Here is a 111,455-nt window from a genome sequence, read left to right as displayed (position 1 = left end):
CTTCACCGAGGCGTAAACCCGGCGACCCGGCTTCGACACCCGCTCGATCTCGCGGATGACGGGCTCGCCGTCGAAATACTTCAGCTCGATCTCGAGCTCGCTGCGGCCCGAGGCGTGCTCGACGCTGGCGTAGCCGCGGATGTAGCCCTCGGACTTCAGCACCTCGAGCACGTTGGCGCGCATCTTCGAGCCCGGGCTCGAGACCTTGGACTTGGAACGCATCTGCGCGTTGCGGATGCGGGTGATGAGATCGCTGATCGGATCGTGCGTAGACATGGTTCCGACCCTCCCCTTACCAGCTCGACTTCACGAGGCCGGGAACCAGGCCCTTGGAGCCGAGTTCACGCAGCGCGATGCGCGAGAGCTTGTTCTTGCGATAGTTCGAGCGCGGACGCCCGGTCAGCTCGCAGCGGTTGCGGATGCGCGTCGGCGACGAGTTGCGCGGCATCTCGGCGAGCTTCAGCGTCGCCGCGAAGCGCTCTTCCATCGGCTTGGTCTTGTCGGCGATGATCGCCTTCAGCTTCTCGCGGCGCGGGCCGGCGTTCTTCGCCATCCGCTTGCGCCGGTTGTTCTTCTCGACTGAACTCTTCTTTGCCATGCTTGGCTCCTGGGTATCCGCGTTTGAGTGGCTTTGGCTCAGCTACTCACTGCCGGAACGGGAAATTGAAAGCGGTCAACAAGGCACGCGCCTCGTCGTCGGTCTTGGCGGTGGTGCAGACCGTGATGTCCATGCCACGCGCTTCCGAGACCTTGTCGAAGTCGATCTCGGGGAAAATGATGTGCTCCTTGATGCCGAGCGAATAGTTGCCGCGGCCGTCGAAGCTCTTCGGGTTCAGGCCGCGGAAGTCGCGGACGCGGGGCAGCGCCACGTTCACCAGGCGGTCGATGAACTCGTACATATGCGCCTTGCGCAGCGTGACCTTGCAGCCGATCGGCTGGTTCTCGCGCAGCTTGAAGGTCGCGATCGCGATCCGCGAATAGGTCACGATCGCCTTCTGGCCGGCGATCTGGGTCAGCTCGGCGGCGGCGGTCTCGGCCTTCTTGCGGTCATTGACGGAATCGCCAACGCCCATGTTCAGCACGACCTTGTCGAGGCGCGGCACCTGCATCACGTTGGCATAACCGAACTTCTCGGTCATCATGCCGCGAATCTTCTTGTCGTACTCCGCGCGCAGGCGCGGAATGTAAGCGGTATCAGCCATCGATCTCTGCTCCCGAGCTCTTGGCAACACGAACCTTCTTGCCATCGGCCTGAATCTTGAACCCAATGCGGGTCGGCTTTCCGTCCTTGCCGACATACGCAATGTTGGACAGGTGGATCGGCGCCTCCTTGGAGATGATGCCGCCTTCCTGGGTCTGGCTCTGCTTCTGGTGACGCTTCACCATGTTGATGCCGCGAACCAGAGCCTTGTTCTCGTCCGGACGCACCTCGAACACCTCGCCGGTGCGACCCTTGTCGCGGCCGGTGAGCACCATCACCTTGTCGCCCTTGCGGATCTTGGCAGCCATCACAGCACCTCCGGCGCGAGCGAAATGATCTTCATGTGGTTCTTGGCGCGCAGCTCGCGCGGCACCGGCCCGAAGATACGGGTGCCGACCGGCTCGGACTGATTGTTGATCAGCACGGCGGCGTTGCGGTCGAAACGGATCACCGAACCGTCGGCGCGGCGGATGTCCTTGCGGACCCGGACCACGACGGCCTTCATCACGTCGCCCTTCTTCACCTTGCCACGCGGAATGGCTTCCTTGATCGACACAACGATAACGTCGCCCACGGTGGCATAGCGGCGCTTGGAACCTCCAAGAACCTTGATGCACATGACACGGCGTGCGCCTGAATTATCGGCCACGTCGAGGTTGGTCTGCATCTGAATCATTGATGCACCTCGTCCTCTTTCTGCGCTTTAGCGCGCCCAAAATTTCCCTGAAGTACTTCGGCCAGGCCGAAGAAATCAGGCCGTTTTCTTGTGTTCGCCCCGGACCACGGTCCAGCGCTTCAGCTTGGAGATCGGCTTCGATTCCTCGATCCAGACCATATCGCCCGGCTTGAACTGGTTGTTCTCGTCGTGCGCGTGGTAGTTCTTGGAACGGCGGATCGTCTTCTTGTAGATCGGGTGGGTGAAGCGGCGATCGACGCGCACCACAATCGTCTTGGCTTGCTTGTCGCTGACGACCACGCCCTGCAGAGTACGTTTCGGCATAGCGGCCCCTTACTTCTTCTTCGCGCGCAGCTGCGCGGCGATGGTCTTGATACGAGCGATATCGCGGCGGGCTTCCCGCATCCGCGAGGTGTTCTCCAGCTGCCCGGTGGCGCGCTGGAAACGCAGGTTGAAGCGTTCCTTCTTCAGGTTCAGGACCGCGTCTTCCCGCTGGTCGTCGCTCATCGCGCGAATGTCTTCAACTTTCATCTCGGCCATGGCGATTACTCCGCAATGCGCGCGACGAAGCGCGTCTTGATCGGCAGCTTGGCGGCAGCGAGCGACAGTGCTTCCCTGGCGGTCTGCACCGGCACGCCATCGATCTCGAACATCACGCGGCCCGGCTTGACCCGGACCACCCACAATTCCGGCGCACCCTTGCCGGAGCCCATGCGGACTTCGGCGGGCTTCTTCGACACCGGCACGTCCGGGAACACGCGGATCCAGACGCGGCCGGCGCGCTTCATGTGACGGGTCAGCGCGCGGCGGGCGGCTTCGATCTGACGGGCGGTGACGCGGTCAGGCTCCATCGCCTTCAGGCCGAACTGGCCGAACGCCAACGTCGCGCCAGAGGTCGCAACGCCGTGGATACGGCCCTTATGCGCCTTCCGGAACTTCGTTTTCTTAGGTTGCATCATGGCTTTAAGCCCTCAAATTCCTGCTTTGCCTCAAGCGGCGTCGCGGCGCGAACGCGGCGTGTTGTCGCCTTCCGCCATCTTCTTGTCCTGGGCCATCGGATCGTGCTCGAGGATCTCGCCCTTGAAGATCCAGACCTTGACGCCGCAGGTGCCGAAGGTCGTGAACGCGGTGGCGACGCCGTAGTCGACGTCGGCGCGCAGCGTGTGCAGCGGCACGCGACCTTCGCGATACCACTCCATGCGCGCGATTTCGGCGCCGCCGAGACGGCCCGAGCAGTTGATGCGGATGCCCTCGGCGCCGAGACGCATCGCCGACTGCACGGCGCGCTTCATGGCGCGGCGGAACGCAACGCGGCGCTCGAGCTGCTGGGCGATCGATTCAGCGACCAGGGTGGCATCGAGCTCCGGCTTGCGGATTTCGACGATGTTGATCACGACGTCCGACGAGGTGATGTCGGCGACCTTCTTGCGCAGCTTGTCGATGTCGGCGCCCTTCTTGCCGATCACGACGCCCGGACGGGCCGAGTGGATCGTCACGCGGCACTTCTTGTGCGGACGCTCGATCACAATGCGGGCGACAGCCGCCTGCTTAAGCTCCTTGTGCAGGATCTCGCGAATCTTGACGTCCTCGTGCAGGAGCTTGCCGTATTCCTGCTTGCCGGCGAACCAACGGGAGTCCCAGGTCCGGTTGATGCCGAGACGCAGCCCGATTGGATTGATCTTTTGACCCATCGTCTTCTCCTGCGCCCTTCTTAGGCGCTTGCCTCGGCCTCGACCTGACGAACCACGATGGTCAGGTGCGAGAACGGTTTGAACACACGGCCCGAACGGCCACGGCCGCGCGGAGCAAAACGCTTCATCACGATGCCGTTGCCGACATGCGCCTCGGCAACGACGAGATCGTCGACATCGAGGTCATGGTTGTTCTCGGCGTTGGCGATCGCCGATTCCAGGCACTTCTTGACGTCGACCGCGATCCGCTTGCGCGAGAACTGCAGGTCGGCGAGCGCAGCGGACGCCTTGCGGCCGCGGATCAGCTGCGCCACCAGGTTCAGCTTCTGCGGGCTGACGCGCAGCATGCGGGCGACGGCCTTGGCCTCATTGTCCGCGAGGCTACGTTCGCGCTTTGGTTTGCTCATCGTCTATTCCTCAAGCCTTCTTGGCTTTCTTGTCGCCCGAGTGGCCGTGGAAGGTCCGGGTCGGCGAGAACTCGCCGAACTTGTGACCCACCATTTCCTCGTTGATCGCCACCGGCACATGCTTCTGGCCGTTGTAGACACCGAAGGTCAGGCCGACGAACTGCGGCAGGATGGTGGAGCGGCGGCTCCAGATCTTGATGACGTCGTGACGGCCGGACGCGCGGGCGGCATCTGCCTTCTTGAGCAGAGAACCCTCGACGAACGGGCCTTTCCAGACTGAACGAACCATGTCCGGCGTTCCTTACTTCTTCCGCTTGTGGCGGCTGAGGAGAATGAATTTGTTGGTCGACTTGTTGGTGCGGGTCTTCTTGCCCTTGGTCGGCTTGCCCCACGGAGTGACCGGGTGACGACCGCCCGAGGTGCGACCTTCACCACCGCCGTGCGGATGGTCGATCGGGTTCATGACGACGCCGCGGTTGTGCGGACGCCAGCCGAGCCAGCGGGTACGACCGGCCTTGCCGATCGAGATGTTCATGTGGTCCGGGTTCGAGACCGCGCCGATCGTGCCGCGGCAACGGCCGTGCACGAGACGCTGCTCACCCGAGTTCAGGCGGAGGATGACGTAGTCCTGGTCGCGGCCGACGATCTGGGCGTAGGTGCCGGCGGAACGCGCCAGCTGGCCGCCCTTGCCGATCTTCAGCTCGATGTTGTGCACGATGGTGCCGACCGGCATGTTGCCGAGCGGCATGACGTTGCCCGGCTTGACGTCGACATAGTTGCCGGCGACCACGGTGTCGCCCGCCGCCAGACGCTGCGGCGCCAGGATGTAGGCCAGCTCGCCGTCCTGATACTTGATCAGCGCGATGAACGCGGTGCGGTTCGGATCATACTCGAGCCGCTCCACGACCGCCGGCACGTCCACCTTGTCGCGGCGGAAGTCGACGGTGCGGTAGGCCTTCTTGTGGCCGCCGCCGCGGAAACGCACGGTGATACGACCGGTGTTGTTGCGACCGCCATTGCCGAGCTTGCCCTCGGTCAGGGTCTTCACCGGCTTGCCCTTGTAGAGCGCCGAACGATCGACCATGACCAGCTGGCGCTGGCCCGGCGTCGTGGGATTGTAGGTTTTCAATGCCATCGTCGTTGCGCCTTATAGTCCGGTAGTCACGTCGATGCGGTGGCCCTCTTCCAGGGTCACGATCGCGCGCTTGGTGTCCGACTGCGAGCCGAGATTGCCGCGGAACACCTTGGTCTTGCCCTTGCGAACGAGGGTGTTGACGCTCTTCACCTTGACGTCGAACAGCTTCTCGACCGCTTCCTTGATCTGCGGCTTGGTCGCCTTGCTGGCGACCTTGAACAGCACCTTGTTGTGCTCGGAGGCGAGCGTCGCCTTTTCGGTCACGACAGGAGCGACGATCACGTCGTAATGGCGCGGGTCGATGTTCTTCATTTGAAGCGCGCCTCCAGCGCATCAACCGCAGCCTTGGTCAGCACCAGCTTGTGGCGGCGGAGAATGTCGTAGACGTTGATGCCCTGAATCGGCAGCACGTCGATGTTCGGGATGTTGCGGGCCGCGGTCGCGAAACCGGCATTGAGCTCGGCGCCGTCGATGATCAGCGCGTTGGTGAGCCCGAGGCCGGAGAAGTGACCGAGCAGCGCCTTGGTCTTGGCTTCCTTGACGGCAGCGTTGTCGATCACGACGAGCCCGCCGTCCTTGGCCTTGGCCGACAGCGCATGCTTGAGCGCCAGCGCGCGCACCTTCTTCGGCAGGTCGGTCGCATGGGAGCGAACCACCGGACCGAACGCACGGCCACCGCCCCGGAACTGCGGCACGCGGGCCGAGCCATGACGGGCGCCGCCGGTGCCCTTCTGCTTGTACATCTTCTTGCCGGTGCGCCAAACGTCGGCGCGGCCCTGGGCCTTGTGGGTGCCGGCCTGACGCTTGTTCAGCTGCCACTGCACGCAGCGCTGAATGATGTCGGCGCGCGGCTCCAAACCGAAGATCGCGTCCGAGAGCTCGACGGATCCGGCGTCCTTGCCTTCAAGGGTCGTGACTTTCAGTTCCATCTCACGCGCCCTCCTTCTCGGCCGCAGCCTCGGCAGCCTCGCCGCCGGCCACCTTGAACTTGCCGGGCTTCGGAGCTTCCTTCGGCAGCGGCTTCTTGACGGCGTCGCGCACCGAGATCCAGCCGCCCTTGGAGCCGGGAACGGCGCCTTCGACGAGGATCAGGCCGCGCTCGACGTCGGTCTGCACCACGCGCAGATTGAGCGTGGTGATGCGGTCGACGCCCATGTGGCCGGGCATCTTCTTGTTCTTCCAGGTCTTGCCGGGGTCCTGACGGCCACCGGTCGAACCGATCGAACGGTGCGAGATCGACACACCGTGGGTGGCGCGCAGGCCGCCGAAATTCCAGCGCTTCATGCCGCCGGCGAAGCCCTTACCGATCGAGGTGCCGGTCACGTCGACGAACTGGCCGACCACGAAATGGTCCGCCTGGATTTCCGCGCCGACCGGGATCAGCGCGTCCTCGGACACGCGGAACTCGGCGACCTTGCGCTTCGGCTCGACCTTGGCGACTGCGAACTGGCCGCGTTCGGCCTTGGGCATGTACACGGTCTTGCGGGCGCCCGAGCCGAGCTGAAGCGCGACATAGCCGTTCTTCTCGGTCGTGCGGTGGCCCAGCACCTGGCAGTTGCCCAACTTCAGCACGGTCACAGGGATATGCTCGCCGGTCTCCGTAAAGACCCGCGTCATCCCGACCTTCTGTGCGATCACTCCGGAGCGCATCGGCGTGCTTCCTGTCTTTCTGTCCGCAAGCGGCGGACGTAAAAATCCAAAACCTTAGAGCTTGATCTCGACGTCGACACCGGCGGCCAGGTCGAGCTTCATCAGCGCATCGACGGTCTGCGGGGTCGGGTCGACAATGTCGAGGAGGCGCTTGTGGGTGCGCATCTCGAATTGCTCGCGGCTCTTCTTGTCAACGTGCGGCGAACGGTTGACGGTGAACTTCTCGATACGGGTCGGCAGCGGAATCGGTCCGCGAACCTGCGCACCGGTGCGCTTCGCCGTGTTCACGATCTCGCGGGTCGACGTATCGAGGATTCGATGGTCGAACGCCTTGAGACGGATGCGAATATTTTGGCCGTTCATTGCCGTATTCTTTCTTTAGTGAGTGGCGAGTAGCGAATAGCGAATGGTGCCCCACCCGCTACTCGCCATTCCCTATTCGCGTAGTTACTCGATGATCGCGGCGACGACGCCGGCGCCGACGGTGCGGCCGCCTTCGCGGATCGCGAAGCGCAGCTTTTCTTCCATCGCGATCGGCACGATCAGGTGCACTTCCATCGCGATGTTGTCGCCCGGCATCACCATCTCGGTGCCTTCCGGCAGATGCACGACACCGGTCACGTCGGTGGTGCGGAAGTAGAACTGCGGACGGTAGTTGGTGAAGAACGGGGTGTGGCGACCGCCCTCTTCCTTGGTGAGGATGTAGGCCTCAGCCTTGAACTTGGTGTGCGGCTTGACCGAACCGGGCTTGCACAGCACCTGGCCACGCTCGACTTCCTCACGCTTGGTGCCGCGGAGCAGCGCACCGATGTTGTCGCCGGCCTGGCCCTGATCGAGCAGCTTGCGGAACATTTCGACGCCGGTGACGATGGTCTTCTGGGTGTCGCGGATACCGACGATTTCGATTTCCTCGCCGACCTTGATCACGCCGCGCTCGACGCGGCCGGTGACGACGGTGCCGCGGCCCGAGATCGAGAACACGTCTTCAACCGGCATCAGGAACGGCTGGTCGATCGGACGCTCGGGCTGCGGGATGTACTCGTCGACATTGCGCATCAGCTCGAGGATGGCGTCGTGACCGAGCTTCTTGTCCTTGTCTTCGAGGGCGGCGAGCGCCGAGCCCTTGATGATCGGAATGTCGTCGCCCGGGAATTCGTACTTCGAGAGCAGCTCGCGGACTTCCATCTCGACGAGCTCGAGCAGCTCCGGATCGTCGACCATGTCGCACTTGTTGAGGAACACGACCAGCGCCGGCACGCCGACCTGGCGGGCGAGCAGGATGTGCTCGCGGGTCTGCGGCATCGGGCCGTCGGCAGCCGACACGACCAGGATCGCGCCGTCCATCTGGGCGGCACCGGTGATCATGTTCTTGACGTAGTCGGCGTGGCCGGGGCAGTCGACGTGGGCGTAGTGGCGGTTCTGCGTCTCGTACTCGACGTGAGCGGTCGAGATCGTGATGCCGCGCGCCTTCTCTTCCGGCGCCTTGTCGATCTGGTCGTAGGCGGTGAACGTCGCGCCGCCGGTTTCTGCAAGCACCTTGGTGATCGCTGCGGTCAGCGAGGTCTTGCCATGGTCGACGTGACCAATGGTGCCGATGTTGCAGTGGGGCTTGTTACGCTCGAATTTTGCTTTGGCCATTTGACTCTCCGTTCAGTCGTTAGCTGCTAACCAACGACAATCAAGCAAACTTTTTCTGGACTTCAGCCGACACGTTCGCCGGAGCTTCGGCGTAGTGATCGAACTGCATGGTGAAGGTCGCGCGCCCCTGGCTCATCGAGCGCAGGTTGTTCACGTAACCGAACATGTTCATGAGCGGCACCATCGCGTTGATGACGTTGGCGTTGCCGCGCATGTCTTGGCCCTGGATCTGGCCGCGCCGGGAATTCAGGTCGCCGATGACCGAACCGGTGTAGTCTTCCGGGGTCACGACCTCGACCTTCATGATCGGCTCGAGCAGAACGGACTTGCCCTTGGTCAGCGCCTCGCGGAACGCAGCCCGCGCCGCGATTTCGAACGCCAGCGCCGACGAGTCGACGTCGTGGTACTTGCCGTCGACCAGCTGCACCTTGACGTCCACCACCGGGAAGCCGGCGACGACGCCGGAACCCATCACGCTGTTGAGGCCCTTTTCGACGCCGGGGATGTATTCCTTCGGCACCGCACCGCCGACGATCTTCGATTCGAACTCATAGCCCTTGCCGGGCTCATTCGGCTCGACGACGATCGAGACTTCGGCGAACTGACCGGTACCGCCGGTCTGCTTCTTGTGCGTGTACTTGACTTCGGCCCTCTTAGTCACGCGCTCACGGAACGCCACCTGCGGCGCGCCGATGTTGGCATCGACCTTGTAGGTGCGCTTGAGGATGTCGACCTTGATGTCGAGATGCAGTTCGCCCATGCCCTTCAGGATGGTCTGGCCGGACTCGGTGTCGGTCGACACGCGGAACGACGGATCCTCCGCCGCGAGCTTGGCCAGCGCCACGCCGAGCTTTTCCTGGTCGGCCTTCGACTTCGGCTCGATCGCGATCTCGATCACCGGCTCCGGGAATTCCATCTTCTCGAGGATCACCGGCTTGTCGGGATCGCACAGCGTGTCGCCGGTGCGCGCTTCCTTCAGGCCCGCCAGCGCGACGATGTCGCCGGCATAGGCTTCCTTGATGTCTTCGCGGTTGTTCGCATGCATCAGCAGCATGCGGCCGATACGTTCCTTCTTCTCGCGGGTCGAGTTCACCACGCCGGTGCCCGACTGCAGAACGCCGGAATAGATGCGGCAGAACGTGATGGTGCCGACGAACGGGTCGTCCATGATCTTGAAGGCGAGCAGCGCCAGCGGCTCCTTGTCGTCCGCCTTGCGCACGACCTCGTTGCCGTCCTCATCGGTGCCCTTGATCGCGGGCACGTCGATCGGCGACGGCAGATAGTCGACGACGGCGTCGAGCAGCGGCTGCACGCCCTTGTTCTTGAACGCGGAGCCGCACAGCACCGGATAGAACGCGCCGGTCAGCACGGCCTTGCGGATCAGGCGCTTCAGGGTCGCCTCGTCCGGCTCCTTGCCGTCGAGATAGGCGGCCATGGCGTCGTCGTCGAGCTCGACGGCGGCTTCCACCATCTTCTCGCGGTATTCCTTGGCCTGCTCGACCAGATCTTCCGGAATGTCGACATAGTCGAACTTGGCGCCGAGCGATTCATCGTTCCAGATGACGCCCTTCATCTTCACGAGGTCGACGAGACCCTTGAAGTTGTTCTCGGCGCCGATCGGAAGCTGGATCGCGATCGGCTTGGCGCCGAGGCGGTCGACGATGTCGGACAGGCACTTGAAGAAGTCGGCGCCGGTTTTGTCCATCTTGTTGGCGAAGACGATGCGCGGAACCTTGTACTTGTCGCCCTGGCGCCACACGGTCTCGGTCTGCGGCTCGACGCCCTGGTTGGAGTCGAGAACGCAAACGGCGCCGTCGAGCACGCGCAGCGAACGCTCGACCTCGATGGTGAAGTCGACGTGGCCGGGGGTGTCGATGATGTTCAGGCGCTTGCCGTTCCAGAACGCGGTGGTCGCAGCCGAGGTGATCGTGATGCCACGCTCCTGCTCCTGCTCCATCCAGTCCATCGTCGCGGCACCTTCGTGCACTTCGCCGATCTTGTGGCTCTTGCCGGTGTAATACAGGATGCGTTCGGTGGTCGTGGTCTTGCCGGCGTCGATATGCGCCATGATACCGAAGTTGCGGTAGTCCTCGATGGCATGTTGGCGGGGCATGAGACTGTTCCTTAAATTCCGTTATTCGCCTTACCAGCGATAGTGCGAGAACGCGCGGTTGGCTTCCGCCATCCGGTGCACGTCTTCGCGCTTCTTGACGGCGTTGCCGCGATTGTTCGAGGCATCGAGCAGCTCTGCCGAGAGACGCTCGGTCATAGTCTTCTCGTTGCGCTCGCGGGCGGCCGAGATCAGCCAGCGGATGCCGAGCGCCTGACGGCGCACCGAACGTACTTCCACCGGAACCTGGTAGGTCGCGCCGCCGACGCGGCGGGAACGAACCTCGATGGTCGGCATGACGTTCTCGAGCGCCTGCTCGAACACGCTGAGCGGCGGCTGCTTGGTCTTGGCCTCGATCATGCCGAGCGCACCGTAGACGATGTTTTCGGCGACCGACTTCTTCCCGGCGTACATCACCGAGTTCATGAACTTCGTAATGATGATGTTCCCGAACTTCGGATCCGGAAGAACTTCACGCTTCTCAGCAGAGTGGCGACGCGACATCTGATCGTTTCCCGCTTACTTCGGACGCTTCGCGCCGTACTTCGAACGGCGCTGCTTACGGTTCTTGACGCCCTGGGTATCCAGCACGCCGCGGAGGATGTGGTAACGCACGCCGGGCAAGTCCTTGACGCGACCGCCGCGGATCATGACCACCGAGTGCTCCTGCAGGTTATGGCCTTCACCCGGGATGTAGCCGATCACCTCGAAGCCGTTGGTCAGGCGCACCTTGGCGACCTTACGAAGCGCCGAGTTCGGCTTCTTCGGGGTCGTGGTGTAGACGCGCGTGCACACGCCGCGCTTCTGCGGCGACTGCTGCAGCGCCGGCACCTTCTTACGCGACTTCTGCACTTCACGCGGATTTGCGATCAGCTGGTTGATCGTCGGCATGTAGCCTTCACCCTTTAGTTCGCGAAGCCTTGAATGGCCCCGCCAATTCTTCTCGGGAAAAGCCGTCCCGTACGGCCCGCTCGACGCGAATCAAACACCCGCGCAAAGCGAAATCGCGCCAACCACTCATCGCTGAGCGGAAAGCGCTTCGACGCCACAGAGGACCGCGATCCCGAACCGATCAGCGTTCGCTGTTCAGTCCGCCACCGAGGTCATGCATCCGAAATCAATCTCAAGAGGACGAGCTCAAGAGAACCAATATCGTCCTGGCATTGCCTAGCTATCATCGACAGCGTTTGAGCGGCATTCGTCGAGGTTGGTGCCCGTCCGGCTCCTGAAAAAGGGCCTTCGGGTGTTCCGTTCCGACGCTGGCGAGCTCACCGCCTGTCGTTAAGTGGGCGCCTTGTATAATCGAGAGATAGTGAAGTCAAGCAAAACGACAAGCAAAGAAACGGCTCTGGCAGTTGCGGATTTCGCATTTCGGCGACGCGCGGGGCAAGACGAAATGTGACAGCCTTCGCCTCTCCCCTCGCCTCGACCCGAATCTCCGGTGCGGCTGCGGGATCATATTTCACCCGGGTAAAATACGATGAGAAACAACTCTCCCTAACTTAGTCCTGAAGGCAAACTTCGAAACTAAGCCTTTATTTGCCATTCGCAGCGCAAAAATCGCGGTCACGGCCACGGAAAGCTCTCATGCGGTACACCGACATCGCGATCATCGGCGGAGGTCTTGCGGGCTCGACCGCAGCCGCCATGCTCGGCCGTGCCGGGATACCGAGCCTGATGGTCGACCCCCATCAGGTCTACCCGTTCGATTTTCGTGTCGAGAAGATCAGCGGCGACCTCCAGCTCGCGCGATTCGCCAGGACCGGGCTGGCCGAATCCGTGCTCCGTTCGGCGACGCTGGACGGCGAGAACTGGATCGCGCGATTCGGCCATCTGCTCGACCGGCAGCCAAGCCGGCAATACGGCATCATGTACGACGACCTGGTCGCGGCGCTCCGGGCCGAGATCGCGGGGGCGGCGCAATTCATTTGCGACAAGGTCGTCGATATCGCGACCAGCTCCGAGCGGCAGAAAATCGTGCTCGCCGGTGGCGAGGAGATCTCGGCGCGCCTCGTCGTGCTCGCCAACGGCCTGAATGTCGGGCTGCGCCGGATGCTCGGCATCGAACGGCTGGTCACCAGCCATTGCCACTCGATCTCGCTCGGCTTCGATTTCGTACCCGTCGGCCGCCCCGCCTTCTCGTTCGCGGCCATGACCTATTTCTCGGAGCGGCCGAGCGACCGCATCCCCTACATCACGCTGTTTCCGGTCGGCAACCGGATGCGCGCCAACCTCTTCACCTACCGCCCGGCCGACGATCCCTGGCTGCGGGCGATGCGGCGCAATCCGGTCGAGACGCTGAACGCCGCGCTGCCGCGGCTGCGCCGGCTGACCGGCGAGTTCGACGTCGCCGGCGACATCAAGATCAGGCCCGCCGACGTCTATGTCAGCACTGGCTATCGGCAGGCCGGCGTCGTGCTGGTCGGGGACGCCTTCGCCAGCACCTGCCCGGTCACCGGCACCGGGACCGACAAGGTGTTCACCGACGTGGCCCAGCTCTGCAACGTCCACATCCCGGCATGGCTCGCCACCGACGGCATGGGCGAGGAGAAGATCACCGCGTTCTACGACGATCCGGTCAAGACGGAATGCGACGCCTGGTCGAATGCCAAGGCGTTCGATTTCCGGCAGGTGTCGATCGGCACCACGCGCTACTGGCAGGCCCAGCGCTGGGCGCGTTTCCTCGGCTATCTCGGCCGGGGCTGGTTGCGCCGGCTGCGCAGCCCGCCGGCGCCGGCAGCGACGCGACCGGCCAATCAATTCCGGCAACGTCCGCACGCCGCGGACAGGGCGTAAGACGAGATCGGCAGGCGCTGCGCATCCACGCCGCGGCGGGCGTCACGCCTCCTCGTCCTCGTCTTCTTCGTCATCATCATCCGAGCCGTCGTCATCCTCGTCGTCCGCGTCATGCTGCGAGAGGCCCTGGTCGTCCCACAGCTTGCGGTAGACGCCGTTGCGGGCGAGCAGCTCCTGGTGCGAGCCACGCTCGATCGCCCTGCCGCCCGATATCACGATGATCTCGTCCATCTCGACCACCGAGGTCAGGCGGTGCGTCGACCAGATCATGGTGCGGCCCTCGGCGACCTTGAGCAGCGTACGGTTGATCGCGGCTTCGGTGGTCTGGTCGAGCGCCGAGGTCGCCTCGTCGAGCAGCAGCACCGACGGATTGCGGATGATCGCGCGCGCGATCGCGATGCGCTGGCGCTGGCCGCCCGACAGCGTATCGCCGCGCTCGCCGACCGGCGTGTCGTAGCGCTGCGGCAGGCTCATGATGTAGCGATGGATCTCGGCCTTCTTCGCGGCGTCCTCGACCTCCGCGTCGGTGGCGCCTTCCTTGCCGAGCCGGATGTTCTCGCGGATCGACATGTTGAACAGCATGTTCTCCTGGAACACGACCGCCATGTTGGCCCGCAGCGACTCGCGCGTCACCCGGCGGATGTCGACGCCGTCGATGGCGACGCGGCCCTCGTCCGGCACGTAGAGCCGCAGGATCAGGTTGATCAGCGTGCTCTTGCCGGAGCCGCTGGGGCCTACGATCGCAATGCTCTTGCCGGCCTTGAGCTTGAGGCTGAGATTGTTGAGCACCGGCGTCTCCGCCCCCTCATACTGGAAGGTGACGCGGTCGAACGAGATGTCGTTGGTGATGCGCGGCAGGTCCGGCGCCCCGGGACGGTCGGCGCCACGGGTCGGCTCGTCGAGCAGCTCCTGGATGTGCCGCACCGCCGCCGCCGACGAGATCGAGACCGGGATGAAGTGCATGAGATGGGCGATGTTGTACGACACCTCCCAGAATGCGCTCTCGAAGGTCACGAAGGTGCCGACCGTGATCTGGCCCTTGGTGGCGAGATAGGCGCCGATCGCCAGCACCACGAGGTGCAGCAGCAGCACCGCGATGGTGACGGTGCGCTCGACCATGGTCGACAGGAACATCGCCGAGGCGGCCTTGTCGCGGACGTCGCGGTTGCGCAGCGTGAACCAGCCGAGCGCGCGGCGTTGCAGGTTGAACGCCTTCACCACCGCTTGCGCGGCGACGTTCTCCTGCACGGTGCCGAGCAACGCAGCTTCGTTCTGCTTCTGCTCGTAATTGGCCTGCACCGCCTTCGGCGTCAGGATGCGCGGACCGATCAGCGTGATCGGAAACACCAAGAGCGCGACCGCGGCGAGCTGCCAGTTCAGGAACAGCATCAGGACGATGCCGGCGACCAGCTCGAGGAACGGCAGCGCCGCGCTGTTGGCGAAGCTCTTGATCGTGCCCTCGAAGGCCGAGAGGTCGATCGAGAAGCGCGACAGGATCTCGCCGCGCTTGGTGCGTGCGAAATAGGCCGACGGCAGGTTCTGGACGTGCTCGAAGATCCGGGTCCGGACGTCGGCGATGATGCCGGCGGCGAGCCGCGCATCCCAGCGCTCGTACCAGACCGCGATGATCGAGGTGACGATGCCGGCCACCGCAAGCACGCCGAGGATCTTGTACAGGGCGCCGAAATCCTCCTCGCCGAGCGCATCGTCGATCAGGAATTTCAGGCTGAGCGGCATGATGACGTTGAACAACGTCTCGACCAGCACGCCGAAGGCGACGAAGGCGAACGGCTTGCGGTAGTTCGCCAGGATCGGCCTGACGAAGCCATAGATCGTGGAGAGCGCGCCGGCGGCTTCCTTGGCGGTGTAGACGACGAGATCCTCGTCGTCATCATCGTCATCGAGCTCGAACTCGTCGTCCTCATCCTCATCATCGTCGTCGTCAGCCGGGGCCGCGGCGGGCTTTGCGGAGGCCGCTGCCGCGGGCGGAGCGGCCACGGCTGAGGGCTTCTTCTTCAGCTCGGGATCGTCAGCCGTCGGTCTCGTCGGATCGTCTGGTGCAGGAGGTCTTGATGCAGGAGGTTTTGGCGCCATGAAACCAACCGATGCTCCACGGCCGGCATGACCGCAAGTCAAAGTGCAGCCGATGACGCTGCGGCCGCGATCCTATGCGATCAGGATGAATTCGGCAAAGCGTTTGGAACGGCCGAAGCCCCACATGATCGCGACGATTCGCGACCAGGCCCTGCCGCCGTTTGACAGTTGGTTGACGCACGACCAATCGCCTTGCGTCAGACCCGTCAATCGTTGCCGCTAATCGTCGAGGTCGGCTTCGACCTTGTCGAAGAACGAATAGCGCAGGCTGTCGGAATCGGCGTACCACTGCCCCGGCCCCTTGTTGGCGGCCAGCGTCAGCGTCCACAGCGCGTCGGTGCAGTCGCGGCGGTGCATCGACAGGTCGAAGCCGTTGCCGAAGAACAGTTCCGACCACTCCCACCAGGTGCCGAGCTTCTTTACCCCGCGCAACAGGTCGTAGCGGTCGATCACCGCCGGCGCCATGTCCGAGGTCACCGACGCGAACACGACGCCGGTCTTGACCACGCGGTTCAGTTCCCGCACCCCGCGCACGACCTGCTTGTCGCCGAGATGGCACAGCGCGGTTTCGAACACGAAGTCGAACTCGTTGTCCTTGAACGGCATGTCGGCGATAGAGCCGAGCTTGTTGTACTTCTTCAGCGCCTTCGGCGTCTTGCCGTGGATGTAGCGGTTGTTCTCGATGCCCCAGGCATCGATGCCGCGCTCGCGCAGCGCGCCGACCAGCTCGCCGCTGGCGGAGCCGGCGATCAGGAGCTTGTAGCCCTTCGCCCTGCCCCACACGGTCTTGATCAGGTCGGTCAGATAGGCCGGGTCGGTGAAGTCGCGCCAGACTTCGCTGTAGGGGCCGGCGCCGCGATAGTTGTCGAAATAGCTGCGGTCGATCCTGTCGGAGAGCGCGCCCTCGTCCTGCGCGCGGGCGCGGCGCAGCCGCATCATCTCGGTCAGGATGATGTCGGTCGCGGCATCGGAGGAGTCAAGCAGGCCGTTCAGCGTCGAATCGAACAGATAGTCGCCGACCACCACGATGCCGGGATGCTGTTTCGGCTCGGGGCGATGGTTGGTCATGACGTCGCGCACCGGCAGGCCGCCCGGCAGCGCGTTGACCGAGGACAGCCAGCGATGGATCTTACCCTCGAGGAAGTGCTCGCGGGCGTCGCCGAGCGAGGCCGGCAGCGACTTCAGTGCGGCGTCGATCAGCTCCTGGTCGGAGAGATTGGCGAAGGCGAGCGCATCGGAGCCCGCGATCAGCCAGTTCAGCACGCCGTGCTTGCCGACGTCGTGGCGCGCGCCCTCGTTGTAGACGCAGCAGCCGCCAAACGCTTCCGACATGAACCAGGCGCCCGGGATCTTCTCGCCCCAGAAAGGCTCGTCGAACAGGATCGAGACGCGCAGATAATGCGCCGGCCGGTCGAAATAGGCGACGTGCTTGACCATCGACTTGCGCAGCTCTTCGCCGTCCCAGCGCATGGTCGCGAGCCAGGAGTGCGGCAGGCAGACCAGCACGAGGTCGAAGTCGCGCGTCTCCGGCCCCTTGCCGTTCATCATGTTGAGCTGATAGCGGCCCTGCTCGGTCTTGCCGACCTTGAGCACGCGATGGTTGAGCTGGATGTCGGCATTGACTTCCGAGCGCAGGCAATCGATCAGCTGCTCGTTGCCGTTCTGGATCGAATACAGGCCGATATAGCCGTCGACATCCATCACGTAGTTCTTCAGCGCGTTGAGGCCGTTGGTGTTGTGGCTCTCGGTCGCGAGATCGGAGCGCGCCATCACCTTGAAGAACCGCTTGGCAGTCGCGTCCTCGACCTCCTCGTCGAGGACCTGCTCGGCGGTCTTGTAGGCCCACGGATGCTCGTTGTCGTGTGGATCCGACACCCTCGTAATATTCGATCGGCGACACCAGCTCGGTGCAGCGCTTGCGGAACGCCTCGATTGCGGCGGCGGTCTTCTCCCCGTATTTGCGGCGCATGCCGGGAACGTCGGCCAGCAGCTCGCCATCGAGCTGCACCTGCTCGGCGTCCATCGGGATCGTCTGCAGCCCGAAATGCTGGATCAGCTCGCGCAGCGGGTCCGGCCCCGTCATCGAGTAATCATAGATCTCGGCAACGCCCGCCTCATACATCGCAGGTGCGCTGTCGAATTTGCGCGTGACGATCTTGCCGCCGAGGCGGTTCGATGCCTCGAAGATGGTGATGCGGCAGAGGTCGCCGAGTTTGCGCTTCAAATACCAGGCGCTCATCAGCCCCCCGGGGCCGCCGCCTACAATCGCCAAGTCGAGCATATCGATTCCGTGGTCTCCGGCGCGAGCCAAACAGCCGGTCTAAGTCATCCCAGCAAAGGCACTTTTTTGCCTGAAGGAAAGATGAACAAACTGCGTTCCTGCACCGCAGCAGGGGAAGAAAGCAGCAAAAAGGCCGGCTAAACGCCGGCCTTTTCGCCATATCCGTAGTCTTGCGGATGCCTATTCCGCGGGCGGCAGCGCCAGCGGCTCGGCTTCCGGAGCCGTCGGCACGATCGCCGCCTGCTGCTTCTCGCGCTCGTCGAGGATCAGCTTGTCGCGCTTGACCGCGACCTCGCGGATCCGCGCCATCGAGGCGCCGGTGCCGGCCGGGATCAGGCGGCCGACAATGACGTTCTCCTTGAGGCCTTCGAGCGGGTCGATCTTGCCGTTGACGGCAGCCTCGGTGAGCACGCGCGTGGTCTCCTGGAACGACGCCGCCGAGAAGAACGAGCGGGTCTGCAAGCTCGCCTTGGTGATGCCGAGCAGAACCGGCGTTCCCGTGGCGGGCTTCTTGCCCTCCTCCTTGGCCTTGGTGTTGAGCGCGTCGAACTCGATCTTGTCGACCTGCTCACCCGAGATCATGTCAGTGTCGCCCTGGTCGGTGACTTCGACCTTCTGCAGCATCTGACGGACAATCACCTCGATGTGCTTGTCGTTGATGAGCACGCCCTGCAACCGGTAGACCTCCTGGATTTCGTTGACCAGATAGGCAGCGAGTTCCTCGATGCCCTTGATCGCCAGGATGTCGTGCGGCGCCGGATTGCCTTCGACGATGAAATCGCCCTTTTCGACGATGTCGCCGTCCTGAAGGTGGATGTGCTTGCCCTTCGGGATCAGGTACTCCCGCGGCTCCTCGGTCTTGTCCATCGGCTCGATCGAGATGCGGCGCTTGTTCTTGTAGTCGCGGCCGAAGCGGATCGTTCCCGCGGTCTCCGCGATGATCGCCGCATCCTTCGGCTTGCGAGCCTCGAACAGTTCCGCCACCCGCGGCAGACCGCCGGTGATGTCACGCGTCTTGGCGCTCTCGGTCGAGATACGCGCCAGGATGTCGCCGGGCATCACCTTGCCGCCGACGTCGACCGACAGAATGGCGTCGACCGACAGCATGTAGCGGGCATCGCCGCCACGCGCGAGCTTCATCACCTTGCCGTCCTTGCCCTTGACCACGATGGCCGGACGCAGATCCGAACCGCCGCGCGTCGTGCGCCAGTCGATGACCACGCGCTTGGCGATACCGGTGGACTCGTCGAGCGTTTCCGAGATCGACTGGCCTTCGACCAGATCCTCGAAACCGATCGTGCCCTCGACCTCGCTCAGCACCGGGCGGGTATAGGGATCCCACTCGGCGATGCGCTGGCCGCGCTTGACCATGTCGCCTTCGTCGACGTGCATCTTCGAACCGTACTGGATACGGTGGGTTGCACGCTCGGTGCCATCGGCATCGACGATCGCAACGACCATGTTGCGCACCATCGCGATCAGGCTGCCTTCGCTGTTGCGGGCGATGGCCTTGTTCTTGATCACGATCTTGCCGTCGAAGTTCGATTCGACGAACGACTGCTCGTTGAGCTGGGCGGCGCCGCCGATGTGGAACGTGCGCATCGTCAGCTGCGTGCCGGGCTCACCGATCGACTGCGCGGCGATGACGCCGACAGCCTCACCGTGGTTGACCGGGGTGCCGCGGGCCAGGTCGCGGCCGTAGCACTTCGCGCAGATGCCGTTGATCAGCTCGCAGGTCAGTGCCGAACGGATCTTCACTTCCTGGATGCCGGCCTGCTGGATCGCGTCGACGTGGCTCTCCTCCATCAAGGTGTCGCGCTTGACGATGACCTCGTTGGTGGCAGGATCGCGCACGTCATCGCAGGCCACGCGGCCCAGGATGCGCGAGCCGAGCGAGGCGACCACGGTGCCGGCGTCGACGATGGCACGCATCTTGATGCCGAGCGTGGTGCCGCAATCGGTCTGCGTGATGATGCAGTCCTGCGCGACGTCGACCAGACGACGGGTCAGATAGCCCGAGTTCGCGGTCTTCAACGCGGTGTCCGCGAGGCCCTTGCGGGCGCCGTGGGTCGAGTTGAAGTATTCGAGCACCGACAGACCTTCCTTGAAGTTGGAAATGATCGGCGTCTCGATGATCTCACCCGACGGCTTGGCCATCAGGCCGCGCATGCCGGCAAGCTGGCGCATCTGGGCCGGCGAACCACGCGCACCGGAGTGCGCCATCATATAGATCGAGTTGATGTCGGCATCCGCACCCGCCGCCGTCTTCTTGGTGGACGAGATCTCCTTCATCATCGCCTTGGCGACTTCTTCACCGGCCTTCGACCAGGCGTCGACGACCTTGTTGTACTTCTCGCCATGGGTGATCAGGCCGTCATTGTACTGCTGCTCGAAATCCTTCGCCAGCGTACGGGTCTGGTCCACGATCTTCCACTTCGACGCCGGCACGACCATGTCGTCCTTGCCGAACGAGATGCCCGCCTTGAAGGCGTTGTAGAAGCCGAGCGCCATGATGCGATCGCAGAAGATCACCGTCTCCTTCTGACCGCAGTGACGGTAGACCTGGTCGATCACGCCGGAGATCTCGCGCTTGGTCATCAGCTTGTTGATGATGTCGTACGAGATCCTCGGGTGCTTCGGCAGCAGATTGCCGAGCATGACGCGGCCGGCGGTGGTTTCGATCCAGCGCTTCGACAGCTTGCCTTCCTCGTCCATGCCTTCCCACCGGTACTTGATCTTGGTGTGGAGGTGGATGACCTTCGAATGCAGGGCGTGCTCGAGCTCGGCCATGTCGCCGAAGATCTTGCCCTCGCCGGGCAGGCCTTCGCGCATGATCGAGACGTAGTAGAGGCCGAGCACGATATCCTGCGACGGCACGATGATCGGCTGGCCGTTCGCCGGATGCAGGATGTTGTTGGTCGACATCATCAGGACGCGCGCTTCGAGCTGCGCTTCCAGCGACAGCGGAACGTGCACGGCCATCTGGTCGCCGTCGAAGTCGGCGTTGAAGGCGGCGCAGACCAGCGGATGCAGCTGGATCGCCTTGCCTTCGATCAGCACCGGCTCGAACGCCTGGATGCCCAGGCGATGCAGCGTCGGCGCGCGGTTCAGCAGCACCGGATGCTCGCGGATCACCTCGTCGAGGATATCCCAGACCTCCGGACGCTCCTTCTCGACCAGCTTCTTGGCTTGCTTCACCGTGGTGGACAGGCCCTTGGCGTCGAGCCGCGAGTAGATGAACGGCTTGAACAGCTCGAGCGCCATCTTCTTCGGCAGGCCGCATTGATGCAGGCGCAGCTCGGGACCGACCACGATCACCGAACGGCCCGAATAGTCGACGCGCTTGCCGAGCAGGTTCTGACGGAACCGGCCCTGCTTGCCCTTCAGCATGTCGGCGAGCGACTTCAGCGGCCGCTTGTTGGCGCCCGTGATGACGCGGCCGCGGCGGCCGTTGTCGAACAGCGCGTCGACGGCCTCCTGCAGCATGCGCTTTTCATTGCGGATGATGATGTCGGGCGCACGCAGCTCCATCAGCCGCTTCAGACGGTTGTTGCGGTTGATGACGCGGCGATACAGGTCGTTGAGGTCCGAGGTCGCGAACCGGCCGCCGTCGAGCGGCACCAGCGGACGCAGGTCCGGCGGAATCACCGGCACGACCGTCATGATCATCCATTCCGGCTTGTTGCCGGAGACGCGGAAGGCCTCGACGATCTTCAGACGCTTGGCGAGCTTCTTGTGCTTGATGTCGGAGTCGGTCTCCGCCATGTCGGCACGCAGCGTCGCCTCGAGCTTCTCGAGCTCGAGCCCCTTCAGCAGCTCGCGGATCGCCTCGGCGCCGATCATGGCGGTGAAGCTGTCCTGGCCGTATTCGTCCTGCGCCTTCAGATACTCGTCTTCCGACAGCAGTTGACGGTCCTTCAGCGCGGTCAGACCCGGCTCGAGCACGACGTAGTATTCGAAATACAGGATCCGCTCGAGATCCTTCAGCGTCATGTCGAGCAAGAGGCCGATGCGCGACGGCAGCGACTTCAGGAACCAGATGTGGGCAACGGGAGCGGCCAGCTCGATATGGCCCATGCGCTCGCGCCGGACGCGCGACAGTGTCACCTCGACCGAGCACTTCTCGCAGATGATGCCCTTGTACTTCATCCGCTTGTACTTGCCGCACAAGCACTCGTAGTCCTTGATCGGCCCGAAGATGCGGGCGCAGAACAGGCCGTCACGCTCCGGCTTGAAGGTGCGGTAGTTGATGGTCTCCGGCTTCTTGATCTCGCCGTACGACCAGGACAGAATCTTCTCCGGAGACGCGATCGAAATCCGGATCTGGTCGAAGACCTGGGCCGGCGTCGTCGGATTGAAAAGATTCATAATCTCTTGATTCATGGTCTTCTCCTCGCGTGCCGGTCGTCACCGGCAGCAAATTCGAAAGTTTTATTCAGCGCGCGCCCCACTCAACGTCCGGGCGGGGCGCGAAGGCCCGGCGCTTGCGCGCCGGGCGTCGATCACGAGCGTTACTCGGCGGCTTCCGACGTCGGCGCCGGTCCCACCTTGGAATTGTGCAGGTCGACGTTGAGGCCGAGCGAGCGCATTTCCTTGACCAGCACGTTGAACGATTCCGGAATGCCGGCCTCGAAGGTGTCGTCGCCGCGCACGATCGCCTCGTACACCTTGGTACGGCCGGCGACGTCGTCCGACTTCACGGTCAGCATTTCCTGCAGCGTGTAGGCGGCGCCGTAGGCTTCCAGCGCCCAGACCTCCATTTCGCCGAAGCGCTGGCCGCCGAACTGCGCCTTGCCGCCCAGCGGCTGCTGGGTGACGAGCGAGTACGGACCGATCGAACGCGCGTGGATCTTGTCGTCCACGAGATGGTGCAGCTTGAGCATGTAGATGTAGCCCATCGTCACCTTGCGATCGAACGCATCGCCGGTGCGGCCGTCATAGACGGTCGACTGGCCGGAGGCGTCGAAGCCCGCGAGCTTCAGCATCTCCTCGATGTCGGCTTCCTTGGCGCCGTCGAACACCGGCGTTGCGATCGGCACGCCGTGGCTCAGGTTGCGGCCGAGTTCGACCAGCTCGTTGTCGTTCAGCGACTTGATGGTTTCATCCTCGCCGTAGATCTTCTTCAGGGTCTCGCGCAGCGGCTTGAGATCCTGCTTCTGATAGTAGGCGTCGATGGTCTGGCCGATGCGCTTGCCGAGGCCGGCGCAGGCCCAACCGAGATGGGTCTCGAGGATCTGGCCGACGTTCATGCGCGAAGGCACGCCGAGCGGATTGAGCACGATGTCGGCATGGGTGCCGTCCTCGAGGAACGGCATGTCCTCGATCGGCACGATCTTCGACACCACGCCCTTGTTGCCGTGACGGCCGGCCATCTTGTCGCCGGGCTGGATCTTGCGCTTCACCGCGACGAAGACCTTGACCATCTTCATCACTCCGGGCGGCAGCTCGTCGCCACGCTGCAGCTTCTCGACCTTGTCGAGGAAACGCTGCTCGAGGCCCTTCTTCGACTCGTCGTACTGCTTCCGCATGGCCTCGATCTCGGCCATCAGCTTGTCGTTCGGCGAGGCGAACAGCCACCACTGCGACTTCGGATACTCGTCGAGCACCGCGCGGGTGATCTTGGTATCCTTCTTGAAGCCCTTCGGGCCGGCGATGCCCTGGCGGTTCTCCAGGAGCTCGGCGAGGCGGTTGTAGACGTTGCGGTCCAGGATCGCCTGCTCGTCGTCGCGATCCTTGGCCAGACGCTCGATCTCTTCCCGCTCGATCGCCAGCGCACGCTCGTCCTTGTCGACGCCGTGGCGGTTGAACACGCGGACTTCCACGATGGTGCCCTGCACGCCCGGAGGCACGCGCAGCGAGGTATCGCGGACGTCGGAGGCCTTCTCGCCGAAGATGGCGCGCAGCAGCTTCTCTTCCGGCGTCATCGGGCTCTCGCCCTTCGGCGTGATCTTGCCGACCAGGATGTCGCCGGCGCGGACTTCCGCACCGATGTAGACGATACCGGCTTCGTCGAGGTTCTTCAGCGCTTCTTCCGAGACGTTCGGAATGTCGCGGGTGATTTCCTCAGGCCCGAGCTTGGTGTCGCGGGCCATCACCTCGAACTCCTCGATATGGATCGAGGTGAAGACGTCGTCCTTCACGATCCGCTCGGAGAGCAGGATCGAGTCTTCGAAGTTGTAGCCGTTCCACGGCATGAAGGCGACTAGCACGTTGCGGCCGAGCGCGAGCTCGCCGAGATCGGTCGACGGACCGTCAGCGATGATGTCGCCCTTCTTGACGATGTCGCCGACCTTCACCAGCGGACGCTGGTTGATGCAGGTCGACTGGTTGGAACGCTGGTACTTCATCAGCCGGTAGATATCGACGCCCGACTTGGTCGGATCGAGATCCTCGGTGGCGCGGATCACGACGCGGGTGGCGTCGATCTGGTCGATCACGCCCGAGCGGCGCGCGGCAATCGCCGCGCCGGAGTCACGGGCGACCACGCCTTCCATGCCGGTGCCGACGAACGGCGCCTCGGCGCGAACCAGCGGCACCGCCTGGCGCTGCATGTTCGAGCCCATCAGCGCGCGGTTGGCGTCGTCGTTCTCGAGGAACGGGATCAGCGCCGCGGCAACCGAGACCAGCTGCTTCGGCGACACGTCCATGTAGTCGACCTTGTCCGGCGTCACCGGCAGCACTTCGCCGGCGTGGCGGCAGACCACCAGATCGTCGGTGAAGCGGCCCTTGGCATCGAGCGGCACGTTGGCCTGCGCGACGCGGTAGCGGCCCTCTTCCATCGCGGACAGATAGACCACCTCGTCGGTGACCCGGCCGTCCTTGATCTTGCGATAGGGCGTCTCGACGAAGCCGTACTTGTTGACGCGCGCGAACGTCGCCAGCGAGTTGATCAGGCCGATGTTCGGACCTTCCGGCGTCTCGATCGGGCAGATACGGCCGTAATGCGTCGGATGCACGTCGCGGACTTCGAAGCCGGCACGCTCGCGGGTCAGACCGCCAGGGCCAAGCGCCGACAGGCGCCGCTTGTGGGTGATCTCCGACAGCGGGTTGGTCTGGTCCATGAACTGCGAGAGCTGCGAGGAACCGAAGAACTCGCGCACCGCGGCGGCCGCGGGCTTGGCGTTGATCAGGTCCTGCGGCATCACGGTGTCGATATCGACGCTCGACATGCGCTCCTTGATGGCGCGCTCCATGCGGAGCAGGCCGATCCGGTACTGGTTCTCCATCAGCTCGCCGACCGAGCGCACCCGGCGGTTGCCGAGGTGGTCGATGTCGTCGATCTCGCCCTTGCCGTCGCGCAGGTCGACCAGCGTCTTGATGACAGCCAGGATGTCTTCCTTGCGCAGGGTGCGGTGGGTGTCGGGCGCATCCAGCTCGAGGCGCATGTTCATCTTGACGCGGCCGACCGCGGAAAGGTCGTAGCGCTCGGCATCGAAGAACAGCGACTGGAACATCGCCTGCGCCGAATCCAGCGTCGGCGGCTCGCCCGGACGCATCACGCGGTAGATGTCGAACAGCGCGTCCTCGCGCGTCATGTTCTTGTCGGCCGCCAGCGTGTTGCGGATGTAGGCGCCGACATTGACGTGGTCGATGTCGAGCAGCGGCAGGTCCTTATAGCCCTGCTCGTTGAGCACCTTGAGCGACTTCTCGGTGATCTCCTCGCCGGCCTCGGCGTAGATCTCGCCGGTCTTCGGGTTGACGAGGTCCTCGGCAAGATAGTTGCCGACGAGTTCCTCGTCCGACATCCGCAGCGCCTTGAGGCCCTTCTCCTGGAGCTGGCGCGCCTGGCGCACGGTCAGCTTCTTGCCGGCCTCGAGCACCACCTTGCCGGTGTCGGCGTCGATCAGGTCGTTGACGGTCGAATAGCCGCGGAAGCGGTTGGCATCGAACGGCACGCGCCATCCGTCCTTGGTCCGCTTGTAGGTGATCTTCTTGTAGAAGGTCGACAGGATCTGCTCGCCGTCGAGACCGAGCGCGTACATCAGCGAGGTCACGGGGATCTTGCGGCGGCGGTCGATGCGCGCGAACACGATGTCCTTGGCGTCGAACTCGATGTCGAGCCAGGAACCGCGATACGGAATCACGCGCGCGGCAAACAACAGCTTGCCGGACGAATGGGTCTTGCCCTTGTCGTGGTCGAAGAACACGCCGGGCGAGCGGTGCATCTGCGAGACGATGACGCGCTCGGTGCCGTTGACGACGAAGGTGCCGTTCATCGTCATGAGCGGGATATCGCCCATGTAGACGTCCTGCTCCTTGATGTCCTTGACCGACTTGGCGCCGGTTTCCTCGTCGATATCGAACACGATCAGGCGCAGCGTCACCTTGAGCGGCGCAGCGAAGGTCATGCCGCGCTGGCGGCACTCGTCGACGTCGTATTTCGGCTGTTCGAACTCGTAGCGGACGAATTCCAGCATCGAGGTGCCGGAGAAGTCCGAGATCGGGAACACCGAGCGGAACACCGCCTGCAGGCCCTCATCGAGGCGACCGCCGGCCGGCTCGTCAACCATCAGGAACTGGTCATAGGACGCCTTCTGAACCTCGATGAGGTTCGGCATCTCGGCGACTTCCTTGATGTGACCGAAAAACTTGCGTACGCGTTTGCGACCGGTGAATGTCTGCTGCGCCATCGTGGCCTCTCATTTTCGTCGCCTTTGTGGGGCGAACCTTCCGGGAGCGACTGCCATCGGCCCCGGGTTGAATTTCGAATCGTCCCGAAGGAACGAAGCGCAAAGTCAGGAATTAAATCCCCGGCCCGGCCCCCATTGCCTCCAAAACGCAAAACGACGCGCGGGGCGCATCACTGCACCCGCTCGTCCAAACGCTCCGCTTTACGGACTGAAAAAGCCCGAAATCTGACTGTCTCCCAACGGCTTCCGCCAGGGACCCTGCCGCCCCCGCCGCCTACCGTGTTTTTCCGCTGCCAACCCGATATGGGATGGCAATAAAGGAGATTCGAGGGTTAAGTCCACGGATCCCCACACTTTTTTGTGTCCGGCGCGCCACGCGACAACCTGTCGCACGCCGTTTGCATGGCCCGGGAGCGCCCGAGGCGCTCCCGGATTGCGCATTACTTGAGCTCGACCTTGGCGCCAGCCTTCTCGAGCTGGGCCTTGATCTTGTCGGCTTCTTCCTTGTTGACGCCTTCCTTGACGGGCTTCGGAGCGCCTTCGACGAGGTCCTTGGCTTCCTTCAGGCCCAGGCCGGTGATGGCGCGGACTTCCTTGATGACTTCGATCTTCTTGTCGCCGGCAGCAGCCAGCACGATGGTGAAGTCGGTCTTCTCTTCAGCCGGAGCAGCGGCACCGCCACCACCTGCAGCCGGGCCGGCCACCGCGACGGCGGCAGCGGCGGACACGCCCCACTTTTCTTCGAGGAGCTTGGCGAGTTCGGCCGCTTCGAGCACGGTGAGGCTCGAGAGGTCGTCAACGATTTTCTGCAGATCAGCCATTGTTCAGTTCCTTAAACGTTTGGTTCGAACCAGGTTTGAGATTAGCGAAGGGGTCAGGCCGCTTCGCCCTTTGAGGCATGAGCCTGAATGACGCGTGCGAGCTTGGCCGCGGGCGCGTTGGAGAGCTGAGCAAGCTTGGTCGCCGGCGCCACGATGAGGCCAACGATCTTGCCGCGCAGTTCGTCGAGCGACGGCAGTGAGGCGAGCGCCTTCACGCTGTCGACATTCAGGACGGTTTTACCCATCGAGCCGCCGAGGATGACGAACTTCTCGTTCGCCTTGGCGAATTCGATGGCAACCTTTGGCGCCGCAACCGGATCGTTCGAGGTAGCGATCACGGTCGGCCCCTTCAGCAGGGAGCCGATGGCAGCGACGTCAGTGCCTTCAAGAGCAATTTTGGCGAGACGGTTCTTCGAGACCTTCACCGACGCGCCCGCCTGCTTCATCTGCATGCGCAGCTTCTGCATCTGGGCCACGGTGAGGCCGGAATAGTGAGCAACGATCGCAACCGACGTGGTCTTGAAGACCTCGTTAAGTTGTTCGACCGACTCTTTTTTTGCCGCTCGTTCCACAGCAAGCTCTTTCCGGTTGGCGGCCTTTCCGCGAAGGTCGGGACCGCCGGGTTGCACCCATCGTCCCGCCCTAAACCTGATCCGCAAGGCGCAAGACCCTTCGGACATGCCGGGCAAGACGACATCTAGAAGCCTGCCCTCCCAGAGCCTTGCGGCCATGGGCTGTCGAGGTTCGAACCAAACCAGCTTCCCAGCCGCGACTGGTCGCGACGTGGAGCGCATAATCCGGTCTTCACCCGTCTATGCAGGCCATGCGATTAAGCCGTTGAAAACACGAAGTTCTCGCGGGCGCCTGCAGTCTTGGACAGGATCGAGGCACTTCAGCATGCTGAAGGCCCCTGCTCTCATTCCTCAGGAGGCGACGGGTCTCCTTCCTTTCGAGCATCCTTGCGGGCATGCGGAAAGGAATGATCTCCTATCATCTCAGGTTTTCGGAATGCGAGCACGGACATGCCAGCAAGTGCCAGCACGCCCGGAAGGCGCTATGTAGCCGGTCCTGCCTTGCTTGCCAAGAGCAAATATTGGACCAATTTCATAGAGCGGTTGGGAACCGGTTCGGAGGCCGCAACCGCCGGTCGCTCAGCTGCCGCCCACCTTATATGGCAGCGGCTTGCCGGCAAAGAACGCGTCGAGATTGGCGAGCACGCAGTCCTGCATCGCGACGTGCGATTCCAGGGTATGGCCGCCGAGATGCGGCGACAGCACGACATTCGGCAACGCCGTCAGCGCGCCCGGCGGATGCGGCTCCCTGGCGAACACGTCGAGGCCGGCGCCCGCGATCACCCCGTCGGTCAGTGCGGCGACCAGCGCGGTCTCGTCGATGACGGACCCGCGCGAGATGTTGACGACAAAGCCGTCGCGGCCGAGCCGGCGCAGGATGTCGGCATTGACCGCATGCTCGGTCTCGGCGCCGGCGCGCACGGCGACCATCAGCAAGCTGCACCAATCGGCCAGCGCCTCCAGCGACGGCAAGTATTGATAGGGCACGTCATGCTTCGAGCGGCTGAAATAGCCGACCTCGGTCTCGAACGCGGCAACGCGGGCGGCGATCTTGCGGCCGATCTCGCCCATGCCATAGACGCCGACCTTGCGGCCGCGCATGCCCGCCTGCGGCCGCATCATCGGCGACGGCTTTGCACCGGCCCAGTCGCCGCTGCGGACATAATTGTCAGCCACCAAGAGCCGCCGCACCGACGCCAGCATCAAGGTGACCGCCGTGTCGGCAACCGACGCCGCATTGGCACCCGGACTGTGGCCGACCGCGATGCCGCGGCTGGCGGCCGCGGCGAGGTCGACGCCGTCATAGCCGGTGCCGTAGCAGACGATCGCGCCGAGCTTCGGCAGCATGTCCATGGTCTCGCCTCGGAGCGCGGTGCCGCCCGCGGTGATCATGGCCCTGACGTCGGCGAGCTCGCTCGGCGGGAATGCTTCGTCCGGCCGCTTGCCCGCCGCATTGAGGAGCTCATAGCGCTCGCCGAAGCGGATCAGCTGGGCTTTGGGAAAGCGCGAATAGACCAGGACCTTATCGGGCATTGTTGTTGTTTCCTGCGAGAGGCTTCAGATCTTGTCTTGACGCGTTTTCTTCACGCGAACCGGAAGCCACTTCGCTCGAAAACGCCTTGGCAAAACAAAACGCCTTGGCAAAACAAACGCCTTGGCAAAAACAAAGGGCGGAACCGGTTGCCCGATCCCGCCCCTCTTTGTCTCGTCACGCTCAAAGGCCTCAGCCGAGGATCGTGCCCGGCTCGACCTTCACGCCCGGGCCCATGGTGGAGGACACCGCCACGCGCTGGATGTAGGTGCCCTTGGAACCCGCCGGCTTCGCCTTGGAGACCGCGTCGGCCAGCGCCTTGACGTTCTCGACCAGCTTGTCCTCGGAGAACGAGGCCTTGCCGATGCCGGCCTGCACGATGCCGGCCTTCTCGACGCGGAACTCGACCGAGCCGCCCTTGGCGCCCTTCACGGCGTTGGCGACGTCCATGGTCACGGTGCCGATCTTCGGGTTCGGCATCATGCCGCGCGGACCGAGCACCTTACCGAGGCGGCCGACCAGCGGCATCATGTCGGGGGTAGCGATACAACGATCGAAATCGATCGCACCGCCCTGCACCTTCTCGACCAGGTCTTCGGCACCGACGACGTCGGCCCCGGCGGCCTTGGCTTCCTCAGCCTTGGCGCCGCGCGCGAACACGCCGACGCGCAGCGTGCGGCCGGTGCCGTTCGGCAGGTTGACGACGCCGCGGACCATCTGGTCGGCGTGGCGCGGGTCGACGCCGAGATTGATCGCGATCTCGATCGTCTCGTCGAACTTCGACTTGGCGCGCTCCTTGACCATCTTGATGGCGTCCGCGAGCGGGTAGAGCTTCTCGCGATCGACGCCCTCGCGGGCCTTCTTCAAACGCTTTCCGATTGCCATGGCCCGTTACCCCGCAACTTCCAGACCCATCGAACGGGCAGAGCCCTCGACCATCTTCATGGCCGATTCGATGGTGTCGCAATTCAAGTCCTTCATCTTCTTCTCGGCGATCTCGCGCACCTGCGCCTTGGTCACCTTGCCGGCCTTGTCGCGGCCCGGCGCCTTCGATCCGGACTGGATCTTGGCGGCCTGCTTGAGGAAGTAGGACATCGGAGGGGTCTTCATCTCGAAGGTGAAGGACCGGTCCGCATAGATGGTGATGATCACCGGGATCGGGGTGTTCTTCTCTTCCTTCTGGGTCTGGGCGTTAAACGCCTTGCAGAACTCCATGATGTTCAGACCGCGCTGACCAAGCGCGGGACCGATCGGGGGCGAGGGATTCGCCGCACCGGCCGGGACCTGAAGCTTCAGGTATCCGGTCACTTTCTTTGCCATATATCACTCCTGTTGTGCCGGACGGGGCCGGCGGTTTCAGGTTCCGTGGTCCGGTTGAAGGGGCTGGCGACCGCCTCCTCCCTCCCACGGCCTCTCACTTGACGCGGGGCATATACCCCACGCCGTCCGGTCAGACCACCTTTTCGACCTGACCGAATTCCAGTTCCACGGGGGTCGCGCGGCCGAAGATCGACACCGCGACCTTCACCCGCGAGCGCGCCTCGTCAATTTCTTCCACCACGCCCGAGAACGAGGCGAACGGGCCGTCGGCCACGCGCACGTTCTCGCCGATTTCGAACGACACCGACGCCTTCGGACGCTCCACGCCCTCCTGCACCTGGTGCAGGATCCGCATCGCTTCCGCTTCCGAGATCGGCATCGGCTTGTTTTCCGCGCCGAGGAAGCCGGTCACCTTCGGGGTGTTCTTGATCAGATGGAACGCCTCGTCGGTCAGCTTCATCTTCACTAGCACATAGCCCGGGAAGAACTTGCGCTCGGCGTCGATCTTGCGGCCGCGGCGCACCTCGGTGACCTTCTCGGTCGGCACCAGCACCTGCTCGAACAGCTCTTCCAGCCCGCGCTGCTTGGCCTGCTCGCGGATCGATTCCGCGACCTTCTTCTCGAAGTTGGAATAGGCGTGAACGATGTACCAGCGCTTGTCCATCAATTGAGTTCCCATGCTCATCAGTGGATGCCCAGTATCAGGGTAATCAGATAGCGGATGATCTGATCTGCGGCGAAGAAGAAGACCGAGGCCAGCGCCACCATCACGAACACCATGATCGTGGTGATGGTCGTCTCGCGGCGCGTCGGCCAGGTGACCTTGGCGGTCTCCGAGCGCACTTCCTGCAGGAATTTGAACGGGCTGAAAGCCATCGTGAGATCCGCGTCCGTCTCCGGACGATTGCAACGTTTCAAGGAATCCGAACGGCCGACCTTGCGGACCCAGCCCTCGTTTGGAAGGTTGAGCCGATAAACGAGCTCGAATGTTCGGGGAATTAGGCCGCGCCGGATATCCGCCATCAAAGCGGGCCGGCTGCGAGTGGGCGGTATCTACTGCGAGACCGGCCAAACGTCAAGGTCGGCAGGGTCGCGGCCGGCCCCGGCCAGGCTCAGGCCGATCGGGCGTTGGCCTCTCCAAATCAAGGGCTTAGCCGGCAGCCGGCAGCAGGGCGACGCGTCCGTCGCACATCGCAGCCGCTGTCCGGCCTGCTCTAGGCCAGGACAGACGTCGGCGGCAGCAGCATCGAGACCAGCAATCCGCTCGGCGCGCCGGGTTTCAAAGCGATGCTGCCGCCATGCCGTTTGACGATATCCTGGGCGATCGACAGGCCCAGCCCAAAGCCGCCGCTGTCCTGGCGTGCGCTGTCGCCCTTGAAGAACGGCTTGAACACCTTGTCGTGCAGCGCCAGCGGGATGCCGGGACCGTCGTCGGCCACCGCGATCTCGATATGGTCGGCCTCGGCGAGACGGAGCGTCACCGCGACGAGGCTGCCGTGCTTGACTGCATTCTCCACGATGTTGGTGACGGCGCGCGACAGCGCGCGGGGCCGGCAGACGTAGGGCAGCCGCGCGGGCCCGGCATACGATACCGCATGGCCCGTATCGGCGAAGTCCGAGCAGATCGTCTGCAGAAAGCTCGGAAGGTCGATGCACGATGCCGCCTCGGTGCGGGCGTCCTCGCGCAGATAGTCCAGCGTCTCGTTGATCATGCGCGTCATTTTGCCGATATCGCCCAGCATCGCCGTGCGCAGGGTATCTTCGCGCACGCGCTCGGAGCGCAACCTGAGCCGCGTCAGCGGCGTCCGCAGGTCATGGCTGATCGCCGCCAGCATGCGGGTGCGGTCGTCGAGCAGCGCAGCGATACGGGTGCGCATGTCATTCAGCGCGTCGGTGACCTGGGCGATTTCACGCGGCCCACGCCGGCGCAGTACCTCGGGAGCCCGCGGCGAGCGGCCGAACGAGGTCGCTGCGCGTGCCACTTCCGCCAGCGGAGCGATCACCCAGCGCACCGCGTAGACCGACAGCAGCAGCATGGATATCAGCACGACGATCGTCCCTCCGGCCACGGGGCGGAGCAACGTCGGCCAAAGGCCGCCCCTGACCGCAACGTCGGCCATCAACGCGTAGCCATCGTCGAGCCGTACGATCACCTGTGAGGACGAGCCTGCCGGATGGCGCAGTTCCTCCATCAACTCAATGCCGGGCTCGGCAGCCAGTTGCCGGAACGCTCGCATGGAAAACGACCGCGTTTCCGCGGCTGTTCGCGGCACCAGCTCGCCCAAGGAGACTCGCCTGACGTCGAGACCGCCACGCCTTGCGGCGGCCAGCAGTTCATCCGCGTCTACTGACGTCCTGGTGGAGCGTACAAGCTGGGTGAGCTCCGCAACCCGCCCTGCCAGAAATTTCTGCGTATCGGTGATCGAGGGAGAATCGAACAAGAAGATGATGGTCACCGCCGCGAGCATGATGCCGATCAGCTCCGAAAGCGCCACCAGGCTCATCAGTTGCGCCGCGACGCTGCGCGGGATCAGCCGCTGCGCCCATCCCATCAGATTTGCTCGACCGCAGGCGTGAACAGGTAACCGCCGAGCCGCACCGTCTTGATCATCGAACGGTCCTTCGGATCCGGCTCGATCTTCTGCCGGATGCGGCTGATATGGACGTCGACGCTGCGCTCGACCGATGCGATCAGGCCGCCGAAGGCCTGCTCGATCAGCTGCTCGCGCGACAGCACCTGGCCGGGATTGCGGCAGAACGCCAGCAGCAGATCGAACTCGGCTCCGGTGAGCGTGATGCGGACGCCGGCCGGGTCGTGCAGCTCGCGGGTGGTCGGGTTGATGCGCCATCCGGCGAAGGTCAAAGGACGCGGCCGGGAGCGCGCCGCCACGCCGCTCTCGACCCGGCGCAACAGCGCGCGGATGCGGGCCACCAGCTCGCGCGAATTGAACGGCTTGGTGACGTAGTCGTCGGCACCAAGCTCGAGGCCAAGGATGCGGTCGATGTCCTCGCCCCGCGCCGTCACCATGATGATCGGGATCGAGGACGACATGCGCAGGCGCCGGCAGATGCTCAGTCCATCCTCGCCCGGCAGCATCACGTCGAGCACGATGAGATCGAAGTTCTCGCGCTTGAGCAGCGCATCCATCTCGACGGCCGAACCGACCAGCACCGGCCTGAAGCCGTTGTCCTGCAGCACCTCGGCCAGCATGCGCGCAATATCGGCGTCGTCCTCGACGCAGAGAATCCGCGCGTTGGTGACGGGCAGGGTCACGAAGTCATCTTCCAGGATTTGCATCACGGCATTTTAGAGGCATCTGCCGCAAATCCGCAGCCCCGCAAATATAGCGTTTTGTTAAGCCTGCACGGCCAAATGTGGCTCAAATAGGTCGCGCGGTTTCGCGGTCTATAACTGACTTAACATCTCTTAATCCCGCCCTCGGCCGCCAAACCCTATCGTCACACGCGATCGTTTCCGGGGTGAGCGGTCGCTCGAGGGGTGAGATGAAAATCAAGATTCGACCGGACTCTGCTGCTGTCGCGCAGGGCACGGATCAGGTTTGGCTCGATCGCCGGTACAATCGGCCATCCGCGCTCGCCGGAGCCGCCGTTGCGGTCGCGTTGTTATCAGGCTGCGCCAGCGCGCCGATGACCAGAGGCGGATCACTGGCGTCCTACGACAGGCTGACCCCGTCGAACGGACTGCTGGCGAAATCGCTGGTTCACGTCAACAAGGACAGCGTGCTTGCCGCCAAAACCGTGCGGATCGTACCGACGACCTTCTCGCAGTCCGCCTCGCCGGCGCTGTCGCAGGAGCAGCGGCGCCTGGTCGCCAACGCGATCGACCGTACGCTCTGCGTCGGCCTCAGCGATCGACTCGAAGTCGTGGCTCCCGATCAACCGGCGGATCTGACCGCGCACGCGCTCGTCACCCAGGCCGCGACCACCGACGAAGTCGCCGCAGGCGCCTCCAGGGTGGTGAGCTTCCTGCCGACCGCGCTCGGCGCAGGCGTACCGATACCGGTGCCGCGATTACCGATCGGTCTCGGCAGCCTGACAGTCGAGGCCGAGGTGCGCGATCCGGCCAGCCGCGAACAAGCGGCGATGATCTGGGCCCGCGGCGCGAATTCATTCACCAACTCGCCGAGGGTTTCCAGCGTCGCGGACGCCTACGATCTCGCCTCCTCCTTCAGCGACGATTTCAGCAGGCTCGTCGTCACCGGCGCCACGCCATTCGGAAAGCCGCCGGAGCTGCCATCGTTCGACAAGATCGGCGCCAATCTCGGCGGCAAGCCGAAATACGCTGCCTGCGAGGCCTACGGTCGCAATCCCGGCTTGATCGGCATGGCAGCCGGGAGACTTGGCTTGCCGCCGGAGTGGTCCGACAAGGCGCCGGAGACGGCAGGCCAATGAACGATGCCGCCAACGACTGACCGGATCGTTTGCAGCAGCAGGACAATTCAAGAGACCTGAGGAATCGAAGACGCCGTGGACGGCGGCTGCCCGCTGATCGAGCAGTCGAAAATGATCATGGCCGGGGTCCGGGACATCTGCCAAGGCATTCAAATTGTTGGCTAAAAGCTGGCAGGAGTGGCAGGGCTCGAACCTGCGACCCCCGGTTTTGGAGACCGGTGCTCTACCAATTGAGCTACACTCCTGCAGGGAACCGGCGTCGCCGCCGGTTCGCGCCGTTTCAAGCACAGGGCATGGCCGGTTTGCAAGGGCGAAGCGCTGAAGCTTCTGTTCATTGCAAAACTTCTGCGCCAGACTTCGGCGATCAACTCGCGTCGGCACCTCGCCGCAAGAATCAAGAACCAGGGAGAGACCATGAACGCCCAGACCGCCGCCAAGCACGCAAGCCCAACCACCCCCTCCCTTCCCCTCGCCAAGCCCGAATCGATCGGACTGTCGAGCGCGCGGCTGCAGGCGATGTCCGACACCTTCAAGCGCGAGGTCGACAAGGGAACCGCGCCCGGCTTCACCGTGCTGGTGGCCCGCCGCGGCCAGATCGGCTGGTTCGACGCGATCGGCCGGCAAAGCCCGACCACCGCTGCGCCGATGACGCATGACTCGATCTTCCGCATCTTCTCGATGACCAAGCCGATCGTCTCGGTCGGCATCATGCAGCTCTTGGAGGATGGCCACTTCCTGCTCAACGATCCCGTCGCGAAGCTCATCCCCGAATTCGCCGAGACCAAGGTCGGCGTCGAGCATAACGGCAAGCTCGAGCTCGTCCCGGTCCAGCGGCAGATGACGATCCAGGACCTGCTGCGCCACACCTCGGGTTTGACGTATGACCACACCGGCAACGGCCCGGTGCAGGACCTCTACAAGCAGTCGCGGTTGCGCAGCCGCAAGATCACCAATGCCGAGCACGCCACCATGCTCGCCGCCATGCCGCTGGTCTGCCAGCCCGGCGCCGAGTGGAATTACAGCCGCTCCACCGACATCCTTGGCCGCATCATCGAGGTCGTCAGCGGGAAGACGCTCGCCGCGTTCCTCACTGAGCGCATCCTCGCGCCGCTGCAAATGAACGAGACCGCCTTCCACACCGCCGAGGCCAATGCCGGCCGGCTCGCCGAGGCCTTTGCCAACGATCCCTGGACCAATGAGAAGGTGCAGCTGTTCAACATGCTGGAAAAACCGGCGATGGAATCCGGCGGCGGTGGGCTGGTGTCGACCACGATGGACTATGCCCGCTTCGCGCAGATGCTGCTCAATGGCGGCACGCTCGACGGCACCAGGATCATCGGCCGCAAGACGCTCGCCTTGATGGCGTCCGATCACCTCGGCGCCGGCGTCAAGGTCCAGGGCACGCTGGTGTCGCCCGGCCACAGCTTCGGTCTCGGCTTCGCCGTCCGCACCCAGCAGGGCATCGCGCCGTTCTCCGGTTCGGTCGGTCAATATTTCTGGAGCGGCATGGCCGGCACGTTCTTCTGGGTCGATCCGAGCGAAGACCTGATCGCGGTCTTCATGATGCAGGGCCCGGGCCAGCGCGAATACACCCGCTCGCTGGTGCGGAACGGGGTGTACGCGGCGGTGGAGTGAGGCGGGCACGCCGCCCTCCACGTCCAACACTGCCATGCCCCGCGCAGGCGGGGCATCCAGTACGCCGCGGCCCATCGGCTCAACAACGACTGCCTCTGGAATACTGGATCACCCGCTTTCGCGGGTGATGACAAATGAATGTGTGGCGCACGTTGCGCACTCGCTGGCGTCAGCTGATGGTCGCGCCGCCGTCGATCACCACGGTCTGGCCGGTCATGAAGTCGCCGGCGCGCGAGCCCATGAAGACGGCGGCGCCGGCGATCTCGTCGGGCACGCCGATGCGCAGCAGCGGCGAGCGCGCGGTCGAGGCCTTCAGATTGTCCGGATTGTCCCACAGCGCCTTTGCGAAATCGGTCTTGATCAGGCCGGGTGCGATGCAGTTCACGCGGATGTTGTGCTTGCCGTATTCGCAGGCGAGGTTGCGCGCGAGCTGCATGTCGGCGGCCTTCGAGATCGCGTAGGCGCCGAGGATGGTCGAACCCTTTAGCCCGCCGATCGAGGACACGATGATGATGGAGCCGTCCTTGCGCTCGATCATCTGCGGCACCACCATCGAGATCAGCCAGTTGTTGGCGACGATGTTGTTGTCGAGGATTTTTCGGAACTGATCGTCGGAGATGCCGGCGAGCGGGCCATAGTAAGGATTGGATGCCGCGTTGCAGACCAGCACGTCGATCTTGCCGAAGGCGCGGTTGCTCTCATCGACCAGGTTCTGCAGATTTTCCTTCGACGAGATGTTGGCGGCGATCGCAACCGCGGTGCCCTTGCCGTAGCTGTCGTTGATCTCGCTCGCCACCTGTTCGCAGACGTCGGCCTTGCGCGAGGAGATCACGACCTTGGCGCCGTGCTCGGCCATCCGCTCGGCGATCGCGCGTCCGATGCCGCGCGTCGAACCGGTGATGACGGCGACTTTTCCCTTCATGTCGAACAAGGTCATGGTTTTCTCCCTGATGTAAGGTGTTTGAATTCAGCGCTGAGCTTAAGCAGCGTTGTCGTGTTGCGATAGGTCATCACGCAAGCTTGCTCGCCGTCCGCACCTCGGGTCCGGACGGCTGATGCATCGCGGCGTGCCGGGGATCGGCGATCCAGGGCTGCTGGTTGACCATCGGCAGCCGCCAGGTCGACACGTTGGGCGCGGCGATGTGGTCGAGCCGCGTCACCGAGACATTGTCGATGTCGAACGACAGGCCGCGGTCCGGCTGGCCACCCAGCGCAAGCCCGACCGCGGCCCGGATCACGCCGCCATGGCCGACCGCGATGATGTCCTTGCCGGCCTGCGCGGCCGTGATCCGCACGATGGTACGGCAGACACGGGTGTAGAGATCCATGAAACTCTCGCCGCCCGGCGCCGGCTCGTTGACGTCGGCGAACCAGAGGTTGCCCGGCGGACGACTGGCGAGGAAGGCGGCGCGGTTCATGCCCTGCCAGCGGCCGAGATGCAGCTCGGCGAAGTCGCGTTCCTGCGTCATGCTGTCGGGCTTCGGATAACCGGGCAGCCCAGATTGCATCAGCGGTCTTGTGCGTGCGCTTCAGATTGCTCGAATACCACACGGCATTGCGCGGCAGCATCTTGGCGACCGCCTCGAACACTTCGACATCGCCGGTGTCGCAGTCGATATCCTCCTGCCCGTAGATGTTGCCGCCGTCGCTGCGCACCGGCGCGTGGCGAACCCACCACCACCGCGTCACCGTCACGTCAGGCTTCTCTGGATTGGACATCGGATGAGCCCTTCAATAGTGTCCCGTCACGCTGTACGTCACGCCGCACATCGTCTCAAGTGCATCGGACGTTTGAAATTTTGTTTGAATTCCGTCGCGCGGCAGGCGCACGGAAGATCACGTGAACAGGGAGAAACCAATGGGCCGCCTCGAAGGCAAATCCGTCATCATCACCGGCGCAGGCAGCGGCATCGGCCGTGCGGCGTCGCTGCTGTTCACCAGGGAAGGCGCCAAGCTGATTGCGGTCGATCGCACCGACGGCGTCAACGAAACCGCAAAGCTGGTGCGCGACGCCGGCGGCATCGTCGAAGCGGTCACTGCGGATGCCGGTTCGGAGAGCGACGTGAAGGCCTTCATCGAGAAGGCGGTCTCGACATACGGCAAGCTCGATGCGATCTGGGCCAATGCCGGCGTCAGCGGCGGCCTCGTGCCGCTCGCCGACCAGACGCCGGAACATTGGCAGGAAGTGCTGCGCGTCAACCTGATCGGCCCGTTCCTTGCGATCAAGCACTCGATCCCGCACATGACCAGGCAGGGCCACGGCTCGATCGTCTGCACCGCCTCGGTCGCGGGCCTGAAGGCCGGCGCCAGCGGACATCCCTACGGCGCGAGTAAGGCCGGCGTCATCAGTCTCGTGCAGACCACCGCCTACTCGCTCTCCGGCACCGGCGTGCGCATCAACGCGATCTGTCCGGGCCTGATCGAGACCGGCATGACCAAGCCGGTGTTCGATCGTGCCAAGGAGCGCGGCACCCAGGACAAGATCGGCCAGCTCAATCCGCTGAAGCGCCCCGGCCAGCCGCACGAGCTCGCCGCGATGGGATTGTTCCTGGCAAGCGACGAAGCATCCTACGTCAACGGCCAGGCGATCCCGGTCGACGGCGGCCTCACCGCCTCGATGCCGTATACGGGCAAGCCGATTTAGCGACGGAAATCTCGAAGTCCTCGTCCGTGATCGCGCTGCATACACCATCGTCGTCCCGGCCTAGTGCGCAATTGCGCACGGGGGCCGGGACCCATAACCACCGCATTCCGTTGTGAACGAGATTGTGGCCCCAGCGTCGCACAACAATTCGCTTTTGGGGTAATGGGTCCCGGCCTTCGCCGGGACGACGATGAGGATCAGTCTCGATTCAATTGCCACACTTTCGGTGTCATCACCCGGCTTGACCGGGTGATCCAGTATTCCAGAGACGGCGGTGCTTGAGCCGAGAAGCCGTGGCGTACTGGATCGCCCGGTCGAGCCGGGCGATGACAGTAGTGGTGGGGATATAGCTTCGCATTCTCGCGACATGATTTGTCCGAGCTTTGCTCTTTCGTTTCGCCCTCTCATCAATGAGGGCGCAGGGAAAGCCGGGTGCCGATCGCACCCATGGGCCCCGAGCAATGGGGTAGAAAGCTCGGGGGTAGGACCACAGGTGTAACCGGAAACAACCCGGCTTTCCCTGCGCGATGGGTTACGGCTTATACGTGCTCTCCCCGGCGAGACTTGGCTTTGTTGTCACCGTCTTCGCGACGCGCATCTGCGCAATCGGAAGAGACACCTACCGCTAGGGCGTCAGGCCTGCACGACTTCACCGTCCGCCTCATGCGCGTTCGTCAACTGCGCAATCGGCGTCCACCGCATCTCGACCCGCGTTCGTGACGACCGCGAAGCGCCCCTCGTGTCGGGTGAGACAGCGAATTCATACACTGAGTTGTTCTTCGGATAAAGCGAAATATTTTTGTGCGCGCGGATTGACAGGTTTTGCTGAGTTGCCCGTCGTGTCGAATGGGCAACACCGGTCCGACTTCGCAGGACAATCACGATCGCCCTGCAACGCCCCGGCCCGGATATTGCTTTGCCCCGGCAGTCAAACCAGCTGTTATACTTCGCTGGCAAGATCTCCCGTAGATCCACAATCCCGGCAAACGAACAGGCAATGCAAAATCAACGTTCCGACCGTATCCGCAAGCTATTGGCCGACCTCGTCGCCTTCGACACCATCAGCGACCGCAGCAACCTGCCCCTGATCGACTACATCGAGCGCTATCTCGCTTCGCTTGGCGTCGGCAGCCAGCGCATTGTCGATGACACCGGACAGAAGTCCTCGCTGTGGGTCACGGTCGGCCCCGAGGACAAGGCCGGGCTCGCGCTGTCGGGGCACACCGATGTCGTGCCGGTCGCGGGACAGGACTGGAGCCACGACCCGTTTGAGCTGGTCGAGCGCGACGGCCGGCTGTACGGCCGCGGCACCACCGACATGAAGGGCTTCGTCGCGGTCTGTCTCGCGATGGTTCCGGAAATGCTCGCGGCCGACCTGAAGACGCCGATCAATCTTGCGATCTCCTATGACGAGGAGATCGGCTGCGTCGGCGTGCGCCCGATGCTGCGCGAGGTCGCGCGCAAGCCGATCCGGCCGCTCGGCTGCTTCGTCGGGGAACCGACCCAGATGCAGGTGATCATCGGACACAAGGGCAAGCACGGCGTGCGCGCCACCTTCCGCGGGCTCGCCCGCCACTCCTCGATCGCGCCCGACGGCGTCAATGCGATCGAATATGCCGCCGACCTGATCACCGAAATCCGCCGCCGCGCCGAACAGCTCGCGGCCAAGCGCGAGCGCGACAGTCTGTACGACGTGCCGCATTCCACCCTGCTGACCAGCGTCGTGCATGGCGGCGCCGCGCTGAACATCGTGCCCGATCGCTGCGCGGTGGACTTCGAATGCCGCGGCATCGGCATCACCGAGTCGCGCGAGGTCACCGATGCGATCGTCGCCTGGGCCAAGGCCGAGATCGAGCCGAAGATGCGCGCGCGGCACCCGGACTGCGGCATCGACTTCGAGGAGATCCTCGATTACCCCGCGCTCGACACCGCGGCCGACGCGCCGATCGTCACCCTCGCCAAGCAGTTTGCCGGCCGCAACGACCACGCCAAGGTTGCCTTCGGCACCGAGGCGAGCCTGTTCGTCAGCATGGCCGACGTGCCGTCGGTCGTGGTCGGCCCCGGCTCGATCGCACAGGCACATACGCCGGATGAGTTCATCGAGATGTCGCAACTCGAGGCCTGCGGAGATTTCGTCGCCCGGCTGATCGCGCATTGCGCGAAGTGAGGCTAAACGTGTAGGGCGGATTAGCCGAAGGCGTAATCCGCCATCGTCACACACAGGCAGGCGGCGGATTACGCTTCGCTAACCGCCCTACAAAGCTACGGGCTTGGCGTCATGAGTTGGAATCAATCGGAAGTGCTCGAAGCACGTAGGCTCATTGTTGAGACCGCTAGGAGCATCCTGGCGGGCGAGACAACCGCAATCGAGGGAGCGAGGTCGATCGTAAGGTCCTGTTCCAGGGCGAAGCTGGAGAACGATCCCGACATTGTACCTTTTATCGCAATTGAATCGGAGACCGAGACTCTGCCGCTCGGTGGCGATCGACAGTACTTGCAGGCGAAAGCACTCGCCGATCTGGAGCCGGAGATCGAAAAAGCCCAGCCTTGGGCGCGTGGCATCGCGACAGCGCGTTGCCAGAACCTTGTGAACCGCGAGGCCCTGCTGCTGCGTTGGCCAGATTAGCAGGCTGGGTAGAGCGAAGCGAAACCCATCGTCTCACCGCGACACGATGCTAACGGCGTGATGGGTTTCGCTGCGCTCCACCCATCCTACGCACTGTGCGAAATGATGCCGAGCCCTATGCACTCTCCGGATACCCCAAGATTGTCTTGAGCAGTCTGGGAAAGCGCGCGTTGATGTCGGCTTCACGCACCACATTGCGGTGCTCGACGCCTTTTTTCGTGGTTCGAATCAAGCCGGCTTCCCGCAAGACACGGAAATGGTTTGACAGCGTCGATTTGGCCATGTCGGGACACGGGGCCGCCGCCGTACAAGACATGCAATCGTTCTGTTCAAGCAGGCTTCTGACAATTCTCCGCCGCATCGGGTCCGCGAGCGCTGCCAACACTCCGGCCAATGTGATGTCCTCGCGTGAAGGGTGAACGAACTGGACCATGGCAAAATATATAGCCCTGCCCTTGAACAGCTTCAATAGTTCACTATTACTGAACTATTGAACGAATGGCGCGTACGCGCGGGCAAGGAGAACAAGATGACCAAGAGACTCGAAGGCAAAGTGGCGCTGGTAACCGGGGCGTCAAAGGGTATCGGCGCCGGGATCGCGGCCCGGCTCGCGGCGGAAGGTGCCGCGGTTGCCGTCAATTACAGTGCGAGCAAACAGGCGGCCGAGCGCGTGGTGGCAGGGATCGTCGATAAAGGCGGCAAGGCCATCGCCGTCCACGGCGATCTCGCCGACGCGAGCCAGATGAAGTCGGTGGTGGACGCGACCGTGAAGGCGTTCGGTCCGATCGATATCCTGGTCAACAATGCCGGCATCTACGAGTTTGCGCCGTTGGATGGCATCACTGCCGAGCACTTCCACAAGCACTTCAATCTCAACGTGCTTGGCTTGCTGCTGGTGTCCCAGGAAGCCGCCCGGCAGTTCAATACGGCAGGCGGCAGCATCATCAATATCAGCTCCGGCGTCTCGACGATCGCACCGCCCAACACCGCCGTCTACACCGCGACCAAAGCCTCGGTGGACGCGATCTCTTCGGTGCTGTCAAAGGAACTGGCGCCGCGCGGGATCCGCGTCAACACCGTTAACCCCGGCATGATCGTGACCGAAGGCGTGGTATCCGCCGGGCTTTCCGAAGGCGACATGCGCAAGTGGATCGAGTCCGCTACTCCGCTGGCGCGGGTCGGCAAGGTCGAGGAGATCGCCGCAGCGGTGGCTTTCTTCGCCTCGAACGATGCGTCCTACGTCACGGGTGAAACGCTGCACGTGACCGGCGGTCTGCACTGAAATGTTGTTTTCGGCATGCCCGGGCATCGGGCGGTGAAGTTGTGACACGCTGCAGGGCGTATTACGCTGCGCAAATCTGCCCTGCTTTGCCATGGCTGTGGCGCGCATGAGCGCCGCGACATGCGGGAGCACTTTCCCGGGTGTCGCTTCGCTCACCCGGGCTACGAGACTGCATTGGCCAGATTGGTAGGATGGGTAGAAGTGAAACCCATCCTACGAACTGAAGTTTCATACGTTGCGGGCCGTCCTCTCCGCCGTCATTCCGGGGCTCGCGAAGCGAGAGCCCGGAATCCATTCACCTAGGAGTCCTGCGGCTTGACGGATTCCGCGCTCGCGCTTCGCGCGCCCCGGAATGACGAAGAGGGGTGCCGGACCGTGGGCCAATCGGCCCGGCCTTCGCTGCGCCCTCTGATCGACAGTCCATCGCTTCGCTCACTCGGGCTACAAAATTCCTTACAACCCATCCGGCGGCAGGCCCGGTCCCGTCGCGGCCGGGCGGAGCTTGTCGCGCTTGCGCTCACGGTAGAAGGCGTAGAGGCCTGAGGCGACGATGATCGCGGCGCCGGCGAGCATCTGCATGTCGGGCTTGTGGCCGAAGGCGAGATAGCCCGTCAGCATCGCCCACAGCAGCGCGGAGTAGCGGAACGGCGCTACCGCCGAGATGTCGCCTGATCGCAGCGACACGATGATGCATTGATAGCCGATCAGGATCAGCACCGCGGCAAAGGCAAGCAGGCCGAGCGCCTGGCCGGACGGCGCCTTCCAGCCGCCAAGCGGCACCAGCACGGCGGCGCCGGCCGTCGTCACCGTCACGGTGGTGAGCAGCGTGATGAACACGGTCGGCAGCTGCTTCGGAATTCGGCGGGTGGCGAGATCGCGCACCGCGCAAAAGCCGACCGAGGCCAGCGCCAGCAGCGACGCCTGGCTAAAACCTTCCGCGCCAGGACGGACGATCACCAGCACGCCGATGAAGCCAGCCGCGATCGCGAGCCAGCGCCGCCAGCCGACCGGCTCGCCGAACACCAGCGCGGCACCGAGCGTAATGACCAGCGGCAGCGCCTGGAAGATCGCCGAGGCGTTGGCGAGCGGGATCTGCGCGATCGCCGAGAGATAGGTCAGCGTGCCGCCGATCTCGCCAAGCACGCGCAGGCCGACCGGCCAGATCAACAGCGCGCTGAAGCTGCGCAGGGCATCGCGATACCAGGCGAGCGCCGCGACCAGCACGATCGCGACCAGCCCGCGGACCAGCAGGATCTCCCCGATATTGAGCTCCGCCGCCACCGCCTTGGTGATGGTGTCGTTGGCCGTGAAGCTGGCCATGGCGGCCGCCATGAACAGGCTGCCGCGAAGATTCGAGGAAAGGGGCAAAACGAAACTGTCCGGCGGGATTTTGCTCCCTCGCCCCGCTCTTCGCGGGGAGAGGTTTGGGGTGAGGAGTTGCCTCGGCAAGTTCGGTGAAAGTCGAACTCGCGGAGAGTCCCCCTCACCCGGATCGCATCTACGATGCGATCCGACCTCTCCCCGCAAGCGGGGCGAGGTGGAGCAGAAGCAGTAGCGGCGCGAACCCTGGGGGATCGCGCCGCAATTCCCGGCTCAGACCGCGCCGGCCTTCTGGGCGTATTCCCATGACGCCTTCGACAGCGGCACGGTGCGCGCGGCCGATTCGAGGGCCTTGGCATTCGCGGCAGTGCCGTCGCGGACGCGGCCCGCAATACCCTGCGTGATGCCGGCGAGGCGGAACAGATTGTAGGAGAAGTACCAGTTCAGATCCGGCACGGCCATGCCGGTGACGTCGCAGTAGATCTGCGCGGCCTCGTCCTGGCTCGGAATGTTCAACGCCTTGAGGTCGGCATTGGCAAGGCCCGGCATGGTCCACTGCATCAACAGATAGGTGAAGTCGGCCATGGGATCGCCAAGCGTCGACAATTCCCAGTCCAGCACCGCCTGCACCCGCGGCTCGGTGGCGTGGAAGATCATGTTGTCGAGCCGATAGTCGCCGTGCACGACCGAGACGCGCTTCTGCTCCGGCACCGTCTTCGGCAGCCACTCGGCGAGCTTCTCGAATTCGGGAATGTGCTGCGTCTCGGACGCGCGGTACTGCTTGGTCCAGCGGTCGACCTGGCGGGCAAAATAATTGCCCGGCTTGCCGAAATCGCCGAGGCCGATCTTCTCGGGATCGAGGACGTGCAGCTTGGCCAGCGTCTCGATCTTGCTGGTGAAGATTTTCCGCCGCGCGTCCGGCTCTTGACTGGGCAAGGTCGGATCCCAGAACACCCGCCCCTCCTCCATCGACATGATGTAAAAGGCCGAGCCGATCACCGCATCGTCGGTGCATAGCGCATAGGCTTTGGCGACCGGGAAATTCTGCTTGCCGAGCGCCGCGATCACGCGGAACTCGCGATCCACCGCATGCGCCGACGGCAACAATTTACCGAACGGACGGCGGCGCATCACATAGTTGCGGCCCGGGGTTTCGAGCTTGTAGGTCGGGTTGGACTGGCCGCCCTTGAACTGCAGGACCTTGAGCGGACCCTGATAGCCCTCGACGTGCTGCTTCATCCACGCATCGAGATTCGCCTCGTTGATGCGATGGCGCTCCTCGACTTCCCGTGTTCCGGAAAATTCCTCGTCTTTCCTGACGCCGTCCGCCACGATGACGCTCCCTCAATCATTCTTGGGGAGCGCCATTGCCGGTGCGCTCCCGTCAGCCTACTCCGTCATAAACCCTCATGGTGAGGAGCGCGGAGCGCGTCTCGAACCATGAGGACCCGTCCGTAGCCTACATCCTTCGAGACGCCCGCGACGCGGGCTCCTCAGGATGAGGAGTTAGGGTGTCTATGACGCAACAAGACTAGTTGCTCGTGTTTGCATACTTCCGAACTTCGAGCCTGGCAATGGCGCGATTGTGCACCTCGTCCGGACCGTCGGCGAGACGGAGCGTGCGGATATGGGCATAGGCCTTCGCGAGCCCGGCGTCGTCGGAGACACCGCCGCCGCCGAACGCCTGGATCGCCTGGTCGATGATCTTCAGCGCCATGTTGGGCGCTGCGACCTTGATCATCGCGATCTCGGCCTGCGCCGTCTTGTTGCCGACCTTGTCCATCATGTCGGCGGCCTTGAGGCACAAGAGACGGTTCATCTCGATGTCGGTGCGGGCCTCGCCGATGCGCTGCTCCCAGACCGAATGCTCGATGATCTTCTTGCCGAACGCGGTGCGCGAGGCGAGCCGCTTCACCATCTTCTCCAGCGCTTCCTCGGCCTGGCCGATGGTGCGCATGCAGTGATGGATGCGGCCCGGACCGAGACGGCCCTGCGCGATCTCGAAGCCGCGGCCCTCGCCGAGCAGGATGTTCTCCTTCGGCACGCGGACGTTCTCCAGCAGCACCTGGGCGTGGCCGTGCGGCGCATCGTCGAAGCCGAACACCGGCAGCATCTTCTCGACCTTGATGCCGGGGGTGTCGAGCGGCACCAGGATCTGCGACTGCTGCTGATGCTTGGCGGCGTTGAAGTCGGTCTTGCCCATCAGGATCGCGACCTTGCAGCGGGGATCGCCGACGCCCGACGACCACCATTTGCGGCCGTTGATGACGTAGTGATCGCCGTCCTTCTCGATCCGGGTCTCGATGTTGGTGGCGTCAGAGGACGCCACCGCCGGCTCGGTCATCAGGAAGGCGGAGCGGATCTCGCCGTCCATCAGCGGGCGCAGCCATTTGCGCTTCTGCTCCTTGGTGCCGTAGCGGATGAACACTTCCATGTTGCCGGTATCGGGCGCGGAACAGTTGAAGACCTCGGAAGCCCAGGAGATGCGGCCCATCTCTTCCGACAGCAGCGCGTATTCGAGATTGGTCAGTCCCGCGCCGTGGAATTCGTCGTCCTCATGCGAGGACGGCGGCATGAACATGTTCCAGAGCCCTTCGGCCTTCGCCTTCTTCTTCAGATCCTCGAGGATCGGGATCACCTTCCAGCGCGGGCCTTCGGCGTCCTGCTTCTCATAGATCGGCACCGCCGGGCGAACATGCGTTTTCATGAAGGCCTGAACGCGCTCCAGCCACTCCTTCTGCTTCGGCGACATCGTGAAATCCATGGGACGCTCCTCGTTTCCTAGACTTGGACTTTGACTTTGGGCCTTGCCGCTTTGGGCCTTGGATTTGGGCAACATTGTCGACCCCGCCTCCGCGCCTCGCAAGGGAGTTCGCGGAACAGGCGGCGGTGGTGTGCCAGAATGACGCCCCGCGCGCAGCGGATTGACATTTCCGGCTCTTCAAACGATAGTTTCATACAAATGTTTGAAATGCAACCTCGGTCATTCCGGGGCAGCCCGCAGGGCTGAACCCGGAATCTGGAGGTTGTTGGCGCGAGATTCCGGGTTCGATGCTGCGCATCGCCCCGGAATGACCGGAGAGACGAAACCATGGCCAGCGATCACACCCGATCCGCCATTCTCGCCGCCGCCGAACGGCTTTATGCCGACCGCGGTTTCGGCGACGTCACGCTGCGCGACATCGTCGCGGAGGCGAACGTCAACCTCGCGGCGGTGAATTATCATTTCGGCTCCAAGGACGAATTGATCGCGGAGCTGTTTGTCACCCGCAGCATCCAGACCAACCGCGAACGTCTCAACGAATTGAAGGCGGCGGAAGAGGCCGGTGGCGGTCGCGCCTCGATCGAGGACATCATGCGTGCCCTGGTCGGCCCCACCTTGCGCGGCTGTCTCGGGCCGGATCGTGAAGGCTCGACCGCGGCGCGCTTCATGATCCGCGCCTCGATCGAATCAGTGCCGCCGATCCGCCGCATCAAGAACCGCGAGGTCGATCATTTGCGCAAATTCGCCGCCGCGATGCGCCGCGCGATGCCGGGCCGTGACGATACCGAATTGTATTGGGGCCTGCACTTCGCGCTCGCAATGGCGCACCACACCATCCGCGAGAAGGAACGCCTGCTGCGGCTGTCGGAAGGCAAATGCGACCTCGACGATGTCCGCGCCATCATCGATCGCGTCGTCACGGTCTCGGTGATGGCGCTGACGATGGGCGACGCGCCGAGCAAGCCGGCCGCGCGTCCGGTGCTGGTGCACGGCCGGCTGACGCGGCAGGATCTGTGAGAGTTCACGCTACACCATCGCGATGCAGTCGATCTCGATGTCGAAGGGCCCGGTCCATTCCGGGATGCAGACGAAGATCCGCGCCGGCAGCTCATCGGCGAAATACCTGCGGTAGATCGCGTTGAAGGTCGCGAAGTGTTTGGCCGAGGTGCAGAAGATATTGCACTTCATCACGTTGTCGAACGTGGCGCCTGCAGCTTCGAGGCATTGCCTGAGCTGCTCCATCACAAGCTCGCTCTGCCGCTCGATCGAGGCCCCGGCAGCGATCTCGCCGGTCGCCGGATCGAACGGCGGCAGGCCGGAGACGAACACCATGTTGCCGGCGCGCGTCACCGCAGACGCCGGCGCCTTCCAGCGCTCCAGCCAGCTCGAGATCGGTTCGACGCGGATCACTTCCCGTTTCATGATTGACACCTGCGATGAGGATCGATGGCGCCAATCTAGTAGGCTGGTGTCAATGATGCTTCGATGCGGATCGAAGTGTTAATGCAGCCAACCCTCTCCCCGTCATCCTGAGAGTCTGACTCATAAATCACCCAACCTTAGCTGCAGCCGCGATTCTGCGGGTCAGGAGCCTGATGTGTGCAATCAGCAGCCAGGCAGCTTCGGTTGCCACCGTCGCCTCGAAGTCCTTGGCGAGACGGCGGCATCTGCCGAACCAAGCGAATGTGCGTTCAACCACCCACCGCCTCGGCAGAAGCTGGAAGCCTTTGACGCCGTGAGGCCGCTCGACGATCTCGATAGTCCATGGACCGCAGTCTGAGAGCGCGTCGAGGAGTTGATTTCCGCGGTAGATCCGGTCGGCAAAGACGTGGCGCAGCCGGGGGAAGTTCATCCGCACGTTCTTCAGCAGCGGTACGGCGCCATGGCAGTCCTGAACGTTGGCCGGATGAACATGAACCCCAAGGAGGAGGCCATTGGTATCCGTCACGATATGCCGCTTGCGGCCGTAGATGCGCTTGCCTGCATCGTAGCCCCGCGGTCCGCCAGCTTGCGTGGTTGGCGCACTTTGACTGTCGATCACGGCTGCCGTCGGCTTCGGTGTCCGTCCAAGCTTTTTTCGCGCCCGTCGGACAAGCACGCTGACAATCCTCTGCCACCGGCCTGTATCCCGCCATCTATAAAAATAGCCCTGCACCGTCGAATAGGGCGGGAACTCCTGCGGCAACGCCCGCCACTGGCAGCCGGTCGAAACGATATAGAGGATCGCTTCGATCACACGACGCAGCTCCGTCTTACGCGGCCGGCCGCGCCGGTTCGCTCGCGGCAACAGGCGTCTGATCACCGCCCACTCCGCATCGGTCATATCGCTTGCATAACGCAGATCGTCCCGCCGATATTGCTCCCGAGTGATCTTGGTCCAGGGCATCGTGCTCTCCCTCGAATCTTTGCAAATCCGATGGAATCACACCCCACTGAGATCACTCACCCATTTTTCAGTCAGGCTCTGAGGAGCGCGAAGCGCGTCTCGAAGGATGCACGGCCCGGCTGGTGGCCGTCGACCCTTCGAGACGGCCGCTACGCGGCCTCCTCAGGATGACGGGAAAACTGCACCGCCCGCGGTTTCGAATCCTACTCCTACAAAATCCCCTGCGCCTTCAGGCCTTCGACCCTGGCCTCGTCATAGCCGATGGTCGCGAGTACGTCCTTGGTGTCGGCACCTAACAGCGGCGGGGCGCGGTAGTCGGTGATCGGGGTGCCAGAGAAGGTCAGCGCATTGCGGATCAGCGACAGGTTCGGCTCGAACGGATGGTCGACCTTCACCCGCATGCCGCGCGACTGCACGTGCGGATCGTTGAACACCTGCTCGAAATTGTTGATCGGGCCGGACGGCACGCCGGCCTCCTCGAGCTTCTCCAGCCAGTAGGCCACCGGCTGTTTCAGGAACAGGCCGGCGAAGATCGCCATGATCTCCTTGCCGTGCACGACGCGGTCGTTGTTCTTGACGAAGCGCTTGTCGTTGGCGAGCTCGGGTTCGCCGAGCACCGCGCAGGTGCGCTGGAACTGGCCGTCATTGCCGACCACCAGCATCAGCTCGCCGTCGGTGCAGCGGAACACGCCGGCCGGCATGCCGCCATTGCCCCAGGTGCCGCGGCGCGGCGGCATGTTGCCGTTGACGAGATAAATCTGCAGCCAGTGCGACAGCGAGGCGATCACGGTGTCGAACAGGCAGACGTCGACATGCTGCCCTTCGCCGTTGTTGGCGTCGCGGTGGTAGAGCGCCGACAGAATCCCGATCGAGGCGTTCATGCCGGTCATGTAGTCGACGATCGAGGGGCCGACCTTCATCGGGCCCGCGCCGGGCTCGCCATCGATATGGCCGGTGACGCTCATCAGCCCGCCCATCGCCTGCAGGATCGCGTCATAACCGGCGCGCGGGGCGTAAGGGCCGGTCTGGCCGAAGCCGGTGACCGAGCAATAGATGATGCCGGGATTGATCTGCTTGATGGTGTCGTAGTCGAGGCCGTAGCGCTTGAGGTCGCCGACCTTGTAATTCTCCATCATCACGTCGACCGACTTGGCGAGCTCGCGGATGATCGCCTGCCCTTCGGGCTTGGCGATGTTGACGGTGACAGACTTCTTGTTGCGGTTGGCGCAGAGGTAAAACGAGTTGTTGTTGTTCGCCTTGCCTTCGGGGTCTTTGAGATAGGGCGGGCCAAAGGCACGGGCGTCATCGCCGCCGCCGGGCCGCTCGATCTTGATCACCTCGGCGCCGAGATCCGCCAGCATCTGGGCCGACAGCGGGCCCGCGAGCACCCGCGTCAGGTCGAGAACTTTGATGCCCGAGAGTGGCAGAGCCGACATGAAGCATTCCTCCGAAATCTTGCGCAATCTTGATTATGTGCCGCCGGACCGGGCCCTGCCCGTGTTCGCGACCGCCAGCGCTTGCCGATACACCATTTTGCTGGCGCGAGCACTGCATTGTCGGCATGAAGCCATCCCCGGACGGCCTATGTGCGGCGCACGGGCAGCCCCGGGGAACCGGCCGAGCGAATCGTCGTCGGATTGCCGCCCCGCGAAATTGTGCCGCGGCTGTTAGGCCACTCGACCGGATGCGAGCAATCAGGACGCGATCGCCTGCCGCGGCTGTGCGGTGGTGCCGATCAGCTTGCCGATCTCCGGCTTGCAGCCGCCGCAATTGGTGCCGGCCTTCAGGCAGCGGCCGATCGCTTCGACGCTGTTGGCGCCCTTCTTGATCTCGGCAGTGATCTGGTGCCGTCCGACGCTGAAGCAGGAGCAGACGATCGGGCCGACATCCTCGCCCGCGCCGAACGGCCGTCCCGCCAGCAGCGACATCCGCGCGTTGGCCGAGAGCTGCGGTTCGGCCAACAGCCCGGTCAGCCAGGCCCGCGACGGCAGCGCGTGATCGGGCGCGATGAACACGCAGCCCTCGAGCCGGCCGTCGCGCACCGCCGCGTAGCGGAAGCGTCCCGCCGCCGGGTCGCGATAGGCGATCCATTCGACCTCGACGCCGTCGAGGCCGAGCTGCGCGCTTGCCCAGTCGTGCCAGCTTTCCGGGCGGGCGTCGAGCGCGAGCTCCAGCCGCGTGCCGTGGCCGGCCTTGCCGTAAACCCAGTAACCCGACGCCGGACGCTTGATCGCATCGCGGCTCAGGACGAAGGCATGCCATTGCGGCGCGTAGGGATCGGCCTTGACCGGCGTGTGCTTGGATTCCGGCTGGCCCGACAAGGGATCGACCGCCGGATTGACCACCGCGTTGACGCGGCCCTCGCCGGCGAATTCCTCGTTCCAGTGCATCGGCACGAACACGCAGCCGCGGCGCTGGTCGGGGCTGATCACGACGCGCGCGATCATCTCGCCCCAATTGCTGGTCAGCCGCACCAGCCCTTCGTTTTGCAGGCCAGCCTGCCGCGCATCCTCGGGATGGAATTCGGCATAGGGCTCGAAGATATGCGACAGCAGCCGTCCGGTCTTTCCGGTCCGCGTCATGGTGTGCCACTGATCGCGGACGCGGCCCGTGTTGAGCACCAGCGGAAAGTCGCGGCTGGTGGCGTTGCGCGCTGCGCGCGGTGCGACCGGCACGAAGCGCGCCTTGCGGTCGGGGGTGAAGAATTGCTGGCTCTCGAACATCCGTGGTGTGCCGTCCGGATGCTCCGCTGTCACCGGCCATTGCACCGGCGCCAGCGCGTCATAACCACCATCGTCTAGCGCAGCCAGCGCCGAGATATCGAAATCGCGCTTGCCGTCATTCTCGAAGCCCGAGAGTTCGGCGTGCTCGCGGAACACCTCGGCGGCCGAGGCGTAGTCGAAGCCGGCATATCCCATCCGTTGCGCGACGTCGCAGATGATGCGCCAGTCGGCGCGCGCCTCGCCCGGCGCGGGCAAGAACGGCCGCTGCCGCGAGATCCGGCGCTCGGAATTGGTGACGGTGCCGTCCTTCTCGCCCCACGCCAGTGCCGGCAGCAGCACGTCGGCACGGCGCGTGGTATCGGTGTCGCGCATGCAATCCGTCACCACGACGAGCTCGCAGGCCTCGAGCGCCGCACGGGCGCGGTCGGCATCGGGCAGACTGACCACCGGATTGGTCGAGATGATCCACACCGCCTTGATGCGGCCATCGGCGATCGCGTCGAACATGTCGACCGCCTTCAACCCGCCCTTTTCCGCAATCACGGGCGCGCGCCAGAACCGCTGCACCAGCTCGCGATGCGCCGGATTCTCGATCTCCATATGCGCCGCGAGCTGGTTGGCGAGCCCGCCGACCTCGCGGCCGCCCATCGCGTTGGGCTGCCCGGTCAGCGAGAACGGCCCCATGCCGGGGCGGCCGATGCGGCCGGTCAGAAGATGGCAATTGATGATGGCGTTGACCTTGTCGACGCCGCTCGACGACTGGTTGATGCCCTGCGAATACAGCGTGACGACGCGCTCGGTCCTGGTGAACCAGTCGAAGAACAGTCCGACCGCGCCTTCGCTCAGGCCGCAGGTCGCAGCGGTCTGCGCCAAACTCTGGCCGCCGACCTGCTTGAGCGCATCGACGATCCCCGTCGTGCAATTCCCGATAAAGCCACGATCGACCGCATTGCTGCCGGCGAGGTACGCGAACAGCCCGTTGAACAGCACGGAATCGCTGCCCGAGCGTAGCGGCAGATGCAGGTCGGCGCCCTCGCAGGTCGCGGTGCGGCGCGGATCGATCACCACGATCTTGCAGGCCGGGTTCTTCTCCTTTGCCGCCAGCATGCGCTGGTGCAGGATCGGATGGCACCAGGCGGCATTGGAGCCGACCAGCACCAGAAGCTCGGCCTGTTCGAGATCCTCGTAGCAGCCAGGCACGGTATCGCTACCAAAGGCGCGCTTGTGGCCGGCGACGCTGGAGGCCATGCACAGCCGCGAATTGGTGTCGATATTGGCGGTGCCGACAAAGCCTTTCGCCAATTTGTTGATGACGTAATAGTCCTCGGTCAGGAGCTGGCCGGAGACATAGAAAGCGACCGCGTCGGGCCCGTGCTCGCGGATGACCTTGCCAAAGCCGCCGGCGACGCGATCGAGCGCGTCGTCCCAGGTGGCGGGCGCGCCGTCGACGATCGGCTCCAGCAGACGCCCGTCGAGATCGATGGTCTCGGCGAGCGCCGAGCCCTTGCTGCAAAGCCGGCCGAAATTGGCCGGATGCTCCTTGTCCCCGTCAACCCGGACGTTGCCCGCCGCGTCCTTTGACGCGATGACGCCACAGCCGACACCGCAATAGGGACACGTGGTCTTGACCGGCATTGCAGGATACTTCCCCTCGCCGCTCAGCTCACCGCAGCCGCCTGCCGCACCGCCAACCAGACCACGCCGTTCTCGACCTTGGCCGGATGGGTATGCGTGCAGCCCTCGTCGGGCGCGACCGCCTGGCCACTGGCCAGCTCGATGACGAAATTATGCAGCGGACAGGTCACGCGCTTGTTGTGCACAATGCCCTGCGACAACGGCCCGCCCTTGTGCGGGCAGCGGTCGTCGAGCGCGAACACCTCGTCGCTATCGGTCCGGAACACCGCGATGTTGCCGCTAGGGGTGCGCACCACGCGCGAGCCGAGCCGCGGAATGTCGTCGAGCGCGCCGATTTCGATCCAGTTGGTCATGCCAGCTCCAATTCGGCGAGAGGCGCGAACTCGTTGCGGTCGACGCCGCGGCTGGCGCGCTCGGCCCACGGATCGCTCTGCGCGAATTGCTGCGAATAGGCGAAGCGGGCGAACAGCGCCTTGCGGTTCGCGACGTCGTCGACCACCCGCTTCCGGATCTGCTCGAGACCGACGCGGTCGCACCATTTGTACATGCGCTCGAGATACCAGCCCTCCTCGCGGTAAAGCTGGGTCAGCGCCACGATCACCTCGAGCGTCTCGTCCTCGGTCTCGACCTTGGTCAGAAACTCGGTGCCCTTGATGTGCAGGCCGGCGGCGCCGGCGAAATGGATCTCGTAGCCAGAATCGACGCAGATCACGCCGACGTCCTTGCAGGTCGCCTCCGCGCAGTTGCGCGGGCAGCCGGAGACGCCGAGCTTGACCTTGGCCGGCGTCCAGGAGCCCCACATGAACTTCTCAAGCTTGACGCCGAGGCCGGTGGAATCCTGGGTGCCGAAGCGACACCATTCCGAGCCGACGCAGGTCTTCACCGTGCGCAGGCCCTTGGCATAGGCGTGGCCCGACACCATGCCGGCGTCGTTGAGGTCGGCCCACACCGCCGGCAGGTCCTCCTTCTTGACGCCGAGCAGGTCGATGCGCTGGCCGCCCGTGACCTTCACCGTCGGGATGTTGAACTTCTCGGCGACGTCGGCGATGGCGCGCAGCTCGCTCGGCGTGGTGACGCCGCCCCACATCCGCGGCACCACCGAATAGGTGCCGTCCTTCTGGATGTTGGCGTGGACGCGCTCGTTGATGAAGCGCGACTGCTGGTCGTCGCGATATTCGCCGGGCCAGGTCGCGAGCAGATAGTAGTTCAGCGCCGGACGGCAGGAATGGCAGCCGTTCAACGTCTTCCACTCCATGAAGCGCATCACGGCCGGAATGGTCTTGAGCTGTTGCTCGACGATGACGCGGCGGACGTCGTCATGGCTGTGATCGGTGCACTTGCAGAGCGGCTTGACCTTCGGCGCCGCCGAATAGTCGCCGCCGAGCGTGAACGCCAGCACCTGCTCGACCAGCCCGGTGCAGGAGCCGCAGGACGACGACGCCTTGGTATGGGCGCGGACGTCGTCGAGCGTGAACAGCTTCTTCTCCGAGATCGCCTTGACGATCGCGCCCTTGCAGACGCCGTTGCAGCCGCAAATCTCGGTCTCGTCGCTCATCGCGGCGACCGAGTTCTGGCCGCTGACGCCGCCGTCGCCGAGATTGGCGGCGCCGAACACCAGCCGCTCGCGCATGTGCGAGACGTCGGTGCCGTCGCGCAGATGCTGGAAGTACCAGGGGCCGTCGATGGTGTCGCCGTAGAGCACGGCGCCGACGATCTTCTTGTCCTTCAGGATGATGCGCTTGTAGACGCCGCGATGGGCGTCCTGCAGCACGATCTCCTCCTTGTCCGGCCCCGGCGCGAAGTCGCCGGCTGAGAACAGGTCGATGCCGGTGACCTTCAGCTTGGTCGAGGTGACCGAACCGTCATAGGTGGCAAAGCCCTTCATCGCGAGATGGTTGGCGCAGACCTTGGCCTGCTCGAACAGCGGCGCCACCAGGCCATAGACCTGGCGGCGGTGCTGCACGCATTCGCCGACCGCATAGATACGGCCGTCATAGGTCTGCATGGTGTCGGAGACGACGATGCCGCGCTCGCAGTAGAGCCCGGCCTTCTTGGCGAGCTCGAAATTCGGGCGGATGCCGACCGCCATCACCACGAGATCGGCCGGCAGCTCGGTGCCGTCGCCGAAACGCACGCCCGTGACGCGCTCCTCGCCCAGGATCGCCTGGGTCTGCGCCGGCATCTTGAACACCATGCCGCGCTCCTCCAGCGACTTGCGCAACAGGCCGCCGGCGACCGGATCGAGCTGGCGCTCCATCAGAGTGTCGAGCAGGTGCACGACCGTGACGTTCATGCCGCGCTTCATCAGCCCGTTGGCGGCTTCGAGGCCGAGCAGGCCGCCGCCGATCACCACCGCATTGCGATAATCGGTCGAGGCCTTGATCATGCGATCGACGTCGTAGATGTCGCGGAAACCGATCACGCCCGGCAGGTCCTTGCCCGGCAGCGGCAGCATGATCGGGTTCGAGCCGGTCGCGATCAGCAGCCGGTCATAGCGCACGCGATCGCCGGCCTCGGTGACGACTTCGCAGGTCCGGCGATCGATCATCGAGATCGTCTCGCCCTTGCGCAGCGTGATGTTGTTGTCCTCGTACCAGTCGACGGTATTGAGCATGATGTCGTCGACGGTCTTCTCGCCGGCGAGCACCGGCGACAGCAGGATGCGGTTGTAGTTGCCGTAGGGCTCGGAGCCGAACACGGTGATGTCGTAGAGATCGGGCGCGCGTTCGAGCAGCGCCTCCACGGTGCGGATGCCGGCCATCCCGTTGCCGATCACCACAAGCTTTTGCTTGGTCACTTTGTCGAGCATGGTCTGCCTTTCAATTCCGACGACGGTGCTCAACGACGCGGCGCGCGTCGTCGATCGACACCGATCAGGTTTGGAGTTGTTAGGAAGCCCAGCCGCGGGCGCAGACCGTCCTCGATGACGATCGATGTTCCGTTAGCGACTGATATTCAAAACACGTGCCAATTCGCGATGGACGAATCTCGTTGTAAAATCAATGGGTTTTCGGCGACCTCGAATCTGGCCGGCGGCGCGGCACGGCCGCAGCTGGCCGATTTTTTAGCCACGCCGATGATCTCTTGTGCAGCACAGCAACAGCGGCCGCGATGACGATCGCGACCCCGCGATCGATGTGTGCCACCCCGCGGGCGTGGCGCATCGCACAAGAAAGCATCAAGGTGCGCGTTTGTGCGGCGGCACGTGCTGCGAGCCCCGCCAATCACGCGCACCGAACGCGGTCCGGGATCTCGCTGCAACGCCTTGCGGCTGCAAGGCAAAGCGGCGGGATCGATTCGATGGCACGCAAATTGCTGACCTGAGCTCTTGACCGAGTGCGTCTCAACGACGAGCGCCTCTCACCATTCACCCACATTCGATTGATCTGCGCCCGAGACAGCCGCACGCGTGCGGCCGTCTCCGCCGCATTACCGCGAGACGTTGTGATGAAGCTAGCCGAGTTCAAGAAGGCAGGTCACTGGCCGACCCTGCTCGCTGCGTTCCTGTATTTCGACATCAGTTTCATGGCGTGGGTCGCGCTCGGACCGCTGATCGTCTACATCGCGCGCGACATGAATTTGACGGTGAACGAGAAATTCACCCTGGTCGCGATTCCCGTGCTCGCGGGCGCGCTGTTGCGGGTGCCGATGGGCATTCTCGCCGACATCATCGGCGCCAAGCGCACCGGCATCATCGCCCAGCTCATCGTGATTACAGCGACCGCGGCGGTCTGGCATTTCGGATTGACCAGCAAGCTTGCGATCGAGCTGTTCGGGCTTTGCACTCGGCGTCGGCGGCGCCTCGTTTGCGGTCGCCCTGCCCCAGGCGAGCCGCTGGTATCCGCCGCAATATCAGGGCGTGGTGATGGGGATCGCCGGCGCCGGCAACATGGGCGTCGTGCTCGACACGCTGCTGGCGCCGAGCATCGCCGAACATTGGGGCTGGCAGGCCGTGTTCGGCTGTCTGTTGATTCCGATGCTGATGGTGCTTGCCTATTATGCGGTCGCAGCCAAGGACGCGCCGGGCGAGCGCAAGCCGATCTCGCTGAAGGCCTATGGCGCGCTGCTGAAGGATTCCGACAGCCGCTGGTTCATGTTCTTCTACTTCATCACCTTCGGCGGCTTCGTCGGTCTCGCCAACGCCCTGCCGCTATATTTCACCGTGCAGTATCACGTCTCCGGCGTGGCGGCCGGCATGCTGGTCGCCTTGATCGTGGCGTTCGGCTCGGGCTTCCGCCCGGTCGGCGGCATGATCGCCGACCGCATCGGCGGCATTCGTTCGCTGTCGATCCTGTTCGGCATCGTGGTCGCCGCCTATGTCGTGATCGCCTTCATGCCGGAAGGTCCGACCGCACCGACGCAAGCCGGCTGGGCGTTGACCGAGCTGCCGCGCATCGCCTGGATCTCGGTGCTGCTGTTCTCGATCGGCGTGCTGGCGCTCGGCATGGGCAATGGCGCGGTGTTCCAGCTGATCCCGCTGCGCTTCCGTCACGAGATCGGCCTGATGACCGGGCTGGTCGGCTGCGCCGGCGGCATCGGCGGCTTCTTCCTGGCGCAGACGCTCGGTTACGCCAAGGGCATGACCGGCGGCTTCGGCGCCGGCTTCCTGTTCTTCGGCGCCCTGGCGTTGCTTGGCTTCATCGGACTTGCCATGGTCAAGGTTCGCTGGCGCACCACCTGGGGCGCGGTGTCGGGAGCGCGCGTCTGAACCACCCGCCGCCCCGAGGGGTAAGAACATGAAACTAGGCCGAGTTGCTGCCGCGCGGCTTCCTCACCTCTCCCCGTCGGGGAGAGGTCGGATCGCATCGACAGATGCAATCCGGGTGAGGGATTGCGCGCTCTCGTGGGACCTGAGCCCCCTCACCCGGCGCTTCGCGCCGACCTCTCCCCGATGGGGAGAGGTGACGCGTGCGGAGCGGCCCTCACGACGAACAACCATTTGCGCCTAATTGCCGTGGCGAACGGCGCGCAACGGGATCTCGGCGTTCGCTTCGGCTTTGCCAGCGAGACCGGCAGGCGCGCCGCCAATGAGGATTATGTCGCGGCCTGCCTTGGCCAGCCGGGCACGCTGCACCGCGACGTGGTGGCCGCGGTCGCCGACGGCGTCGGCGGGCACAAGGGCGGACGCGACGCCGCGGAAACTGCGGTGCGCAGCTTCATTGACGCCTATTATTCGCTGCCCGAGACGCTCGGCGTCCGCCGCCGCGCCGCGCTGGCGCTGGAGGCCGCCAACAGCTGGATCTACGGCCAGAGCCGCGTCGATGCCGCGCGCAGCGGCATGGCCTGCGCGTTCTCCTCGATCATCCTGTCGCGGCGGCAATGCCATGTGATCCATATCGGCGATACCCGCGCCTACCGCCTCAGCGAGGGACGCCTCGAACGCCTGACCCAGGATCACGTCGCCGGCCGCGGCGACCTCGCTCATATGCTGAGCCGCGCCATCGGCTTCGAGGAGTTCGCCCGCTTCGACACCACCTCGGTCGGGATCAGGCAACATGACCGTCTCCTGATCTGCAGCGACGGCGTTCATGGCGCGCTTAGCGATCCCCGCCTCCAGCAATTGCTGGAGGAGCGCACGCCGCCGGACCAATCGGCGCGCAGCATCGTCGATGCCGCGCTCGCGGCCGGCAGCAGCGACAATACGACGGCGCTGGTGCTCGACGTCGTCGACCTGCCGCCGGCGGATCGCGCCGACCTCACCCACGCGATCGCAACGCTGCCGATCCTCGATCTGCCGGAAACCGGCGACACGATCGACGATTTCGCGCTCCGCGACGTGCTGTCCGACGGACGCTACAGCCGCCTGTTCAAGGCCACCGACACGCGCGCCGGCCGCGAGGTGGTGCTGAAATTTCCGCATCCGCGGGTCGCAAGCGAAGGCTCCTATCGCCTCGCCTTCGTGCGCGAGGCCTGGGTTGCCGCGCGCGTGCGCAGCCTGTGGATCGGCGAGATCATCGAGGTGCCGGCGGAGCGCCAGACCCGGCTCTATTCGGCGATGCCGCTCTATGAGGGCGAAACGCTGGAACAGCGGCTCACCCGCGCGCCGCGGCTGTCGCTGACCGAGGGGATCGCGATCGCAACCAAACTGGTGCGCGCGGTGACGGCGCTGCACCGCGCCGGCATCATCCATCGCGACATCAAGCCGGACAATGTGATCCTCGCGAAGGACGGCGGGTTGCGCCTGGTCGACCTCGGCGTCGCCCGCGTGCCGCTCTTGGAGGATTTTCCCGCCGAGGATATTCCGGGCACCGCAAGCTACATGGCGCCCGAGCTGTTCGGCGGCAAGGCCGGCGACGAGGCGTCGGATCTGTTCGCGCTCGGCGTCACGGTCTATCGCATGTTCACCGCGAACTATCCATTCGGCGAGATCGAGCCGTTCTCACGGCCGCGCTTCGGCAAGCCCGCCCCGCTGTCACGCTATCGGCCGGACCTGCCGGCTTGGCTCGACGCCGTGATCGGCAAGGCGCTCAGCGTCGAGCCCGCGCAACGCTTCGGCGACGCCATCGAGTTCGCGCATGAGCTGGAAAACGGCGCGACCTGGGCCGGCCCCGCCGTCACCACCCGCAAATCGCTGCACGACCGCGATCCCGTGACCTTCTGGAAGGTGCTGTGCGCGATCCTTGCGCTGATCGTCGTGGTGCTGCTGGCGCGGCATTGAAGCAAGAGAATTTTTGCTTTGATTAAAGCACCGGATTCCTCTTCACCTCGCCCCGCCTGCGGGGAGAGGCGTAGGCCGCCTGCGGCGGCCGTTCTCAAGAACGCCGAAGCAAAGCTTCGGCTATGACGCATCGCCAGATGCGTTCCGGGTGAGGGGGAGTCTCCGCAAGCGCACCATCACCGAATACGCGGAGACGGCCCCTCACCCCAACCCTCTCCCCGTAAGAACGGGGCGATGGAGCGCAGTTCCGTCGCGGCAGCGACTCACCCCAGTCTCATCAAGCCTACGACCCGGCGCGGCGGATCGTGATGCGGGTCTCGTCGGTCATGTCCTTGAGCTCTTTATTCGGCTCGCGATAGAGATGCCGCTCGATCTCGACGGTCCGGCCGTCCGTGGTCTTGCTGCACTTCTCGTTGACAAAGACCCCGCCGACCTCCTGCTTGTCGGCGCCCGGCTTCGCCTCCGCGCAGCTCCAGCCGTCCTCCCCGTAGCGCGACTTCGCCTGCACGCCGAGCAGGAACGCCTTCTTGCGCAGATAGAGCCGTGCCTTCGGATCGGTCTCGATGGTCAGCGCTGCGATCTTGGCATCCCTGTCGATCAGCACGGTGAGGATCGCCGGATGGCCGGCGACCATGGTGCCTTCGCGCGCGGTCTCGCGATCATACTCGAAGCGAATGCCGCGCAGTTGGTCCGGCCCTTCCGGGCAGTTCGACCATTGCGCCCATTCCGCCAGCCGGTGGGTGGTCTTCTCTCCGGCGCAGGTCAGGTTGATGTAGCCCGCGTCGGGCAAGCTCGCGATCGCCATGCCGACATTGATGTCGCGCAGGTCGCCCGCGGTCGCCATCGCCGGCACGGCGGCCGTCATGGTGGCAGCGAAGACGAGCCCACGGATTGCCGATCTCTGCTTGCTCATGGCTTTGCCTTCTCGCCTGGGTCGGACGGCGCGGCCGCATGGCCGGCCTCCTTGTAGATGTTGCAGACGCGCGAGCCGTCGCCGAAGAAGGTGATGCACTCGTCATAATTCGGCTCGCCTTTGCCCTTGACGTGGGCGAGCACGTAGTCGGCGACGGCCTCGATCTCGTTCGGCCGCAGGAACACGTTGGCCTCCGGCGGCATACGGTCGGCGACATCCTGCCGGCTCATCTCGTAGCATTTCGTGGTATCGTAGGAGCCGCGCACGAAGAACGGCATGCCGGTGCCCGGCCGACCGCACGTCACGGTCTCGATGATCTGCTCGCGCGTCAGCTCGGTCTTGCGCAGCGACAGCGCGTCGCCGCCATAGCCGCCGCCGCCATTGCCGTGCCATTTGTGGCAGCCGATGCAATTGCCGCGCTTGAACACCGCCTTCCCCGCATCGGTCGGATCGCTCGCCGACTGGGCCTGCGCCGTCACCACGAATCCCATAACCAGCACGCAGCCGAGCCACGCGCCAACCAGCCAGTCTTGCTTCATTTGTCTTGTTTCTTCTCTCGGCCAAATCGAACGCGGGAGACTCCGTTTCGGAGCCTCCCGCGCTTGCGACGTCAAAGGGCGAACACGTAGAGCATCGAGCCCGGCTGCATCCGCTTCAGCTCGGGCGTGGCATCGATGAACCACTTGTCCCAGGCTCCGCCGAGGCCGACCAGGATCGCGACATACTGCTTGCCATCCACCGAGAACGTGATCGGGGGCGCGTTGACGCCACCGCCGGTGTTGAACTGCCAGAGCTGCTGCAGCGACTTCGCGTCATAGGCGATCACCTCGCCGGACGGTTGTCCGGAGAACACGAGGTCAGGCGTCGCCAGGATGCCGCCGAGGTTCGGGAATTGCGTCTCCGCCTTCCCCGCCACCTTGCCGGTGGTGACGTCGATCGCGGTCACGCTGCCGGTGATCTTGACGTTCTGGCTCGGCCCGCCGCCGGTGAAGAACTCGCGCGCCTTGACCTTGTCCGGCGTCATCTCCTCGACCTTGATGTGGTTGCAGCTCTCGATCACCGGAATGTACCAGAGCTTCAGGTTCGGATTGTACGCGGTCGGCGGCCAGTTCTTGCCGCCCATGTTGCCGGGGCAGATATCCGTTTCCTTGTTGGTGCGGCTCGGCGTGACCGACGCATTGTACTTCTGCACGCCCTGCTTCGGATCGTACTCCACCGGCTTGCCGGACTCGGGATCGAGCCCCTTGGTCCAGGTCACCTTCTTGACGAAGGGCAGACCCCAGACGAACTTGCCGCTGTTGCGATCGACCGCATAGGCAAAGCCGTTGCGGTCGGCCTCAAGCGCGAGCTTCAGCGTCGTGTTGTTCGGACCGGGAACGTCGACCAGCACGTTCTCCGCCACGCTGTCATAGTCGTAGGGATCGTTCGGCGTGTGCTGGTAGTGCCACTTGATCTTGCCGGTGTCTGCGTCGAGACCAAGCGACGAGTCGGTATAGAGGTTGTCGCCGGGCCGGTATTCATTATCCCAGTCCGGTCCGGGATTGCCGACGCCCCAGACAATGGTGTTGGTCGAGGGGTCGTAGCTGCCGGTGACCCAGGTCGAACCGCCGCCGCTCGCCTTGGCGTTCTTGTCGTCCTTCCAGGTATCCGCCCCCGGCTCATCCTTGCCCGGGATGGTGTGGGTGCGCCAGACTTCCTTCTGGCTGTTCAGGTCGGTCGCGGCGATCCAGCCGCGAATGCCGTATTCGGCGCCGGCTACGCCTGATATCGCCTTGTCCTTCACGATCAGCGGAGCGCCGGTGATCACCTCGCCCTTGTCGGGATCGGCGACCTGGCGCTGCCAGGCGACCTGCCCGGTCTCCTTGTTGGTCGCGATCAGGCGACCATCGAGCGTGTGCGAGATGACGAGGTTGTTCCACAACGCGACGCCGCGGTTGTCGACGCCGCAGCAGGCGACCGCGCCGGCCCAGTCGTGGTCGGTCTTGGGATCCATCTTCCAGACCAGCACGCCTTTGCCGCCATGCGCATCGATCTTGTAGACCGAGCCCCAGCCGTCGGTGACGTACATGAAGCCGTTCTCGACGATCGGCGTTCCCTCCAGGCCGCCATGCGACCAGATTCCGCCGCCCTCGACGCCGCCGAGATGCATGGTCCAGGCGACCTTCAGGTTCTTCACGTTGTCTTTGTTGATATCGGTCAGCGACGAGAAGCGGGTCGCCGAGTAGTTCTTGTGATGGTGCAGCCAGTTGCCTGCTTCCTTGTCAGCGTTGAGCAGGCGATCCTGGCTGACGTCGTCGGCGAGCGCGAAAGAGCCCGCGAAGGTCGCGACGGATGCTACGGCCGCCACGAGCATATGAGATTTTACCCAATTCAACCTTGTCATGGATATATTTCCTCCGGATCTAGCATTCTTCATTGATCGATAGCCCGTCACATACGGGCGATCGCGCGAGAAGCCTTGAGTCCCGGCGATTGGCTGTGCCACCCGCCGCATTCCCAGTCACCTGTCTTTGGTCACTTCTGGACCGTTACCTCCGTCTCGATGGTTCCTGCTTTCTGAAAAACGATCACGCATTTGAACGTCTCGCCGGCAGCGAGCACCTGACGCAACTGCAGCAGCATGACGTGATAGCCGTCGCGCTTCAACTCGAGCGTAGCCTTTGCCGGCACCGGAATGTTCGGAATCGAACGCATGGCTGGTGTGCCTTCGCCGCGATCGACGGTGTGGCGTTCGGAGAAATTCGCCACCGGACAACGGACACGGAGCAGCGCATCCGCGCTGTCTGCCTCATTCTTGATCGTCATCGTCAAGGGAAGGTCCCCGCCCGCTTTGTCGACCGCCGGTACGCGCGCATCCGCAATTGCCAGGGATTCGTTCGCGACGGCGTTAGGCGTCACTCCGAACGTGCCGATCAGGCAGAATAATGGCAACGCGATCCATGAGCTGCACTTGACCGACCGGCACGCGACGCCGCCATGCAACCCCCGCTCGAACGACATCCACGTTTTCTCCCATCGTGATTTTCGTGGCATTGTTTCACGCTTCGTCGCGCGCTGCCAGCGATTGAACATCGGGAACTCGGCTTCTTGCGATTCATGCTACATTTTTGCGCATGAGCGTTCTCGATACGCTAACGCAGGCAGAGCGCGATGCAGCACATACTGCACTGCGTGAGGTGATCGGCGCGGCACCGATCGACGCCGTCGCGTCCGTCTCCGGCGGCGCCACATCGGCACGGTTATTCCGGATCGACGCAGGCGGCGGGAATTATTTGCTGCGAATCGAAGGGCTGCCGAGCCCGCTGCGCAATCCGTATCAATATGTTTCGCTCAGGATTGCCGCCGAGGCCGGCATCGCGCCGCGACTCTATTATGCCAATGAGACGTCGCGCGTCGCGGTGATGGATTTTGTGCAGCGGCAACCGCTCGGCCGCTATCCCGGCGGGCCGCCGGCGCTGGCAAAGGCGCTCGGCGAATTGCTGGCGCGCCTGCAGGCGACGCCACCCTTTCCGGCTTTCGTGCGCTATCCGGAGATCGTGGCCCGGCTCTGGGCGCATGTCTGCCGCACCGGCCTGTTCGCGCCCGGCGTGCTCGACCGCTGCAACGACCACCTCGAACAGATCCGGGCGGCCTATGCGTGGGACGAGGCGAACTCGGTTTCGAGCCACAACGATTCGCTGCCCGCCAACATCCTGTTCGACGGCAGCAGGCTCTGGATGATCGACTGGGAATCCGCCTACCGCAATGATCCGCTGGTCGATCTCGCTGTCGTCGGCGACAGCATCGCGCGAACGCCGGAGCTGGAAGACATTCTGCATCGCGCCTGGCTCGGCGGTCCGCTCGACGAGGCGCTGCGCGCGCGTCTGCGACTGGTCCGCGCCCTCACCCGGCTCTACTACGCCGGCGTGCTGTTCAGCGCATCCGCGACGGCGCCGCGCGGCGCACCCGACACCAGCCTCGCTGCACCGACGCTTGCCGAGCTCGCGGAAGCCGCAAGCGCCGGCCGGCTCAGGGCCGGCACGCCGGCAGCCAAGCACGTGCTCGGCAAGATGTTCCTTGCGTCCTTCATGACCGACGTCGCGACGCCCGGCTTCGATCTCTCCGTTTGACGCTCAACCCGGCGGGCTGAACGTCACCGCGGCACCGGATGCAGCCGTGCCAGCTGGTCGAGCGACAATCCGGCCTCGCGATCGCTCAAGGGAAACCGGACAATGACGTCCTGACGCGCCACCTGCCCCCACAGCGCGTCCGACGACCATTTCTGCGGTTCGGGCCCGCGCGGGCCGTCGATCCAGATGAAATACCATTCCGCCATTGTGGCGCGCTCCCTTGCCGGAAGATTGGTCCTTCGACCTCCAAGCTGCAATGTCCGATTTCGCGTCGGCGGCCGCCTGTCCTTCAGGCCGCACCCGACAACAACGTTAGACTATCGTCATCCTCGACGGCATCCACACGTCTTTTCTCAAAACGGGAATCCCGCTAAGGTTGAGCCATTGGGTTGAGGGGCATACTTTATGACTGTCGTAAGCGATTTTACCGCAATTCTTTCCGGTTATTCCTGGTGGGGCAACCCGGCTTCAGGGGCAGCGCCGACCAACAAGCCGGTTTTCGTCACCTACTCCTTCGATACGACGATTTCCGGCGCGGAGCTGGCGTCGTCGGATACCCAGGCTTTCAAAAACAGCTTTCGACCGTTTACCCCGGATGAAGCACAGATTGCCCGAGGCGCGCTGCAGCAATGGGCGGACGCCAGCGGAATCGTTTTCCTCGAGGTCCCGGCGGGTCTCGGCGACATCCGGTTCGGCTCCTACGATTTCTCCACCGATTCCAAATACGTTCCCTATGGCGGGTTTGCCTATTGGCCGAACGTCGCCATCAGTTCAGACTACGACAACCAGATTGGAGGCGACGTCTTCATCAATTACGGCAGGGTCGCGACCTCGCTGCTGTTGCACGAGATCGGGCACGCTCTCGGATTCAAGCACTCGTTCGAGGGCGATCCGACGCTTGTGACGGCATTGGACAACAATGCCGAAACGGTTATGAGCTACACCCATACCGTGACCGGCAGCACGCTGGGGCCGCTGGATATCCAGGCGGTTCAATATCTCTACAACGGCCCGGGAACCGACGGATCGCAGGATCTGACCTGGCGCTGGACCAGTTCTTACAGCCTAATTCAGGTAGGCAGCGCGGCGGCTGACACCTTTCGGGGATTCAACACCGCTGATGTCATTTCCGCCGGAGCCGGCAACGACATCGCGATGCTCAACGCCGGCAACGACCTGATGTTCGGCGGCGCAGGAGCCGACAGCATCTTCGGCGATGCGGGCGACGATACGCTTTCAGGCGATAGCGGCAATGATACGCTGACCGGCGGGTCCGGCGTCGACTTCCTCTATGGCGGCGCTGACGCGGACTTCGTCTATGGCGGCGACGACCTGGATTGGATCGACGCGGGTTCGGGCAACGATCTGGTCTATGGTGGTGCCGGCGGTGACACGATCACCGGCGGCGCCGGCAACGATACTCTCACCGGCGACGCCGGCATCGATTTTTTCAATTTCTCGGCGCCTCGAGCCGCGTACAGCATATCACTGTTCAATGATGGCAGCGGAGGCAAAACCGTCGTCGTCGATGGCGTCGACGGCACGGACACCGTCTATACCGGCGAATACCTCAACTTTGCCGACGGCAACTACGCTGTCTCTCGGGACTCGTCGCCAACACGCTCCTGCTCTCTGTCGATCCAGCCGGCCCTGCCACAAACGACAGCCTCTATGGCAGCGCCGGCAGCGATACGCTCGCCGGCGGCGCCGCCGCCGACGTCCTGGTTGGCCTCGCCGGCGACGACACCGCATACGGCGGGACCGGCAACGACTATTTCTACGGCGGCGATGGCAATGACGTGTTCTCCGGCGGCAGCGGTGTCGACGTTCTGGTCGCCGGCAATGGCAACGACGTGGCCTATGGCGGCGACGATCAAGACTACCTCTACGGCGGGGCGGGCAACGACGTCCTGGCCGGTGGCGGTGGGGTGGACGTGCTGCTCGGAGAAGCCGGCGACGATTTCCTCTACGGTGGCGACGGCGGCGACTATTTCTACGGCGATATCGGCAACGACACCGGTTACGGCGGCGGCGGAAACAACATCTTCGTCATGGCATCCGGCAACGACGTCGCGGTCGGCGAGGACGGCCAAGACTATTTCTACATGGGGGATGGCAACGACGCCATGTATGGCGGCGCCGGCGTCGATGTGCTGCTCGGCGAGGCTGGCAATGATACGTTCGATGGTGGTGAGGGAACCGACTACCTGTTCCTTGGACCCGGCGGAATCGATCAGGTGCTGTTCAACGCCAATTCGGGCGTCGACGTGGTGAACGACTTCGAAGTCAGCAACGACAACATCCTGCTGCAGGGAACGCTGTTGACGGATTTCAGCCAGGTGCTGGCGGCGACCACCGACTATGGCTCGTTCAGCATCGTCACGATCGATCCGAACACCGCCATTTGGCTCATCGGCGTCAACAAGAGCCAGTTCGTCGCGTCGGACTTTTCGTTCGCTTGAACCGGCTCGTGTGCTGAATGCGAAGTTCGTGCGATCTCGCGGCAGCCACCTTCATGAACTTCGCATTCATAAAGCACACGAGAATCATAAGTTTGCTAGTGTCCTTATCGAATCTGAAGTTCGCTCCGAATGTGCGGCAAATGATGCGAACTTCAGATTCGGGACACTAGCTCTCGCTACGACAGCACACCGCGGGAAATTTGATTCCGCGAATGGTCAGAGCCGGCGACAAGCCAGCTCCGCTTGTTCAGGAGTGCAGGATCGATCGCCCATTCCCGGCCCGCAACCGACTTGCGGGCCGGCACACCGCTTTCGATTTTGACCGGACTCATCGCACCATCAACTCTGGAAGCTGAAGTTGGCTGCCGTCACCGTGGCCGCTGTCGCGCCGTTCAGCCAGATCGCCGTATCGTCGTCGACCTGAACCACGAGATAGGCGCCGTTCTGGTAGGAATGCGCCAGGACGTCGGAGAATGACGAAAAGCCCGAGCCGACAAATTGAACGGTATCGAGACCGGCCGTCCAATCCTGCACAACCTGGACGGAAGTCCCCGGCGTGTTGGCGACAACGAAGGTATCGTTGCCAATGCCTGCGCCCGGGCCACCGCCGTTGCCGCCGAAGTAATAGTTCACGCCGGAACCGCCGTCAAAATAGTCATTGCCGGCGTTGCCGATGAGGACATCGACGCCGTCGCCGCCATAGATCACGTCGTTGCCGTCACCTCCGTACTCGTAGTCGTTGCCTCCATACGCGTACATCACGTCGTCGCCGGCATCGCCGTTGAGCACATCGACATTCAAATTGCCGACCAGAACGTCGTTGCCCGTGCCGCCGTAGAGATTGCCGCCGCCGTTGTAGACATAAAGGTAGTCGTTGCCGTCGTCGCCCTCGAGCAGATCATATCCGACACCGCCGACCAGGATGTCGCTCCCGCCGCCGCCAAACATCGAATCGAGGCCGTCACCTGCGTAGAGGTAATCGTTCCCGCCGCCGCCGACGACGAGGTCGTTGCCAACCCCGCCGAGCAACGTATCGTCGCCCAACTGTCCGTAAATCGTGTCGTTTCCGTAACTGCCGTCGATGAACTCTGCATCGGACGTGCCGCTCAAGATGTTGTTGCCGGTGTCGCCCGCAATCGGAGTGCCCACTTTCTCGAATGCGATGCCGGCCGCGGGGTCGACCGCGGTCGCGATTTCGATCGTGCCGGCCGTCGTCCCGTTGCTGCTGTACAGCCCATAGCTGCCACTGGCATCCACCGCCTCGAAATACAGCACGCCGTTGACATTGGTGAGGTTGGTCGGGTTGGAGCCCCCTCCCGGAAGATCGGTGATGAGCGTGGCGGCTGAGCCGGTGGTTTTCCACAGTTCCCGACCATGGACGCCATCGTCGGCGGTAAAGTACAGCGTGCCGTTGACGTCGGTGAGATTGGCCGGGTTGGATCCAGCGCTGCCCGGCCCGATGTCGCTGACCAGCGTTGTCGTGAGCCCGTTGGTTTTCCAAAGCTCGACGCCGTGAGTGCCGTCGTTCGCGGTGAAGAACAGCCATCCGTTCGACGCGGTCAGGTTGGCCGGATTGGAGCTGGTCGACCCCGACGCGATGTCCGCCACCAGGGCGGTCCGCGGCGATCCGCCGCTCACGAGAGAATTGCTGCTCAGCGTCTTCCAAAGCTCGACGCCATGGGTGCCGTCGTCGATCGTGAAATAGGCCAGCGATCCAACCTGAGTGAAATCGGAACCGCTCCGTGTCGCGCCCGCCGCAAAAGCCATCAATCGCGCCGTCGTCGTGCCGTCGGTCTCCCACAGCTCCGGCGCATTGCCAAACGTTGAAGTATCGTACCAGAAAAGTGCCTCGGCCGGATTTCCCGCGATGTTGCTGCTCACCGAGCCGAGATGCGAGCGCTTGTTGGTGTTCGACGACAGAAACTGGACTTCGACTGTCCCTGCGGCGGTGCCATCCGTCTTCCACAGCGCGGCGTTGTAAACGCCGGTTGGATTGCCAAGCGTGTCGATCGCCTCATAGGTGGCAATGAAATACTCGACATTGCCGATGATCACGCTATCTGAGATCAATCGTCGTCCATAGTTGCCGTACAGGGTTGCGAGCGACGTCGTGCCGGCCGCGGTTCCGTCGGAAGACCACAGGATACCCAGCGCCTCGTAGATGATCTTGCCGTTCAGAACGGTAGCACCGGACGGAGCCGATGATGTTGCCGCCGGCGGCCTGACGGGTCCAGTTCCGGCCACGGTGCCGTCCGAGATCCACAGATTGTCGGCGTAGGTGTCGCCTTCGGCCGGCGTAAAGATCGCCTCGTTGCCGTAGGCGCCAAACAGCTGGATGCCGTAGACGGAGCTTCTGTTCTGGCTGACTTCGACCTGAGTTGTGCCGGCGGTCGTTCCGTCGGTCTTCATCAGGAAATTGTGGTAGACGTAGTTGCCGCTGAGGCTTGGACTGGCGACCGAGGTTTTCCTGGCGAAATAGACTGTCGTCATATGAACATCTCCCGACCGGGGATACTGCCAGCAGACTTGATCCACAGCCCCGGCCGTCCGCGCGAACGCAATGTCTGCCTGATGGGCCGAGCTGAGATTTCCGGTGTCGAAGTTAAACGGCGGCGGCTTTGTTGGTCATCATCCGATCGGGTGATGCGATCTCACGATCCTGCACCTTTATCCGCGATGCGCACGCTGCCAATCGCGGTGATCAGCGCGGCGAGTTCGGCCTGCCGTCCGGTCGCGGTCTTGGCGAACACGCGCCGCAAATGCGTCTTGATCGTGTTGGACGACAGCTTCAGAAGCCGTGCGGTCTCCAGAATAGTGTTACCGGACGATGCTGCCAGCGCCACCCTCGCCTCCGCCTGCGTCAGCCCATACGCATCCATGATCTGGGCCAGCGGAATCGAGCGCCGGTTTGCCGGATCGATCACGAACAGCAGCACCGCGGCATCCTTCATGCCGGCATCCGAGAGCCGGCCCAGATCCTTGCCGCGTATCGCACTCACGAGGATGGTGAGCAGCCGGCCATCCGCAGCATGCGGCAGGCTCATGGTGCCGCCGGCGGCACCTTGCAGCGCCGATCGGATCAGGTCGGCGAGCCGCTGCGAATGTGCGATTGAATAGGTCGAGATCGCCTGCTGCAGCCGCAGCAGACCTTCGGATGCGAAGCGGCGCGCCGCGGCATTGGCGAAGGCAACGCCCAGACGGCGATCGAGCACGACGACGCCGTCGGCAAGATGCTCCAGGACATTGAATGCCGCATGCTGCATGGCGAGATAGCCGTCGATGCGAAAGCCGAGCATGACCGAACGGCACAGATGCGGCGACAACCATTCCAGCAGCCGCTGCTCGTCGGCATCGTGCGGACCGTGGCGCGCGCTCCTGCATATGTTGAAGGCCGCGCGAAAGTCCTCCTTCGCCGCCAGCGCCATCATTGCATTGTGCGCGATGTCCTGCGGCCGCAGCACCTCGTCATAGAATGCCGATCGCTGCAGATCCGACACGCCGATCGCCTCATCCGACATGACCAGTCGTCCGACCGGCTGGCGCTCCATATGGGCGGACCACGGATTACGCATGTGGCGCTCCTGGTAAGCGCGGTTACATGCCTCGTCGAGACGACCGTTGAAGTCGAAATAGATTCGCTGCGCGGAGAACGATTGACCGAACAAGATGCCGCCTTCGCTGTGCGTCAGGTCAGCGATCGCGGTGAGCGCCTTGGGCCACAGGTCGTTCTCGGCCGCCGCGTCATAGATCAGGTCGAGCACCTGATCGATTTTCCCGCTTGAAAATTTCACCTGTGCTTTCCCACCCGAGGCGATCGATCTCCGGCCGCCGACTACAATCTGAGGAGGTACTTTGACAATATCGCGACTTTTCGACCAATGCCTCACCCATTTGGGTGATGCTGCGCTCGGGCTCCTGTTGTCACGATGCCTGAAATTCGCGTCCGTGGCCTGCCTGGACTCTGGGCAGTGCCGTCGCGATCGACGAAAAGCTAGAAATAGCTCGGTTTTCGACCCGTGCCGGTTGCGTGCGACGGCCCCACCATCACCGTTTCCGGCTGGGCGGCCGGATCCTGGCTGGTCGGTTGCGCCCCCTGCCGGTCGTGCAGCGACAGGCCCGCGGCCAACAGGACAATAAGGACTAAATAAGCAAGGTATGTGCGGCGCGCCCATCGGCGGTAGGTCGAACGATCTTCCCGGCTCAGATGATCTGCACGGAATGGCGAACGCGTGCCGTGAGTCAGCAACCTGGTCATCAGCCAACCTTTCACGTAGCCGCACGGATCGGCCCACGTCGAGACCACCCGCAACAGCAGTTAGGATGACTGTCCGGAAATACGGCAACTCACCATCACGCGTCATCATCCGGTCGGGTGACGCGCGCGACCAAATCCTTCGCCATCAGGATGTCGTCATAGTAGCGGCCTTCGATCTTCAGCGCGCGCTGCTCGAGCCCGTACTCGACAAAGCCCGCGCTCCTGTAGAGCCGATGGGCCTGCTCATTGCCCTTCACCACCGCGATCAGCACCCGTTCGACCGTTTCAGCGGCAAGTTCGAGCGCGGCTTCGACCAGAAGCCGGCCGACACCGCCGCGCCGCGCCGCCGGCCGCACATACATGCTGACAAGCTCGCCCTTGTGCCGCTGCTTCGGCCCTTCCGCCGTGACGAAGCCGACGATGCCGGCGATTTCATCGCCCCGAAACGCGCCGAGGATCACCGCGCCGCGCGTCAGCCGGTCCGCGAACCATTCGACGGGGTATGCGCTCTCCGTCTCATACGCACTGCCGAACGCCTCCGGACTCACACGGAGCGCCTCGAGGCGGATCTCGCGATAGAGCGCCGCATCCGCGGGCAACAGGCGCCGGATCTGGATGGATTGCGTGTTCATTCCACTCCGCTACGCTCAGGCGCTGTCGGCCGCAGGCCCATCGACGGGCCTGAGGCGATCATCGATATAGCGTCGAAGCGCCGCTGCGGCGTTCAGCATGTGCGCACGCATCCTGCGCGATGCGGTCTCGCCGTCGCCTTCCGCGATCGCCTGCATGATGGCGTCGTGCTCCTCCCGCGACTTGCGGATGCGGTCGCCCTGCCGCAGCTGCGTGCGGCGGAAGGCGCTGAGCCGCGCGCGGACGTCCTGCGCCTGCTCCGCCATGAACGAGTTATGCGTCGCGCTGTAGATGCATTCGTGGAATTGCCGGTTGAACGCATCATAGGCATCGACGTCATTCGCCTCGACCATCGCCAGCGAGGATTCATGGAGCTCGATCAGATGGCTGCGCTCGAGCGGCGTCATCCGATAGGTTGCGAGCCTGACGCACATCGCCTCCACCTCGGCGCTGGTCTCGAACATGTCCATGATGCGCTCGGGCGTCATCCGCGCCACGACCAGGCCGCGGCGGCCGCGCACCTCGACCAGGCCGCTGACCACGAGCTGGCGAAGCGCCTCCCGCACCGGCGTGCGGGAGGCGCCAAAGCGATCGGCGAGCTGCTGCTCTTCCAGGGCCGAACCGGCAACCAGCGCGCCCGACGCGATCTCGTCGGTCAACGCGTTTCGGATCCGATCGGAGAGCAATCCCCCATCGTCTTCCGGATCAGTCGCGACCTTGAGCAAACCTGCCATTTAGCCTCCTGTGATCGCGCGCACCGCGAAGTAAAGGATAGATGGTGCGACCAGGCATCCCAATCCCGTATGGAACGTCGCCGTCAACGCCCCGTAAGGCACCAGACGCCGGTCGGTCGCCGCAAGCCCTCCGGAAACCCCGCTGACCGTCCCCATCAATCCGCCGAACACCATCGCGCTGCGCGGATTGTTCAGGCCGATCATCTTGGCCACGAACGGCGTCCCGATCATCACGATCACCGCCTTGAACACACCGGTCGCAATCGAAAGGGCGATAACCGGCGAGGATGCACCGATGGCCGCCCCGGTGACCGGTCCCACAATGTAGGTGACCGCGCCGGCACCGATCGTCGTCAATGATTCGGCATCAGTGTAGCCAAACGCCGCGGCGACGAGAACGCCGAGAATGAACGGGACTACGGTTCCCAGGCCGAGCGCGACCGCACCGATCACCCCGGCCTTGCGCGCATGCACAACGTCGACCTCGAAGGCGGTGGCGACGATGGCAAAGTCGCGCAGCATCGCGCCACCCATCAATCCGATCCCGGCGAGCGCCGGCAGGTCGGCGACGCCCTTCTCGCCGCCGGTGAAGAGGCCGCCGAGAAAGGCCAGCGCGAGACCCAGCATGATCGCGATCGCCGAGCCGTGAATGCGCCCGAAGGTGCAGTATTTCGAGATCGCTCCGGAGATCCACATCAGGATTCCGACCGCGGCGAACGCGGTGATCAGCGAATTCGCGACGAGCACGTGCGACAGCATGGTCATGCGATCCTCCCGGACTTGAACTGAGGCGCCGGCGCGGCAAGCGTTTCGGCTTCGCGCGCCTCGATCTCGTCCATCGTCTCGACCCGCCCGCTGAGCCGGCCGATCAGGGCGACCATCGCGAAACACACCGCGACGGCACCGGCACCGGCGATGATGACGATCGGACCGCCCTTCGCTGCGGCGACGACGTTTTGCTGCGCGGCCATCGCTACCACGATCGGAATGTAGAAGCTGCCCCAGAACTCGACGCCGGTCTTGAGCCCGTGGCTGAGCAGCTTGCGGCGCACCAGCCAAAGCCGGGCCGCAATCAGAAAAATCATCGCAATGCCGACGCCGCCGACATTGGCCTTCACGCCGAGGGCGACGCCGAGCAGGTCCCCCAGGAAGCCACCCAGCAGGGTGCAGATCGCGAGCAGCGCGACACCGGAAATGGTCACGGGCGCCTCCCCGCGGTGAGCAGGACGCCGGCAGCAAGACTTGGACGCTTGGTATGCATTCGCATCGTCAATTTCCTCCTGTGTATGCGAACATTCCTCGCTTATAGGTTTTTGTATACACTAATTGACAAGTTGGCGCAATACGCATACAATCACCGCCATCGAAGCCAATCTCGCATGCCGAGGAGCCCGAAATGAGCGATTGGGGTATGCAAAAGGCCGCGCTGGGCGAGCGCCTGGCCGCCGGTCGGCGGCACGCCGACGAAAAGATCGTCCCGATCCCGCGCCTGCCTGCGTTTCTGAGCGCGGTGATCCGGTCAGGCGACCGGGTGTGCCTCGAGGGCGACAACCAGAAACAGGCCGACATCCTCGCCTCGGCGCTCGCGAATCTCGACCCCGCCGAGATCAGCGATCTCCACATGGTGCAGTCGGGCGTGGTGCTGCCGTCCCACCTCGACATCTTCGAGAAAGGCATCGCGCGGCGGCTCGACTTCTCCTATTCGGGCCCGCAATCGGCGCGCATCGCGCGGATGCTGTTCGGCGGCAAGATCGAGCTCGGCGCCGTCCATACCTATCTCGAGCTGTTCGCGCGCTACTTCATCGATCTGACGCCGAACGTCGCGCTGATCGCAGCCGTCAGCGCCGACAAGGACGGCAACCTCTATACCGGGCCCAACACCGAAGACACGCCGACGGTGGTCGAGGCGACCAGCTACAAGAATGGCCTCGTCGTCGCCCAGGTCACCGAGATCGTCGACAAGGTGCCGCGCGTCGATATCCCCGGCGACCTCGTGCATTTCGTGGTCGAAGCCGGCCGGCCGTTCTATGTCGAGCCCCTCTTCACGCGCGATCCGGCGGCGATCACCGAGACCCAGATCCTGACGGCGATGCTCGCCATCAAGGGCATCTACGCGCCCTACGGCGTGCGCCGGCTCAATCACGGCATCGGTTTCAACACCGCCGCGATCGAGCTGCTGCTGCCGACCTATGGCGAGAAGCTCGGCCTCAAGGGCAAGGTCTGCACCCACTTCGCGCTCAATCCGCATCCCACGATGATTCCGGCGATCGAAGCCGGATGGGTCGAGCAGATCCATTGCTTCGGATCGGAAGTCGGCATGGAGGATTACGTCGCGGCGCGCCCCGATGTGTTCTTCACCGGGCCCGACGGCTCGCTGCGCTCCAATCGCGCATTCTGCCAGACCGCAGGCCTCTATGCCTGCGACATGTTCATCGGATCGACGCTGCAGATCGACCTCGAAGGCCACAGCTCGACAGTGACGACCAGCCGCATCGCGGGCTTCGGCGGCGCGCCCAACATGGGCTCCGACCCGCGCGGCCGCCGCCATCCGAGCGAACCCTGGCTCAAGGCCGGCGCCGAGGCCGATCCTGATTCCAACGCAGCGCTGCGTCGTGGCCGCAAGCTGGTGGTGCAGATCGGCGAGACCTTCGGCGAGCGCAATGCGCCATTGTTCGTCGAGCGGCTCGACGCGCTTGAGCTTGCAAGCGCGCTCAAGCTCGATCTCGCGCCGGTCATGGTCTATTCCGACGACGTCACCCACATCGTGACCGAGGAAGGCATCGCCAACCTCCTGATGTGCCGCGACAAGGACGAGCGCGAGCAGGCGATCCGCGGTGTTGCCGGCTACACCGATATCGGCCGCGCCCGCGATGCGAAGATGGTCGAGCAGCTTCGCCAGCGCGGCGTGATCCGGCGCCCGGAAGATCTCGGCATCGATCCGCTCGATGCCGATCGCCGCCTGCTCGCCGCGCGCTCGATCAAGGATCTCATGCTGGCTTCCGGCGGCCTCTACCGTCCGCCCAGCCGCTTCCGCAACTGGTGAGGAGTTTCGCATGGAAACGCTCAGCTTCCGACTATCCGCCCCGACGCGCGCCGGCGGCACCCGCATGCAGGCGATCGTCGGTGTCGTCGCCTCCGGCAATCTCGAGGTGCTGCTGGAACGCAGCAGCCCGGCCGACATCTGCACGATCGACATCGCGACCGCGGCCCACGGCTTCGGCGCGGTGTGGGACGCCGTGGTTCGCGACTTCGTCGCCCGCCGCCCTGCCGGCGGCCTGCGTATCTCCATCAATGACGGCGGCGCCCGGCCCGACACGGTCGCGCTGCGCCTTGCCCAGGGCGTCCGCAAGATCGAGGAGCCGGAACGATGACCGCAGCCACCGCCAACACAGATTCGCTGAGCTGGTACGAGGCGAGCGCCCGGCAGCGCATTGATGCGCTGCTCGATCCCGGCAGCTTTGCCGAATTCATCGGTCCCGAGCAGCGCGAGATCAGCCCGCATCTTTCGATCTTCGACCTGCCTGAGCAGTTCGACGACGGCATCGTGGTCGGACGCGGCCGCCTCGAGGGCTCGCCAGTGCTGGTCGCGGCGCAGGAAGGACGCTTCATGGGCGGCGCCTTCGGCGAGGTCCACGGCGCCAAGCTCACCGGCCTGTTACGCGCCGCGCGCACGCTGCGCCGGGACGTGCTGATCCTGTTCGACACCGGCGGCGTGCGGCTTCAGGAGGCCAATGCCGGCGAGCTCGCCATCGCGGAGATAATGCGTGCGATCATCGAGGCGCGGCGCGCCGGCGTCAACGTGATCGGTGTGATCGGCGGCCGCGCGGGGTGCTATGGCGGCGGCAGCCTGATCGCCGGCACCTGCTCGCGGCTGATCGTCTCCGAGCAGGGCCGGATCAGCGTCAGCGGCCCCGAGGTGATCGAGACCAACAGGGGCATCGAGGAGTTCGACTCGCGCGACCGCGCGCTGGTCTGGCGCACGATGGGCGGCAAGCACCGGTACCTGATCGGCGGCGCCGATACCTTCGTCGACGACGACGCGCTGGCGTTTCGGCAAGCCGTGCTCGATGCGCTCAAGGTCACGCGCGGTTACGGCGTCGCGGTCCTCGACGCCGAGCAGACACGCCTGGAACGGCGACTGCAACGCTTCGGCGCGGCTAGGGACGCCGTCGAGATCTGGCAGGCGCTCAGCATCGACCAGCCAGCCGATATCCCCGCGCTTCCGACCGACACGTTCCTTGCCGCGGCGACCAACAGGGAGAATGCCGATGACGCTCGATGACATCCTGGCCGGCCTGTTCCCGAACGGCGGCAACATCGACGTCAGCGGCGCGATGATCGCGGGAACGACGGTCCTTCCCGGTGCGGGCCCGGTCCACGTGCTCGGCATCGTCAAGGGACAGCCGCTCGGCGTCGACGAGGCGATTGTGCTGGCAAGGCGTGTGCTCGATGTCGTCAAATCAGGCGATCGCGCTCCGATCCTGTTCCTGGTGGATTCCTCAAGCCAGCGCATGAGCAAGCGCGACGAACTGCTCGGGCTCAGCGAATATTTGGCGCATCTCGCCAAGGCCTTGCTGCTCGCGGAAGCGGAAGGACACCACACCGTCGCCCTGCTCTACGGCGGCAGCGCAGCCGGCGCGTTCATCGCCACCGCCCTTGCCACCGGCACGCTGGTCGCGCTGCCCGGCGCGCATCCCGCGGTGATGGATCTGCCGTCGATGGCGCGGGTCACCAAGCTTCCGATCGACGTGCTCAAGGCCAAGGCGGAAGCGACCCCGGTGTTCGCTCCGGGCCTGGAGAACATGGTGCAAACCGGCGGCATTCAGGCGGTCCTGGACGAGCGCGCGCCGTTGGCGCCGCAGCTTGCCGCCATCCTTGAGCGCCCGCAGGGTCCGGACCAGCGCGGCCGGCTCGGTGCCGAGCGCGGCGGAGGGCGGAAGGCCGCCGAGATCGCCGACCGGGTCGTGACGCTCGCAGCGGCCGCACTGCAGGGGACGCATCATGGCTGACGCCTTCGATCGCCACACCATGGTGAAGGTCTCGGCTGCGGGATGGAGCGCTGCGATGCGGCGCTATCCCGAACTCGCCGTTGAGCCGATCGTCGCAGGCTGGGCGCGCGCGGATCGTCCGCTCATTGTCCGGCGCCCGGCTTGCAGCGATGGAGCGGGCATGATTCCGCTCGGCCTGCCGCTGCCGCCGAACTACGGCAAACGACGCATTGCGCTCGCGCTCGCGCTCGGCGACATCGTCGCATCCGCGCCGCCGCCCTTGCTCGCTGACGCGGCCGCCGCGGCGCCCGCGCACTGGCGCGAGACGATCGCGCACCTCGTCCGGCTAGTGCCGGAGACCCGCACCTTCGGCAGCCTGGCGTGGCAGCATCTCACCGGACTGCCCTATCTGTCGGACAGTTCGGACCTCGATCTGCTCTGGCCGCTCGCCTCAGCGCGGCAAGCGCATACCCTGCCGTCCGACATCGCCGCGATTGCAGCGCAGGCGCCGATGCGGCTCGACGGAGAGATCGTCGGTCGGGCCGGCGGCGTGCAGTGGCGCGAACTGACCGGCACCGACCAGGACGAAGTCCTTGTGAAGGGACCTGACGGCGTCACCGGCGCGACGCGCGCAGCGTTTCTGCTGGAGCGCACGCCATGACCGCCGCGCTGAAATGGCAATCACAGCCGCGCCGCGAGCCCGATGCGGAGCAGATCGGTCAGCTTGCCGCGGTGTGCCTGAAGCTCGAGGTCGCGACCTATCCGAAGCCGGGGCTGGTCAGCCACATCGACAATGGCGCGCACCGGGATATGGACGCCGCGCTGCTGTGCCGGAGCGCCGACACGCTGGCGCCCTTCTTCCGCGATCTGGCAGCCGCCGGCGCCGGGGGTGCCGGCATGAACCGGTTGCGCGCCATCGGAGTTGCCGCGGAACGCGCCATGATGGCTGCGACTTCCGGCGTCAACACGCACCGCGGCGCGATCTTCGGACTGGGCCTGCTGTGCACCGCGGCCGGATATCGCGGCGCGCTCGGCATCCGCAAGTCGCTGGGCGAACTGGTGTCGCAGCGTTGGGGCGATGCCATCCTGGCCGGCCCGGTCTCGCTTCGCAGCCATGGCGCGGTGGCCGCACGCCGCCACGGCGCCGGCGGCGCCCGCTCGGAAGCAGCACGTGGCTTCCGCTCGGTCTACGACATCGCCCTTCCCGCCCTGCATAAGGCGCGGACGCTGGCACCCCATGATGAGGAAGCGGTGCGGGTTCAGACCTGCATGACGCTGATCGCCGCTGTCACCGATACCAATCTGCTGCATCGTGGCGGCGCGGAAGGGTTGCGCTTCGCGCAAGCCAGCGCATCGGCATTTCTGGCCAGCGGAGGCGTCGGATCCTGTGGCTGGCGTGCGCGCGCCGTCGAAATCCATCGCGCATTCGTGGCGCGCAATCTGAGCCCCGGCGGCTCGGCGGACCTGTTGGCCATGGCGCTGTTCATCGACCGGCTGGAACGCTGATGCTTGCAGTGCTCTGTGGCGGACAAGGCACCCTCTCCGGCACGATCTTCGATCTGGTCGCCGGTCAGCCTGCCGCGGAACCGGTGTTCGCGGCTGCGACGGCCTGCCTCGGCGAGGACCCGCGGACGCTGATCAGGACACGAAGCGCCGACCAGCTGTCCGCCAATCGCGTCAGCCAGATCCTGACCGTCACATCGGCGCTTGCGATCCATGCCTGCCTCGCCGACCTGCTCACTGCGGAGACCGCCGTCACCGGCTACAGCGTCGGCGAGATGGCGGCCTGGAGCATTGCCGGAATCTGGACCGCCGACGAGGCCTTGCGGCTGACCGAGATTCGCGCGCGGCTGATGGACAGCACGGCGGGACCGGATGGCCGCCTCGGCTATGTCCGCGGGCTCGAGCGGACCACGCTCGACCGGCTGCTCGCAAAACACCGCTGCGCGATCGCGATCAAAAATCCGGACCTGCTGTTCGTGATCGGCGGCGCCGAGCCTGATGTGATCGCGCTCTGCGATGAGGCCGCAACGGCGGGAGCGCGCACCGGCCTTCTCGCCGTGCGAATCGCGTCGCACACCGCGCAGCTCGCGCGGGCCTGCGGCCCGCTGCAACAGGCGCTCGACGCCAGCAAGCGCTTCCCCATCGCAGGCGAGCGCATCCTGCTCGCGGGCGGCGATGGTGAGCGCATCTTCAGGCCAAGCCATGCGACAGCGAAGCTCGCGCGCCAGGTCGCACAACCGATCGACTGGGCAACGACGCTGACGGCGCTCTCCGAGCTGGGGATCACGCAGGTACTGGACCTCGGTCCGGGACATGCGCTCGCCGAGATGGCACAGGCCTTCCTGCCCTCGATCCGCTGCTACGCGGCCGACGGGTTTCACAGCATCGACGGCCTGCGAGGCTGGACGGCGCGCGCCTAGCCGGCGGCGCACGCATCCCTGCACCCGGTCCTTATCTCTGTCCTTACGGCATGGCGCCATACCAGATCACGAGCGCGAATATCACCAACAAGGCGATGGTGATGATTGCTTCACTCGTGGGCATGTGCCTGATGGCCGCCTCCGCACGCGGGAGCAGGATGCTGCGATGGGGCGGTGGTTCTCATCGGCACAACAACGCTCGCTTGAAATACGCGCGGGCGGCGTTGGCTCCGGCCCCAGGAAGAAAATGCAAAATCCCGGTCGGCCCAGCTTGCACAAGGACGTGCCGCTGGAACATGCCCCAAAAGGGCTATCACCTCAAAACAAACGAGGGCTTTACATTCCGGAAGGTGAGAAGTTCGGCCCGTTCGGCCCTCGATGCGCGCCCGCATCGCGAGATCGCCAACCGCCATGCCGCAGGCAGCGCGACGCCTAGCGCCACGACCCGTCCGGCCCAAGGGGCAAATCCGGATGGTCGCGCTTGTCCATGTCGGGCCTCACCTTGAAGCCCTGCCGAAACGCGAACCAGATGAAGCCGACCAACCCGATCACGCAGATCGGCGCAAGAATCCAGTCAGGCATATCGCGATCCTCCAGCAGCCTACCGACATAAGTCTCGGTGATCCCAGGCCCAGTTCAAATGCGCGATGCCCGGTCCGGAGGCGCCAATTTGCTCCCATTCCCGCAACCGACAAAGGTCACGATATCTAATCCAATCGCTTCGCATCGGCCCGTCCTAGGCGGCAAGCTCGCGCATGGGCCTCGCCGACCGGAAGATCGACAGGTCTGGCGACCAATCACTTGAAGTCGCCCCGGCCGATTCTAATTGAATGTATAGCCGAACCGAGCTTCGGCTAAGTGGAGCAACGAACGGAGACAAGCGCATAGCGCGTAAGACTGAGTTGAGGAAATTGACATGAGAAAGCTTGCTCTTGCAGTCCTCGCGGCGGCAACGCTCCTCATTGGATCGGTTGCCCCGGCTTCGGCCCATTGGCGTCACCATGGCTGGGGCGGTCCGGGAATTGGTCCCGGGCTTGCTCTCGGATTGTTCGCCGGGACACTGGCGGCTGCGACGGCACCCCCAGTCTACTATGGGCCGGCGTATGGCCCACCGCCCTACTACTACGGCCCTCCGTATCGGGTGGTTCGCTACTATCGGCGGGTTTATCCCTTCTGGTACGGTTGGTGATGAGAAGAAGGCCCGGTCTCCGCCGGGCCTTCTGTCAAAACCTCCAAGAATTCAATTGGCTTTTCGAGCGCTGATCCGGGAAATGCCAAGGAAGGCCTGCGAGCCGTTTGAGCACGGTGGCGGCGTCCGGAGGCTGTATGGTCAACCAGTGCGGTCCTTCTTGACGCCTTGGCGCGGATCAGTCGCGTTCTCCTGTGGCACTGGCGCGTGCGAGATCAGAGCCGGCGCGGTCTGAGGCCGCTGGGGCGGCTCGACCGGACGGTTCAGCAGCGTAGGGTGTTGCTCGATGTAGAGCTGCCCCGCGACCAGCATGACGCCGGCACACACAAGGGTCAGACTGACAGTCACCAGATCTCGATAGTCGTCCATGCCGTATATCCCCGATTGATCGAGGAGAAAACGTCGGCATTCGCGCCTCGGTTCCAGAACACGGAGTGTGTTTGCTCTTCCGCAATTTACGCCGCCGGCGACCATCACTGCCGTGGCGGTCGAAAGCTGCAAGAGATTGATCGGTCACGTCCGACCACTGAGCCCCGGCTTGTCGAGTCCCGGAGTCCGCGCGATTTGCGCGGCGAGGTAGTCGATCAGCAGGCGCACCCGGGCGATGCCCGACCGCTCGGGAACGATCAGCATGTTGAGCGGAACGGGAGGCGGCGAGAATTCGGGCAGCACCAATTCGAGCTTGTTGGCCGCAAGGAGATCCTCCACGAGCCAGAGATGCGCCGGCGCAATCCCCCGTCCGGCCGACAGCGCCTCGCGTGCGGCGAGTCCATGATCGACACGCAAACGCCCTCGGAACGGCACCACGTGCCGGCCGCCACGCCGCCCGTGGAGCACGAGCAGATCGCTGCCGGCGATGTTGGACATCCTGACACCCTCATGACTTGTCAAATCTTGCGGGCGCGCCGGTGTGCCACGCGCGGCGAGATAATGTGGAGCGGCAACGAGCACCCGCCGGGATTGACCCAGAGACTTCAACTTCATCGAGCTTTCACCAGGTGGCCCGAGCCGGATGGCAATGTCAACGCCTTCCCGCACAAGGTCGACTCGCTCGTCGGTGAGGTTGAGATCAATCCGGATGTCAGGGTAGCGATCCTGAAAGGCGAACAGGAAACGGCTGACGTGCAGCACACCGAAGGCCGCGGTGCAGGAGATGCGCACCGTCCCCTCTGGCGCGCCTCGTGCGCTGCGGGCCTCCTCGCTTGCCTGATCAACCATGCGGAGAATCTGGACGCAGTCGCGATAGTAGCGCGCCCCCTCTTCAGTCACTGTCACCCGGCGCGTGGTTCTGCTGAGCAGCGGCACGCCGATCGCGTGCTCCAGCTCTCGCAAATGGCGCGTCACCGTTGACTGGCCGACGTCCAGCTCGCGCGCGACCGCGGACAGATTGCCCCGCTCGGCGACCCGGACGAAGCTGCGCATGCGCTCAAGCGTAACTTCTGATTTATCCATTTTTCGGCATAATCGTATCCATTGCTGACATCTACTAGATCACGGCTTCGCGCGCTACCTGATCAACGTCACTCATCAGGAGGTGCTGTCATGAAAGTCTTGATTGTCTTCGCCCATCCGGAGCCGCGCTCGCTGAATGGCGCGCTACTAGACGTCGCTGTCAGGGAACTCAAGCGGCTGGGCCACGACGTGCAGGTGTCGGATCTCTATGCTCAGGGTTGGAAATCGGAGGTCGGCAGAGCGGACTTTCCGTCGCTCGGGCAAGGTGAACGGCTCAAGCCGGCCGCGGCCTCCAAGCAGGCTTTCGAGGCGGGCACGTTGACCAGCGACGTAAAAGCCGAGATCGAGAAGCTGTTGTGGGCGGATGTCCTGATTCTGCAGTTTCCGCTGTGGTGGTTTTCGATGCCGGCGATCCTCAAGGGCTGGGTCGACCGGGTGTTCGCCTACGGGTTCGCGTATGGGGTCGGCGAACACAGCGACAAGCGGTGGGGCGATCGTTATGGCGACGGAACTTTGAAGGGCAAGCGCGCGATGCTGGTCGTGACCGCCGGCGGATGGGAGGAGCATTATTCCGATCGCGGCGTCAACGGGCCGATCGACGACCTGCTGTTCCCCATCAATCACGGCATTCTCTACTACCCCGGCTATGAAGTCCTTCCGCCCTTCGTGGTCTATCGCGTGGACCGGCTGGACGACGCCGGTTTTGCGCCGATTGCCGAAGGATTGCGTGAGCGGATGCGCACCCTCACAACCACCGCGCCTATTCCGTACCGGCGACAGAATGGCGGCGATTACCTGATCCCGAGCATGCAACTCCGCACCGGGCTCGAGGCTCCCGGCACAAGCGGATTCGCACTTCACCTCGATCGAGGGGGTCATGCCGGGCGGGAAAGTGAGCCCCACGCATTGGGCTCGTCTCCCGCCTCATCGGGCTGCGGCAGCTTGGTTTCCGACCAATTGGCTAGCTGATACGGGGGAACAACCCATTGGGTTCGCAGTTCTTTTGGCGCCGCCGGCCTGAATGTCGTTGGGCGCCTCAGGGCCCAGCTAAGCCAGGCGACACGGCGGCTCGTACCATTTTGCTCCATGGAGGATTTGGATATGAAAGCTACCTGTATCGTCGCGTGGCAGTCGATCATTCCCACTCAGTTCGGTGGGTCCCCGCGGCTGCGTCTACCCTCTGGCCGCTCGTTAGAGCTCAAGAGCGGCGATGGCTTCTGAAGGAGGGCTGGTCATGTCAATCAAGTCAGCCCTGCCTGCCATCCATTCGGAAGCCGGGTTGTCCCGGTATCTGCAAGAGATCCGTAGCTTCCCGATGCTCGACGCATCCGAAGAGGTGATGTATGCGAGGCGGCTTCGGGATTCTGGTGATCGTGAAGCTGCCTACCGACTGGTGACGAGCCATCTCCGACTGGCTGCCAAGATCGCGCTGAAATATCGGCGCTATGGATTGCCCATCGCCGACCTCATCTCGGAAGCCAACGTCGGGCTGATGTTGGCCGTCAAGCGGTTTGACCCCGAGAAGGGATTTCGTCTGGCGACCTATGCGGCTTGGTGGATCAAGGCGTCTGTGCAGGAGTTCGTGCTGAGATCATGGTCACTCGTTAAGCTCGGCACAACTGCGGCGCAAAAAAAGCTGTTCTTCAACCTTCGAAAGTTGAAGAGACGCCTTGGTGCGCCGGACGATGGCGAGCTTTCGCCAGAGCAGGTGAAGCAGATCTCTGAGCATCTTCGAGTCAGGGAAACCGACGTCGTCGAGATGAACGGGCGGATCCGTGGCGACATGACGCTAAATGTTCAACTCAGTGACGAAGAGGGCGATCAATGGCAGGACAGGCTCGCCGATTCGTCTCCCGATCCTGAAGCCCTCCTCCTGGAGGCCGGAGATCGTGAACGGCAGAACGTCGCACTTTCGGAGGCGCTGAGTGCGCTTACTCCGCGAGAGCGCACCATCGTCGAAGCCCGTTACTTGGCAGAACGGCAAAGCACGCTCGACGATCTTGCTCATACTTTCGGGATTTCTCGTGAGCGTATCCGCCAGATCGAGCAGCGCGCGTTGAAGCGCATAAAGACGATGATGTGCGCACGCCTCCCCGAGTTTGAGGCTGCGTCAGCGAGCGCATAGTAGAGGCAGAACATAGAAACCGCTGGCCGGCTGCTGACCGATCGATCAGCAGCCGGTGCAGATATCAGGCACGATGGTGTCCGCCGAGAAATCACGGTTCTTGCGGGCATCGGACCTTATTCTTGCGGGCCTGCCCGCGGGCTGGCCGCTTTGATCACTGACAAGCTGCTTGACGGTGGCGTCGGAGCTTCGCACGGCTCTCGACGAATCCGCTTCTTTCGCCTGCAGCGAAACCACCATCCCGAGTAGAGCAGCAAGTACCACTAAAGTCCGCATCTCCGGTTACCCTCCTTTCGACGATGCTCCAATTTGCTGCGCAGAATTATTCTGCAGCCGAGAAAACATCTCGGTTTGATGGTCTCAATTTTCAACGTACGGCGAGCGATTCTGGACGTTGGGATGCTCTCCGGTTGCGAGCCGTGGTCGATCTCGACGAGCCGGCCTACGCCGCAGAAATTTTTCTTCCTTCCTCTTGAAAGTAGATCCCTCGCTCCTAGGTGGATTTTCGCCCGGGGGCCGTTATGGACCCGGTTTTGGACATCGCTGAACCTACCCAAGGAGGATGTGCATGCATTTCCGTCCCTTGCACGATCGCGTGCTCGTGCGACGTCTCGACGCCGAAGAGAAAACCGCCGGCGGCATCATCATTCCAGACACAGCAAAGGAGAAGCCGCAGCAGGGCGAGATCGTCGCTACTGGCCCCGGCGCACGCAACGAACAGGGCCAGCTCGTTCAACTCGACGTTAAGCCTGGTGACCGCGTCCTGTTCGGCAAGTGGTCTGGTACGGAGGTCAAGATCGACGGCGAGGAATTCCTGATCATGAAGGAGAGCGACCTTCTGGGTGTCATCGACGAGGCGGGCACCCTCAAGAAGGCGGCGTAGTGCGCTGACAGTCATAAAGGAAAGGAGAGATCAAAATGGCTGCCAAGGACGTGAAGTTCGCAACCGAGGCCCGAGAGCGCATGCTGCGGGGCGTCGACACACTGGCAAACGCGGTGAAAGTCACACTCGGTCCGAAGGGGCGTAACGTCGTGATCGAGAAATCGTTCGGTGCGCCACGCATCACCAAAGATGGCGTAACCGTCGCCAAAGAGGTCGAACTGGAGGACAAGTTCGAGAACATGGGCGCGCAGATGGTGCGCGAGGTCGCCTCAAAGACGAGCGATGCAGCCGGCGACGGGACCACGACGGCGACCGTGCTCGCTCAGGCCATCTTCAAGGAGGGCAGCAAATCCGTCGCCGCCGGCATGAACCCGATGGACCTGAAGCGGGGGATTGACCTCGCTGTCGAGGCCATCGTGACCGATCTGAAATCCCACGCCAAGAAAATCACCGCCAATGACGAGATCGCCCAGGTCGGAACAATCTCCGCCAATGGTGACACCGAGATCGGCCGCTTCCTGGCCGACGCCATGAACAAGGTCGGCAATGAAGGCGTGATCACCGTCGAGGAGGCCAAGAGCCTGCACACCGAGCTCGAAGTGGTCGAGGGCATGCAGTTCGACCGCGGCTACATCTCGCCCTACTTCGTCACGAACCCCGAGAAGATGCGCGCCGAACTCGAGGATCCCTACGTTCTGATTCACGAGAAGAAGCTGTCCGGCTTGCAGACCATGCTGCCGCTGTTGGAGCAGGTCGTTCAGTCCGGTAAGCCGCTCCTGATCATCGCAGAGGACATCGAAGGTGAAGCGCTTGCGACATTGGTCGTCAACAGACTGCGCGGCGGATTGAAGGTCGCGGCCGTCAAGGCGCCTGGCTTCGGCGATCGTCGCAAGGCCATGCTGGAGGACATCGCGATCCTGACCGGCGGCAATGTCATCAGCGAGGATCTCGGCATCAAGCTTGAAAACGTGACGGTGAAGATGCTCGGCCACGCCAAGAAGGTGGTCATTGACAAGGACAATACCACCATCGTCGGCGGCGCGGGCGCCAAGAAGGATATCGAGGCCCGGGCCCAGCAAATCAGGCTTCTGATCGAGGAAACGACCTCCGACTATGATCGCGAAAAGCTGCAGGAACGCCTCGCCAAGCTTGCCGGAGGCGTCGCCGTGATCCGAGTGGGTGGTGCGACGGAGGTCGAAGTCAAGGAACGAAAGGACCGTGTCGACGATGCGATGCACGCGACTCGCGCGGCGGTGGAGGAAGGCATTCTCCCCGGCGGCGGAGTCGCCCTTCTGCGTTCCCTCAAAGCGCTCGACGGTATCAAGACGGCGAACGCCGATCAGAAGGCCGGCATCGACATCGTTCGCCGCGCCATCCAGATACCGGCGCGGCAGATCGTGCAGAACGCCGGCGAGGACGGCTCGCTGGTTGTCGGCAAGCTTCTGGAGCACCAGAGTTACAACTGGGGCTTCAACGCGGCGACCGGCGAGTACGAGGACCTGGTGAAAGCCGGTGTGATCGACCCCGCCAAGGTCGTCCGCACCGCCCTGCAGGACGCCGCGTCGGTAGCTTCGCTGCTGATCACCACCGAGGCACTCGTGGTCGAGAAGCCGAAGAAGGCTGAACCAGCTCCGGCAGCTCCCGCCATGGACTTCTGAACAATAGAGCCCGGCCGATCACGGCCGGGCTCTACCAATGAGAGGAGAAAGACCGCTCCCAAAGACGGAGTCCCCCATGAACAAGTCTAATCGTCGCCGGCTCAGGATGAGACAGGACGCGATCCACTGGTTCATGTTCTACCTGAGCTTTGTCACCATCGCCTGGATCTGTTTTCGAACGATTGGAGGAGTATAGATGCTGAGTCATCACCGTACGTTCTCCGCCCGGACGGAGACCAACCGCAATCTGCGGCGACGCCTGCTCTCTCTCGTAGTGGGCAGCACAATGTCCCTGACCGCCTTCGGTGCTTACGGCGTGGAAAACCCGCGGGGAGCCGAAGCCACACAGGATGCCTTCACGGGACTGCCACTGCCGCCAATCCCGTATCTCGACACGATGCCGTGGCTGAAGTGGCAGCCTGCGGCGGCAAGTATGAAGATCGACATCTTGCTGCCGCCGGCCTCCGCGCCGACCGGTATTTGGCCGCAGCCGGTCCCCCGTCCCGCCGGACTGGCGGCAACCAGCTGAACGTCACTGAGCGGCCGCGAAGGCCGCTCGCGACATCGAGCGCGAAGGTAGGATCTGCTCCCCGTGATTTCCGGGATCTGGAGCGCTAATGCCCGACGCCGCAATCGCACATGCTCCGGCAGGAGCAGCATGGTGAAAAATTCATATGCCGATCTGAGCCACGCCAGCGAAGAGGTGCTGGCCACCCTTGAATCGCTGATCCGCGGTGATTACGAGCGCTGCCACCCCGGAGAGACCCTCGACGATCTCAAACGGCGGGCCTCCTTTTCGAAGGAGGACAGAGGACTGTTGCGGGACTGGATGACGGTCGCGGCAATGCGGCAGCGTTCGCGGCCGCCGACACGAAGCTGCGCCACTCCAGTTGCACACCCGTGAATTCGCAAGCGAAATGGCGCCAGTGGAAGGTCGCCGGAATCTTTTGCGCGGCCACGAGCGGATGTGCTGGCGAGGCTTCGTGCCGGAACCGCGCTAACGCTCGGGCGAAGGGGATCGCACGAGGTTGTAGATTGGTTCGGAAAATCGTGCCGTGGAGCGGGTGAAGGGAATCGAACCCTCGTATTCAGCTTGGAAGGCTGCTGCTCTACCATTGAGCTACACCCGCATCACGCGTTCCCCTAACACGGCCGGGCGGCGGCCTCAACTGCCTCAACCAGGGTCCTTGTGCGCCGGTCAACGAGAATATTTCGGCGCAACCCCGCCGGTTCCTGGCGCGGATGGGGCGGATGGCGGCCTTAACAGCGGCGGATTCGCTGCCTATATTGATTGTCCCATCAACAAAGAAAGGAGGTGATCCAGTGTCTTGTCTCAAGCGCTGTCACCTCGCTGGGATCGCCCGCTAGGCGCTGAGTAATCAGCCTGGCATCGGGGCGCTCTCAGCCCTGGACCAGCGAGACATCAATATCGGGGGCGCGGCGGAAGCGATTCCGCCGCGCCTTTTTGCCGGGATAGCTTGTCGCAGCACAAAACCATCCGATCGGCGGCATATGAATGTCGGCGTGGGTGGCTTTGAGACGTCCTTCGGACTGCCGCATCAGAAATCAGGAGTTCACGCGATGCTTTATGCCATCCTGGCCTACCACGTCGAAGCCGAAGTCAATGCGTGGAACGCCGAACAGGACGCAGCCGTGATGACCGGCCTTCGCGAGGTCCACGAACGGCTGAAGGGTCGGCTCGGCCCGGCGGCACGGCTCGGCGAGACCCGCAAGGCCAGCACGCTGCGCGGGCCCGGCCATGGCGTGGTGATCGACGGACCGTTCGCGGAAACCAAGGAGCAATTGCTGGGCTTCTACGTGATCGACTGCGCCCACCAGGCGGAGGCGATCGCGGCGGCGCGCGACTTGCGCAGCGTCAACCCGTCGGCGGTCTACGAGATCCGCCCGCTGAAGCTCTTTATCCCCGGCGCGGCTTTTCCGGAGACCACCGGCCCGAGCGACGTGTAGCAGCTTATCAGCGGCTGGAACGTTTCGGCAGCTTCGGCAATTTGCTCGGGTCGAATTTCGGCAGCGGCAGATCCGGTGGCGGCTCGGGCAGCACGTCCTGGCTTGGCATCAGCGTCACCTCGAAAGCGAGATCGGGCACGGCATCCGCCCTGCCCGTGCAGGTCGCGATCGCGCCGCTGAATACCCCCTCGAGCCGCACCACGAGATCGTCGGTGCCGAACACGGTCGCGTGCCCTTCGGAGTGCCGCCTTGTGGTGAGCACCGCGGAGAAGCGTTCGCCATCGACCTCATAGGTGCCGCTGTAAAGCATGATGGCGTCGCTGCCCCACAGCCTGCCGTCGGCCACGTGCACGATGCCGGTGCCGTCAGCGAGCGACGTGCGAAACCACGCCGCATAGGTGCCGTTCTTGAGCATGGAGCCTGTCCCACCTGCTCCGTTTCACCGCACGATCTGGGCATCGTTGCGTTAACAGCGAGTGAAGGAACCGCACCCTGCGCTCATTGGCCGTCGATCTGCCGTCCCATGATGGCGATCGCCTTCTGATAGACCCCGGCCGCGTTCCATGCCTCGATCGCGGCGAAATTGGGTTCCCCGGGCTGATAGCCGGCGCCGGCGCGCCAGCCATTGGCGCGCAGGAAGTTCGCCGTCGAGGCCAGCGCATTGGCGGCGACGTCGAGATTGCCGACACCATAGGCCAGCACGTTCTTCGGCATGAACTGGGTCTGGCCGATCTCGCCATGCATCGAACCGCGGGTGCTGGCGGACAGGGTGCCGCGGTCGATCAGCTTCAGCGCGGCATAGAGCTGCTCGGTGAAGAACTCCGGACGGCGGCAGTCATAGGCAAGGGTTGCGATCGACGACAGCATGTTCTGGTTGCCGCGCTGGCTGCCGAAGCCGCTCTCCATGCCCCAGATCGCGATCAACGGTCCCGGCGGCACGCCGTAGCGCTGCTGGATCGAGGCGAACATCGCCGCCTGCGACTGCTTCAGCGAACGGCCGCGCGCCACGATGGTCGCAGAGCCCCGCTTGGCCATGAACTGCTCGAGCGAGAGGCCGAAGCTGCGCTGGCCGCGATCTGCGGCGATCGTCGCGCTGGCGTAATGCGCCTGCATCAGCGCGTCGATCGCGGTGGCGCCGATGCCCTTGGCCCTCGCCTCGCCGGCGAATTGCTCCTTCCAGGCTTCGAACCCGCCGGGCCCGTTGCCGCACTGCGCCGCTTTCGCTTCCGCGCCCAGCGTTGCGACCATCGCGACGATGGCGAGCGCCGACGCCGCAATCTGCCAGCCCCTGATCATCCGAAACCTCCTCCGAAAAATGTGCCGCCGCCCCCGCGGGCGCGGCGCCGACGATGGCCGGATTGACATGACCCGGCGATGAACGATCCGCCTCAGATTCGGCCGCGAAGCGTCACGATATGTCGCCGACGGCGGATTGGCCATCCCGGCCACACCGTGCGAGCCGGGACATCTGGCCCCCCAAGGCGCGGCCCAGCGCGGTCTGGCCGAGCCGAGCCGCGTGCAATTGCCCTTGGCAACACGGCGCTTGACTTTGACGTTAATGACAAGGTGCTAGGCCGGGCTTCGACAGGAGAATGCGATGAGGATTCAGGAGGCGGCCCGTCATCTCGGCGTGAGTGCGCGGGCGCTTCGGCATTATGAAGCGGCGGGGCTCATCGTGCCGCGCCGGACGTCGAACGGCTATCGCAGCTATTCGGCGTCGGAGATCGAACGCGCCGCCTGGGTGCGAGACCTGATCGCCTCGGGCTTCTCGACCCGCGAGCTGCGCAATCTTCTGGCTGCGCTTGACGGCGGCGGACGCCGCGCGCGCGTCAGCTGCTCGGCGGTGATGCAGGACAAGCTCGACCAGATCGATCGTGCGATCGCGACGCTGCGCACGCGGCGCCGCGCCTTGTCGCGACGATTGACCGGATCGGATCGCGACCGCCGCAACACTTGAAGGATGAGGGCTCGGTAATGAAGGTACTCAACATCCTGGCGAGGCGCTACCTGCCGTTGGAGGAGCTGGATCAGGCCGTCGCGTTCCACGAGACCTTGATCGGCCAGACGGCGCGGCTCCGCTTCGACTATCCGGAGTATGACCTGAGGCTCGCGCAGGTCGCCTCGATCCTGTTCATTGCCGGAACCGAACAGAGCCTGAAGCCGTTCACCGCGACGCATCTGACGTTCATGGTCGACGACATCGACGCATTCGCCGCACATCTGCCCGGCGTCGGCGCGACGATCCTGGACGGGCCCAAGCCGGTACCGACCGGCCGTAACATGCTGGTGCTGCATCCGGACCAGACGCGCGTCGAGTATGTCGAGCATCGCAACAAGCATCCGGCCGATGTGCTGCCGTGAGCCGGCAGCCGCGGGCGGTTATCGAGATGTCCGACCGCGCTGCCCGCTTGCAAGACGCCGCTAAGGCACGTCGCCTCGCCTGATCGGACCAACGGTCTGCGGGCGGTTGAGGAAGAACTCGCGGTTGCCGAGCGCGGCCTCGGCATACTGGTCGATCGCCACGATGATCGCCTGCACGTGGTGAAAGCACCAGCCTTCCCGCGTCGCCATGTGCCGGACCTCGGCCAGCGCCTTGATCCAGGGCGCGTGATCATCGCTGTCGTGGAAATACCGAAGCGGCTCTCTCATCTTTCCTCCGGCAGATCACGTCATCGAGCTCGGCGCGCTTGCGCGACAGCAATAGCTGCGCGGATGCGCTGTCGCGCCCGGCCCGCCTGAGCTGAATCACCGATGAGTCGAGCGCGCGCAACTCGGCGCGCAGCTGTTGCATCCTGGCCGCGTCGTCACGCACGCGCTTCGCCGGCGACCAGCTCTCGCTTCGCCGCCCGAAGGAAGATCGGTGCCGCGGCGCGCCGGCGCGCGGCAACGCCTGCATGCACGACGATCGGCTCGCGGTCGCCCAGCCTGCCCCGCTCCTCGACCAGACGGCTCATCACCAGGCGCATCTTCAGCAGGTCGCCGGCGACAAAGGCGCAGTCCTCGTCCCGATCGATCTGCTGGCGCATGATGGCTTCGGCCTCGAGCATGCTGACGCGCAGCGCCCTGATCTGCCTGCGAATTTCGCTGATGCGGTTGTCCATGGCGGGCTCCTATTCACGGTGGAGTTCAATTAGAACAAAACAAGAACATCAAGTCAAGCGTTGGCGTCGCCGGACCATCGTCATCCAAACGCGAGCACGCCGGTTCCTGCCGCAGGAACCGGCGTGCTCACCAATTCAGCGATACGATTCGGACATCACGCCGGATCATGGCGAGCGGCCACCGCGAGCATCACTTCGGAGCTGAGCGGGTGTCGCGACAGAGTGGCGGCCTCATTCGTTTGCAACCGAGACAAACAGCCGACACATGGTTGTGGAACGATATATGTCAGTGAACTTGTCTAGTCTGGTAGACAAGTTAGAATGGAGTCGATTCTGTTTCTATCATTGCGAAGTCCATGGCCAAGTCCTCCAAGTTGGTTGCCGCGAAGCGCGGCAAGGTTCTTCTGGTTCGACGCCGATCTGACGGGCTATGGATGTTCCCCGGCGGCCGCAGGCGCGCGCGCGAGACCGGCAAGGACTGTCTGAAGCGCGAGATCAAGGAAGAGCTGCCGAAGCTCAAACTCGGCCGGCTCAGCCTCTGGAAGGAAGTGACGGCCAAGAACAAGCGCTCCGGCCGCAGGATGAGCGATGCGATCTTCATCGCCAAGAACGCCAAGGGACGGCTCGCGATCGGCGACAAGAAGGAGATCGACCGCGCCGCCTGGCAGAAGCCGCGCGGCATCCGCCTGACGGCAACCTCGCGCTACATCCGTGATCGGCTGTTTCCACGATAGCAGCACCGGCCGCGATAGCGGCAACTCGCGGCGGAACAGATCATGATGCTTAACATGACGTTCGGAGAAGTGCGGCACATCAGGCGACCTGATGTGCCGCTGCGCGGATTTCAACGCGCGGCAACATGCGATATAGCGCGACCACGATCGTCGGGCACGTCTCGCAGACCACTGTTCCACCAACGGAACACCGTACTGATCCGGATTTCTGCAGAGACAGGACGGCCGTAATACAAACTTGGCCGGCGTTGCCATTCTTTGCAGAGCATTTTTTCACGGCTGAGTTTTTACAGATCCATTGCTACCGGCAGAAAAGGGCCGCCCAGGCGACGGCCCTTTTCGATTCAACGCCCGTGCTATTCTGGCGGCATCAATGCCGGCGACAACGCCCCATTCCCTCATCGAGGATACTCGCCCTACTCAACAATAAGGCCGCCGACCGGCGGCCTTACCGTTGAGTGGCCCCAGCACCGTTGGGGGCCTGGGAGGCGGGGTGCTGGGGCCTTCTACCGACCCGGGTGGCGCGGTCGGGCCAGCTGGGACGTCCATCAAATCAAAAGGGCAACAGCAACCATTGCGATCGGCCAAAGTCCCAATACGACGATGCCCGCTCGGAAAATAATTTCGGACATGACATGCGCCCTTCAATAGGACGCGTAGGCTATGCCTCCGCGGGAACCACGGAAAGTGCAGTTTGTGCCACTTTTCCCTGTCCTGCAGTCCTGCGGCTTCATGTCTCAACGCGGGATCACGCCGTCAAGACACGCGCCGGGCGGAATCGCTCAGATAACAAAACTCACGCGCCAGCTTGCTGAAGGTCGCCGAACAGCGCGACCGCTCGGCACGACTTGCTGATTTCTTGAGCTTCGCACACCACCGACGCGTGCTAGGAATGACGTGATCGGTCCGGACCGGACGACGTCGTCAGCCAGAACACATTGGAATGACCTTCCCCTCCGACCGCCACAGGCGGCTATTCAAAATTGTCTCCGCGCGCTGGCAACGCCGCGCCATCTTCCTGCTGGGCGGCATTGCGGTCGGTGCGGCGGCGGTCGCGCTCGCGCAGCTCGCCGATCTCGCGCAGATCGCCTTCTCCGCGCTGGTGTCGCATCTCCGTTATGCCGCGCTGGTGCTGACGCCCGCCGGCTTCGCCCTCTCGGTCTTCCTGACCAACCGCTTCTTTCAGAACGCGCAAGGCAGCGGCATCCCACAGGCCATCGCCGCCCGCAACCTGACCGACCAGACCGCGCGCGAGAGCCTGGTCTCGCTGCGCGTCGCCGTCGGCAAGATCCTGCTGACCCTGCTCGGCCTGCTCTGCGGCGCCTCGGTCGGGCGCGAGGGACCGACGGTGCAGATCGGCGCGTCGATCATGTTCGCGCTCGGCCGCTTCTCGCCGCGGCGTCAACCCGGCCTGATCCTGGCCGGCGCCGCCGCCGGTGTCGCGGCAGCCTTCAACACCCCGCTCGCCGGCATCGTGTTCGGCATCGAGGAAATGAGCCGCGCCTTCGAGACGCGAACCTCCAGCCTGATCATCGGCGCGGTGATCGCGGCTGGTCTGACCTCGCTCGCGCTGATGGGCAACTATACCTATTTCGGCACCAGCGCGACCACGTTGCGCAACGGCGTCGACTGGCTCGCGGTGCCGCTCTGCGGCGTGGCCGGAGGTCTGGCAGGCGGCCTATTCAGTCGCATCCTGATCGCAATGGCACACGGATTCGCCAATCCGGTCGGGCGCGCGATCAAGCGCTATCCGGTCGGCTTTGCCGCGGTCTGTGGATTGGCGGCCGCGATTTGCGGGATCGCCTCGGACGGCGCGATCTACGGCACCGGATATCAGCAGGTCAAAGCCGCGCTCGAGGCCGGCTCGCAACTGCCGGCGAGCTTCAGCGTGTGGAAATTCCTCGCGACCCTTTTTGCCTCGATCAGCGGCATGCCGGGCGGCATCTTCGCGCCCTCGCTCGCGGTCGGCGCCGGGCTCGGCTCCGACATCGCGCCGCTGTTTCACGGCGCGCCGCTGGCCGCCATCATGCTGCTCGGCATGGTGTCCTATTTCGCCGGCGTGGTGCAGGCCCCGATCACGGCCTTCGTGATCGTCACCGAGATGACCGACAATCATGCGATGGTGGTGCCGCTGATGGCCGCGGCCCTGATCGCCCATGCGAGTTCAAAGCTGATCTGCAAGGAAGGCGTCTATCACGCCCTCGCCAAGGGGTTCGTCGAGCGGGCTGCGCCGCCGACAAGCCCTCACCCCCGATAGGCAAACAGCTCGATCGGCTCGCTGAAGCCGCGCACCGCATGTTCGCCGACATGTTCGAGCGCGACATCGCGCGCGACGAGGTCGGCGAAGGCGCGCGACAGCAGCACGTTCCTACCGAGCTGCTTGGTGAGGGCTTCGAGCCGCGACGCCATGTTCACCGCAGGGCCGATCACGGTGAAGTCGAGCCGGCTGCGCGATCCGATATTGCCGTACATGACGTCGCCGACATGGACGCCGATGCCGTAATTCATCGGCGCCCGGCCCATCATGCTGTTCTTCTCGCTCAGCTCCGCCATCGCCACCCGGGCCTCGGACACCGCGCGCAGCAGGTTGGCGCAGGCATTGGGGTCGCTGAGCGGGAAAATCGCCAGCAGCCCGTCGCCGATGAATTTCAGGATCTCGCCGCCATGCCGCGCAATCGGCTCCGACATCGCGTCGAAATAGTCGTTCAAGAGATCGATCACGTCGTCGCGCGGCCAGCTGTCCGAGATCCGGGTGAAATCCCTGAGGTCGCAGATCATGATCGCGGCGCGCACCGTGGTGCCGCTGCCGCGCCTGGTTGCGCCGGCCAGGATCAGCTCGCCGGCATGGGTGCCGACATAGGTCTCGAGCAGCGTCCGCGCCAGGCGGTTCTTCATCCGGATCTCGCTGACCAGCGCCAGCACCGGCAGCACCTTCTGCAGGCTGGCGATGTGGGCGTCATCGAAGCCGCCGGGACGATCGGTCGCAAAGGTCACGACGTGGCGCTTGCCGAGCGTATGCAGCAGCGGCCACGCCACATAGTCGGTCAGACCCTGCGCGCGCATCTCGTCATAGAGCGCGTGGATGCGGCCGGGCCGTTCGAGCCGCTCGCGCACTTCGGCGGCGCCCTGATGGATGTCGTAGACCGGGCTGCCGACATATTCCGAACGGGTCTGCACCTCGTAGTCGACCCGGGTGATCTCCGCCTCGCGCTTGCCGTCAGTCCAGATGATCCGGGCGCCAAGCCATTGCGGATGCTGGATCAGCAGATTCATCGTCGCCCGCTTGAGCGGGATACCGGTTTGCTGCAGCCGGATGCACAGCTCGGCGAAGATGTTGTCGATGAAGCGCTGGTCGCGGGTCTCGTTGGTCAGCCAGGCCACAACGTCGCCGTCGGACTGCGGCGTGACGGGCTCGATGTTGGGCGCATTCATGGCTGGCTCCGGAGCGGCGACTTGGTTTTGCAGGCGATATGTCGTGGTTCCACCTGGCAACGTCAACGCCACCAGCGGTAACGTGATCGGGCGGGTCGAGCGCTGCGTGGCCAGGGTCATGCGACCTCCCCGGCGGCTTCACTCCCGCTTAACACATGATCTCGTCCGGCCTAACTCAACTGGTTAGCGATCGATTAATTGCAGCGCGCGGACGTTGTATTGTGAGCACACTGCCCTTTGTTTCAGCGGGAAAACGATAAGCTTCATTTGTCAGATCACAGTGAGTCACATAGCGTAACACATCCGCTGCCGGCGAAGGTTTGCCGGAATGCAACCGGCCGGGCAGCGGCAAGAACAAGGGGCCGAGCGCCATGCGCGAATGCATCGGGGCTGCGACGTTCGTACGACACGTTGGTGACAAGTCACTCAATCCATGCCGGACTGCATTGCCGTCCCGCTCGCGCGCCCAGTTCCGTCTCCTGCTGCTGCTGAGCGTATCGGTCGCCGCGCTCTCGGCGCTGCTGCCTAACTCGGCAGCGGCGCAGACCTGGACCGGCGCCACCAGCAATGACTGGACGGTCGGTGCGAACTGGAGTACGGGCACGCCCCCCGCCGGCGGGGCCGTTACCATCGGTACGCCGGGCAATGTCATCCTCGGCGTCAGCCCAGGTGCAACCGGCTCAACGGCAGGCCTGCGGCTCGGTTCGGCAGGAACCACCAGCCTTACTGTTCAGAACGGCAGTACGCTGACAAGCGCAGGCGCCTCCGTTCAGATCGGCACCACTGGCGGTGCTATCACCACCATGACCGTGACTGGAGTCGGGTCGCAGTGGAACGTCAACAGCACGTTCAGCGTCGGCAGTGGGGGTACAGCCACGCTTAACATCAGCGACGGCGCGATCGTCAACAGTACAAGCAGGATCCAGGTCGGTGCCCCCGCCGCCCTTGGCACAGCCACGGTCAACATCAACAACGCCACGCTGATGGTCAGCAACATTGCCTTCTTCGGCAGTGCCAGCAATGTGGTGAACTACGACAACGCCACCCTCCGCGCCCGTGCCAACACCTCCCCCTTCCTGAATGGAACCGCGAACCAGAACAATATCAAGGCGGGCGGGCTGACATTCGATACCAACGGCTTCACTGTCGTCATCGCAAGCAACAATACCGCCGGCTTCAGCGGCGTCGGCGGCTTGACCAAGACCGGCGCCGGGACCCTAACCCTCGCAGGCGGCAACACCTACACCGGCGAGACGGTGATCCAGCAGGGCACGCTCGCGGTGAGCGGCATCGCCGGCGCCAGCGATGCCCTGATCCATTCGAGTCGCGCGCTCGCCAACGCGACGCTGGATATTTCAGGCATCGCCAACACCGCCTCGCACATCCAGAGCCTTGGCGGCAGCAGCGCCGGCAGCGTCGTGCTGGGCAGCAAGGACCTGATCATCACCAATGCGAACGACACGTTCGCAGGCACGATCAGCGGCACCGGCGGGCTCCAGCTCACCGGCGGCACACAGGCGCTATCAGGCGTGCAAACCTATAGCGGCGCGACCACGATTACGGGCGGCACGCTGGCGCTGACAGGGACCGGCGATATTTCCGCGTCCAGCCAGGTGATTGCGAGCGCCACCTTCAGCATCGCCGGGCTCACCAGTGCGGGCACCAGCATTCAGCGGCTGTCGGGCACCGGCAGCGTCGATCTCGGCACCAAGACGCTGACCTTGACGGCCGCGAACGACACGTTCGCCGGCGTGATCGGCGGCAGCGGCGGACTGACGCTCGCCGGCGGCACCGAGACGCTGTCCGGCGCCAACACCTACAGCGGCGTCACCACGATCTCCGCCGGCACGCTGGCGCTGACCGGCACCGGGTCGATCAGCAATTCCAGCCACGTGGTGGCGAACTCGACGTTTGATATCTCCGGCCTCACCAGCGCCGGCACCAGCATCCAGAGCCTTGCCGGCAGCGGCAATGTCGCGCTCGGCGGCAAGACGCTGACCATCACCAACGCCAGCGACACGTTCTCAGGCAAGATCGGCGGCATCGGCGGACTCGCGCTCAGCGGCGGCACCGAGACGCTGTCCGGCATCAACACCTATAACGGCGCGACCACAGTCACCGGTGGCACGCTGCGCGCGGGCGCGGCCAATGCCTTCAGCGCCGCGTCGGCCGCCGTCGCAGGTGCCGGCGGCACCTTCGACCTCAACGGCTTCAACCAGACCATGGGCGCGCTGAGCAATGCCGGCACCGTGCGGTTTGGTGCCGCCCCCGGCACCACGCTGACGGTCGCCGGCAACTATGCCGGCAATGGCGGCGCGCTGCTGTTCAACACCGTGCTCGGCGGCGACGGCTCGGCGACCGATCGCCTCATCGCGGGCAGCACCTCCGGCACCTCGACCGTGCGGATCAACAATGCCGGCGGCGGCGGCGCGCAGACCACAGACGGCATCAAGCTGATCGACGTCACCGGCGCCTCCAATGGCACCTTCACGCTGGCGGGCAATTATTTGCTGCAAGGGCAGCAGGCGGTCGTCGCCGGCGCGTATGCTTACACATTGCAGAAGAACGGCATCTCGACGCCATCAGACGGCGACTGGTATCTGCGCTCCAGCCTGATCAATCCGCCGGTCGATCCGACCGGACCGACCACGCCCGCGGGTCCGCTGTATCAACCCGGCGTGCCGCTCTACGAGAACTACGCCCAGGTGCTGCTCGGCATGAACGCGCTGCCCTCGTTGCAGGAGCGCGTTGGCAACCGCTATTGGGGCGGCAACGGCAACCCGAGCGAGGCAATGGCGCGGATGGGCGTGACGCCGGCGGCGACGGCGGACAGTTCATGGACGCAATCGGCGTTCTGGGGCCGCGTCGAGGGCGGACAGACCAGCCTGAGGCCGTCGAACACCACGGGCTCGACCTTGAACAGCGATGACTTCAAGGCGCAGGCCGGGCTCGACGGCCTCGCGCTCGAGAACAATTACGGCCGCCTGATCGTCGGGCTGACGCTGCAATACGGCCTGACCACGGCCTACGTGAATTCGTTGTTCGGCAACGGCCGTATCCGCGCCGAGGGCACCGGCGTCGGCGCCACCGCCACCTGGTACGGCGACAACGGCGTCTACATCGACGGCCAGATGCAGACCATGTTCTACCGCGGCGACCTCACCTCCGATCTCGTCGGCAGCATGAACCATGGCAATGAAGGCCTCGGCTATGCGTTCAGCGTCGAAGGCGGCAAGCGCATCACGATCGGCAACGGCTTCACGCTGACCCCGCAGGCCCAGCTCGCCTATTCGAAGGTCGACTTCGACGGGTTCGCCGATCGCTTCGGCGCACAGGTCTCGCTTACCAATGCCGATAGCCTGCTCGGCCGCGTCGGCCTCTCGCTCAATCACCAGAAGGGCTGGGGCGACGGCGCCCGCTCCGACCTCTACGCAATCGGCAATCTGCATTACGAATTCCTCGACGGCAGCAACGTCGCGGTCGCCGGCACCAGCTTCGCCAGCGCCAACGACCGGCTCTGGGGCTCGATCGGCGGCGGCGGCAGCTATAGCTGGGCCAATGGCCGTTACACCGTGTTCGGCGAAGCGACCTACCGCGCCAGCCTGCAGGATGCCGGCGACAGCCACAGCTACAAGGGCACCGCGGGCTTGCGCGTGGTGTGGTGACGGCAAAGGATCAGGCGCCCAGCCTGTCCACCTCGGCGTTGCCGGCCTTCATGACCAGCGGAATGTGCTCGCCCTGGCCGAGCAGGCACGACACGTCGCGCAGCGGATTGCCCTCCACCACCAGAAGATCGGCGAACGCGCCCGGCGCGACCCGGCCGAGCTTGCCTTCCATGCCCAGCACCTCGGCGCCGATCATGGTCGCGCTGGCGATCACCGCCTGCGGACCGAGCAGTTCGGCGCGGATCCGGAACTCGTCGCTCTGCAGCCGCTGCGACGGCCCGAGCAGATCGCTGCCGTAGCCCATCTTGACGCCGGCCTCGCGATAGATCGCGAGCGAGCGCAGGCCGGCATCGCGCACGTCGGCGATCTTGGCGACGCTCGCCGCCGGCAGGCCGTACTTCGCGCCCTCATTGGCCAATGCTTCGTAGGTGACGAGGGTCGGGATCACATAGGCGCCCTGCTCGGCCATCAGCTGCGCGGTCGGCAGGTCGACCAAATTGCCGTGCTCGATGGTGCGCACGCCGCAGCGGATCGCGCGCTCGATCGCCTCCGCGGTGTAGGCATGGGCCAGCACATAGGTGTGCCGCGCTTTCGCCTCCGCAACGATGGCGCGGATCTCGTCCTCCGAATAACCATAGGCACCGATCGGATCGGTCGGCGACGCGACGCCGCCGGAAGCCATGATCTTGATCTGGTCGGCGCCCATCTGCAGCTCCTCGCGCACCGCCTTGCGCACCGCATCGACGCCGTCGACGACGCGCGCGATGGCGCCGACCCGCACGCAGCAGGAGCAGGTCGGATCGGCCAGATAGTCCGAGCGGGCGCGCCCGTCGCCGTGCCCGCCGGTCTGGCTCAGCGCACGGCCGGAGACGAACAGCCGCGGCCCATCGGTCAGCCCGGTATCGATCGCCTGCTTCAGCGCATAGCCGGCGCCGCCGGCATCGCGGACGGTGGTGAAGCCGCGCTTCAGCATGCCGCGCAACAGCATGGTCGAGCGCAGCGTTACCAGCACGTTGGCCATCCGCGCCTGCTGCGACAGATCGAGCTCGACCGCGACCGCGTGCACATGCAGGTCGATCAGGCCGGGCATCAGGGTCTTGCCCCTGAGGTCGATGACGCGATCGGCCGGCGCATCGATCGGACGGTCGGAGACCTCCTTGATCAGACGATCCTCGACCAGCACGTGGTGGCCCTCGAGCAGATCGGAGCGCAGCGGATCGAGCAGCGCGGCATTCCTGAAGAGGATACTTGTCATAGAGGCCTCCTGTCAGCGCGCCGCCCGTGTGATCAGACGGTTTCGCTTGCGATGTCTTCCAGCGATCGGTTGCGGGTCGGCACGCCCATCAGCACGACGGTCAGCGCGCCGATCAACAGCACGCTCGTGGTGACGCCGAACACGCCGGCAAAGCCGAAATTCGGATAGAGATAGCCGACTAGGATGGGTGCTGCGATCGCGCCGATGCGGCCGATCGCGGATGCGAGCCCGGCCCCGGTGGTCCGGATCGATGTCGGAAACACTTCGGCCGTGTAGGCATAGACGCCGGCATAGGTGCCGTTCATGAAGAACGACAGCAGCAGCCCGGCCGTCATGATCTCCCCATCGCTCTTGGCAAAGGCGAGCCCGAGCGCGCTGACGCCGCCGAGCAGCATATAGCTCGCGATCGTCGCCTGCCGCCCGATCCGCTCATTGAAGAAGGCGGCGGTGAAATAACCCGGCACCTGCGCGCAATACATCGCCAGCGAATAGCCAAAACTCTTGGTGATGCTCATGCCGTTCTGCACCAGCAGGCCGGGAATCCAGACGAAGAAAGAGTAGTAGCTGAAGGTGATCGACAACCACATGACCCAGGTCATGGTGGTGATGCGGGCCTGGCGGCCGGCCAACAGCGCGGCGAAATTGCTCAAGAGCGTTCCCGACGAGACGGCAGGTGCAGCCAGCTCGGCGACCGGCGGCGCCAGCACGCGGCCCTCGCGCACGAAGCCGGCCTCGATCCTGTCCAGCACCGCTTCGGCTTGCTTGGCCCTGCCCCGGCTTTCCAGCCAGCGCGGCGATTCCGGCAGCGATCTCCGCCACCACAGCAGCATCACGACCGGCACCGCCGTGATGACGAGCACGATGCGCCAGCCGTTCTCATAGGCCGGCACGATGAAATAGCCGAGCAGAGCGGCGGCGACGAAGCCGAACGAGAAGAAGCCCGCCAGCGCGCCGGTGAAGGCGCCTCGGTAACGCCGCGCCACGAACTCCGCAAGATATGGCGCGATGATCGCGCTCTCCGCCCCGGTGCCCATGCCGGCGACGACGCGCGCGGCAAAGAACGCCGGCCAGCTGTCCACCGCCGCGCTGACCAGCGAGGCCGCGCTGTAGAGCGCCAGCGCCGACATCATCACCGCGCGGCGGCCGATCAAATCGCCCAGCGTCCCCGCCAGCAGCGCGCCGAACAGGTAGCCGACGAAGGTGCTGCTGCCGAGCACGCCGGTCTCGATATTGGTCAGCCCCCATGCGGTGCGCAGGACCGGCAGGATGAACGCCAGCACCGCGGCATCCATCGCGTCGAACAGATAGCCGAGGCCACCCATCAGCAGCAGGTGCACATGGAAACGCGCGAACGGCAGGCGCTCGATGCGCGCCGAGATCATCGACATGAAAAGCCCCCTCCGCCCCGCGGTCGGCACGCGCCACGGGATCGGCGAGCGGAATGATAGACAAATCGATATTATGGGAATAATTTATAATTGTTATCTGGTACATCACCCCTGTGAATATCGCCCGTGTCCTTCCGCACCCTCGACCTCAACCTGCTGAAAGTCTTCGAGGCGCTGATGACCGAGGGCAGCGTGACGCGCGCCGCGAGCGCGCTGACGATGACCCAACCCGCGGTCAGCAACGCGCTGGCGAGGCTGCGCGACGCGCTCGGCGATCCGCTGTTCGTGCGCACGGCCAGCGGCATCCGCCCCACGCAGCGCGCGGTGGCGCTGTGGCAGCCGATCGGCGATGCGCTGGAGCACGTGCGCCACGCGCTCGACGAGGACGCCTTCGATCCACGGCGCACCGAGGCCGAATTCAGCCTGTCGATGTCGGACTACGTGTCGGCGCTGGTGATGCCGCGGCTGCTCAACCGGTTCGGTGAATTGGCGCCATCCGCGCGCATCCACACCCTGCCCAACACCATTCTCGAGATCGGCGACCGGCTCGAGGACAACCGGGTCGATTGCGTGCTGAGCGTCTATGTCAACGAGGCGCAGCAGCCTCCGGCCGCGATCCGCTCACGCTCGCTGTGGACCGTGGAGTATGCCTGCATGATGCGGCGGGACCATCCGCTCGCGAACAGGAAGCGGCTCAATGCCCGCAGCTTCCTCAACGCCAAGCATGTCGATGTCAGCCTCGCCGGCAAGACGCTGCCGACCTACGACCAATTCCTCGCCTCGCGCGGGCTGTCGCGCAACCTGGTCACGACAGTCAATCACTACAACGCCGCCTACGAGATCGTCCGCCAGTCCGACCTGATCGCCGTGCTGCCGCGCGACCTCAGCGCGCAGTCCCGCCACGCGCCGCATCTGCACGCGGTGCCGGTGCCGCTGCCGGCGCCGCCGCGCATCGTCAGCCTGTTCTGGCACCAGCGCAACGACACCGTTCCCGCACAGCGCTGGCTGCGCGAGACGCTGGTGGAGCTGTTCGCACGGATGGAGTGAGGCGGGATTGCCGCGCCCGAGTTGGTCAGGCTCTCGGACCTCCCGCATACCCGTAACGATACGGGGATGTCGATTAACGTTCTTGCGACGCGGCTTTTCGTTGGACCCGCTTTCCGATTGACCCTATCGGGGGCCCAGGTGGTAGGCTGGGTCATTTCAGGCGGCTATTTGAATGCGCGAGTTGTTAGAACAATATCAGCTTCTGTTGCTGGCACTTTTGATCTTCTTGCCGCTCGAGCGGCTGTTCAGTGCAAGGCCTCAGAAGATTTTCAGGCGCGGCCTGCTGACCGATATGGGCTTCCTGTTTCTCAACGGGTGGCTGGTGCTGATCGGCGTGATCGTCGTCGTCGCGGTGGCCGTGCTGGTGAATCAATTGATCATGCCTTCGGCGGTGAAGCAGGCGATCGCCAACCTTCCCTATCTGGTTCAAGTGCTGCTTGCGCTCCTGATCGGCGATCTCGGCGTCTACTGGACGCACCGCATCCTGCATGCCGTGCCCGCGATGTGGCAGATTCATTCCGTGCATCATGCCGTCGAGGAACTGGACTGGCTCGCTGCGGTTCACCAGCACCCGCTCGATGTGATCTTCATGAAGGCCGGTTCGCTGTTTCCGCTGTTCGCACTCGGCTTCTCCGCCGAAGCGATCGGGAGTTACGTTCTCATCTATTCCTGGCAGGCGTGGCTCGCGCACGCCAATGTGCGCTTGAGCTACGGACCGCTGCGCCACGTCCTGGTGTCGCCGGAATTCCATCATTGGCACCACAGCAGTGAGCAGGAAGCCAGAGACAAGAACTTCGCCGGGATGTTCTCGTTCTATGATGTGCTGTTCGGAAGCGTCCACCTTCCGAACGGGCGGAAGGCGAAGACGTTCGGCATCGATCATCCGATGCCTTCAGGTTATCTGGCTCTGCTGGCCTACCCGTTCATGGCATGGGCCGGAAAGCGAAAGCGCGACGATCCGGCGGGCACCTAGGTATCAGAACGGTTCACACGCGCCAATTCACGGCGTGATCCTGCCGTCGAGCACGGCAAGCCGGAACGGCCGTACCTCGACGGTGTGCCAGACCTTCTCCGTGACATAGGGTTCGCGGGCCAGCCAGGCGTCGAGATCCGCACGGCTTGGAAACTCGGCAAGAATGACCGATCCGATCATGTCGCCGGTGTCGTCGAGGATGGCACCGGCTGCGCGCAGCTCGCCGCATTCGACCATCGGCTTGATGCCCGCAAGGTGCGCCGGGCGCACCGCGAGGCGACGGGTCTTGGCATCCTTGTCGGTCCCGTCATGGGCCAGCACGAGAAATTGCACGATGAAACTCCTTTCAAAGCCGCTCGGGCTTTGCCCGGCGCGGTCATTCACCGGTTGTCCAGCCAGGATCGCCGGCGCGATGGACGAGCTCATAATGCCGCGCAAAAGAATCGTAGTCGGACAGCAGCGCCTCGGCCCGGGGCTCGATCCTGGCGACATCGATGCTGCTGCCGGCGAACTGCTTGATGTCGTCAGCTGACGCCCAATAGGTCACGGCCAGAAACTCGACCTTGTCGCCGACGGTCCGGTTCAGCAGCTCGGCGCCGTGATATCCCCGCATCTGCCGAAGCTGTGGGAACACCGTCTCGGCAACGTGCTTGAGGTAGTCCGGCGCCTCCTGCGCACCGGCGCGGCCACACCACAATCGTGCGATCATTGCTAGGTCACTCCTTCGAATTGCGCCCTGATCTCCGGCCTCATCCGACCAGAACTAGGGCGCCGCCACTCCGCGCGTATTGGTAAAAATTGTCGGCCGCGAAAACAAGTTAGTTGACTCCGGCAAGTATTTGCCGGACCGTCGAAACAGAGCCCGAGTCCGGGCTCGACGCGAGCACCGGCCATGGCCCGCCACGATCCCCACAATACCGCGCGCTACTGGAACGACCTGGCGATGCCCGGCCTGTCGCTGATGTGCGCCGACTTCACGACGCAGGAATTCGCGCCTCACGTTCACGACGGCTTCGTGGTCGCGGCAACCGAGGCTGGCGGCGCCGAGATCAAGAGCCGCGGCGTGGTCGGCCGCGCCCAGACCTCCAAATTGCTGGTCTTCAATCCCGGCGAACCTCATTCGGGCTGGATGGGCCGCAGCAGCGAATGGCGCTATCGCGCATTCTATGTGCCGAAGCGCGCGATCGATGATCTCACCCGCGGGCTCGGTACCGACCGGCCCGGCTATTTCTGCCGCAACGAGTTCGGCGACGCCGACCTGATCGGCCGCTTGCTGCGATTGCATGGCGAACTCGAACGCGGCACCGATCGCCTCCGCACGCGCGAACTGTTCCTGGAGGGATTCGCGACGCTGTTCGAGCGCCACGCCGACGGCAATCCGCCACCGCCTGCGGCGCCGAAGGATCAGAGCCTGCTCGCATCCGTCGATGCGATCATGCAGGATCGCTACGGCGAGCACCTGACGCTTGACGATCTGGCGGACCAGGTCGGGCTCACGCCGTTTCAGCTGATCGGCCTGTTCAAGCGGACGGTATCATTGACGCCGCACGCCTATCTGACCCAGATCCGCCTGGCGCGCGCCTGCGATCACCTCGCGAGGGGCGATGCCATCGCCCATACCGCGATCGTGTGCGGCTTCTACGACCAGGCGGCGTTCACCCATCATTTCAAGCGCTGTTACGGCATCACGCCCCGGCAATACGCCCGCGCCGCGGCCTGATATGGCGAGCCCGCAATTTTTGCCAATACAACGGCGCGGCTGCGTCCGAGATAGGTGCGATCACATACAAACAGGCTCAAGGTGCGCATCGCATGTCGCGGCTCTTCTACCATGAACATCCGGACACGCTGACGCTCGAGACCCGCGTCATCAGGGCCGAGCCGGGCCGGGTCATGCTGGCAGAGTTGCCGTTTTTCGCCGGCGGCGGCGGCCAATTGCCGGACAAGGGCTTCATCCGTTGGAACGGTGGAGAGGCCGCCGTCACCGGCTTCGAACCCTATGCTGGAGGAGCCTGGATCCTGCTGGCCGATCCGGTTGAGCTCTCGGGCAACGTTGAGGCCGTGGTCGATCCCGAGTTCCGTCAGATGATGCGCGAGCTTCACACCGGCACGCACCTGCTCAACGCCTTCGTCTACCAGCAGTTCAACGGTGCATTGGTCACCGGGGTGCAGATGAATCCCGACGGCACGGCCCGCATGGATTTCGACCTGCCGGACGCCGACAATGAACGCCTGCGCGCGCTCGACGGCCCGATCAACGATGCGATCCGCCAGGACCTGGCGGTTGGCGACAGCTACTTGCCGATCGACGATGCCATCGATCAGCACGGGCTGATCAGAACCCGCAGCGTCGCGCCGCCGCCGACGCTGGACGGCAGGATCCGCATCGTCGAGATCGCCGGCCTCGATCGGCAGGCCTGCGGCGGCACCCATTTGTCTTCCACCGGCGAGTCGCGCCTCGTCCGCGTGCTGAAGATCGACAACAAGGGCCGCCACAACCGTCGCGTCAAGATCGGGCTGGTCGGCTTGGCGCCGGCACCTGATTGCGGCCTGCGTTCCTGCGCGGCGCAGGCGGGTGACATCACCGGCCAGAACATCCGGATCGACGGCGGCACTCCCCGCGCGTTCTGATCAGAGAGTCTTGCTGGCTTGCCTAGCCGTAGCTCGCGAAGCGAGCGAAGGCTGGTGGGGGAGGCAGGACTCGAACCTGCGAAGCCATGAGGCGGCTGATTTACAGTCAGCTCCCTTTGCCACTCGGGACACTCCCCCGTCCAACAGCATCAGACCGGCCGCGCGAGTGGCGGCGGACCGGGTCATCGAAATGACGCTGATAACCGCGTCGGCCCCGAAGCGGGTGCGCGGTCGGGCGCGTTTATGGGCGAAGGCGGTCCCCAAAGTCAACCAAGCCAGGCGCCTATTTGCCGGTTAAATTGCCAATAATCGGGAGCCGTGACACAAGCCTCACATGAGCGAGCGCGACCGCAAACCCAATTTCCGAGGCAAGGGCGGTAAACCCTTCCAAAAAGGGCCGAAATTCGGCCGCCCACCTGGCCGCCGAGAGCGCGAATCCGGTTCCGACGGACCGGTGATTCTGTATGGCTGGCACACGGTGGCGGCGGCCCTTGCCAACCCGGACCGCCAGATCCGCAAGCTTTACCTCACCGAGAATGCTGCCAAGCGCCTCGCCGACGAGAACATCGCCACCCGCGTGACCCCGGAGCTGGTCCGGCCGAGCGATATCGACCGCCGCCTCACTCCCGACGCCGTGCATCAGGGCCTGCTGGCCGAGGCCGATCCGCTGCCCTCGCCCGGCATCGACACGCTGGCGCTGGAGGGCATCGTGCTGGTTCTCGACCAGATCACCGACCCGCACAATGTCGGCGCCATCCTGCGCTCGGCCGCGGCCTTCGCGGTCAAGGCGATCGTCACCACCGCCCGCCACAGCCCGGAGGCGACCGGCGTGCTGGCGAAGTCTGCTTCCGGCGCGCTCGAGCTGGTGCCTGTTGTCACCGTGCAGAATCTGGCGCGCACGCTGAATGAATTGAACGAGCGCGGCTTCCAGACCGTCGGCCTCGACAGCGAAGGCACCGAGGATCTCGGCAAGGTTCCGCTGCAAGCTCCGCTGGCGCTGGTGCTCGGCGCCGAAGGCAAGGGCCTGCGGCAATTGACGCGCGACACCTGCCGCATCGTCGCCCGCCTCGACATGCCCGGCGAGATCAAGAGCCTGAACGTGTCGAACGCCTGCGTGCTCGCGCTCTATATCGGCGCCAGTCGGCTCGGACTGATGTGAACGCGCCCGCTCGCGTGATGCGAACGGGCGCCGATATCGTCGATGGATCGCCGGATCAGTAGTAGCGGCGCAGCACCGGATGGCCGTAGCGATGCGGCGCGTAGCCGTAGCGATAGCCATAGTGCGGGCGGTAGCCGTAGTGATGGCGGTAGCCGTAGTGACGGTAGCCATAGTGGCGATAGCCGTAATACGGGCGGCCGTAACCCTCGCGGTAGTACGGACGCGGGGCCCAATTGCCCGGGCCGGTGTAGGTCGGGCCCTGGTTCACGTAATAGTACTGCTGCGGTGCGCTGGGATAGGCAGCATCCGGGTCGGGCAGACGCTCCACCGCGCCGTAACCGTAACCGTAGCCGTAACCGCTATAGCCGCCGCAACCGCCGCAGCCATAGCTCACGACGGGCGCGGAATAGCCGCACGGGTTGAAGCCGCACGCCATCGCGGGCGCGGTCACCATGACGGCCACGGCCGCAATCAGTCCTTTGATCATTTGACGCATTACTCTCTCCTGTAAATCTTGCCTGCAGGTCTTGTTGTCGTTGCGTAGCTCTTGGTGGCTATGAAGGGCCCTCTGCTCGAGGGCTCCTGATTTAGGGGCCTCTCGGTCGCGGTGGCCGCATCGGCGGACGCGGCAGCGGCCGCGGCCCATTGAACTCGGGCGCGTAGATCACGGGCGGCGGATCGACCGGCACGTTGGACTGCGCCGGCAGCGGTGCGGATTGTGCCCCCCACGATTGATGATAGCTCTCGGCCGGCTTGGGTAGCTTGCGGTTGGCCGGCGGCTCGATCTCGAGGCGACCGTAACCCGGCATGCGGCCGAGGCTCGGATAATAGTGGCCGACATTCGGTTCGGGATCGATCGGGCGGCCGCCATAGACCGTCGGCACCATCGAGTCGTTGCGGGCGAGCCCCATCGCGCTTTCGACCACCGCATAGGAGGCGTCGACGCCATTGATGATGATGGGCACGCCAGGCCGGTTGGGCACGACAATGTCGAAGCCACCGCCGGCCAGCGCCGTCGAGGTCATCGCAGCCAATATCGCCAGCGCAAGGCGTGCGCGCATGTTCACCCAGCCGTCCGGAATTGTTCCAGGCGCAGCCTAATCCAACGGCTTGGCGGAAGGGTTAAGGACGCGGGCCAAACTGGCGGTAAGCCTAACGCGTAAGCATCGGCATCCGGTCAATGCAGCCGGGCGGGATCAGAAATCGTTAACGGCCGCGTTTGCGCGGACATTATGCTCGAGCAAGGTATCAGGTGAAGGCGTTCTCGATGATCGAGTGGATGCCGATCGCGATCGTGACCGCGCCGACCGCAACCTGGAGGCCGCGATTGGCCCAGGTCAACCAGCGCGCCGAGGCCGCCAGCGGCACCGCAATCACGCTGGACAGCACGCCCATACCGATCATCGAGCCGATACCGAACAGCGCGACATAGCCGAGCCCGATCGCAGGATTGGGCGCCTGCGACACCGTCAGCACCAGCAAGGCCGCCGAGCCCGCCATGCCATGCATCAGGCCGACCAGCAGCGTGCGCCAGCGGAAGCTGTGCACATGGCTGTGCGCAGCGCGGACGTGCGGCAGGGTTTCGCCGGCATGGCTGTGAGCGTGGAAATGCGTGGCGCCGTCGCCATGCGAATGGGTGTGG

The 111,455-nt window shown here is 64.3% G+C and carries 111 protein-coding genes, 3 tRNA genes and 4 pseudogenes (2 of these 118 only partly in view); 39 read left to right on the top strand and 79 right to left on the bottom strand.

Going from position 1 to position 111,455, the window contains the following annotated elements:
- The 20 genes from rpsH to rpsL all read right to left on the bottom strand — a co-directional run.
- Positions 1–276 carry the 5' portion of a 30S ribosomal protein S8 gene (rpsH, locus tag ACVIW0_RS15770; protein ID WP_021081651.1) on the bottom strand. Its footprint begins 123 nt before the window's first position, so the window shows 276 of its 399 coding nt (coding positions 1–276); its start codon is at positions 274–276; its stop codon lies off the left edge, out of view.
- 16 nt (positions 277–292) lie between these two features.
- Complete coding sequence (gene rpsN / locus ACVIW0_RS15765) at positions 293–598, bottom strand: 30S ribosomal protein S14 (protein WP_016843757.1); 306 nt, start codon at positions 596–598, stop codon at positions 293–295.
- 46 nt (positions 599–644) lie between these two features.
- Positions 645–1,202, bottom strand: a complete 558-nt coding sequence (rplE, locus tag ACVIW0_RS15760; RefSeq protein ID WP_461353149.1) for a 50S ribosomal protein L5 — start codon at positions 1,200–1,202, stop codon at positions 645–647.
- On the bottom strand, positions 1,195–1,509 hold the full coding sequence (rplX, locus tag ACVIW0_RS15755; RefSeq protein WP_456754198.1) for a 50S ribosomal protein L24: 315 nt from the start codon (positions 1,507–1,509) through the stop codon (positions 1,195–1,197). The genes rplE and rplX overlap by 8 nt, the downstream gene beginning before the upstream one ends.
- Positions 1,509–1,877 carry a 50S ribosomal protein L14 gene (gene rplN, locus ACVIW0_RS15750; RefSeq protein ID WP_011473865.1) on the bottom strand — a complete coding sequence of 123 codons (369 nt, stop codon included), beginning with the start codon at positions 1,875–1,877 and terminating at the stop codon, positions 1,509–1,511. Before rplN ends, rplX begins: the two co-directional genes overlap by 1 nt.
- A gap of 75 nt (positions 1,878–1,952) precedes the next feature.
- On the bottom strand, positions 1,953–2,201 hold the full coding sequence (gene rpsQ, locus ACVIW0_RS15745) for a 30S ribosomal protein S17 (protein ID WP_016843754.1): 249 nt from the start codon (positions 2,199–2,201) through the stop codon (positions 1,953–1,955).
- Between the two features lie 9 nt (positions 2,202–2,210).
- Positions 2,211–2,417 (bottom strand): 50S ribosomal protein L29, encoded by a 207-nt coding sequence (rpmC, locus tag ACVIW0_RS15740; protein ID WP_021081654.1) that lies wholly within the window; start codon positions 2,415–2,417, stop codon positions 2,211–2,213.
- Positions 2,418–2,422: 5 nt separating this feature from the next.
- Positions 2,423–2,836: a 50S ribosomal protein L16 gene (gene rplP / locus ACVIW0_RS15735; protein ID WP_461353148.1), complete on the bottom strand. Its 414-nt coding sequence runs from the start codon at positions 2,834–2,836 to the stop codon at positions 2,423–2,425.
- Between the two features lie 30 nt (positions 2,837–2,866).
- Positions 2,867–3,568, bottom strand: coding sequence for a 30S ribosomal protein S3 (gene rpsC, locus ACVIW0_RS15730; RefSeq protein WP_018272135.1), 702 nt, complete (start codon positions 3,566–3,568; stop codon positions 2,867–2,869).
- Positions 3,569–3,588: 20 nt separating this feature from the next.
- Entirely contained in the window at positions 3,589–3,975 is a 387-nt protein-coding gene (gene rplV / locus ACVIW0_RS15725) for a 50S ribosomal protein L22 (protein WP_018272136.1), read from the bottom strand.
- A 10-nt stretch (positions 3,976–3,985) separates the two neighbouring features.
- The gene (gene rpsS / locus ACVIW0_RS15720; protein WP_018272137.1) at positions 3,986–4,264 is read right to left on the bottom strand and encodes a 30S ribosomal protein S19; all 279 of its coding nucleotides are present in this window, start codon (positions 4,262–4,264) and stop codon (positions 3,986–3,988) included.
- 12 nt (positions 4,265–4,276) lie between these two features.
- Positions 4,277–5,110, bottom strand: a complete 834-nt coding sequence (gene rplB, locus ACVIW0_RS15715; RefSeq protein WP_461353147.1) for a 50S ribosomal protein L2 — start codon at positions 5,108–5,110, stop codon at positions 4,277–4,279.
- Positions 5,111–5,122: 12 nt separating this feature from the next.
- Complete coding sequence (locus ACVIW0_RS15710; protein WP_376964080.1) at positions 5,123–5,422, bottom strand: 50S ribosomal protein L23; 300 nt, start codon at positions 5,420–5,422, stop codon at positions 5,123–5,125.
- Positions 5,419–6,039, bottom strand: coding sequence for a 50S ribosomal protein L4 (gene rplD / locus ACVIW0_RS15705; RefSeq protein ID WP_461353146.1), 621 nt, complete (start codon positions 6,037–6,039; stop codon positions 5,419–5,421). The genes ACVIW0_RS15710 and rplD overlap by 4 nt, the downstream gene beginning before the upstream one ends.
- 1 nt (position 6,040) lies before the next feature.
- Positions 6,041–6,760 (bottom strand): 50S ribosomal protein L3, encoded by a 720-nt coding sequence (gene rplC, locus ACVIW0_RS15700; RefSeq protein ID WP_279706650.1) that lies wholly within the window; start codon positions 6,758–6,760, stop codon positions 6,041–6,043.
- Positions 6,761–6,814: 54 nt separating this feature from the next.
- Entirely contained in the window at positions 6,815–7,123 is a 309-nt protein-coding gene (rpsJ, locus tag ACVIW0_RS15695) for a 30S ribosomal protein S10 (RefSeq protein WP_002712302.1), read from the bottom strand.
- Between the two features lie 84 nt (positions 7,124–7,207).
- Positions 7,208–8,398: an elongation factor Tu gene (gene tuf / locus ACVIW0_RS15690; RefSeq protein WP_021081658.1), complete on the bottom strand. Its 1,191-nt coding sequence runs from the start codon at positions 8,396–8,398 to the stop codon at positions 7,208–7,210.
- 40 nt (positions 8,399–8,438) lie between these two features.
- A complete protein-coding gene (gene fusA / locus ACVIW0_RS15685) occupies positions 8,439–10,511 on the bottom strand; it encodes an elongation factor G (RefSeq protein WP_461353145.1) in 2,073 nt (690 codons plus the stop codon).
- A gap of 30 nt (positions 10,512–10,541) precedes the next feature.
- A complete protein-coding gene (rpsG, locus tag ACVIW0_RS15680; RefSeq protein WP_461353144.1) occupies positions 10,542–11,012 on the bottom strand; it encodes a 30S ribosomal protein S7 in 471 nt (156 codons plus the stop codon).
- A 15-nt stretch (positions 11,013–11,027) separates the two neighbouring features.
- A complete protein-coding gene (gene rpsL / locus ACVIW0_RS15675; RefSeq protein WP_006611834.1) occupies positions 11,028–11,399 on the bottom strand; it encodes a 30S ribosomal protein S12 in 372 nt (123 codons plus the stop codon).
- A 696-nt stretch (positions 11,400–12,095) separates the two neighbouring features.
- On the opposite strand from rpsL, the gene ACVIW0_RS15670 reads away from it, so the two are divergent.
- Entirely contained in the window at positions 12,096–13,304 is a 1,209-nt protein-coding gene (locus tag ACVIW0_RS15670; protein WP_461353143.1) for an FAD-dependent oxidoreductase, read from the top strand.
- A gap of 42 nt (positions 13,305–13,346) precedes the next feature.
- On the opposite strand, the gene ACVIW0_RS15665 is transcribed toward ACVIW0_RS15670, so the two are convergent.
- The 13 genes and pseudogenes from ACVIW0_RS15665 to ACVIW0_RS15605 all read right to left on the bottom strand — a co-directional run bounded on the left by ACVIW0_RS15665 (position 13,347) and on the right by ACVIW0_RS15605 (position 33,851).
- A complete protein-coding gene (locus ACVIW0_RS15665) occupies positions 13,347–15,398 on the bottom strand; it encodes an ABC transporter ATP-binding protein (protein ID WP_461353142.1) in 2,052 nt (683 codons plus the stop codon).
- A 219-nt stretch (positions 15,399–15,617) separates the two neighbouring features.
- Positions 15,618–17,679 (bottom strand): annotated as a pseudogene (locus ACVIW0_RS15660) (FAD-dependent oxidoreductase).
- 180 nt (positions 17,680–17,859) lie between these two features.
- Positions 17,860–22,062, bottom strand: a complete 4,203-nt coding sequence (gene rpoC, locus ACVIW0_RS15655) for a DNA-directed RNA polymerase subunit beta' (RefSeq protein ID WP_461353141.1) — start codon at positions 22,060–22,062, stop codon at positions 17,860–17,862.
- Between the two features lie 128 nt (positions 22,063–22,190).
- Positions 22,191–26,309 carry a DNA-directed RNA polymerase subunit beta gene (gene rpoB / locus ACVIW0_RS15650; protein ID WP_461353140.1) on the bottom strand — a complete coding sequence of 1,373 codons (4,119 nt, stop codon included), beginning with the start codon at positions 26,307–26,309 and terminating at the stop codon, positions 22,191–22,193.
- A 440-nt stretch (positions 26,310–26,749) separates the two neighbouring features.
- Entirely contained in the window at positions 26,750–27,130 is a 381-nt protein-coding gene (gene rplL / locus ACVIW0_RS15645) for a 50S ribosomal protein L7/L12 (RefSeq protein WP_225713867.1), read from the bottom strand.
- 53 nt (positions 27,131–27,183) lie between these two features.
- Entirely contained in the window at positions 27,184–27,702 is a 519-nt protein-coding gene (gene rplJ, locus ACVIW0_RS15640) for a 50S ribosomal protein L10 (protein ID WP_146991572.1), read from the bottom strand.
- A 579-nt stretch (positions 27,703–28,281) separates the two neighbouring features.
- The gene (locus ACVIW0_RS15635) at positions 28,282–29,235 is read right to left on the bottom strand and encodes a 2-hydroxyacid dehydrogenase (RefSeq protein WP_461353139.1); all 954 of its coding nucleotides are present in this window, start codon (positions 29,233–29,235) and stop codon (positions 28,282–28,284) included.
- 190 nt (positions 29,236–29,425) lie between these two features.
- Complete coding sequence (rplA, locus tag ACVIW0_RS15630; RefSeq protein ID WP_456754187.1) at positions 29,426–30,118, bottom strand: 50S ribosomal protein L1; 693 nt, start codon at positions 30,116–30,118, stop codon at positions 29,426–29,428.
- Positions 30,119–30,124: 6 nt separating this feature from the next.
- Positions 30,125–30,553 carry a 50S ribosomal protein L11 gene (gene rplK, locus ACVIW0_RS15625; protein ID WP_011088164.1) on the bottom strand — a complete coding sequence of 143 codons (429 nt, stop codon included), beginning with the start codon at positions 30,551–30,553 and terminating at the stop codon, positions 30,125–30,127.
- A gap of 130 nt (positions 30,554–30,683) precedes the next feature.
- Complete coding sequence (gene nusG, locus ACVIW0_RS15620) at positions 30,684–31,217, bottom strand: transcription termination/antitermination protein NusG (protein WP_016840553.1); 534 nt, start codon at positions 31,215–31,217, stop codon at positions 30,684–30,686.
- A 20-nt stretch (positions 31,218–31,237) separates the two neighbouring features.
- A complete protein-coding gene (secE, locus tag ACVIW0_RS15615; protein ID WP_028335448.1) occupies positions 31,238–31,429 on the bottom strand; it encodes a preprotein translocase subunit SecE in 192 nt (63 codons plus the stop codon).
- Positions 31,430–31,767: 338 nt separating this feature from the next.
- Positions 31,768–33,057: an ATP-binding protein gene (locus tag ACVIW0_RS15610; protein WP_461353138.1), complete on the bottom strand. Its 1,290-nt coding sequence runs from the start codon at positions 33,055–33,057 to the stop codon at positions 31,768–31,770.
- A 47-nt stretch (positions 33,058–33,104) separates the two neighbouring features.
- Positions 33,105–33,851 carry a response regulator gene (locus ACVIW0_RS15605; RefSeq protein ID WP_461353137.1) on the bottom strand — a complete coding sequence of 249 codons (747 nt, stop codon included), beginning with the start codon at positions 33,849–33,851 and terminating at the stop codon, positions 33,105–33,107.
- A 206-nt stretch (positions 33,852–34,057) separates the two neighbouring features.
- Between ACVIW0_RS15605 and ACVIW0_RS15600 the strand changes: the two genes are divergently transcribed.
- Positions 34,058–34,966 carry a DUF3313 domain-containing protein gene (locus ACVIW0_RS15600; protein ID WP_461353136.1) on the top strand — a complete coding sequence of 303 codons (909 nt, stop codon included), beginning with the start codon at positions 34,058–34,060 and terminating at the stop codon, positions 34,964–34,966.
- A 169-nt stretch (positions 34,967–35,135) separates the two neighbouring features.
- Here the strand turns inward: ACVIW0_RS15600 and ACVIW0_RS15595 are convergent.
- Positions 35,136–35,211 (bottom strand) — tRNA-Trp (locus ACVIW0_RS15595).
- 169 nt (positions 35,212–35,380) lie between these two features.
- Between ACVIW0_RS15595 and ACVIW0_RS15590 the strand changes: the two genes are divergently transcribed.
- Positions 35,381–36,601 (top strand): serine hydrolase domain-containing protein, encoded by a 1,221-nt coding sequence (locus ACVIW0_RS15590; protein WP_461353135.1) that lies wholly within the window; start codon positions 35,381–35,383, stop codon positions 36,599–36,601.
- Positions 36,602–36,770: 169 nt separating this feature from the next.
- On the opposite strand, the gene ACVIW0_RS15585 is transcribed toward ACVIW0_RS15590, so the two are convergent.
- Both ACVIW0_RS15585 and ACVIW0_RS15580 read right to left on the bottom strand, forming a co-directional pair.
- Positions 36,771–37,538, bottom strand: coding sequence for an SDR family NAD(P)-dependent oxidoreductase (locus ACVIW0_RS15585; protein ID WP_461353134.1), 768 nt, complete (start codon positions 37,536–37,538; stop codon positions 36,771–36,773).
- A 73-nt stretch (positions 37,539–37,611) separates the two neighbouring features.
- Positions 37,612–38,320 (bottom strand): annotated as a pseudogene (locus ACVIW0_RS15580) (histidine phosphatase family protein).
- A gap of 139 nt (positions 38,321–38,459) precedes the next feature.
- Between ACVIW0_RS15580 and ACVIW0_RS15575 the strand changes: the two are divergent.
- The 3 genes from ACVIW0_RS15575 (at position 38,460) to ACVIW0_RS15565 (ending at position 41,871) form a co-directional block, all read left to right on the top strand.
- Entirely contained in the window at positions 38,460–39,245 is a 786-nt protein-coding gene (locus ACVIW0_RS15575; protein ID WP_461353133.1) for an SDR family NAD(P)-dependent oxidoreductase, read from the top strand.
- Positions 39,246–40,242: 997 nt separating this feature from the next.
- Positions 40,243–41,412: an acetylornithine deacetylase gene (argE, locus tag ACVIW0_RS15570; protein ID WP_461353132.1), complete on the top strand. Its 1,170-nt coding sequence runs from the start codon at positions 40,243–40,245 to the stop codon at positions 41,410–41,412.
- A gap of 111 nt (positions 41,413–41,523) precedes the next feature.
- The gene (locus ACVIW0_RS15565) at positions 41,524–41,871 is read left to right on the top strand and encodes a hypothetical protein (RefSeq protein ID WP_461353131.1); all 348 of its coding nucleotides are present in this window, start codon (positions 41,524–41,526) and stop codon (positions 41,869–41,871) included.
- Positions 41,872–41,986: 115 nt separating this feature from the next.
- Here the strand turns inward: ACVIW0_RS15565 and ACVIW0_RS15560 are convergent, their stop codons facing one another.
- Entirely contained in the window at positions 41,987–42,304 is a 318-nt protein-coding gene (locus ACVIW0_RS15560) for an ArsR/SmtB family transcription factor (RefSeq protein WP_461357344.1), read from the bottom strand.
- Positions 42,305–42,400: 96 nt separating this feature from the next.
- On the opposite strand from ACVIW0_RS15560, the gene ACVIW0_RS15555 reads away from it, so the two are divergent.
- On the top strand, positions 42,401–43,153 hold the full coding sequence (locus tag ACVIW0_RS15555; protein WP_461357343.1) for an SDR family NAD(P)-dependent oxidoreductase: 753 nt from the start codon (positions 42,401–42,403) through the stop codon (positions 43,151–43,153).
- A 453-nt stretch (positions 43,154–43,606) separates the two neighbouring features.
- Here the strand turns inward: ACVIW0_RS15555 and ACVIW0_RS15550 are convergent, their stop codons facing one another.
- From ACVIW0_RS15550 to ACVIW0_RS15540, 3 genes are all read right to left on the bottom strand, one after another.
- Positions 43,607–44,521: a DMT family transporter gene (locus tag ACVIW0_RS15550; protein WP_461353130.1), complete on the bottom strand. Its 915-nt coding sequence runs from the start codon at positions 44,519–44,521 to the stop codon at positions 43,607–43,609.
- Positions 44,522–44,746: 225 nt separating this feature from the next.
- A complete protein-coding gene (locus ACVIW0_RS15545; protein ID WP_461353129.1) occupies positions 44,747–45,805 on the bottom strand; it encodes a phosphotransferase family protein in 1,059 nt (352 codons plus the stop codon).
- A gap of 199 nt (positions 45,806–46,004) precedes the next feature.
- Positions 46,005–47,237: an acyl-CoA dehydrogenase family protein gene (locus ACVIW0_RS15540; protein WP_461353128.1), complete on the bottom strand. Its 1,233-nt coding sequence runs from the start codon at positions 47,235–47,237 to the stop codon at positions 46,005–46,007.
- Positions 47,238–47,564: 327 nt separating this feature from the next.
- On the opposite strand from ACVIW0_RS15540, the gene ACVIW0_RS15535 reads away from it, so the two are divergent.
- Complete coding sequence (locus tag ACVIW0_RS15535; RefSeq protein ID WP_461353127.1) at positions 47,565–48,254, top strand: TetR/AcrR family transcriptional regulator; 690 nt, start codon at positions 47,565–47,567, stop codon at positions 48,252–48,254.
- 9 nt (positions 48,255–48,263) lie between these two features.
- Here ACVIW0_RS15535 and ACVIW0_RS15530 read toward each other — a convergent pair whose 3' ends face one another.
- The 6 genes from ACVIW0_RS15530 to nirB form a co-directional block, all read right to left on the bottom strand.
- A complete protein-coding gene (locus ACVIW0_RS15530; protein WP_461353126.1) occupies positions 48,264–48,659 on the bottom strand; it encodes a Rid family hydrolase in 396 nt (131 codons plus the stop codon).
- A gap of 127 nt (positions 48,660–48,786) precedes the next feature.
- Complete coding sequence (locus tag ACVIW0_RS15525) at positions 48,787–49,623, bottom strand: IS5 family transposase (protein ID WP_461350771.1); 837 nt, start codon at positions 49,621–49,623, stop codon at positions 48,787–48,789.
- Between the two features lie 209 nt (positions 49,624–49,832).
- Positions 49,833–51,059, bottom strand: coding sequence for a CaiB/BaiF CoA transferase family protein (locus ACVIW0_RS15520; protein ID WP_461353125.1), 1,227 nt, complete (start codon positions 51,057–51,059; stop codon positions 49,833–49,835).
- Positions 51,060–51,317: 258 nt separating this feature from the next.
- Positions 51,318–53,981: a nitrate reductase gene (locus ACVIW0_RS15515; protein WP_461353124.1), complete on the bottom strand. Its 2,664-nt coding sequence runs from the start codon at positions 53,979–53,981 to the stop codon at positions 51,318–51,320.
- A 23-nt stretch (positions 53,982–54,004) separates the two neighbouring features.
- The gene (gene nirD, locus ACVIW0_RS15510) at positions 54,005–54,334 is read right to left on the bottom strand and encodes a nitrite reductase small subunit NirD (protein WP_461353123.1); all 330 of its coding nucleotides are present in this window, start codon (positions 54,332–54,334) and stop codon (positions 54,005–54,007) included.
- Entirely contained in the window at positions 54,331–56,790 is a 2,460-nt protein-coding gene (nirB, locus tag ACVIW0_RS15505) for a nitrite reductase large subunit NirB (RefSeq protein ID WP_461353122.1), read from the bottom strand. The genes nirD and nirB overlap by 4 nt, the downstream gene beginning before the upstream one ends.
- Before the next feature lie 114 nt (positions 56,791–56,904).
- Here nirB and ACVIW0_RS15500 point away from each other — a divergent pair, with 114 nt between their 5' ends.
- Positions 56,905–57,096, top strand: coding sequence for a hypothetical protein (locus tag ACVIW0_RS15500; RefSeq protein WP_461353121.1), 192 nt, complete (start codon positions 56,905–56,907; stop codon positions 57,094–57,096).
- A gap of 442 nt (positions 57,097–57,538) precedes the next feature.
- Here ACVIW0_RS15500 and ACVIW0_RS15495 read toward each other — a convergent pair whose 3' ends face one another.
- Positions 57,539–57,736 carry a hypothetical protein gene (locus ACVIW0_RS15495; RefSeq protein ID WP_461353120.1) on the bottom strand — a complete coding sequence of 66 codons (198 nt, stop codon included), beginning with the start codon at positions 57,734–57,736 and terminating at the stop codon, positions 57,539–57,541.
- Between the two features lie 2 nt (positions 57,737–57,738).
- Here ACVIW0_RS15495 and ACVIW0_RS15490 point away from each other — a divergent pair, with 2 nt between their 5' ends.
- Together ACVIW0_RS15490 and ACVIW0_RS15485 are read left to right on the top strand one after the other, a co-directional pair.
- Positions 57,739–58,689, top strand: a complete 951-nt coding sequence (locus ACVIW0_RS15490) for an MFS transporter (RefSeq protein ID WP_461353119.1) — start codon at positions 57,739–57,741, stop codon at positions 58,687–58,689.
- A 231-nt stretch (positions 58,690–58,920) separates the two neighbouring features.
- Positions 58,921–60,639 carry a bifunctional protein-serine/threonine kinase/phosphatase gene (locus ACVIW0_RS15485; RefSeq protein WP_461353118.1) on the top strand — a complete coding sequence of 573 codons (1,719 nt, stop codon included), beginning with the start codon at positions 58,921–58,923 and terminating at the stop codon, positions 60,637–60,639.
- A 283-nt stretch (positions 60,640–60,922) separates the two neighbouring features.
- On the opposite strand, the gene ACVIW0_RS15480 is transcribed toward ACVIW0_RS15485, so the two are convergent.
- The 4 genes from ACVIW0_RS15480 to ACVIW0_RS15465 form a co-directional block, all read right to left on the bottom strand.
- Positions 60,923–61,552, bottom strand: a complete 630-nt coding sequence (locus ACVIW0_RS15480; RefSeq protein WP_461353117.1) for a hypothetical protein — start codon at positions 61,550–61,552, stop codon at positions 60,923–60,925.
- Positions 61,549–62,043 (bottom strand): c-type cytochrome, encoded by a 495-nt coding sequence (locus ACVIW0_RS15475; RefSeq protein ID WP_461357342.1) that lies wholly within the window; start codon positions 62,041–62,043, stop codon positions 61,549–61,551. The genes ACVIW0_RS15480 and ACVIW0_RS15475 overlap by 4 nt, the downstream gene beginning before the upstream one ends.
- Positions 62,044–62,162: 119 nt before the next feature.
- Positions 62,163–63,935 carry a PQQ-dependent dehydrogenase, methanol/ethanol family gene (locus ACVIW0_RS15470; RefSeq protein ID WP_461353116.1) on the bottom strand — a complete coding sequence of 591 codons (1,773 nt, stop codon included), beginning with the start codon at positions 63,933–63,935 and terminating at the stop codon, positions 62,163–62,165.
- Positions 63,936–64,066: 131 nt separating this feature from the next.
- Positions 64,067–64,624 carry a copper chaperone PCu(A)C gene (locus tag ACVIW0_RS15465; protein WP_461353115.1) on the bottom strand — a complete coding sequence of 186 codons (558 nt, stop codon included), beginning with the start codon at positions 64,622–64,624 and terminating at the stop codon, positions 64,067–64,069.
- 41 nt (positions 64,625–64,665) lie between these two features.
- On the opposite strand from ACVIW0_RS15465, the gene ACVIW0_RS15460 reads away from it, so the two are divergent.
- A complete protein-coding gene (locus ACVIW0_RS15460) occupies positions 64,666–65,661 on the top strand; it encodes a phosphotransferase (protein WP_461353114.1) in 996 nt (331 codons plus the stop codon).
- 23 nt (positions 65,662–65,684) lie between these two features.
- Here ACVIW0_RS15460 and ACVIW0_RS15455 read toward each other — a convergent pair whose 3' ends face one another.
- Positions 65,685–65,867 carry a hypothetical protein gene (locus ACVIW0_RS15455; protein ID WP_461353113.1) on the bottom strand — a complete coding sequence of 61 codons (183 nt, stop codon included), beginning with the start codon at positions 65,865–65,867 and terminating at the stop codon, positions 65,685–65,687.
- 199 nt (positions 65,868–66,066) lie between these two features.
- Between ACVIW0_RS15455 and ACVIW0_RS15450 the strand changes: the two are divergent.
- The 3 genes and pseudogenes from ACVIW0_RS15450 to ACVIW0_RS15440 all read left to right on the top strand — a co-directional run.
- Positions 66,067–67,098 (top strand): annotated as a pseudogene (locus tag ACVIW0_RS15450) (reprolysin-like metallopeptidase); the annotation flags it as partial.
- A 128-nt stretch (positions 67,099–67,226) separates the two neighbouring features.
- A pseudogene (locus ACVIW0_RS15445) lies at positions 67,227–67,841 on the top strand (calcium-binding protein); the annotation flags it as partial.
- A gap of 57 nt (positions 67,842–67,898) precedes the next feature.
- On the top strand, positions 67,899–68,123 hold the full coding sequence (locus ACVIW0_RS15440; RefSeq protein ID WP_461353112.1) for a hypothetical protein: 225 nt from the start codon (positions 67,899–67,901) through the stop codon (positions 68,121–68,123).
- 339 nt (positions 68,124–68,462) lie between these two features.
- On the opposite strand, the gene ACVIW0_RS15435 is transcribed toward ACVIW0_RS15440, so the two are convergent.
- The 7 genes from ACVIW0_RS15435 to madL form a co-directional block, all read right to left on the bottom strand.
- Positions 68,463–70,613 (bottom strand): hypothetical protein, encoded by a 2,151-nt coding sequence (locus tag ACVIW0_RS15435; protein WP_461353111.1) that lies wholly within the window; start codon positions 70,611–70,613, stop codon positions 68,463–68,465.
- Positions 70,614–70,774: 161 nt separating this feature from the next.
- Positions 70,775–71,914, bottom strand: a complete 1,140-nt coding sequence (locus ACVIW0_RS15430) for a helix-turn-helix transcriptional regulator (protein WP_461353110.1) — start codon at positions 71,912–71,914, stop codon at positions 70,775–70,777.
- Positions 71,915–72,114: 200 nt separating this feature from the next.
- Positions 72,115–72,378 carry a hypothetical protein gene (locus ACVIW0_RS15425; RefSeq protein WP_461353109.1) on the bottom strand — a complete coding sequence of 88 codons (264 nt, stop codon included), beginning with the start codon at positions 72,376–72,378 and terminating at the stop codon, positions 72,115–72,117.
- 95 nt (positions 72,379–72,473) lie between these two features.
- A complete protein-coding gene (locus tag ACVIW0_RS15420; RefSeq protein WP_461353108.1) occupies positions 72,474–73,010 on the bottom strand; it encodes a GNAT family N-acetyltransferase in 537 nt (178 codons plus the stop codon).
- 15 nt (positions 73,011–73,025) lie between these two features.
- Positions 73,026–73,742 (bottom strand): GntR family transcriptional regulator, encoded by a 717-nt coding sequence (locus ACVIW0_RS15415; RefSeq protein ID WP_461353107.1) that lies wholly within the window; start codon positions 73,740–73,742, stop codon positions 73,026–73,028.
- Complete coding sequence (gene madM, locus ACVIW0_RS15410) at positions 73,743–74,507, bottom strand: malonate transporter subunit MadM (RefSeq protein ID WP_461353106.1); 765 nt, start codon at positions 74,505–74,507, stop codon at positions 73,743–73,745.
- Entirely contained in the window at positions 74,504–74,944 is a 441-nt protein-coding gene (gene madL, locus ACVIW0_RS15405) for a malonate transporter subunit MadL (RefSeq protein ID WP_461353105.1), read from the bottom strand. Before madL ends, madM begins: the two co-directional genes overlap by 4 nt.
- A gap of 194 nt (positions 74,945–75,138) precedes the next feature.
- Between madL and mdcA the strand changes: the two genes are divergently transcribed.
- The 7 genes from mdcA to ACVIW0_RS15370 are packed head-to-tail and all read left to right on the top strand — an operon-like array spanning position 75,139 to position 81,153.
- Positions 75,139–76,785: a malonate decarboxylase subunit alpha gene (gene mdcA / locus ACVIW0_RS15400; protein WP_461353104.1), complete on the top strand. Its 1,647-nt coding sequence runs from the start codon at positions 75,139–75,141 to the stop codon at positions 76,783–76,785.
- A gap of 10 nt (positions 76,786–76,795) precedes the next feature.
- Positions 76,796–77,113 carry a malonate decarboxylase acyl carrier protein gene (mdcC, locus tag ACVIW0_RS15395; protein ID WP_461353103.1) on the top strand — a complete coding sequence of 106 codons (318 nt, stop codon included), beginning with the start codon at positions 76,796–76,798 and terminating at the stop codon, positions 77,111–77,113.
- A complete protein-coding gene (locus ACVIW0_RS15390) occupies positions 77,110–78,024 on the top strand; it encodes a biotin-independent malonate decarboxylase subunit beta (protein WP_461353102.1) in 915 nt (304 codons plus the stop codon). Before mdcC ends, ACVIW0_RS15390 begins: the two co-directional genes overlap by 4 nt.
- Positions 78,011–78,751 (top strand): biotin-independent malonate decarboxylase subunit gamma, encoded by a 741-nt coding sequence (locus ACVIW0_RS15385; RefSeq protein WP_461353101.1) that lies wholly within the window; start codon positions 78,011–78,013, stop codon positions 78,749–78,751. The genes ACVIW0_RS15390 and ACVIW0_RS15385 overlap by 14 nt, the downstream gene beginning before the upstream one ends.
- Positions 78,744–79,391, top strand: coding sequence for a malonate decarboxylase holo-[acyl-carrier-protein] synthase (gene mdcG / locus ACVIW0_RS15380; RefSeq protein WP_461353100.1), 648 nt, complete (start codon positions 78,744–78,746; stop codon positions 79,389–79,391). Before ACVIW0_RS15385 ends, mdcG begins: the two co-directional genes overlap by 8 nt.
- Complete coding sequence (mdcB, locus tag ACVIW0_RS15375; protein WP_461353099.1) at positions 79,388–80,236, top strand: triphosphoribosyl-dephospho-CoA synthase MdcB; 849 nt, start codon at positions 79,388–79,390, stop codon at positions 80,234–80,236. Before mdcG ends, mdcB begins: the two co-directional genes overlap by 4 nt.
- A complete protein-coding gene (locus tag ACVIW0_RS15370; protein ID WP_461353098.1) occupies positions 80,236–81,153 on the top strand; it encodes an acyltransferase domain-containing protein in 918 nt (305 codons plus the stop codon). Before mdcB ends, ACVIW0_RS15370 begins: the two co-directional genes overlap by 1 nt.
- A 432-nt stretch (positions 81,154–81,585) precedes the next feature.
- Here the strand turns inward: ACVIW0_RS15370 and ACVIW0_RS15365 are convergent, their stop codons facing one another.
- The 3 genes from ACVIW0_RS15365 to ACVIW0_RS15355 form a co-directional block, all read right to left on the bottom strand.
- The gene (locus tag ACVIW0_RS15365; RefSeq protein ID WP_461353097.1) at positions 81,586–81,735 is read right to left on the bottom strand and encodes a hypothetical protein; all 150 of its coding nucleotides are present in this window, start codon (positions 81,733–81,735) and stop codon (positions 81,586–81,588) included.
- A 748-nt stretch (positions 81,736–82,483) separates the two neighbouring features.
- Positions 82,484–82,711, bottom strand: coding sequence for a hypothetical protein (locus tag ACVIW0_RS15360; RefSeq protein WP_461353096.1), 228 nt, complete (start codon positions 82,709–82,711; stop codon positions 82,484–82,486).
- Between the two features lie 144 nt (positions 82,712–82,855).
- Positions 82,856–83,794 (bottom strand): LysR family transcriptional regulator, encoded by a 939-nt coding sequence (locus ACVIW0_RS15355; RefSeq protein ID WP_461353095.1) that lies wholly within the window; start codon positions 83,792–83,794, stop codon positions 82,856–82,858.
- Between the two features lie 90 nt (positions 83,795–83,884).
- Between ACVIW0_RS15355 and ACVIW0_RS15350 the strand changes: the two genes are divergently transcribed.
- Together ACVIW0_RS15350 and rpoH are read left to right on the top strand one after the other, a co-directional pair.
- On the top strand, positions 83,885–84,763 hold the full coding sequence (locus ACVIW0_RS15350; protein ID WP_461353094.1) for an NAD(P)H-dependent oxidoreductase: 879 nt from the start codon (positions 83,885–83,887) through the stop codon (positions 84,761–84,763).
- Between the two features lie 265 nt (positions 84,764–85,028).
- The gene (gene rpoH / locus ACVIW0_RS15345; protein ID WP_461353093.1) at positions 85,029–85,919 is read left to right on the top strand and encodes an RNA polymerase sigma factor RpoH; all 891 of its coding nucleotides are present in this window, start codon (positions 85,029–85,031) and stop codon (positions 85,917–85,919) included.
- 45 nt (positions 85,920–85,964) lie between these two features.
- On the opposite strand, the gene ACVIW0_RS15340 is transcribed toward rpoH, so the two are convergent.
- The gene (locus tag ACVIW0_RS15340; protein ID WP_461353092.1) at positions 85,965–86,195 is read right to left on the bottom strand and encodes a hypothetical protein; all 231 of its coding nucleotides are present in this window, start codon (positions 86,193–86,195) and stop codon (positions 85,965–85,967) included.
- Positions 86,196–86,487: 292 nt separating this feature from the next.
- Between ACVIW0_RS15340 and groES the strand changes: the two genes are divergently transcribed.
- From groES to ACVIW0_RS15320, 4 genes are all read left to right on the top strand, one after another.
- Entirely contained in the window at positions 86,488–86,802 is a 315-nt protein-coding gene (gene groES, locus ACVIW0_RS15335; RefSeq protein ID WP_225712384.1) for a co-chaperone GroES, read from the top strand.
- Positions 86,803–86,837: 35 nt separating this feature from the next.
- Positions 86,838–88,460: a chaperonin GroEL gene (groL, locus tag ACVIW0_RS15330; protein WP_461353091.1), complete on the top strand. Its 1,623-nt coding sequence runs from the start codon at positions 86,838–86,840 to the stop codon at positions 88,458–88,460.
- A gap of 196 nt (positions 88,461–88,656) precedes the next feature.
- Complete coding sequence (locus ACVIW0_RS15325; RefSeq protein WP_461353090.1) at positions 88,657–88,989, top strand: hypothetical protein; 333 nt, start codon at positions 88,657–88,659, stop codon at positions 88,987–88,989.
- A gap of 129 nt (positions 88,990–89,118) precedes the next feature.
- Complete coding sequence (locus ACVIW0_RS15320; RefSeq protein WP_461353089.1) at positions 89,119–89,364, top strand: hypothetical protein; 246 nt, start codon at positions 89,119–89,121, stop codon at positions 89,362–89,364.
- Between the two features lie 152 nt (positions 89,365–89,516).
- Here the strand turns inward: ACVIW0_RS15320 and ACVIW0_RS15315 are convergent.
- Both ACVIW0_RS15315 and ACVIW0_RS15310 read right to left on the bottom strand, forming a co-directional pair.
- Positions 89,517–89,590: transfer RNA gene (locus ACVIW0_RS15315), tRNA-Gly, on the bottom strand.
- Between the two features lie 271 nt (positions 89,591–89,861).
- On the bottom strand, positions 89,862–90,020 hold the full coding sequence (locus ACVIW0_RS15310; protein WP_461353088.1) for a hypothetical protein: 159 nt from the start codon (positions 90,018–90,020) through the stop codon (positions 89,862–89,864).
- A 21-nt stretch (positions 90,021–90,041) separates the two neighbouring features.
- Here ACVIW0_RS15310 and ACVIW0_RS15305 point away from each other — a divergent pair, with 21 nt between their 5' ends.
- Positions 90,042–90,428 (top strand): YciI family protein, encoded by a 387-nt coding sequence (locus tag ACVIW0_RS15305; protein ID WP_461353087.1) that lies wholly within the window; start codon positions 90,042–90,044, stop codon positions 90,426–90,428.
- A 7-nt stretch (positions 90,429–90,435) separates the two neighbouring features.
- Here ACVIW0_RS15305 and ACVIW0_RS15300 read toward each other — a convergent pair whose 3' ends face one another.
- Positions 90,436–90,843 carry a hypothetical protein gene (locus ACVIW0_RS15300; protein ID WP_461353086.1) on the bottom strand — a complete coding sequence of 136 codons (408 nt, stop codon included), beginning with the start codon at positions 90,841–90,843 and terminating at the stop codon, positions 90,436–90,438.
- Positions 90,844–90,926: 83 nt separating this feature from the next.
- Positions 90,927–91,676, bottom strand: coding sequence for a lytic murein transglycosylase (locus ACVIW0_RS15295; protein WP_461357341.1), 750 nt, complete (start codon positions 91,674–91,676; stop codon positions 90,927–90,929).
- 349 nt (positions 91,677–92,025) lie between these two features.
- Between ACVIW0_RS15295 and ACVIW0_RS15290 the strand changes: the two genes are divergently transcribed.
- Together ACVIW0_RS15290 and ACVIW0_RS15285 are read left to right on the top strand one after the other, a co-directional pair.
- A complete protein-coding gene (locus ACVIW0_RS15290) occupies positions 92,026–92,385 on the top strand; it encodes a MerR family transcriptional regulator (protein WP_461353085.1) in 360 nt (119 codons plus the stop codon).
- 17 nt (positions 92,386–92,402) lie between these two features.
- Positions 92,403–92,789: a VOC family protein gene (locus ACVIW0_RS15285; protein WP_461353084.1), complete on the top strand. Its 387-nt coding sequence runs from the start codon at positions 92,403–92,405 to the stop codon at positions 92,787–92,789.
- A 60-nt stretch (positions 92,790–92,849) separates the two neighbouring features.
- Here ACVIW0_RS15285 and ACVIW0_RS15280 read toward each other — a convergent pair whose 3' ends face one another.
- From ACVIW0_RS15280 to ACVIW0_RS15270, 3 genes are read right to left on the bottom strand one after another with little or no spacing between them, the layout of a single operon-like run.
- On the bottom strand, positions 92,850–93,077 hold the full coding sequence (locus ACVIW0_RS15280) for a hypothetical protein (protein WP_456754129.1): 228 nt from the start codon (positions 93,075–93,077) through the stop codon (positions 92,850–92,852).
- Entirely contained in the window at positions 93,040–93,240 is a 201-nt protein-coding gene (locus ACVIW0_RS15275; protein WP_461353083.1) for a hypothetical protein, read from the bottom strand. The genes ACVIW0_RS15280 and ACVIW0_RS15275 overlap by 38 nt, the downstream gene beginning before the upstream one ends.
- Positions 93,233–93,529 carry a hypothetical protein gene (locus tag ACVIW0_RS15270; protein WP_461353082.1) on the bottom strand — a complete coding sequence of 99 codons (297 nt, stop codon included), beginning with the start codon at positions 93,527–93,529 and terminating at the stop codon, positions 93,233–93,235. The genes ACVIW0_RS15275 and ACVIW0_RS15270 overlap by 8 nt, the downstream gene beginning before the upstream one ends.
- Positions 93,530–93,885: 356 nt before the next feature.
- Here ACVIW0_RS15270 and ACVIW0_RS15265 point away from each other — a divergent pair, with 356 nt between their 5' ends.
- On the top strand, positions 93,886–94,263 hold the full coding sequence (locus tag ACVIW0_RS15265; RefSeq protein WP_461353081.1) for an NUDIX hydrolase: 378 nt from the start codon (positions 93,886–93,888) through the stop codon (positions 94,261–94,263).
- Between the two features lie 943 nt (positions 94,264–95,206).
- Positions 95,207–96,520 (top strand): chloride channel protein, encoded by a 1,314-nt coding sequence (locus tag ACVIW0_RS15260; protein ID WP_461353080.1) that lies wholly within the window; start codon positions 95,207–95,209, stop codon positions 96,518–96,520.
- On the opposite strand, the gene ACVIW0_RS15255 is transcribed toward ACVIW0_RS15260, so the two are convergent.
- Positions 96,508–97,695: an adenylate/guanylate cyclase domain-containing protein gene (locus ACVIW0_RS15255; protein WP_461357340.1), complete on the bottom strand. Its 1,188-nt coding sequence runs from the start codon at positions 97,693–97,695 to the stop codon at positions 96,508–96,510. The genes ACVIW0_RS15260 and ACVIW0_RS15255 overlap by 13 nt on opposite strands.
- A 446-nt stretch (positions 97,696–98,141) precedes the next feature.
- Here ACVIW0_RS15255 and ACVIW0_RS15250 point away from each other — a divergent pair, with 446 nt between their 5' ends.
- Positions 98,142–101,360 carry an autotransporter outer membrane beta-barrel domain-containing protein gene (locus tag ACVIW0_RS15250; protein WP_461353079.1) on the top strand — a complete coding sequence of 1,073 codons (3,219 nt, stop codon included), beginning with the start codon at positions 98,142–98,144 and terminating at the stop codon, positions 101,358–101,360.
- A 10-nt stretch (positions 101,361–101,370) separates the two neighbouring features.
- Here ACVIW0_RS15250 and ACVIW0_RS15245 read toward each other — a convergent pair whose 3' ends face one another.
- Both ACVIW0_RS15245 and ACVIW0_RS15240 read right to left on the bottom strand, forming a co-directional pair.
- Positions 101,371–102,615, bottom strand: coding sequence for a metal-dependent hydrolase family protein (locus ACVIW0_RS15245; protein WP_461353078.1), 1,245 nt, complete (start codon positions 102,613–102,615; stop codon positions 101,371–101,373).
- A 32-nt stretch (positions 102,616–102,647) separates the two neighbouring features.
- Entirely contained in the window at positions 102,648–104,003 is a 1,356-nt protein-coding gene (locus ACVIW0_RS15240; protein WP_461353077.1) for an MFS transporter, read from the bottom strand.
- 117 nt (positions 104,004–104,120) lie between these two features.
- Here ACVIW0_RS15240 and ACVIW0_RS15235 point away from each other — a divergent pair, with 117 nt between their 5' ends.
- Both ACVIW0_RS15235 and ACVIW0_RS15230 read left to right on the top strand, forming a co-directional pair.
- Positions 104,121–105,050: a LysR family transcriptional regulator gene (locus ACVIW0_RS15235; RefSeq protein WP_461357339.1), complete on the top strand. Its 930-nt coding sequence runs from the start codon at positions 104,121–104,123 to the stop codon at positions 105,048–105,050.
- A gap of 172 nt (positions 105,051–105,222) precedes the next feature.
- Positions 105,223–106,023, top strand: a complete 801-nt coding sequence (locus ACVIW0_RS15230; protein ID WP_461353076.1) for a sterol desaturase family protein — start codon at positions 105,223–105,225, stop codon at positions 106,021–106,023.
- A gap of 27 nt (positions 106,024–106,050) precedes the next feature.
- Here ACVIW0_RS15230 and ACVIW0_RS15225 read toward each other — a convergent pair whose 3' ends face one another.
- Positions 106,051–106,356, bottom strand: coding sequence for a YciI family protein (locus tag ACVIW0_RS15225; protein WP_461353075.1), 306 nt, complete (start codon positions 106,354–106,356; stop codon positions 106,051–106,053).
- Positions 106,357–106,399: 43 nt separating this feature from the next.
- Positions 106,400–106,732, bottom strand: coding sequence for an antibiotic biosynthesis monooxygenase family protein (locus tag ACVIW0_RS15220; RefSeq protein WP_461353074.1), 333 nt, complete (start codon positions 106,730–106,732; stop codon positions 106,400–106,402).
- A 183-nt stretch (positions 106,733–106,915) separates the two neighbouring features.
- Between ACVIW0_RS15220 and ACVIW0_RS15215 the strand changes: the two genes are divergently transcribed.
- Positions 106,916–107,743, top strand: a complete 828-nt coding sequence (locus ACVIW0_RS15215) for a helix-turn-helix transcriptional regulator (protein ID WP_461353073.1) — start codon at positions 106,916–106,918, stop codon at positions 107,741–107,743.
- A gap of 92 nt (positions 107,744–107,835) precedes the next feature.
- The gene (locus tag ACVIW0_RS15210; protein WP_461353072.1) at positions 107,836–108,654 is read left to right on the top strand and encodes an alanyl-tRNA editing protein; all 819 of its coding nucleotides are present in this window, start codon (positions 107,836–107,838) and stop codon (positions 108,652–108,654) included.
- A gap of 52 nt (positions 108,655–108,706) precedes the next feature.
- Here ACVIW0_RS15210 and ACVIW0_RS15205 read toward each other — a convergent pair.
- Positions 108,707–108,792, bottom strand: a tRNA-Tyr gene (locus ACVIW0_RS15205).
- Between the two features lie 196 nt (positions 108,793–108,988).
- Here ACVIW0_RS15205 and rlmB point away from each other — a divergent pair.
- Complete coding sequence (gene rlmB / locus ACVIW0_RS15200) at positions 108,989–109,813, top strand: 23S rRNA (guanosine(2251)-2'-O)-methyltransferase RlmB (RefSeq protein WP_461353071.1); 825 nt, start codon at positions 108,989–108,991, stop codon at positions 109,811–109,813.
- Between the two features lie 55 nt (positions 109,814–109,868).
- Here the strand turns inward: rlmB and ACVIW0_RS15195 are convergent, their stop codons facing one another.
- The 3 genes from ACVIW0_RS15195 to ACVIW0_RS15185 all read right to left on the bottom strand — a co-directional run.
- Positions 109,869–110,309 carry a hypothetical protein gene (locus tag ACVIW0_RS15195; RefSeq protein WP_461353070.1) on the bottom strand — a complete coding sequence of 147 codons (441 nt, stop codon included), beginning with the start codon at positions 110,307–110,309 and terminating at the stop codon, positions 109,869–109,871.
- Between the two features lie 91 nt (positions 110,310–110,400).
- Positions 110,401–110,874: a hypothetical protein gene (locus ACVIW0_RS15190; protein WP_461353069.1), complete on the bottom strand. Its 474-nt coding sequence runs from the start codon at positions 110,872–110,874 to the stop codon at positions 110,401–110,403.
- Positions 110,875–111,061: 187 nt separating this feature from the next.
- Positions 111,062–111,455 carry the 3' portion of a HoxN/HupN/NixA family nickel/cobalt transporter gene (locus tag ACVIW0_RS15185; protein WP_461353068.1) on the bottom strand. 302 nt of this gene lie beyond the right edge of the window, so the window shows 394 of its 696 coding nt (coding positions 303–696); the start codon falls outside the window, past its right edge — the gene reads right to left on this strand; the stop codon is at positions 111,062–111,064.

It is taken from the genome of Bradyrhizobium sp. USDA 4454, from assembly GCF_054822705.1.
Note: the sequence above shows the minus strand (reverse complement) of the source record. Positions and strands in the feature narration are given on the sequence as shown.

Bases quoted from the DNA above. Each gene is read 5' to 3' on its own strand.
- ACVIW0_RS15310 (WP_461353088.1), bottom strand. From the start codon at position 90,020: ATGCGGCAGTCCGAAGGACGTCTCAAAGCCACCCACGCCGACATTCAT.
- ACVIW0_RS15635 (WP_461353139.1), bottom strand. From the start codon at position 29,235: ATGCCCGATAAGGTCCTGGTCTATTCGCGCTTTCCCAAAGCCCAGCTG.
- ACVIW0_RS15425 (WP_461353109.1), bottom strand. From the start codon at position 72,378: ATGACCAGGTTGCTGACTCACGGCACGCGTTCGCCATTCCGTGCAGAT.
- rpsJ (WP_002712302.1), bottom strand. From the start codon at position 7,123: ATGAACGGCCAAAATATTCGCATCCGTCTCAAGGCGTTCGACCATCGA.
- ACVIW0_RS15455 (WP_461353113.1), bottom strand. From the start codon at position 65,867: ATGGCGGAATGGTATTTCATCTGGATCGACGGCCCGCGCGGGCCCGAA.
- ACVIW0_RS15435 (WP_461353111.1), bottom strand. From the start codon at position 70,613: ATGACGACAGTCTATTTCGCCAGGAAAACCTCGGTCGCCAGTCCAAGC.
- rplP (WP_461353148.1), bottom strand. From the start codon at position 2,836: ATGATGCAACCTAAGAAAACGAAGTTCCGGAAGGCGCATAAGGGCCGT.
- ACVIW0_RS15590 (WP_461353135.1), top strand. From the start codon at position 35,381: ATGAACGCCCAGACCGCCGCCAAGCACGCAAGCCCAACCACCCCCTCC.
- mdcB (WP_461353099.1), top strand. From the start codon at position 79,388: ATGACCGCCGCGCTGAAATGGCAATCACAGCCGCGCCGCGAGCCCGAT.
- rpsC (WP_018272135.1), bottom strand. From the start codon at position 3,568: ATGGGTCAAAAGATCAATCCAATCGGGCTGCGTCTCGGCATCAACCGG.
- ACVIW0_RS15255 (WP_461357340.1), bottom strand. From the start codon at position 97,695: ATGAATGCGCCCAACATCGAGCCCGTCACGCCGCAGTCCGACGGCGAC.
- groES (WP_225712384.1), top strand. From the start codon at position 86,488: ATGCATTTCCGTCCCTTGCACGATCGCGTGCTCGTGCGACGTCTCGAC.
- ACVIW0_RS15260 (WP_461353080.1), top strand. From the start codon at position 95,207: ATGACCTTCCCCTCCGACCGCCACAGGCGGCTATTCAAAATTGTCTCC.
- rpoC (WP_461353141.1), bottom strand. From the start codon at position 22,062: ATGAATCAAGAGATTATGAATCTTTTCAATCCGACGACGCCGGCCCAG.
- rplC (WP_279706650.1), bottom strand. From the start codon at position 6,760: ATGCGCTCCGGAGTGATCGCACAGAAGGTCGGGATGACGCGGGTCTTT.
- ACVIW0_RS15530 (WP_461353126.1), bottom strand. From the start codon at position 48,659: ATGAAACGGGAAGTGATCCGCGTCGAACCGATCTCGAGCTGGCTGGAG.
- groL (WP_461353091.1), top strand. From the start codon at position 86,838: ATGGCTGCCAAGGACGTGAAGTTCGCAACCGAGGCCCGAGAGCGCATG.
- mdcC (WP_461353103.1), top strand. From the start codon at position 76,796: ATGGAAACGCTCAGCTTCCGACTATCCGCCCCGACGCGCGCCGGCGGC.
- ACVIW0_RS15350 (WP_461353094.1), top strand. From the start codon at position 83,885: ATGAAAGTCTTGATTGTCTTCGCCCATCCGGAGCCGCGCTCGCTGAAT.
- rpsS (WP_018272137.1), bottom strand. From the start codon at position 4,264: ATGGTTCGTTCAGTCTGGAAAGGCCCGTTCGTCGAGGGTTCTCTGCTC.
- secE (WP_028335448.1), bottom strand. From the start codon at position 31,429: ATGGCTTTCAGCCCGTTCAAATTCCTGCAGGAAGTGCGCTCGGAGACC.
- ACVIW0_RS15575 (WP_461353133.1), top strand. From the start codon at position 38,460: ATGGGCCGCCTCGAAGGCAAATCCGTCATCATCACCGGCGCAGGCAGC.
- ACVIW0_RS15565 (WP_461353131.1), top strand. From the start codon at position 41,524: ATGAGTTGGAATCAATCGGAAGTGCTCGAAGCACGTAGGCTCATTGTT.
- ACVIW0_RS15195 (WP_461353070.1), bottom strand. From the start codon at position 110,309: ATGCGTCAAATGATCAAAGGACTGATTGCGGCCGTGGCCGTCATGGTG.
- ACVIW0_RS15280 (WP_456754129.1), bottom strand. From the start codon at position 93,077: ATGAGAGAGCCGCTTCGGTATTTCCACGACAGCGATGATCACGCGCCC.
- rplB (WP_461353147.1), bottom strand. From the start codon at position 5,110: ATGGCATTGAAAACCTACAATCCCACGACGCCGGGCCAGCGCCAGCTG.
- rpsQ (WP_016843754.1), bottom strand. From the start codon at position 2,201: ATGCCGAAACGTACTCTGCAGGGCGTGGTCGTCAGCGACAAGCAAGCC.
- ACVIW0_RS15220 (WP_461353074.1), bottom strand. From the start codon at position 106,732: ATGATCGCACGATTGTGGTGTGGCCGCGCCGGTGCGCAGGAGGCGCCG.
- ACVIW0_RS15480 (WP_461353117.1), bottom strand. From the start codon at position 61,552: ATGAGCAAGCAGAGATCGGCAATCCGTGGGCTCGTCTTCGCTGCCACC.
- mdcG (WP_461353100.1), top strand. From the start codon at position 78,744: ATGGCTGACGCCTTCGATCGCCACACCATGGTGAAGGTCTCGGCTGCG.
- ACVIW0_RS15665 (WP_461353142.1), bottom strand. From the start codon at position 15,398: ATGGCGCCAAAACCTCCTGCATCAAGACCTCCTGCACCAGACGATCCG.
- rlmB (WP_461353071.1), top strand. From the start codon at position 108,989: ATGAGCGAGCGCGACCGCAAACCCAATTTCCGAGGCAAGGGCGGTAAA.
- ACVIW0_RS15710 (WP_376964080.1), bottom strand. From the start codon at position 5,422: ATGAAGAACATCGACCCGCGCCATTACGACGTGATCGTCGCTCCTGTC.
- ACVIW0_RS15305 (WP_461353087.1), top strand. From the start codon at position 90,042: ATGCTTTATGCCATCCTGGCCTACCACGTCGAAGCCGAAGTCAATGCG.
- ACVIW0_RS15215 (WP_461353073.1), top strand. From the start codon at position 106,916: ATGGCCCGCCACGATCCCCACAATACCGCGCGCTACTGGAACGACCTG.
- madM (WP_461353106.1), bottom strand. From the start codon at position 74,507: ATGACCATGCTGTCGCACGTGCTCGTCGCGAATTCGCTGATCACCGCG.
- rplN (WP_011473865.1), bottom strand. From the start codon at position 1,877: ATGATTCAGATGCAGACCAACCTCGACGTGGCCGATAATTCAGGCGCA.
- ACVIW0_RS15355 (WP_461353095.1), bottom strand. From the start codon at position 83,794: ATGGATAAATCAGAAGTTACGCTTGAGCGCATGCGCAGCTTCGTCCGG.
- ACVIW0_RS15420 (WP_461353108.1), bottom strand. From the start codon at position 73,010: ATGAACACGCAATCCATCCAGATCCGGCGCCTGTTGCCCGCGGATGCG.
- rpsN (WP_016843757.1), bottom strand. From the start codon at position 598: ATGGCAAAGAAGAGTTCAGTCGAGAAGAACAACCGGCGCAAGCGGATG.
- rplE (WP_461353149.1), bottom strand. From the start codon at position 1,202: ATGGCTGATACCGCTTACATTCCGCGCCTGCGCGCGGAGTACGACAAG.
- ACVIW0_RS15475 (WP_461357342.1), bottom strand. From the start codon at position 62,043: ATGGGATTCGTGGTGACGGCGCAGGCCCAGTCGGCGAGCGATCCGACC.
- tuf (WP_021081658.1), bottom strand. From the start codon at position 8,398: ATGGCCAAAGCAAAATTCGAGCGTAACAAGCCCCACTGCAACATCGGC.
- ACVIW0_RS15285 (WP_461353084.1), top strand. From the start codon at position 92,403: ATGAAGGTACTCAACATCCTGGCGAGGCGCTACCTGCCGTTGGAGGAG.
- ACVIW0_RS15670 (WP_461353143.1), top strand. From the start codon at position 12,096: ATGCGGTACACCGACATCGCGATCATCGGCGGAGGTCTTGCGGGCTCG.
- ACVIW0_RS15240 (WP_461353077.1), bottom strand. From the start codon at position 104,003: ATGTCGATGATCTCGGCGCGCATCGAGCGCCTGCCGTTCGCGCGTTTC.
- ACVIW0_RS15415 (WP_461353107.1), bottom strand. From the start codon at position 73,742: ATGGCAGGTTTGCTCAAGGTCGCGACTGATCCGGAAGACGATGGGGGA.
- ACVIW0_RS15370 (WP_461353098.1), top strand. From the start codon at position 80,236: ATGCTTGCAGTGCTCTGTGGCGGACAAGGCACCCTCTCCGGCACGATC.
- ACVIW0_RS15265 (WP_461353081.1), top strand. From the start codon at position 93,886: ATGGCCAAGTCCTCCAAGTTGGTTGCCGCGAAGCGCGGCAAGGTTCTT.
- ACVIW0_RS15560 (WP_461357344.1), bottom strand. From the start codon at position 42,304: ATGGTCCAGTTCGTTCACCCTTCACGCGAGGACATCACATTGGCCGGA.
- ACVIW0_RS15385 (WP_461353101.1), top strand. From the start codon at position 78,011: ATGACGCTCGATGACATCCTGGCCGGCCTGTTCCCGAACGGCGGCAAC.
- ACVIW0_RS15555 (WP_461357343.1), top strand. From the start codon at position 42,401: ATGACCAAGAGACTCGAAGGCAAAGTGGCGCTGGTAACCGGGGCGTCA.
- argE (WP_461353132.1), top strand. From the start codon at position 40,243: ATGCAAAATCAACGTTCCGACCGTATCCGCAAGCTATTGGCCGACCTC.
- ACVIW0_RS15245 (WP_461353078.1), bottom strand. From the start codon at position 102,615: ATGACAAGTATCCTCTTCAGGAATGCCGCGCTGCTCGATCCGCTGCGC.
- ACVIW0_RS15515 (WP_461353124.1), bottom strand. From the start codon at position 53,981: ATGCCGGTCAAGACCACGTGTCCCTATTGCGGTGTCGGCTGTGGCGTC.
- ACVIW0_RS15520 (WP_461353125.1), bottom strand. From the start codon at position 51,059: ATGTCGGCTCTGCCACTCTCGGGCATCAAAGTTCTCGACCTGACGCGG.
- ACVIW0_RS15270 (WP_461353082.1), bottom strand. From the start codon at position 93,529: ATGGACAACCGCATCAGCGAAATTCGCAGGCAGATCAGGGCGCTGCGC.
- ACVIW0_RS15360 (WP_461353096.1), bottom strand. From the start codon at position 82,711: ATGGACGACTATCGAGATCTGGTGACTGTCAGTCTGACCCTTGTGTGT.
- ACVIW0_RS15600 (WP_461353136.1), top strand. From the start codon at position 34,058: ATGAAAATCAAGATTCGACCGGACTCTGCTGCTGTCGCGCAGGGCACG.
- ACVIW0_RS15390 (WP_461353102.1), top strand. From the start codon at position 77,110: ATGACCGCAGCCACCGCCAACACAGATTCGCTGAGCTGGTACGAGGCG.
- ACVIW0_RS15190 (WP_461353069.1), bottom strand. From the start codon at position 110,874: ATGCGCGCACGCCTTGCGCTGGCGATATTGGCTGCGATGACCTCGACG.
- rplV (WP_018272136.1), bottom strand. From the start codon at position 3,975: ATGAGCAAACCAAAGCGCGAACGTAGCCTCGCGGACAATGAGGCCAAG.
- rplA (WP_456754187.1), bottom strand. From the start codon at position 30,118: ATGGCAATCGGAAAGCGTTTGAAGAAGGCCCGCGAGGGCGTCGATCGC.
- ACVIW0_RS15290 (WP_461353085.1), top strand. From the start codon at position 92,026: ATGAGGATTCAGGAGGCGGCCCGTCATCTCGGCGTGAGTGCGCGGGCG.
- rpsG (WP_461353144.1), bottom strand. From the start codon at position 11,012: ATGTCGCGTCGCCACTCTGCTGAGAAGCGTGAAGTTCTTCCGGATCCG.
- ACVIW0_RS15585 (WP_461353134.1), bottom strand. From the start codon at position 37,538: ATGACCTTGTTCGACATGAAGGGAAAAGTCGCCGTCATCACCGGTTCG.
- ACVIW0_RS15535 (WP_461353127.1), top strand. From the start codon at position 47,565: ATGGCCAGCGATCACACCCGATCCGCCATTCTCGCCGCCGCCGAACGG.
- ACVIW0_RS15320 (WP_461353089.1), top strand. From the start codon at position 89,119: ATGGTGAAAAATTCATATGCCGATCTGAGCCACGCCAGCGAAGAGGTG.
- rpsL (WP_006611834.1), bottom strand. From the start codon at position 11,399: ATGCCGACGATCAACCAGCTGATCGCAAATCCGCGTGAAGTGCAGAAG.
- ACVIW0_RS15300 (WP_461353086.1), bottom strand. From the start codon at position 90,843: ATGCTCAAGAACGGCACCTATGCGGCGTGGTTTCGCACGTCGCTCGCT.
- rpmC (WP_021081654.1), bottom strand. From the start codon at position 2,417: ATGGCCGAGATGAAAGTTGAAGACATTCGCGCGATGAGCGACGACCAG.
- rplX (WP_456754198.1), bottom strand. From the start codon at position 1,509: ATGGCTGCCAAGATCCGCAAGGGCGACAAGGTGATGGTGCTCACCGGC.
- nirD (WP_461353123.1), bottom strand. From the start codon at position 54,334: ATGACCAACTGGATCGAAATCGGCGCGCTCGACGACATTCCGCGGCTC.
- rplL (WP_225713867.1), bottom strand. From the start codon at position 27,130: ATGGCTGATCTGCAGAAAATCGTTGACGACCTCTCGAGCCTCACCGTG.
- ACVIW0_RS15465 (WP_461353115.1), bottom strand. From the start codon at position 64,624: ATGTTCAATCGCTGGCAGCGCGCGACGAAGCGTGAAACAATGCCACGA.
- ACVIW0_RS15610 (WP_461353138.1), bottom strand. From the start codon at position 33,057: ATGAGCCTGGTGGCGCTTTCGGAGCTGATCGGCATCATGCTCGCGGCG.
- nirB (WP_461353122.1), bottom strand. From the start codon at position 56,790: ATGCTCGACAAAGTGACCAAGCAAAAGCTTGTGGTGATCGGCAACGGG.
- ACVIW0_RS15605 (WP_461353137.1), bottom strand. From the start codon at position 33,851: ATGCAAATCCTGGAAGATGACTTCGTGACCCTGCCCGTCACCAACGCG.
- ACVIW0_RS15340 (WP_461353092.1), bottom strand. From the start codon at position 86,195: ATGCGGACTTTAGTGGTACTTGCTGCTCTACTCGGGATGGTGGTTTCG.
- ACVIW0_RS15525 (WP_461350771.1), bottom strand. From the start codon at position 49,623: ATGCCCTGGACCAAGATCACTCGGGAGCAATATCGGCGGGACGATCTG.
- mdcA (WP_461353104.1), top strand. From the start codon at position 75,139: ATGAGCGATTGGGGTATGCAAAAGGCCGCGCTGGGCGAGCGCCTGGCC.
- rpoB (WP_461353140.1), bottom strand. From the start codon at position 26,309: ATGGCGCAGCAGACATTCACCGGTCGCAAACGCGTACGCAAGTTTTTC.
- rplK (WP_011088164.1), bottom strand. From the start codon at position 30,553: ATGGCAAAGAAAGTGACCGGATACCTGAAGCTTCAGGTCCCGGCCGGT.
- ACVIW0_RS15325 (WP_461353090.1), top strand. From the start codon at position 88,657: ATGCTGAGTCATCACCGTACGTTCTCCGCCCGGACGGAGACCAACCGC.
- ACVIW0_RS15500 (WP_461353121.1), top strand. From the start codon at position 56,905: ATGACGATCGATGTTCCGTTAGCGACTGATATTCAAAACACGTGCCAA.
- ACVIW0_RS15365 (WP_461353097.1), bottom strand. From the start codon at position 81,735: ATGCCTGACTGGATTCTTGCGCCGATCTGCGTGATCGGGTTGGTCGGC.
- ACVIW0_RS15470 (WP_461353116.1), bottom strand. From the start codon at position 63,935: ATGACAAGGTTGAATTGGGTAAAATCTCATATGCTCGTGGCGGCCGTA.
- ACVIW0_RS15230 (WP_461353076.1), top strand. From the start codon at position 105,223: ATGCGCGAGTTGTTAGAACAATATCAGCTTCTGTTGCTGGCACTTTTG.
- rplD (WP_461353146.1), bottom strand. From the start codon at position 6,039: ATGGAACTGAAAGTCACGACCCTTGAAGGCAAGGACGCCGGATCCGTC.
- ACVIW0_RS15460 (WP_461353114.1), top strand. From the start codon at position 64,666: ATGAGCGTTCTCGATACGCTAACGCAGGCAGAGCGCGATGCAGCACAT.
- nusG (WP_016840553.1), bottom strand. From the start codon at position 31,217: ATGGACAAGCGCTGGTACATCGTTCACGCCTATTCCAACTTCGAGAAG.
- ACVIW0_RS15540 (WP_461353128.1), bottom strand. From the start codon at position 47,237: ATGGATTTCACGATGTCGCCGAAGCAGAAGGAGTGGCTGGAGCGCGTT.
- rpoH (WP_461353093.1), top strand. From the start codon at position 85,029: ATGTCAATCAAGTCAGCCCTGCCTGCCATCCATTCGGAAGCCGGGTTG.
- ACVIW0_RS15295 (WP_461357341.1), bottom strand. From the start codon at position 91,676: ATGGTCGCAACGCTGGGCGCGGAAGCGAAAGCGGCGCAGTGCGGCAAC.
- fusA (WP_461353145.1), bottom strand. From the start codon at position 10,511: ATGCCCCGCCAACATGCCATCGAGGACTACCGCAACTTCGGTATCATG.
- ACVIW0_RS15210 (WP_461353072.1), top strand. From the start codon at position 107,836: ATGTCGCGGCTCTTCTACCATGAACATCCGGACACGCTGACGCTCGAG.